The following is a 113,686-nucleotide window of genomic DNA, read 5'->3' on the forward strand; positions in this document are numbered from 1 at the left end:
ATCCTGGCGATCCGCGACTACGAGGCGGCCCCGTACCTGGTGCTGGCCACCAAGGCCGGCCTGGTGAAGAAGACACCGCTGAAGGACTACGACTCCCCGCGTTCGGGCGGCGTGATCGCGATCAACCTGCGCGAGCGGGAGAACGGGACCGACGACGAGCTGATCGGAGCCGAGCTCGTCTCGTCCGACGACGATCTGCTGCTGATCAGCAAGAAGGCGCAGTCGATCAGGTTCACCGCGACGGATGACACACTGCGTCCCATGGGCCGTGCGACCTCGGGCGTCAAGGGCATGAGTTTCCGCGAGGGGGACGAGCTGCTCTCGATGAATGTTGTTCGACCCGGTACGTTCGTGTTCACTGCCACAGACGGCGGGTACGCGAAGCGGACCGCTGTCGACGAGTACCGCGTCCAGGGGCGCGGCGGTCTCGGCATCAAGGCCGCCAAGATCGTCGAGGACCGTGGATCCCTCGTCGGCGCGCTGGTGGTCGAGGAGACCGACGAGATCCTCGCCATCACGTTGTCGGGCGGTGTGATTCGTACGCGAGTCAATGAGATCAGGGAGACGGGCCGTGACACCATGGGCGTCCAACTGATCAATCTGGGCAAGCGCGATGCCGTGGTCGGCATCGCCCGTAACGCCGAGGCGGGACGCGAGGCGGAGGAAGTCGACGGCGATGTGGCCGTGGACGAGTCCGACGAGGGGGCCACGGCCACCGGCACGGACGAGGGTGAGGCGCCCTCGTCCGAGTAGCACGAGGAGTGAATCACGTGAGCGGAGCCACGGGCGCCGGATCGGCCGGTACCAGTATGGGGACGGACGGCGGCGCCCGTGGCTCCGCCGCGCGGGCGAACGATCCGCACACGACCAATCTCAAGGCGATCAAGGCGCCCGCCAAGAACGCACCCGCGACCGGCACACAGGGATCCCAGGGGGGAACGGTGACCGACACCCGAGGCCCGCAGCAGGCCGCGCCGCACCAGGGCGCCGCCGCTCAGACGGCCTCACCGCTGCCGGGGGAACGGCAGTCGCAGCAGCAGGCGGGGCCGTACCACCCGCCGCAGGCCTACCAGGCGCAGGACGGCACGGCGGAAGGCCCCGACGGCGCGGTGCGGCGACCGCGCACGGGGGCGCGCACCACGCCGCGCGTGCGCAAGGCACGCCTGCGCGTGGCGAAGGCCGACCCGTGGTCGGTGATGAAGGTCAGCTTCCTGCTCTCCATCGCGCTCGGCATCTGCACGATCGTCGCGGCCGCCGTGCTGTGGATGGTCATGGACGCCATGGGCGTGTTCTCGACGGTCGGCGGCACGATCTCCGAGGCGACCGGCTCCAACGAGTCGAACGGCTTCGACCTCCAGTCGTTCCTGTCGCTGCCCAACGTCCTGATGTTCACGACGGTCATCGCGGTCATCGACGTCGTCCTGGCGACGGCTCTGGCGACGCTCGGCGCGTTCATCTACAACCTCTCCGCGGGCTTCGTGGGCGGTGTCGAGCTCACGCTGGCCGAGGACGAGTGAGAGGACGGGTGAGCGGCGCGGACCACGTGTCCGGCCTCCACCCGCGGTCTGACGGACAACCGATTTTGGGACTGCCCCGGTCGTGCGCTAATCTTCAGGAGTCAGCGCGCGGGACACACACCGCAGAGCGCGGCGGGGCTATAGCTCAGTTGGTTAGAGCGCATCCCTGATAAGGATGAGGCCACAGGTTCAAATCCTGTTAGCCCCACCAGCGAGAGGACCCCCAGCCGATATCGGCTGGGGGTCTTCGGCATCCAGGGCCGACATCAACGGCGGTCACGGAACCGACCCCAGTGCCCGAGCGTCGTGCCTGGTGCGCGTGGTTCGTGAGGGAGGACCGTGGAAGACGATCCGCCGTGGTGGGGGATCCTGGTGATCTCGGCCGGGGCGACAGTGGTCCTCGGGGCGATCCTCCTGTCCACGGTTGCCGCGGTGGCTCTTGGCGTGAGCTGGGTGCGAAGCAGACGCGGCCGCTGACCGTCCGCCGGAAGGACCAGCCGGTGAGTGGGGCCTCCGGGAGTCCGGCGAGCGTGCCGGACGCGGCGGACCGTGATCCGGCGGACGCCGGCGCGCGTGACGAGCCGGTCGAGGACGCGGGAGGAGCCCACCGGGTCGACCATGCCGCCGTGCCCGGAGGAAGGGGCCAGGTCACGGTCCGGCTCCTGCGACCAGCGCTCACCGGCGGCCTTCCGCTCCCGCTCCCGCGGTTCCCGACGCTCCTCGAGGACACGGGCGCAGGACCCCGGGAGCGGGAGCACAGCCTGTGAGGACCCCGTCTTGAGGCCTTGGGGACCGGGCCCATGCCCTTGACCCGCTGCACCTGACCGACCGGGGCGAAGCGGCCGGCCACGAGGTCGATGTCCTGCCGGCACAACGGGATCGGTCGGGCGCCCGGCCCGCGTGGGACTACCCCCAGTCGGTCGGCTGACACCAGCGGCTGACGCCAACGGGCGCGGACGGCGACGGCCGGCGCCGAAGGGCAACGGACGATCGGCCAAGGGCACCGGGCGGCTTGCCGGTGTTGCCGGCTCTCCGTGATCGACCCGCCGAGGATGAGGCCGCAGGTTCAAGTCCTGTCAGTCCCGTCGGCGAGAAGACCCCCGGTCGATCACGACCGGGGGTCTTCGACGTACGCGGGTGGCACCCGGCCACCGGCGGCGCCGCGGTCCAGGGGGACGTCGGCGCCTCCGCGCCCGTCGACCGGGGGGTGTCGCGGACGAAGAATGCGCGCGTGTTGTTGACGGCGGGGTCCAGCGGCCCCTCTCCCGCTCCCTTCCTCCTGGTCCGGGGTCTCCTGGCGCTCGTGGGCGGAGGAGCGCTGGCCACCAGGAGCGCGTCCGCCCGCCGCCGGGCCTTCGTGAGCGACGGACTCGCGCAACGGCCCGGGAGCCGGGCCGGAGCCCGCGTCGTGCCCGTGGTCTTCCTGCGCGTCGTCGGAGGAGTCCTCGCGCTGGGCGGCCCGGTCGCCCTCTGCGCGGCGATCGTCATGACCGCGCGGAGCTGATCGCGCCGCCCGCGACACCGGTGGAACGCGGACAGGAGAAAGGCCCGGCTGCTCTGTCCGAGCTGCCGGGCCTGCTGCGTGCCGTGTTGCCGTACGCAAGTTCGCCGGTACTTCTGGGAGCGGACAACGGCACTGGTGAGGGGCGGAGACCCCCGGGGTCAGCGTTGGAGCGGCGTGTCGTCGGGGAGGGGCTCCGCAGGGGGCGCCGTGGCCTCGGAGCAGTCCGCGGCGGCCGGGTCCGCGGTCGAGGGCGTGTCCGAGGCCGGGCGGTGCCGGCAGCTGGGAGACTTCCCGTGGGCCTCGGCGTGGATGCGCTGTTTCATCGTCGGGGGCAGGGCGGTGAGGAGGGACCAGAGGAGCGGCACCGGTTCCGACGCGGTCGCGTCCGGGAGGCTCTCGCTCTCGCTGTTGCGCGTCGGCTCGGTCTGCGGTACGGCCGCGGAAGCGGTCGTGGTGACGAGTCCGAGCGCCGTGCAGAGCGCGAGGAAGGCGGTGACGATGGCGGTCCACAGCTTCATGACCTTGTTCCGGGCCATGGTCCCTCACTTTCGGGTCGGGCGATTTGCGTACTTTCCTCATCATGTGTATGAGGGTCGCGAAGTGGTGGACCGACGCCCGCGGCGCGTGGATGTTCAGATGAACACCACTCGGATGGGCGCAAAGAGGTCGAAAAACAGAGGAGACGGGAGAGAAGCGGCGAAAGTGACCGTCCGTGAGAGGGTGGTCACCCTCCGGCCGGGCCGGTGAGGTCCGCTCCTACTGTGCTGCGCCGGAGGGCAGTTGACGGGCCGACGCAGGTCACCGATCGGTATCGACCGGTGTGTATAGTCGGGCGCCAGAGGTCCCCTACGTCAAGGAAAGACGAGGTCGCGCGGTGAAGAAGCTTCTCCTGGTCGCACTGGCCGCCATCGGCGGGCTCCTCGTGTACCGCCAGATCCAGGCGGATCGCGCCGAGCAGGATCTGTGGACGGAGGCGACTGACTCCGTGCCCACGGGTTCGTGAGTACCGACATCCCACGCTGAACAGACCCCGGCCGCCCACGCGGCCGGGGTCTTGTTCGGAGCGGACCTTTGTCGGAGGGCCTCGTCCGGATCCCGTCCGGAGGGCAGGATGGGCCGCGGTGCGACACGTCGGGGCGACGACGAGGGGTGGCGCGTGAGGGGACGGCGGGGTACGGCGCGGGGGCGCGCACGCGCCGGGCACGGCCGGACGACGGCCACCGGACGCCTGGTCGTGGTGACGCTCGCGTCCGTGGCGGTCATGGGACTGGGAGGGGGACCGCCGGGTCGGCAGGCCCTCGCCGCCGGGACCGCCGGCGGTGCGTACGCCTTCGCCGAGGGCGCACAGACGGTGGACGGGGCCGCGAGCACCGCGGACGCCGTACGGCTGGAGGCCGGCCGCACCTACCGGAGCACCCTGCCGGGGAACGGCAAGGTCCACTACCGCCTGGAACTCGACGCCACCTCGAACACCTACGTCTCCGCCACCGCCGTCCCCCCGGCCGGACGCACCGTCTCCGCCACCGACGGCGTCAAGGTGTCCGTCCAGGACGGCGACGGCCGCTCCTGCGATGCGGACACGACGAGCTTCGGCGCCGCCGGCAGCCCCCATCCGGTCGCCGCGTGGGCCGTGCGGGAGATCTCCCCGAGGAGGTCCCTCTGCAAGGAGGCCGGTACGTACTACGTGACCGTCGAACGCGTCGACCGGGGCGGCGGGGGCTCCTCCCCCGGTCCGTGGGAGCTGGAGCTCACCGCGGTGTCGGAGCCGGCCCTGGAGAGGACCGGTGCGACGAGTGCGCCGGAGGAGTGGGACTCCGCCCCGCCCCGGCCCGTCACGGGGACGCCCGAGCGGCGCGCGGGAGGCGCGGGGTTCGCCCGGGCCACTCCCGTGGGCGAAGGGGTCTGGAGGGACGACGTCCGCCCCGGGCAGACCCTCTTCTACAAGGTCCCGGTCGACTGGGGTCGGCAGCTCCACGTCACCGCCGAACTGGGCAGTTCGCGCACGGACGGCAGCGTTTACGTCCCCGCGGCCCTGGACCTCGACCTCTACAACCCCGCACGCGGCCACGTCGCGGACGTGGGCGTCGGCTACGACGGCGACCAGAAGTCGGAGGATCTCGCCCCCCTGCCGCCGGTCGCGTACGCCAATCGTCACGACGCCAGGGGGCAGATCGGGGCGATGCGGTTCGCCGGTTCGTACTACCTCGTCGCCCACCTCGCGGCGGAGGTGGCGGACCACTTCGGGGACGGGCCCGTTCCGCTGACGTTGCGGGTGGGGCTCAGCGGTGCGGCGCAGGACGGGCCCGGGTACGCGGGGGAGGCCGTGCCGCCGGACGTCTTCGCGGTCACGGAGGAGGACCGGGAGGCGGCGGCCGAGGGCGCGGCGGCGGGCGACGACACGGCGATGAGGGCGCTCGCCGTGGGGGGCATCGGCAGCGGGAGCGCGCTGCTGGTGGGACTCGGCGTGTGGACGCTGGCGGCCCGGCGGCGGGCCGTTCCCTAGGCGGCAGGAGCCGCTCAGAGCCGGGTGAGGGCCCAGAACCCCACCGCGTAGCAGGCCAGGGCCAGGAGCAGCAGCGGGACGGCCACCTTCGCCGGAGGGCCGGACCGACGGCCGGACCGGTGGTGGGGCCGCCGGTGGGACCGGTGGGCGGCTCCGTGCTGCGGCATCCCCCCGGACGCGGGCGGAACCTGCAGGCCTCGGGCGGTGTATTCAGCGGTAGAGGCGTCGGCGCGCCGGAGCGGAGCCGAGCCGGGGTACGCGGTCGGTCGCGGCAGGGGGGAGCGCAGCGGGTGAGTGGGATCGTGGGGGGAGACGTGGCCGGCGGCGTGGGCCGGCTGGTGCGGCGCGCCGTACCGAGGGGTGTGTCGGCCCTGTTCCTGCGACTGGGGGACATGCGCGGGGGTCGGCGGAGCGGACCCGGGGGAGGAGGTGGCCGTGGCCCGGGGCGGCGGCAGGGGGAAGCTGCCGGTGTCCGACATGCCGGGTGGCTGCGGAGGGAGGGGCGGTGCCGCCGGGACGCCGGACGGCGTCGCGGAGGAAGTGGAGGAAGTGGAGGCAGCGGAGGCAGCGGAGGCGGTGGAGGAGGCGGGCGGTGGAGTCGCGGCGGGGGTGCTCCGACGCGGATCGGCGGGCGCGGCGCCCTCCCCCGTGTCCCTGCCCGGGCCCCCGCCCCCGCTCGGGCCGGACGGTACCGGGCCGGCTCCGGATCCGGTTCCCGCCGTCGTGGCCGCACCGGCGGACACGGAGCCGGTCGGGTCACCGGGGGCGGCCGCCGCGTCGTCTCGGGGGCCGGCGCCGGAGGGGGAGTCGCCCTCCGCGGGCCCGGGCACCACGCCCGGGGCCCTCTTCAGCGGACCGTGTGCGGCGAACCCCGGGGGGAGCGGGCCGAGTTGGTCGAAGATCTCGATCAGCTCGTCGTCGGGACCGGGCTCCGGCAGGAGCTCCGCGGCCGCGGCGAGCGCCTTGCGCGCCCCCGTGGCCGTGCGGAACCGCGCCTGCGGGTCCGGTTGCAGCAGCGTGGCCACGACCTGCCACAGCGGCTCGGGGATCCCCCGGGGAGCGCCTGGTGTCCCGTGGTCGGCGAAGTACTGGATGAGCGCCTTGGCGTCCGGTTTGGCGCCCTCCAGCAGATACAGCGCGACCAGACCCACGGCGAACAGGTCGGCGGGGAAGTCCGGTTCGGAGCCCATCATCTGCTCCGGCGCCAGATAACCCGGCGTGCCCACCACCAGATTGGTCTCGGTCAGCCGTGGCTCGCCCAGCCGCATCGCGATGCCGAAGTCGGACAGCCGCAACCGCGGTCTGCCCGTGCCGGTGGCCTCCAGGAGCACATTGGCGGGCTTGATGTCGCGGTGCACGACGTCCTCCGCGTGCACCGCGGCGAGGCCGGACAGCAGTTGGTCGAGCAGGGTGCAGACGAAGGCCGGCGGCAGGGGGCCGTAGTCGCCGACCAGGTGGACCAGCGAACCGCCGGCGACCAGGTCCATGGTGAACAGGACCTTGTCGTCGTCGGCGGCCCAGCTGGTGGGAGCGAGCACATGGGGGTGGTCGATCCGCAGGGCCTGCTCACGCACGAAGCGGAGCAGGGAGTGGGCGTCGCTCTGCAACAGGACCTTGGCGGCCACGTAACGGCGGCGACGGTGGTCCCAGGCGCGCCAGACGGCACCGACGCCCCCACGTCCGATCGGGTCGACCAGTTCGTACCGGCCGGCGAAGACCTCACCCATGGCTGTGCGTCGCTCCTCCCCCTGCGGTGTCCCCCTTGCCCCGTGTCTCCCCTTCGACGAGCGATACGACTCCCCTGCCTCGCGCCTCCCCTGCCCCCGTGGTCTCCTCCGGCGGCCGAACCCCCTTCGGCCGCCGGGCGGAGGATCAGTTCTGGTGGGACTGGTAGTGCGCGACCGCGTCGGAGGTGCGGCCGGCGCCGTAGACCCGGAGGAACTCTGCCAGCTCGGGGTGGGTGTGGGCGAGGGTGTCGGCGGCCTCGATGATGTCGCCGGCGGCCGCCACCGAACGCAGCAGGGACTGGATCTCGCGGACCACCCGCTTGACCGTGGGAGCGCCTGAACTGCTCGTCGTCTGCGTGGTGTTGCTGAGCACCGAGCCCCCCTGAGACTTCTTGATCTCCTCCATGCGCTCGGTCGCCTCGGCCGCGCTGACGCTGCCGTCCGCGACCTGCCCCGCCAGGTCCTGCAGCAGCTGCACCCGCTGGACCACCGCGGGGTTTCCGATCTTCGCCCGCTGGCCGCTCATCAGCTGCGACAGCATCGGCGCGGACAGTCCCAGTACCCCCGCGAGACGAGCCTGGTTGAGGCCGAGGTCGTCTATGAGCCTACGGAAGAGCGCCCCCAGCGGCTCCCCGTACCAGTTCCGCTGCAGTTCCCGCGCTCTTGCGGTGGCTTCCTGCTGTGCGGCGTCCATTGCGTCTCCCCATCGCTTCCCCATGAACCGCGGTTCGCTGTAGCGAACCACGCCGAGCATCTTACGGAGAGTGGTCGGTCACGGGGACCCCCAATCTTTTTGCGGAATCCCGGGGGTGACCCGGTACTCTGGTCACCGGCACCCGCCGGGGCGAGTTCCTTCCTGGTGGACGCTTCCCTTCCGGGGCCTTAGCTCAGTTGGTAGAGCGCTGTCTTTGCATGGCAGATGTCAGGGGTTCGACTCCCCTAGGCTCCACCCTCGGCCCCCTCCCAGCTGCGGAAACGTGGCGGGAGGGGTCCTGTTTCACGTGAAACAGCGCGGTGGGGCAGGAGACGTCCAAGTCTCCTGCCCCACCGCGCTGTTGCTGTCGCCGTGCGTCAGGGCTGCTCGTCGCGCTTGGCGGCCTCCTCCTCGGCCTCCTTCGCCTCGACCTCGGGGGCGAGCGTGGACCCGGCGCTGCCGTCCACCGACGTCAGCGTGGCCGATTCCGAGACGTCCGTCGCGGCCGGCGGTTCCACCAGCCAGTCCGGGTTGGCCTGCTTGTCCCACCACTTCCAGGCGGCGAAGGCGCCCCCGGCGACGACGCCCAGGATCAGGACCGTCCTCGCGGTCCGACCGGCCTTCGCCCGCCGCTGCTGCTTGCGAACCAGCTTCTGGATCTGCTGGGCCGAGACCTGGCCGCGCAGTGCGGCCAGCGCGGCGGCACTGCGGGCCGCGGCCTCCTCCTTGGCGGGCCCGGCGGCGGCCATCGCCTGCTCGATCATCGGCCGGGAGTACTCCGCCGCCTGCCGAGCGGCCCTGCGGGTGCGGAGAGCGGCCTCGTGGGCGGCCTGGTCGACCTTCGGCGGCACATGGGTCCGGGCCTGTTCCAGATACGGCTGCACATGGGTGCCGTACTGGACGCGGGCATGCCCGGCGGCTTGCGTCACCTTGGGCGCGAGCCGTACGCGTGCCTCCTGTGCGTAGTGCGCGGCCCTGACCTTGGCCGAGTCGGCGTAGGGCGCCACCACTTCCGCGGCGTGCAGCACGCTCTCCTTCGCCGAACCGGTCGCGGCGCGCACGCTGTCGATGCGGGTCACGGGTTCCTCCTCCTCGGTGGCGTACGGTATTTCGACTTTCCACCCTTTTACGGATCATGCCTGCCGCGACGCCGCGGGGCATGCGCGGACGGGCATCCGGGTGCCGTTGAAGTTGATCAATGGTGAGATCGAGTGCAATAGCGGATGAATCAGGGACAACGGGAGCTTGCTGCCGACAATGCCACGGATCGCCGCCGTCTGCCCTCGCCACGGGACTACTCGGCCGGTTTTCCGCAAGCGGAACGGTCCGGTTGCCCCCGGTGAACGGGTGACGGGCGACTGCGCGTCCCGTCCGTGCGAGGATCAGGGAGTCACGGAAAGACAACGGAAGGCACATCGTGGCTGAGCAGCTCTACGCCACCCTGAAGACCAACCACGGCGACATCCAGGTCCGGCTTTTCCCGAACCAGGCGCCGATCACGGTCAAGAACTTCGTCGAGCTCGCCAAGGGCGAGCGGGAGTGGACCCACCCGGAGACCGGTGCGAAGTCCACGGACAAGCTCTACGACGGCACGGTCTTCCACCGGGTGATCAGCGGCTTCATGATCCAGGGCGGTGACCCGCTGGGCAACGGCACCGGCGGTCCCGGCTACCAGTTCGAGGACGAGTTCCACCCGGACCTGCGCTTCGACAAGCCCTACCTGCTGGCGATGGCCAACGCCGGCCCGGGCACCAACGGCTCGCAGTTCTTCATCACCGTCGCCCCGACGGCATGGCTGAACCGCAAGCACACCATCTTCGGCGAGATCACCGACGCGGCCAGCCAGAAGGTCGTCGACAGCATCGCCTCCACGCAGACCAACCCGCGCACCGACCGTCCGCTGAACGACGTCGTGATCGAGTCGGTCGAGATCCGCGAGGGCTGAGCTCCTCGTCCCGAGGGTGTGAATACCCGCAGAGGGAACCAATCGCCCCGCTCATCCGTAAGGATGGGCGGGGCGGGGCTTTTCCACACGACCTGGCGGAGTTTTCTCCACACGACCTAGGGGTGCCCATGGACGACCAGGCTGCCGGCAGTCCGCAGGACGCCCGGAGCGTCCCCGTCTGTTACCGACACCCGGACCGCGAGACCGGCATTCGCTGCACCCGCTGCGAGCGCCCGATCTGTCCCGAGTGCATGGTCAACGCCTCGGTCGGCTTCCAGTGTCCGGAGTGCGTGCGCAGCGGCTCGGGCACGGGACACGCTCCCACGGCCTCCCTGCCCCGCACGATCGCCGGCGGCACCGTCGCCGCCGATCCCCGGCTGATCACCAAGGTCCTGATCGGGGTCTGTCTCGCCGTCTTCCTGGCCCAGCTGTCGCTCGGCGACCGCTTCACCGACCGCTTCGACCTCATCGGCCGTGCGTACGTCTCCTTTCCCGGGCCGCTCGTGGGCGTCGCGGAGGGGGAGTGGTACCGGCTGCTGACAGCGATGTTCCTGCACGGCAGCTACATCCACATCATCTTCAACATGCTCAGCCTGTGGTGGATCGGCGGCCCCCTGGAAGAGGCACTCGGCCGGGCCCGGTACATCGCCCTCTACCTGGCTTCCGGGCTCGCGGGCAGCGCGTTCACGTACCTCGTCGCGGCTCCGAACCAGCCCTCGCTCGGTGCCTCCGGCGCCATCTTCGGCCTCTTCGGCGCGATGGCCGTCCTGATGCGCCGCCTCAACTACGACATGAGGCCGATCGTCGCCCTGCTGGTGATCAATCTGATCTTCACCTTCAGCCCGGGCTTCAACATCGCCTGGCAGGCACATGTGGGTGGGCTCGTCGCCGGTGTCGTGATCGGGTACGCCATGGTCCACGCCCCGCGTGAGCGGAGGACACTGATCCAGTACGGCACCTGTGCACTGATGCTGGCCGTGGTGATTCTGACGGTCCTGTTGAGAACCGCACAGCTCACCTGAGCGCTGGGGTTGTCCACAGTTTGTGGCGGATCTTGTGCACAGGGTGCGGAAGCAGCGGCACCCGTGGTCGTTGACCCCTATCGGTGCAGGTCAGATGGGTTACGAACAAACTTTCGGTTGCCGGTGGGCTTGTCACACCGGAGTCAACCTCTGATGAGTTATCCACAGATCGGGGTTCGATTTCCCCATGTGGAAAACCTTGTGGATAACCCGGTGGACAATCCTGCCCAGAGCTTGTGGACAAGCTCTGGGCAGAGTCGCGCTCACCGTGCGGCGTCCCCTACTTCCACTGCGTCGAGACGCCGAACCCGGCGGCGATGAAGCCGAAGCCCACCACGATGTTCCAGTTGCCCAGGGCGTCGATGGGCAGCGAGCCGTCGGTGACGTAGAAGACGACGATCCAGGCCAGCCCGATGAGGAACAGGGCCAGCATCACCGGCGCGACCCAGGCGCGGTTGGTCAGCTTGAGCGCGGTCGTCTGCTTCGCCGGCGGCGGCGTGTAGTCGGCCTTCTTGCGGATACGTGACTTCGGCACGAGGGTCTCTCCTGTCGATGCGCTGCGTGGCCGCGCAGGGAACTGGGTCGGGCTCGGAGCAGCGTACAAGGGGACTCCGATCGCTCCCCCGGGCGTCCGTTAGCGTAGTGCTTCCGCGGCGCCGAAGGAGATAAGGGTACGTTGAGCAATTCTGCCGACTTCCCCGGGACGGAATCCAGCCCTGCCCGCCGACGCCGCTTCCGGCCCGTGCGCGTCCTCACCGCGGGTGTCTTCGCCCTCGCGGGACTCATCTTCTTCACCAGTTTCGACACGGCCAGGGGCACCGACATCCGCACGGACGCCTCGCTGTTGAGGCTGTCCGACCTGATCCACGAGCGCAGCCGCGAGAACGGCAGGCTGGAGGAGTCCAACGGCGCGCTGCGCAGGGACGTGGAGGCCCTCGCCGAACGCGACGACGGCAGCACCGAGGCGGAGGACGACAGACTCGCCGACCTGGAGAAGCGCGCGGGCACGCAGAAGCTCAAGGGCGAGGCGGTCACGGTCACCCTGAACGACGCCCCGCCGGACGCCACCGCCAAGCTCCCCGGCTACCCCGAGCCGCAGCCCGACTACCTGGTCATCCACCAGCAGGACCTCCAGGCCGTGGTGAACGCGATGTGGCAGGGCGGCGCCGAGGGCATCAAGGTCATGGACCAGCGGCTGATCTCCACCAGCGCGGTCCGCTGCGTGGGCAACACCCTGATCCTCCAGGGGCGCGTCTACTCGCCGCCGTACAGGATCACGGCGGTCGGCGACCCGGAGAAGCTGAGGAAGGCGCTCGCGTCCTCCCCGGCGATCCAGAACTACATGGTCTACGTCAACGTCTACGGGCTCGGCTGGAAGGTCGAGGACGACGGCACGGTGACCCTGCCCGGCTACTCGGGCACCGTGGACCTGCACTACGCGAAGCCCGTGGAGTAGGAGCCTGTGGAGCAGGGACCTGTGGAGCAACGGCGCGGCCCCGGGGAGAACCGCGCCCGCGGGCATCGAGGCGATCGCCCCCGCGCCCCGTACTTCCGGGTGTGCACACCCGGGCCCGTCCGGCTTCCACAGCCTGTGGAGAGCGGGGAACCGGAGGCGTCGCGCCGCTAGTCTGGTGGGTACGGCGTGGGCTCGGTGCCGTGGTACGACGGAAGGGACGGCATGTACAGCTGGATCTGGCGGCATCTGCCGGGGAACGGATGGGTGAAGGCCCTCCTCTCACTCGTGCTGGTCATCGCCGTGGTCTACCTCCTCTTCCAGTACGTCTTCCCGTGGGCCGAGCCGCTGCTGCCCTTCAACGATGTGACGGTGGACAACCAGTGAGCGCGCGCATTCTCGTCGTCGACAACTACGACAGTTTCGTCTTCAACCTGGTCCAGTACCTGTACCAGCTGGGCGCCGAGTGCGAGGTCCTGCGCAACGACGAGGTGTCGACGGCGCACGCGCAGGACGGTTTCGACGGCGTGCTGCTGTCCCCGGGCCCCGGCACCCCCGAGGAGGCCGGTGTCTGCGTGGACATGGTGCGGCACTGCGCGTCGACCGGGGTGCCGGTCTTCGGGGTCTGCCTCGGCATGCAGTCGATGCAGGTGGCGTACGGCGGGGTGGTGGACCGCGCGCCCGAGCTGCTGCACGGCAAGACCTCGCCGGTCGAGCACGGTGGCAAGGGCGTCTTCGCGGGCCTGCCCTCCCCGTTCACGGCGACCCGCTACCACTCCCTGGCCGCCGAGCCTGCCACGGTCCCGGCGGAGTTGGAGGTCACCGCCCGAACGCCGGACGGCATCGTGATGGGGCTGAGGCACCGTGAACTCCCGGTCGAGGGCGTGCAGTTCCATCCCGAGTCGGTGCTGACCGAGCACGGGCACCGGATGCTGGCCAACTGGCTGGCGGAGTGCGGCGACGAGGGGGCGGTGGCGAGGTCGGCGGGGCTCGCCCCGGTGGTGGGCAGGGCCACGGCGTGACCGCGCTGCGCCCCGAGCGCGAGTCCGGCGCCGGGTACGGGGAGTCCTTCACGGACGACTCCGCGCACGGCGCCGGCGGCGGGCAGGGCACCTCGTACGGGCAGCAGCCGTACGGGGCACCCGGCGCGCTCGGGGACGGCTGGTACGACAACGCCCCGCAGGAGCCCTACCCCTACGGCGCCTACGACTCCCACGGCGGCGCCTACGACTCCCACGGCGGCGCCTCCGACAGCACCGCGTACCTGCCGCCCGTCGACGACGAGACGGTGGCGCTGCGGGTCCCCGGGCCCCCGGGGACGCCGGAGCGACCGGATCAGCCGGATCGCTCGGTCCGGGAGGGGTCCCCGGCGGCCCCGGGCGGCCGGGCGGCCCGCAGGAAGGCCGCCAAACGGCGTCAGGGGCGGCGTGGGGGCCCCCGCAAGGCCGCGGCGTCCACGGGAGCGGCACAGGGGCCGGGGAGGGCGTCAGGGGCGCCGCTGTCACGGGTGGAGGCGCGTCGGCGGGCCCGGGCGCGCAAGGCGAGCCCCGCGGTCGTCGCCAGCCGCGCGATCGGCGAGGTGTTCATCACCACCGGCGTGCTGATGCTGCTGTTCGTCACCTACCAGCTGTGGTGGACGAACGTGCGGGCGCAGGCGCAGGCCGGCAAGGAGGTCAGCGACCTCCAGGACGACTGGGCGAACGGCAAGCGCAATCCGGGGACGTTCGAGCCGGGGCAGGGCTTCGCGCTGCTGCACATCCCGAAGCTGGACGTGGTGGTGCCGATCGCCGAGGGCATCAGCAGCAAGAAGGTGCTCGACCGGGGCATGGTGGGCCACTACGCGGAGGGCGCGCTGAAGACGGCGATGCCGGACGCGAAGACCGGCAACTTCGGGCTCGCGGGCCACCGGAACACGCACGGCGAGCCGTTCCGGTACATCAACCGGCTGGAGCCGGGCGACCCGATCGTCGTGGAGACGCAGGACACGTACTTCGTCTACAAGATGGCGTCGATCCTGCCGGTGACCTCACCGAGCAACATCAGCGTCCTCGACCCGATCCCGAGGGGCTCGGGCTTCGAGGAACCCGGCCGCTACATCACGCTGACCACCTGCACGCCGGAGTTCACCAGCAAGTACCGCATGATCGTCTGGGGCAAGATGGACGAGGAACGGCCGCGCAGCAAGGGCAAGCCGGATGCGCTCGTCAGTTAAGGGCAGAGGGAACGTGGCAGCGACCACCGACGACACCGAACAGCACGACGACGGGCCCGCCGCACCGCCGCCCGCGGCACGCCGCCGCATGGGCCCGGTCGTGGCGGCGGTCAGCGTCTTCGGGGAACTCCTCATCACCGCGGGCCTGGTGCTGGGCCTGTTCGTCGTCTACTCGCTGTGGTGGACGAACGTCGTCGCCGACCGCGCGGCGGACCAGCAGGCGGACAAGGTCCGTGACTCCTGGGCCCAGGGGCCAGGGGGCGACGGCGACGGTCCCGTCTCCTTCGACAGCAAGGACGGCATCGGCTTCCTGCACGCACCCACGATGAGCGGTGACGAGATCCTCGTCGAGAAGGGCACCTCGATGAAGGTCCTCAACGACGGCGTCGCCGGCTACTACACCGACCCGGTCAAGGCGACCCTGCCGACCTCCGGCAAGAAGGGCAACTTCTCCCTCGCGGCGCACCGGGACGGCCACGGGGCCAAGTTCCACGGCATCCACAAGATCGAGAAGGGCGACCCGATCGTCTTCGAGACGAAGGACACGTGGTACGTCTACGAGGTCTACGGCATCCTTCCCGAGACCTCGAAGTACAACGTCCAGGTCCTGTCCCCGGTCCCGAAGGAGTCCGGGAAGGAGAAGGCCGGCCACTACATCACGCTGACGACCTGCACGCCGGTGTACACGAGCAAGTACCGGTACGTCGTCTGGGGCGAACTGGTCCGCACGGAGAAGGTGGACGACGACCGGACGCCCCCGGAGGAACTGCGCTGACGGAGACACCGCGCTGACGGGGATCCCGTCCCGGGCCCGGCGCGGCGTCTCCGGCCGCGCGTTCGGGACGGACCCGTGAGGAAGAGCCCCGGCCCCCCCTTCGGAGGGGGCCGGGGCTCTTTCCGTGCGGGGAGGGGCTACGGGTCAGTCGTCCTCGCGGCCGCCGGTGAGGCCGCCGAAGAGGCCGCCGCCGTTGTTGCCGTTGTTGCCGTTGTTGCCGCCCTGCTGGCCGGCGGCGAACAGGGTGACCTTGTCGCCCTTCTTCACCTCTTGCCCCTCGGGCGGGTTGCTCCCGAACACGATGGCGTTGTCGTCGCCCGCGCCCTGGACCCTCTCGAGCTGCAGGCCCGCCTGGGCGAGGACCTGCTTGGCCTGGCCGACCGTCATCTGGGTCACCTTGGGCATCGCGAACTTCTCGTTCACCGGCGCCTTGGCGACCTTGACGGTGACCGTGCTGCCGCGGTCGACGTCCGTGCCCGGGGCGAAGCTCTGCTCGAAGATCTTCCCCTCGGGCTGGGCCGTGGACTCCTCCTGCGTCTGGGCGCCGAGCACCAGGCCCTTCGACTCCAGCAGCGTCCTGGCCTCCTCGGGGGTGCTGCCCAGCAGGCTCGGGACGGTCACCTGGGCCGTCTCCCGGGCGACCGTGAGGGTGACGGTCGAGCCCTTCTGCTTCGAGGTGCCGCCCGCGGGGTCCTGGGAGAGCACCGTGTCCGGTGTCTGCGTGGACTCCTGGGCCTGCTTCTCGACCTCGAAGCCCTTCTCCTTCAGGGCCTCCTCCGCCTCGGCGAAGGTGAGCCCCTCGACGTCCGGGACCTCGACCTTCGGCGCCCCGGTCGACACCACCAGCTCGACGGTGGACTGCTTGTCGACCTTGGTGCCTTGCTCCGGGTTCTGGTCGCAGATCTTGCCCTTGGGCTGCTCCTCGCAGGGCTTTTCCTCGAAGGTGAGCTTCAGGTCGGCGTTGACGGCCTGCCTCTCGGCGTCCTCCCTCGTCTCGCCCACGAAGTTCGGGGTCGCGACGGTGTCGTTGCCCACGCCGCCGTTGCCGCTGAAGGCCCAGCGGCCGATCAGGATCGCGCCGATCAGGACCAGGACACCCGCCACGACCAGCAATATCGTCGAGGTGTTGTTCTTCCGTGGGGCCTGGCGGCGCCGGTCGGGGCGGTCGTCGTAGCCGTAGCCGCCGTCGTCCGGGTTCATGGGCGGCAGCATCGTCGTCGCGGCGGCGGCGCCGGGGCCGGCGTCCGAGCGCAGGGCCGTCGTCGGCTGGTCGTCGGGGTAACCGCCGTAGCCCGCCGCGACGCCCATCGCCGCGGTGGCCGCGACCGGCTGGCCGTCGAGGCAGGCCTCGATGTCGGCGCGCATCTCGTCGGCCGACTGGTAGCGGTAGTCGGGGTCCTTGACCAGCGCCTTCAGCACGATCGCGTCCATCTCGGGCGTGATCTCGGGGTCGAAGACGCTCGGCGCCTGCGGTTCCTCCCGCACGTGCTGGTAGGCGACCGCGACCGGGGAGTCGCCCACGAAGGGCGGGCGGACGGTCAGCAGCTCGTACAGCAGGCAGCCGGTGGAGTACAGGTCGGAGCGCGCGTCGACCTGCTCGCCCTTGGCCTGCTCCGGCGAGAGGTACTGCGCGGTGCCGATGACGGCGGCGGTCTGCGTCATCGTCATGCCGGAGTCGCCCATCGCACGGGCGATGCCGAAGTCCATCACCTTGACCTGGCCGTTGCGCGTCAGCATGACGTTGGCCGGCTTGATGTCGCGGTGGACGATGCCGTTGCGGTGGGCGTACTCCAGGCCCTGGAGGATGCCGATGGTCATCTCCATGGCCCGCTCCGGCAGCAGCTTGCGGCCGCTGTGCAGGAGCTCGCGGAGCGTGGAGCCGTCGACGTACTCCATGACGATGTACGGGATGGACACCCCGTCGATGTAGTCCTCGCCCGTGTCGTAGACCGCGACGATCGCGGGATGGTTGAGCGAGGCGGCCGACTGGGCCTCCCGGCGGAACCGGGCCTGGAAGGACGGGTCGCGTGCGAGGTCCGCGCGCAGCGTCTTCACCGCCACCTGGCGTCCGAGCCGGGTGTCATGCGCGTGGTAAACCTCCGCCATGCCACCACGGCCGAGCACCGGGCCCAGCTCGTACCGGCCGCCGAGGCGACGCGGCTCTTCCATAGCTACCTACCAGCCCTCTCCGTCGGTCCCGGGCGGCACACGCGTGCCGCCGGAGGCTGCCGTCCGGGCCTACCGTACCCGGCTCTTTTTGTGTGACCTGGCCAAGTGCGTCAGCCGATACAGGACCGGTACCGCAACGTGCACCGATGTGAAGCAGACGTGAGCAGGGTCACTGCTTGCTCTTGAGGACCGCCTCCATCACGCTCTTGGCGATCGGCGCGGCGAGGCCGCCACCGGAGATGTCGCCGCGCACGGCGTCCTCGTCCTCGATCACGACCGCGACGGCCACCGGCGAGCTGCCGTCGTCGCCCTTGGCGTAGGAGATGAACCAGGCGTAGGGGTTCTCCTTGTTGTCCACGCCGTGCTGGGCGGTACCGGTCTTGCCGCCCACGGTGACGCCGGGGATGCGGGCGTTGCCGCCGGTGCCCTCCTCGACGACCGTCTCCATCATCGACTGCAGGATCTGCGCGTTCTTCGCCGACATCGGCCTGCTCATCTCCTCCGGGTCCGTCTTCTCGATGGTGTCGAGGTTCGGGGCCTGGAGTTCGTCGACCATGTACGGCTTCATCAGCGTGCCGTTGTTGGCGATGGCGGCGGTGACCATGGCCATCTGCAGCGGGGTCGCGGCGGTGTTGAACTGGCCGATGGAGGACAGGGCGACCTCCGAGGGGGCCATGTCCTCGGAGAAGACCGAGGCGCTGGAGCGGACCGGGGTGAACTGCTCCTCGGTGAAGCCGAACTTCTTGGCCATCTCCAGCATCTTGTCGTTGCCGATCTCGGAACCGACCTTGCCGAAGACGGTGTTGCAGGACACGCGCAGCGCCTCGCGCAGGGTGGCGTCCTCGCAGGGCAGGTCACCGTCGTTCTTCAGCTCGGTCCTGGTGCCGGTCATGATCCACGGCAGCGGCGTGTCGGTCCTCTCGTCCGCCGAGGTGTACTTGCCGTACTCCAGCGCGGCCGCGGCGGTGACGACCTTGAAGGTGGACCCGGGCGGGTAGACCTCGCGCAGGGCCCGGTTGAGCATCGGGTCGTCGGGGTTGTTCTTCTTCTGGAGGTCCTTCCACGCCTTGGCGTCCGAGGCGTCGTCGCCGGCGATCGTGGACGGGTCGTAGGAGGGGAAGGAGGCCAGCGCGAGGATCTTGCCGGTGGACGGCTCGATGGCGACGACGGAGCCCTTGCCCCCCTGTGCCTTCAGGCCGTTGTACGCGGCCTTCTGCGCGGCGGCGTTGAGCGTGGTGACGACGTTGCCGCCCTCCTTCTTCTTGCCCGTGAGCATGTCGAGCGTGTTGCGGAAGAAGAGGCGGTCGTCGTTGCCGGTGAGGATGCCGTCCTCGATGGACTCCAGCTGGTTGGCGCCGAAGGCCTGCGAGACGAAGCCGGTGACCGGCGCCCACATGGCGCCGTTCTTGTAGGTGCGCTTGTACTTGAAGTCGCCCTCGGTGGTCGTGTGCCCGGTGATGGGCTCGCCGCCGACGATGATGTCGCCGCGCGGGGAGGCGTACCGCTCGATGGCGACGCGGCGGTTGTGCTCGTCGGTCCTCAGCTCGTCGGCCTGGACGTACTGCAGCCAGTTGTCCCGGATGAGCAGGGTGAGGACGAGCAGGCCACAGAAGATCGCGATCCGGCGCAGGGGCTTGTTCACGGGCGGACCACCTGGGTCATCTCGGCGTCGGGGTTGGCGGCGGGGGCGGGCGCCGGGCGTCGGGCGGTGTCACTGATCCTGATCAGGATGCCGATCAGCGCCCAGTTGGCGATGACGGAGGAACCTCCGTACGCCAGGAACGGCATCGTCATGCCGGTCAGCGGGATCAGGCCCATGACGCCGCCGGCGACGACGAAGACCTGGAGCGCGAAGGCGCCGGACAGGCCGATGGCGAGCAGCTTGCCGAACGGGTCGCGGGCGGCGAGGGCGGTGCGCACGCCGCGCTCCACGATCAGCGCGTACAGCAGGAGCAGCGCCATGACGCCGGCCAGGCCGAGCTCCTCGCCGAAGGTGGCGAGGATGAAGTCGGAGTTGGCGGCGAACCGGATGAGGTCGGAGTGGCCCTGGCCCCAGCCGGTGCCGAGGGTGCCGCCGGAGCCGAAGGCCCACAGGGCCTGCATGGCCTGCTCGGAGTGGCCGACGACGCCCTCGCGGGAGAGCGTGTACTCCCGCATCGGGTCGAGCCAGGCGTCGACGCGCTGCTGGATGTGCGGCTCGAAGGAGGCCACGCCGACGGCGCCGGCGGCGGACATCAGCAGACCGAAGACGATCCAGCTGGTCCGCTCGGTGGCGACGTACAGCATGATCACGAACATGCCGAAGAACAGCAGCGAGGTGCCGAGGTCGGTCTCGAAGACCAGGATGAGGATCGACATCGCCCAGACGGCGAGGATCGGGCCGAGGTCGCGGCCGCGCGGCAGGTACAGGCCCATGAAGCGGCGGCTGGCCAGCGCGAGCGCGTCGCGCTTCACCATCAGGTAGCCGGCGAAGAAGATCGCCAGGACGATCTTGGCGAACTCACCGGGCTGGATGGAGAAGGAACCGACCTGGATCCAGATCTTGGCGCCGTAGATGTTCCGGCCGAGGCCCGGCACCAGCGGGAGCAGCAGCAGGACCAGCGCGCCCAGCATGGAGATGTAGGTGTAGCGCTGCAGGACGCGGTGGTCCTTGAGGAAGAACAGCACGGCGACGAACAGGGCGATGCCCATCGCGGTGTACATGAGCTGCCGGGGCGCGGCCGTGCCCGCCTGCTTGATCGACTGCAGCAGCTCGGACTGGTCGAGCCGCCAGATGGCGACGAGCCCGAGCCCGTTGAGCAGGGTGGCCAGCGGCAGCAGCAGCGGGTCCGCGTACGGGGCGAACTTCCGTACGACGAGGTGGCCGACGCCCGCCAGCAGGCCGAGGCCCAGGCCGTAGCTCAGCAGCCCGGCGGGTACCTCGTCGTTGAGGGCGAGTCCCACGTTGGCGTAGGCGAAGACCGGGATGACGACGGCGAAGACCAGGAGCGCGAGCTCGGTGTTGCGGCGGCTGGGCGCGCCGATCGCGCCGATCGTGGACGTGTGGTGCGTCGACGGATTGGTTGTACTGCTCATCGTGTGACAGGGCCTCTCACGGCTTGCCTACTGCTGCTTACCGCACAGCGAGACGACCTTCTGCTCTTGTTCCGAGAGGCTGGGGCCGGGGTTGGAAGTGGGTGCGGTGGTGGACGGGGGCGTGGACTGCTGTGGAGCCTTCGTCGAGCCCGAGGGGTTCGGCGTCGGTGATGCCTTGGACGTGAAGGAGGCGGGAGTGGTTCCCGTGGTGCCCCCGGCCTCGCCCTCACCGGTCTTCGCGTTGTTCTCGCTCTCGGCGGCGCGCCGCTCCGCCTGCTTCCTGCACGCGGAGGCCTGGACGGACAGTTCCTCGATCTTCGCGCGGGCGCCCTCGAGGTCGCCCTCGGCGATGGTCGCCTCGACCAGCTTCCGCTGGTAGGGCGGCAGGTACTTGAGTTCGATCTCGGGGTGGTCCTTGACCACCTCCGACAACGAGACCCAGGCCAGGTCCTGGCTGATGCCCCGGTACAGCGCGACGTGCTCGTCGTTGGTGCCGACGTAGTACTGCGTCTGCGTCCAGCGCCAGCCGCCGTACAGGCCGCCGCCGAGGACGGCGAGGGCGAGCAGGCCGTAGACGGACCGCTTGAGCCACCTGCGGTCCTTGCGGGGCTTGACGAAGTCGTCGTCGCCGTAGTCGAAGCCGTCGGTGGGGATGAAGCCGGTGATGTCGCCGCTGCCGGGCGGCCCGAACTCGCCGCCGCCGCCCTCCGGGCGCCGGCGGCCGAGACCGGAGGCGCGGCCGGCCGGGGTCTGCATGATGCCGTTGTCGTTCGGCTGGTTCTGGTTCTCGGCGACGGCGCCCACCACGACCGGGGTGTCGGACAGCTGCCCGGCGAGGGTGTCCCCGGTGTCGAGGTCCAGGACGTCGGCGACGATCACGGTGATGTTGTCGGGGCCGCCGCCGCGCAGTGCCAGCTCGATCAGGTTCTGCACGGTCTCCTGGGGGCCCTGGTAGCTGGCCAGGGCCTCCTCCAGGGTCTGGTGGGAGACCACGCCGGACAGTCCGTCGGAGCAGATCAGGTACCGGTCGCCGGCCCGGACCTCGCGGATGGACAGGTCGGGCTCGACGTGGTCGCCGCTGCCGAGGGCCCGCATGAGCAGGGACCGCTGGGGGTGGGTGGTCGCCTCCTCCTCGGTGATCCGGCCCTCGTCGACCAGGCGCTGCACCCAGGTGTGGTCCTGGGTGATCTGGGTGAGGACGCCGTCGCGCAGGAGGTAGGCGCGGGAGTCGCCGACGTGCACCATGCCGAGGCGCTGACCGGTCCACAGCAGGGCGGTCAGGGTGGTGCCCATGCCCTCGAGCTGGGGGTCCTCCTCGACCATCATGCGCAGCTGGTCGTTGGCCCGCTGGACGGCGGTGCCGAGCGAGGTGAGCAGGTCGGAGCCGGGGACGTCGTCGTCGAGGGCGACGATGGTGGAGATCGCCTCGGAGGAGGCGACCTCTCCGGCGGCGGCGCCGCCCATGCCGTCGGCGATGGCGAGCAGGCGCGGCCCGGCGTAACCGGAGTCCTCGTTGCCCTCCCGGATCATCCCCTTGTGCGATCCGGCGGCGAAGCGCAGGGACAGACTCATGCGCACCTCGCCCGTCGGCTCCGGGTACAGCCGGTCGTGTCGAGCCACACTGCCCACCCTCCGGTCGGGAGCGCGCCGGGACCCTGGCGGGGGACCCCCACTGCGTGCTCGCTCCGCTCGCTCATTGTCGTACTACTTCCGCAGCTCGATGACGGTCTTGCCGATGCGGATCGGCGCACCCAGCGCGATCGGTGTGGGGGTCGTCAGCCGGGTCCGGTCCAGGTAGGTGCCGTTCGTGGAGCCCAGGTCCTCGACGATCCACTGGCCGTCGCGGTCCGGGTAGATCCTGGCATGGCGGCTGGAGGCGTAGTCGTCGTCCAGCACGATGGTGCTGTCGTGCGCCCGGCCCAGGGTGATGGTCTGGCCCTGGAGCGCGACGGTGGTGCCGGTGAGGGTTCCTTCGGTCACGACCAGCTTGGTGGGGGTGTTCCGGCCGCGGCGGCCGCCGGACTGCTGGCGCTGCGGCGGAGGCGCCTGCCGGGCGGCCTGCTGCGGCCGGCCGGCGTCCCGTCGTGATCCGCGCTGGGTGACGCGGGTCCCGAACAGGTCACTCCGGATGACCTGCACGGCCACGATCACGAACAGCCACAGAACGGCCAGGAACCCCAGCCGCATGACCGTGAGGGTCAGCTCTGACATTGCCCCCGCTTCACCCTTCGGCTTGCCTATAGATAACGGTGGTGCTGCCCACGACGATCCGCGAGCCGTCGCGGAGCGTAGCGCGGGTGGTGTGCTGCCCGTCCACCACGATGCCGTTGGTGGATCCGAGATCCTGGATCGTCGAGGGCGTTCCGGTCCGGATCTCGCAGTGCCGGCGGGAGACGCCGGGGTCGTCGATCCGCACGTCGGCGTCGGTGCTGCGGCCCAGCACCAGCGTGGCGCGGGAGATCTGGTGGCGGGTGCCGTTGATCTCGATCCAGTAGCGCGCGCGCCCGGTGGGGGCGGGCGCGGCGGGGGGCCGCTGGCCGCCCGCGGGCTGCGGGTAACCGTAACCGCCGCGGCCCCCGGGCGGCGGCGCGGACGGCATGGGCGGGGCGCCCGCGGGGGCGGCCGGCGGGTAGCCGTAGCCGCCGGCGCGGCCGGCCGGCGGGGCGCCGACGGGACCCGCGGGGCCGGGCGACTGGCTGCTGGAGGAGGCGAGCGTACGGCTGCGCACCCGGTACAGGCCGGTGTCGAGGTCCTCGGCCTTCTCCAGGTGGACCTTGATGGGACCCATGAAGGTGTAGCGCTGCTGCTTGGCGTAGTCGCGCACCATGCCGGCCAGCTCGTCGCCGAGCTGGCCGGAGTACGGGCTGAGCCGCTCGAAGTCCGGGGTGCTCAGCTCGACGATGAAGTCGTTGGGGACGACGGTGCGGTCGCGGTTCCAGATGGTGGCGTTGTTGTCGCACTCCCGCTGGAGCGCTCCCGCGATCTCCACGGGCTGCACCTCGGACTTGAACACCTTGGCGAAGGTGCCGTTGACCAGACCTTCGAGACGCTGCTCGAACTTCTTCAGGACTCCCATGGGGCACCTCCTCCGTCGCTGCCGTCCTGTGTACTGCCCCGTGCACCGTGTCGTGCACCGTTTACCTGGTACTGCTTACTGATCGTATCCACGCGCCGCCCGATCGGCTGGTTCCCCCTGTCCGCCCCGTCGACGGGTGTCGACGCCTGACGAGGTTCCCTCCGGGACTCCTCTTCGAACTCCTTCGGCCGTGCTGGTGCGCGTCGTTCTGCCATGGATCGTAGAGGGGGCCACAGACCAGTGTCCCGCACCCGGCTGTGGACTCCGTCCGGCTCCCGGGGAGACGAGGGCCACCGGTACGAGGTTGATACGAGATGAAGTTCCGGCCGGTACGCGAGCGGGGGCGGCACCCGCCCCCGGCCGGCCGGGACGAGGGCGGGCCGGGGGCGGGGCCGGCGGGCCCGGGGGCGCTGCTCAGGGCAGGTGGGGGCGGGGGCCGGGGAAAGGGATGTGAATCCACCCTGGCCGGCGTGCTAATGTTCTGGATGTCGGAAGGCGCCGGGCCCCAAGGGGGCGGGGCTCGAGGACACACCCAATGCGCGGGTGGCGGAATAGGCAGACGCGCTGGATTCAGGTTCCAGTGCCCGCAAGGGCGTGGGGGTTCAACTCCCCCCTCGCGCACACCGTCGGACGGGCGGCATCCATCGGATGCCGCCCGTTCCGCATGTCCGGGGCGGGAGTGACGGCCGTCGCTGTGAGGAACATCTCATGATCGTTTTTGCCGCCGGGGGCGGTGAGGACCGCCGAGGGCCGGTGAGGACCCTCGAGGATCGGCGAGGACCCTCGAGGATCGGCGAGGGGCGTCCGGGAGAGACCGTCACTCCCGTACGCCGGCCGACTCCACCGCGCGGCGCCGCAGGGCGAGAGCGGCGGGGACGACGGCGGACACCACGGCGAGCAGGGCGCAGGCGGCCGTGACGACGCCGAGCTCCGCCCAGGGCGGCGCGAGGACGGCCGGAGCCGACAGCAGATCCAGCGCGGCCCACATCCCGGCCAGGTTGAGCCCGGCGACCAGGAGGCCCAGCAGCCCGCCGACCGCGACCACCGTCAGGGCCTCGGCCCCGACCAGCCGCAGCACCTGTCCGCGGGTGGCCCCGGCCAGCCGCAGCACGGCCAGGTCGCGCACCCGGTCGGAGGTCGCCATGACCATCGTGTTCACCAGGGAGATCCCGGTGTACAGCAGGGCGATGCCGAGCACCAGCAGGAAGCCGAGCCGGGCCGTGCGGTCGGTCCCGGGCGAGGCGGCCGCGACCCACCGGTCCCGGGTGAGCACCTCCCCGCCGGCGGAACGCACCGCCTCGCGCAGCCCGGCGGCCACGGCACCGGCGTCGGCCCCGTCCGCGAGCGCGACGTCGACCCGGTCGACGGCCGCGCCGGGAGCGTTGGCCGGGGTGACGTAGACGCCGTTGTCACCGGTGCCGGTGGTCATGACCGCGGCGATCCGCAGCGTCTTCTCCGTGCCGTCGCCGAGCCACACACGCACCCGCTCCCCCACGGTGTGCCGCTCCCACTCCTCGTTGACGATGATCGAGCCGTCGTCGAGGTCGGCCACCCGGCCGGCGGCCAGCGGCAGGCGCGTGGTGGCCGCCAGCGCCCGGGGCCCGGCGGCACGGGCCTCGGACCTGACGAGGGCCACACCCTCCTCGAGGACATACACGGCGCTCGTCGCGGTCGCGGACACCTCGGCGCCGGGCACGGCGCGCAGCCCGTCGAGCGTCCGCGCGTCGAATCCCGTGCCGCCCGGGGCGGTGACGACGAAGGCGGCGGCGGTCCGCTCCCGCGTCTCGGCCGCCTTCGCCTCGTCCAGCGTCGCGGTGGCGCCCTGCAGGGAGCCCGTGAGGGCGACCGTGACCAGGACCGGGGCCGCGACCGAGGCGGTGCGGCGCACCCCCGCGGCGGCGTTCTCCCGGACCAGCATGCCGCCGGCGCCCGGCAGCCGGGCGGGCAGCCAGGCGAGCAGCCGGGTCAGCGGGCGCACCACGACCGGCGCGAGCAGCGCGACCGCGGTGATCAGCAGCATCGGCCGGCTCACGTACGTCTTGCGCTGCAGCAGGTCGCCCGGGTCACCGGCCAGCGCGGTGCCGAGGGTCACCACGGCGGTCAGCAGCAGGCCCGCGCCGAACAGCAGGCGGCCCCGGGGCATCGCCCCGGTGTCCGCCGACGCCTCGCGCAGCGCCTGGGCGGGCCCGGTCCGGCCCGCCCGCCAGGAGGCGGCCACCGCGCCGCACAGGGCGACGAGCAGGCCCGTCCAGAAGGCCGCGTGGTACGGCCAGGTGTGGTCGCCGACGGTGAACCAGGACGGTGCCAGGCCGCCGTCGACCACCCGCTCGACCAGTACCGGAGCGCCGTGGGCGCCGAGCACGCAGCCGGCGGCCGACGCGAGGACACCGACCAGCGCGGCCTCGGCGAACACCGTCCGGCGGATCTGGCCGGGCGTGGCGCCGGCGGTGCGCAGCAGGCCGAACTCGCGGCGCCGCTGGGCGACGGCGAAGGCGAAGGTGGAGGCCACCACGAACACCGACACGAAGGCGGTGACGCCGCCGGCCGTGCCGAACAGGGCGTTCATCGCGGTCAGCGCCTCGACGTCCCGGTCGGGGTCGGCTTCGGCGTACCGGCGCGCGCTCCCGGTCAGCACCTCGGCGCCGCTGCCGCGCACCGCGTCCCGTACGTCCGCCGGGTCGGCGTCGACCACCAGCTGGACGGAGACGGGGGACAGCCGGGCCGCCTGCGCGTCGGTGTAGAAGACGGCGTGCTCGAAACCGCGGTCGGCGACGGTGCCGACGACCCGCACGGTGCCGCGGTCGGTGCGCACGCTCCGGCCGGGCTCCGCCCAGTCGCCGGTGATCACGACCTCGCCGGCGGCGCGGGGGGCACGTCCCGCCTCGATCTCGTACGGGGCGAACGCGGCCGTGGACCAGGGGTGGCCCACCAGATCACCCGGCCCGCCCGCCGCCCGTACGGCGAAGGACCGGTCCGGCACGACGGCGCCGAGCCGCTCCAGCTCCGCGACGGTCGCGGCGGGCACGGCCCGCGGCCGGGCGAGCTTCTGCGTGCGGTCGCCGATCGGGGTCGGCACGCGCAGGGTGTCCTGCCCCTTGACCACGACCGGCGCGGCCGCGAACCGCTCCGGACGCCGCTCGGGCGCGTCCAGCGAGGAGGCGAGGACCAGGCCCATGACGGCGAGCAGCGCGACGCCCAGCGCCAGGGCGACGAAGCTGCCGGCGAAGGTGACCCGGCGGGTGCGCAGGGTGCGCAGGGCGACGCTCAGCACGGCGCGCCCTCCAGCCCGGTCATGCGGGCGGCGATGGCGTCGGCGCCCGCTCCGGCGAGTTCGCCGTCGATCCGGCCGTCGACGAGGAAGACCACCCGGTCCGCGAAGGAGGCGGCGACGGGGTCGTGCGTCACCATGACGACCGTCTGGCCCTCGCGGTCGACCATGCCGCGCAGCAGAGCCAGCACCTCGCGACCGGTCCGCGAGTCCAGGGCGCCGGTCGGCTCGTCGCCGAACAGCACCTCGGGGCGGGTGATCAGGGCGCGGGCCAGGGCCACGCGCTGCTGCTGGCCGCCGGACATCTCCGTCGGCCGGTGCCGGGCCCGCTCACCGAGACCGACCTGCCGGAGCACCTCGCGGACCCGGGCCCGGGGCACGCGCCGGCCGGCCAGGCGCAGCGGCAGCGCCACGTTCTGCTCGGCGGTCAGCGACGGCAGCAGGTTGAACGACTGGAAGACGAATCCGATCCGTTCGCGGCGCAGCAGGGTCAGCCCGGTCTCGTTCAGCCCGGTCAGTTCGGTGTCGCCCACGGTGACCGAGCCCGACGTGGGCCGGTCCAGGCCGGCGGCGCACTGCAGGAGGGTCGACTTGCCCGAGCCGGAGGGGCCCATGACGGCGGTGAAGGTGCCCCGGGGGAGGGAGAGGGTCACGTCGTCGAGCGCCGTCACCGCGCTGTCCCCCGATCCGTACCGGCGGCTCACGCGGCGCAGGGTGACCGCGTCGCGGTTCCTCCGGTCTGCCTGGTTCCCCTGGTCTCTCCGGTTCCTCCGGTCTCCCTCGTTCCTCTGGTCCCTCTCAGCCCTCGGGACTCTCTGACCCCTCTGGCTCCTCCGGCCCGTCTGGTCCATGTGTTCCCCCACTTCCCTGCCCATCTGCCCGTCCGTCCACTTCGGTCCGGCCGTTCCGGGCCGGTCGTGCGGCTCCACGAAACCGGTCGGGGGCCGGTCGGCGCAGTACGGCAGGGGCGAGACCTGGGGTAGGGCCAGGCATACCCCGGGTTCTCCCCCTGGGCCGATGGATCCGGGTGGCGCGGGCTCCTACGGTGATCCGCATGCAGCCGATGACCCGCCCCCGGCCCCGCAATCCCTGGCAGGCCATGGCCCGCCCCGGCTACCCGCTGTCGCCGTGGCCGTGGCGCTCGGCCGGGTACCTGCTCACCGGCGTGGTGAGCGGAGTCGTCGTCCTCGTGGGTCTCGTGGCCTCGGTGGCGGTCGGCGGTGTGCTCGCGCTCGCGCTGGTGGGACTGCCGCTGCTGTGCGCGACGGCCCTCGCGGGCGTCCCGGTGGCCCGGCTGGAGCGGCTCCGGCTGCGCCTGGTCGACCGGGACCCGGCGCCCGACCCGCACCGGCCGCCCGCCGCCCCCGGCCTGTGGGCGTGGCTGGTCACCCGGGTGCGGGAACGGGCCACCTGGCGGGAGCTCGGTCACGCCCTGCTGTGCGCGGTCCTGCTGTGGCCGGTCGACGCCCTCGCGCTCACGGTCGGCCTGCTCCTGCCGCTGGGCACGGTCGCCACCCCGCTGCTGATGGCCACGGCCGGGGACGGCCGGGAGGCCAAGGTGCTCAAGCTGTGGACGGTCACCACCTGGCCGACGGCGTTCGCGGCCGCCGTGCTGGGGCTGCTGCTGACGGCCCTCGGCGCCTACGTCCTGGGGGTGGCCGCCGGCGCACGCGCCGAGCTGACCCGGCTGCTGATCGCCCCGCGCGGCGGGGACCTGGACGCCAGGGTGGTCGAACTGACCCGTTCCCGCGTGCGGTTGGTCGACGCCTTCGAGGCGGAGCGGCGGCGCATCGAACGCGATCTGCACGACGGGGCCCAGCAGCGGCTGGTGGCGCTGACGATGACGCTGGGTCTGGCCCGCCTGGACGCGCCGCCCGGCCCGCTCGCCGATCAGCTCGCCAAGGCCCACGAGGAGGCGGGCAGGGCGCTGGAGGAGCTGCGCGAGCTCATCCACGGCATCCATCCCAAGGTCCTCGCCGACTACGGCCTGGAGGCCGCCGTCGCCGACGCCGCCGACCGCTCGGCCGTGCCCGTCGACGTGGAGCTGGAGCTGTCCGGCCGGCTGCCCCAGGCGGTGGAGGCCGCCGCGTACTTCGTGGTGTGCGAGGCGCTGGCGAACGTCGCCAAGCACAGCGGGGCCCGTCGGGCGCGGGTGAGCGGCGGGCACCGGGACGGCCGTCTGTTCCTGGAGGTGTCCGACGACGGCCGGGGCGGTGCACGGGTCGGGACCGGAGCCGGAGCCGGGGTCGGGTCCGGGGACGGAGCCGGGGTCGGGTCCGGGGACGGAGCCGGGGTCGGGTCCGGGGACGGAGCCGGGGTCGGGTCCGGGGACGGGACCACGGCCGGCAGCGGACTGGTGGGACTCGCGGACCGGGTGTCGGTGCTGGATGGCAGACTCTCCCTGTCCAGTCCGGTGGGCGGCCCGACCCTGTTGCGTGTGGAGATCCCTTGTGCGCCCTGCGAGTTGACCGACCGCTCCGCGTAGTGCTGGCGGAGGACGGCGTGCTGCTGCGGGAAGGGCTCATCGGCCTGCTCGACCGCTGCGGGCACGAGGTCGTCGCGGCCGTCGGCGACGCGGAGGCGCTGGTCGCCGCGGTCGAGGAGCACACCCCCGACATCGTCGTGACGGACGTCCGCATGCCGCCCGGCTTCCAGGACGAGGGGCTGCACGCGGCGGTGCGGCTGCGGGAGCGGCGGCCCACGCTCCCCGTGCTGGTGCTGAGCCAGTACGTGCAGCGGACGTACGCCTCCGAACTGCTGGACTCGGGTGACGGAACGGGCGTCGGCTACCTGCTGAAGGACCGCGTCGGCCAGGTCGAGGAGTTCGTCGAGGCGCTGTGCGAGGTCGCGGACGGCGGCACCGTCGTCGACCCGGAGGTGGTGCGGCAGCTGCTGCGCCGGCGCCGCGACCCGCTGGAACGGCTCACCCCGCGCGAGCGGGAGGTGCTGGCGCTGGTCGCGGAGGGGAAGTCGAACGGCGCGATCGCCCGGGAGCTCGTGGTGTCGGAGGCGGCCGTGGGCAAGCACATCGGCAGCATCCTCACCAAGCTGGACCTGCCCCCGGCGGACGAGACCCACCGCAGGGTCCTGGCGGTCCTGGCCTACCTGCGGGCGTGAGGGCGGGGGAGTCGTCCACAGGGACTGACGCGTTCCGGCCACCGGTTGTACGGTCGGCACGGTTGATGTCATGCCCTGCGCCGATGTCCGTGTCGGCGCCGGGCCCGAGGGACGTGTCGCGGGGCACGCGCGCAGGTGCGTGGGCGTGCGCACGGGGGAGGCGGTTGCTGTGACGGAGGGCGTTGCGGGGACGACGGCGCAGGCCGGACCGGGCGGGGCGGGGGAAGGGCGGCGGCTGCCGCGTGTGCCGGGCTTCGCCGAGTGGCCGGCCGCGGGCGCCCCGAAGGCGGAGGGCAAGGCCCTGCGCGACCGGATCCCGCGCAGCGCACACGCCCTCCTCGACCTGGACGCCTCCCGCCCCGACGCGGTCGGCGCCGTCGAGGAGTCCAGCCGCGGCCGGCTGCCCGAACTGACCCCGATCCGGGTGGGCAGGATGGCCGCGACACCGTTCGCCTTCCTGCGCGGATCGGCGGGCCTCATGGCGTACGACCTGGCCCGCACCCCCATGACGCGGATACGCGCCCAGATATGCGGTGACGCGCACGCGGCGAATTTCGGCCTGTACGGCGACGCGCGCGGCGGACTGGTCATCGACCTGAACGACTTCGACGAGACGGTGACGGGCCCCTGGGAGTGGGACCTGAAGCGGCTCACCGCCTCACTGGTGCTCGCGGGGCGGGAGGCCGGCGCGGACGAGGACACCTGCCGTGCGGCGGCCCACGACGCGGTGGGCGCCTACCGCCGCACGATGCGGCTGCTGTCCAGGCTGCCGGCACTGGACGCGTGGAACGCCATCGCGGACGAGGAACTGGTCTCCCACACCGACGCCCACGACCTGCTGGGCACGCTGGAGCGGGTCTCCGAGAAGGCCCGCGCGAACACCAGCGGCCGCTTCGCGGCCAAGTCGACCGAGGCGACGGCGGACGGCGGACGCCGCTTCGTCGACGCGCCGCCGGTGCTGCGCCGCGTCCCGGACGGCGAGGCCGCCGCGGTGGCCGTCTCCCTGGAGGAGTACCTCGGCACGCTCCCGGAGGACCGCCTCCCGCTGCTGGCCCGGCACGCGGTGCACGACGTGGCGTTCCGCGTCGTCGGCACGGGCAGCGTGGGCACCCGCTCGTACGTCGTGCTGCTCCTCGACCACCGGGGGGAGCCCCTGGTCCTGCAGGTGAAGGAGGCCCGCCCCTCGGCCCTGGTGCCGCATCTGCTGACGGCCGGCTTCGACGCCCCGGAGGCCGGCCACGAGGGCAGGCGGGTGGTGCTGGGCCAGAAGCGGATGCAGGTGGTGAGCGACAGCCTGCTGGGCTGGACGACGGTCGACGGCCGCCCCTTCCAGGTGCGCCAGTTCCGCAACCGCAAGGGCAGCGTCGACCCGGCCGCACTGGCCGCCGACCAGATCGACGACTACGCCCGCATGACCGGCGCCCTCCTGGCCCGCGCCCACTCCCACAGCGCGGACCCCCGGCTGATCGCCGGTTACTGCGGCAAGAACGACGAGCTGGACGAGGCCGTGGCGGCCTTCGCCGTCGCCTACGCCGACCGCACGGAGGCGGACCACGCGGACCTGCTGACGGCGGTGCGGTCGGGACGGATCGCGGCGGAGGCGGGGGCGTGAGGTGGAGGGGACCCGGAGACGGCCCGCGGGAGGGGGCCCGGACGGCCGTGGGGTCCGTGAGCCCGGGTGGTGGCCTACCCTGTCCGGGTGACGACCTCGGAAGGTGAGCAGGGTGGCGGCGGCGCCGGTGCGCGGACGCCGGACGGTGGTGGTGCCTCGCGGCCCGAGGAGCGGCTGGAGCAGGCCGTACGGACCGCCGAGCAGGCGCTGATCGAGTTCGAGATCGCCGTGGAGACCTTCCGCGTCGAGGTCGAGAACTTCTCCCGGCTGCACGAACAGAAGCTCGGCCCCATGTACGCCCGCCTCGAGGAACTGGACGCCCGGATCCTGGAGGCCAGGGCCGCCCGCACCGGCGACCCCGAGGACCTGCGCCGTGCCGACGAGGCGCGTGCCCGGCTGATGCCGATCCCCGGCGTCGAGGAGCTGCTGAACGGCTGGATGGACGGCGACGGCCTCTTCCCGGAGGCCACGGCCATGCTCACGGACCAGCCGGTCCGGCCCCCGCAGCGGGTACGGCCCAGCGAGGAGGCCCGCAGGCTCTACCGCGACCTCGCCCGCAAGGCCCACCCGGACCTGGCGCAGGAGGAGAAGGAGCGGCAGCGCCGCGAGGAGTTCATCACCCGCGTCAACGCCGCCTACGCCCGCGGGAACGAGGCCGAACTGCGCGAACTCGCCGAGGAGTGGGCCGTCGGCCCGCAGCTCGAGCGTGCCCCGAGCGCAGCCGAGGAGCTGTACGCCCGCCTCGAATGGCTGGCCCGGCGCAAGGAACTGCTCACGGTGGTCGCCAAGGAGCTGGAGGAGAGCGCCATCGGGGCGATGCTGCGCCTGGCCCAGGACGATCCCGACCGGCTGCTGGAGGAGATCGCCGAGCAGCTGCGGGCCCAGGTGGCCGAACGCGAGACGGAGCTGGCGGAGCTGCTGGCCTGAGCCCCGGACCCGTCCGGTCGGGTAGCGTCGGGGGCATGAGTTCTGGAGCTGGTGTGCCCACGGTCGCGGTCGCGGACCTCGAGGACGGCGACTTCCTGCTGGACGTCCGTGAGGACGACGAGTGGAAGGCCGGTCACGCCGAAGGGGCGCTGCACATCCCGATCAGCGAGTTCGTGGCCCGCTACGGCGAGCTGACCGAGGCCGCCCCGCAGGACGGCCGGGTGCATGTGATCTGCCGCTCCGGCGGGCGGTCGGCCCAGGTCACGATGTACCTGGTCCAGCAGGGCATCGACGCCGTGAACGTGGACGGCGGCATGCAGGTGTGGGAGGCCGCCGGCCGCCCCGTCGTGACCGACGACGGACAGCCCGGCCACGTGCTGTGACCCGCCGGCGGTCCCGGCGCGCCCGGGAGTCCGGGCGCGGCCCTCAGCGGTCGAAGTCCAGTTCCACTCTCTCCGTCACCGGATGGGACTGGCACGCCAGGACGTAACCCGCCTCGGTCTCCTCCGACTCCAGCGCGAAGTTGCGGTCCATCCGCACCTCGCCCGAGACGAGGAAGGCGCGGCAGGTCCCGCACACGCCGCCCTTGCAGGCGTAGGGCGCGTCGGGCCGGTTGCGCAGCACCGTCTCCAGCAGGGACTCGCCGGCCTGGACGGGCCAGGTGCCGCCGCGTCCGTCGAGCCGGGCGGTGACCGTGCTGTGGGCGGGGGTCGGCGCCGTCGCGGCCGGTGCCGTGCCGGCGTCCACGTGGAAGATCTCCTCGTGGATGCGGGAGCGTGCGACCTCCAGCCCGCGCAGGGCCCGCTCGGCCCCCTCGACCAGTCCGTACGGACCGCACAGGAACCAGCCGTCCACCTGCTCCACGGGCAGCAGCGCCGGCAGCAGCCCGGTGAGCCGCTCCCGGTCCAGCCGCCCGGACGGCAGGCCCGCCTGCTGTTCCTCCCGGGAGAGCACCGTCACCAGCTGGAACCGCTCGGGGTAGCGGTCCTTCAGGTCGGCGACCTCCTCCAGGAACATCGTCGAGGCGGACGTCCGGTCGCTGCGTATCAGGCAGAAGCGGGCGCGGGGCTCGCGCGCGAGGAGGGTCGAGACGATCGACAGCACCGGGGTGATGCCGCTGCCGCCGACGATCGCCGCGTACAGGCCGGGTGCGGGACGGAGCGTGAAGCGGCCGGCCGGGGTCATCACCTCCAGCTCGTCGTCGACGTCGATCTCCTTCAGCGCGTACGTCGAGAAGGCGCCGCCCTCGACGAACCGCACGCCGACCCGGAGTGTGCTCGGTCCCTCGCCGTCGGGCGCGGGGGAGCAGATGGAGTAGGTGCGCCGGATGTCCTGGCCGTCGACGGTGCGCCGCAGGGCCAGGTGCTGGCCGGGCGCGTACCGGTACTCCTCGCGGAGGTCCGGGGGGACGGCGAGGGTGAGGGCGACGGAGTCGTCGGTGAGCCGGTCGACCGCGGCCACCCGGAGCCGGTGGAAGCGTGCCATCACAACTCCTTGAAGTGGTCGAACGGTTCGCGGCAGGCCAGGCACCGGCGCAGGGCCTTGCACGCGGTGGAGGAGAAACGGCTGAGCAGTTCGGTCTCGGCGGACCCGCAGTGCGGGCAGCGCACGGGGTCGAGCTCCTCTTCCCCCGGGGTGCCGTGGGTACCGGGCGCGTGGGTGCGGGTCGGTCCGAGCTCCACCCGGACCGGTCCGGACGCCGACCGCACGCGCGGCGGGGCGATGCCGAACTCCCGGAGTTTGCGGCGCCCTTCGTCGGTGATGTCGTCGGTCGACCAGGCGGGCGCGAGCACCGTGCGGACGGTGACCTCGCGCACCCCGTGCTCGCGCAGCACCCGCTCTATGTCCAGGCTCATCGCCTCGACGGCGGGGCAGCCGGTGTACGTCGGGGTCAGCTCGACCTCGACGGAGTCCGCACCGCGTGCGTGCACCGCGCGCACGACGCCCAGTTCGCGCAGGGTCAGAACGGGAAGTTCCGGGTCGGGTACCGAACCGGCGAGCTCCAGGAGCTCCGCCTCCAGCGGGGTGGTGGTCACCATGTCGCCCCCGGGTGGCTGCGGTGCAGGTGCTGCATCTCGGCGAGCATGCGGCCGAAGGGCTCGGTGTGCAGGCCCTGGCGGCCCGCGCCGGCCGTCCACGCCCCTGTCCGCGGGCCCTCGGGCACCGTGAGCGTGGCGCGGCGCAGTACCTCTGTGATCCGCTCCAGCCAGGCCGTCTCCAGGCCGGTCCAGTCGGCGTCGAGGCCCTCGACCGGCTGGAACATCTCGCCGGTGTGGCGCCACAGCGCGTCCACGGCACGCTGCATCCGCGTGTGGCTCTCGTCGGTGCCGTCCCCGAGCCGCAGGGTCCACTGCTCGGCGTGGTCGCGGTGGTAGGCGACCTCCTTGACGGCCTTGGCGGCCAGTGGTGCGAACGGGCCGTCGCCCGCGGCCAGTTCGGTGTGCAGGAGGTGCTGGTAGGTGGAGAAGTACAGCTGGCGGGCGATGGTGTGGGCGAAGTCGCCGTTGGGCTGTTCCACCAACTGGAGGTTGCGGAAGGCGCGTTCCTCGCGCAGGTAGGCCAGCTCGTCCTCGTCGCCCACCATCGACAGCAGCACCCGGGCCTGGCCCAGCAGGTCCAGCGCGATGTTGGCGAGGGCGACCTCCTCCTCGAGCACGGGGGCGTGGCCGGCCCACTCGCCCAGGCGGTGGGAGAGCACCAGCGCGTCGTCGCCGAGGGCGAGCGCGGCGGTCGTGAGGGCGGTGTCCTTCGCGGGGGTCGTCGTCACAGGTGCTGCACCCCCTCGGGGATCTCGTAGAACGTCGGGTGCCGGTAGGGCTTGTCGGCGGCCGGTTCGAAGAACGGGTCCTTCTCGTCGGGCGAGGAGGCGGTGATCGCGGTCGACGGCACGACCCAGATGGAGACGCCCTCGCCGCGCCGGGTGTACAGGTCGCGGGCGTTGCGCAGGGCGAGCTCCGCGTCGGGCGCGTGCAGGCTGCCGGCGTGGGTGTGGGACAGTCCGCGGCGCGAGCGCACGAAGACCTCCCACAGGGGCCAGTCGGTGTGGGTCATGCTCGCGCCGCTCCTGTCTCGACCGTCTGGCCGTTCGTGTGCTTGGCCGCGTGGGCCGCTGCCGCCTCCCGGACCCAGGCGCCCTCCTCGTGGGCCCTCCTGCGCCGGGTCAGCCGCTGTTCGTTGCACGGGCCGTTGCCCTTGAGGACCTCCCAGAACTCCGTCCAGTCGATCGGGCCGAAGTCGTAGTGGCCGCGCTCCTCGTTCCACTTCAGGTCCGGGTCGGGGAGGGTGAGGCCGAGGGACTCGGCCTGGGGGACGCAGATGTCGACGAAGCGCTGGCGCAGTTCGTCGTTGGAGTGCCGCTTGATCTTCCAGGCCATCGACTGGGCGGAGTGCTGGGACTCGTCGTCGGGCGGGCCGAACATCATCAGCGACGGCCACCACCAGCGGTCCACCGCGTCCTGCGCCATCGCGTGCTGCTCGGGAGTGCCCTTGCTCAGGGCCAGCAGCAGCTCGTAGCCCTGGCGCTGGTGGAAGGACTCCTCCTTGCAGATGCGAACCATGGCGCGCGCGTACGGGCCGTAGGAGCAGCGGCACAGGGGCACCTGGTTGGTGATCGCGGCGCCGTCCACGAGCCAGCCGATCGCGCCGACGTCCGCCCAGGTCAGCGTGGGGTAGTTGAAGATCGAGGAGTACTTCTGGCGGCCGGAGTGCAGCTTGTCGAGCAGCTCGTCGCGGCTGGTGCCGAGGGTCTCGGCGGCGCTGTAGAGGTACAGGCCGTGCCCGGCCTCGTCCTGCACCTTGGCCATCAGGATCGCCTTGCGGCGCAGTGAGGGCGCGCGCGTGATCCAGTTGGCCTCCGGCTGCATGCCGATGATCTCGGAGTGGGCGTGCTGCGCGATCTGCCGGACCAGCGTCGCCCGGTAGGCGTCCGGCATCCAGTCGCGCGGCTCGATCCGCTCGTCGGCGGCGACGGCCGCGTCGAAGGCGCGCGCGTACTCGGCGGTGTCGGCGGCGCCGTCCGGTGCGTCGTACGCCTGGCTGCGGGTCGTATCGCGGGCGGCTGCTGTCGCCATGGGTCCCCCTCGACCTGGGCTCTTCTCGGAACACGCTCCCGACCGATCGTTCGGTTCGTGCGATTCCATGGTGAGACGGGCGCCGCGAGGTGTCAACCGCTGTGGATAACCTGCGGGGAACGCCTGTGGAGGACGGTGCGCGGCCGCGCGTGCGGCACGGCCGCGGAACGGGTGGCTCCCCGGGACTGTGCCCGGGCGGGCGGTCCTGAGTACCGTTCCGTGCGACATGCCGCGCCGCGGCGGCGCGATCGCGCCGCCGCGGCAGCGGGACGCCGCCCCCCCCGGCGGCCGGCCGAGGGCGGCGACGGACGGGCCGGGAGCGGCCCGGGAGCGAGGAACAGGGCGGACATGGACGCGTACGACGAGGGCTCGAGCGCCCGGCACGGGCCGAGCGGGCCGGACCCGCGCCGCGCCCTGCCCGGCCCCGCACCCGCGTCCGACGACCCGGCGGACGCGCCGGGCCGCCGGGCGGCCCCGCCCGTTCCCGGCGCTCCGGCGGGCCTCCCGCCCGCGCCGCGCGCCCCGGCCGACGGACCCGGACGCTCCCCGGCCGGTCCGCCCCCCGAGCCCCGTACCGGTGTGGCCGCCCTCTCCCTGCGCTACCAGATCGGCGCCGCGATGGCGCTCGCGGTGGTCGCGGTCGGGGTCTGTGTGCACCTCGGCATGACGTTCCTGCACGTGGCCCCCGCGAACACGGTCAGCAAGAAGCACAGCGGGACGATCGAGAACTGGATCTACCCGGAGTTCGAGCAGAACTGGAAGCTGTTCGCGCCGAACCCGCTGCAGCAGAACATCGCCGTCCAGGTGCGCGCCGAGATCCGGACGGCGGACGGGGGAGCGCGCACCACCGGCTGGTACGACCTGTCCGCGCAGGACGGCCGGGCCATCGACGGCAACCCGCTGCCCAGCCACACCCAGCAGAACGAGCTGCGGCGCGCCTGGGACTTCTTCGTCGCGACGCACGACGACGACAACCGCCCGGTGGGCCTGCGCGGGGCGCTGTCGGAGTCGTACCTGCGCCGGATCACGGTGCTGCGCCTCGACCGGGCGGACGCGGCCGGTCCGGGCGGTCTCGTCGAGCGGGTCCAGGTCCGCTCGCGCACCACCAACGTGCCGCCGCCGGAGTGGAGCGGGGAGAAGGTCTCCACCACGCCCGTGTACCGCACGCTGCCCTGGTGGCCGGTGCCGGAGGACGAGGCCCGGGGAGGCGTCGGGTGAACCGCTTCTCGCTGGCGGTCTCCCGCGCCATCGCCCGGGTCGCCGACTCCGCGCTCGGCCCCCACCAGACCGCCGTCATACGCATCGGCTTCAGCCTGACCTGGCTGCTGTTCCTGCTGCGCGAGTACCCTCACCGCCACGAGCTGTACGGACCCGACGGCCCCTGGAGCCGGGACCTCGCCGATCAGCTCGTCGGGACGAACGGCGCCTTCACCGCGCTGCTGTGGACGGACGGCCGGGGCTGGTTCGAGGCCGTCTACGCGCTCGCCGTGCTGTGGAGCTTCCTGCTGCTGCTGGGCTGGCGCACCCGCACCACGTCGGTGCTGTTCATGGTGGGGGTGCTGACGCTGCAGAACCGCAGCGTCTTCATGGGGGACGGCGGCGACAACGTCCTGCACCTGATGTCGATCTACCTGGTGTTCACGCGCTGCGGCCGGGTCTGGTCACTGGACGCGCGGCGCGCACGGCGCGAGGCCGCAGCACGCGCGCGGGGGGAGCGGCCGCGGGACCGGGTCGGTCCGGCGCTGTGGGGCGTGCTCGGTTTCCTGCTGCTCGTGGCGACCCTGGCGGGCCGGATGGACGGCGACCGGTTCGTACCGGTGCTGCTGTGGACCGTGTGGACGGCCCAGGCGCTGTGGTGGCTGGTCGGACGCCGCGCGGGGACCGGGCAGCCGCGGATCCTGCTGGACGTGGTCGCGAACATCGTGCACAACGGCGCCCTGCTGGTGATCATGGCCGAGGTGTGCCTGATCTACGCCACGGCCGGCTGGTACAAGGTGCAGGGCTCCCGCTGGCAGGACGGCACCGCGGTCCACTACCCGCTGCACCTGGAGTACTTCTCCCCCTGGCCGGGCCTCGCCGACCTGCTGTCGGCCAGCGGCACCCTGGTGATGGTGGTGACCTACGGGACGGTCGCCGTGCAGGTCGCCTTCCCCTTCACGCTGTTCAACCGGCGGGTCAAGAACGTCCTGCTGGCCCTCATGATGACCGAGCACGCGGTGATCGCCGTCGTCCTCGGGCTGCCCTTCTTCTCCCTGGCGATGCTCGCGGCCGACGCGGTGTTCCTGCCGACGTCCTTCCTGCGCCGCCTGGGCGCTCTGGCGGCACGTGCGCGTGACCGCCTGCGTCCGGGCGGCGGCGGCCCGTCCGTCCCCGGTCCGCGGCGCCCGGACTCCCGCACCGACGGCGCCGACGGCACCCGGGACGGCGGGGCGGAGGCGGTGGGGGCCGCGGAGGCGGAGTCGGCCCCCGCGCCCGGAGGGGCCCCGGCACCGCGCACGTAGGCTGCACGGCATGACCGATCCCGTCGATCCCGTCGCCCTCTGGCACCGGCAGAGCGACACCGCGGTGCTGCTCGACGGCTTCCACGCCCTCAAGCACGCCGTGCGCTTCCGGGCGGAGGTCCTGGTCGCGGTCACCGCCGACCGGGCCGCCGCGCTCGCCCTCGCCGACGAGCTGGCCCCGGACGTCCGGGACGTCCTGGCGGCGCTGCTGACCGAGGTGGAGCACGGGACGTACGCCTCGCTCGTCCCGCGCCCGCACCCCACCGCCGTGGCCGCCCTGGCCGTACGCCCCTCCCGTGCGGACAACCTCCAGAGGCTCGCCCGGGCCCCGCGCACCGCTCCCGTCGTGGTCCTGGACAATCCGCGCAACCTGGGCAACGCCGGGGCCGTGATCCGGCTGGCCGCCGGTTTCGGGGCGACCGGGGTCGTCACCACCGGCACGCTCGACCCCTGGCACCCCACCGTCGTGCGCGGCGGGGCCGGGCTGCACTTCGCCACCGCCGTGGAGCGGCTGACCGCGGGGGAGCTGCCGCCCGGCCCGGTCTTCGCGCTCGACCCGGAGGGCGAGGACATCCGCGGGACGGAACTGCCCGACGACGCGCTGCTCGCCTTCGGCTCCGAGCGCAGCGGGCTCTCGCCGGAACTGCGCGCGCGGGCCGACCACCTGATCGCGCTGCCGATGCGCCCCCAGGTCTCCAGCTACAACCTCGCCACCAGTGTGGCCATGACGCTGTACCACTGGAGCGCCACCGGGGGCGCACCCGCCTGAGCGCGCCCCCGCGGGCGGTCCTACGCCTCCCGGCGCACCTCGACCACCCGGAAGCGGTTGGCCACGAACGCGCCGTCGCACAGGGCCGCGTTGGCCGCAGGGTTGCCGCCGGAGCCGTGGAAGTCGGAGAAGGCGGCCGTCTGGTTGACGTACACCCCGCCGGTGAGGTTGAGGGAGAGCTGGGCCGCCTCCTCCAGGCAGACCTCCTGCACCGCCTCCTCGACCTCCGGGGAGGTCGTGTACGCGCCGACCGTCATCGCGCCCTTCTCGCGGACGGTGCGCCGCAGCAGCTCCACGGCGTCACCGGCCGAGTCGACCGCGACGGCGAAGGAGACCGGACCGAAGCACTCGCTCATGTAGGCGGCCTCGTCGTCCGGCTTGGCACCGTCCAGCTTCACGATCACCGGCGTGCGGACCACCGCGTCCGGGAACTCCGGGTTGGCGATCTCGCGGGAGGCGAGGGCGACCTCGCCGAGCCCGGCGGCGGCCTCCAGGCGGGCCCTGACCTCCGGGTTGACGATCGCGCCCAGCAGGCCGTTCGCGCGGGCGTCGTCGCCGAGCAGCCCGTCGACCGCCTTCGCCAGGTCGGCGGCGACCTCGTCGAAGGACTTCGGGCCCTGGTCGGTGGTGATGCCGTCCCGGGGGATCAGCAGGTTCTGCGGGGTGGTGCACATCTGGCCGCTGTACAGCGACAGGGAGAACGCCAGGTTGGCGAGCATCCCCCGGTAGTCGTCCGTCGACTCCACCAGCACCGTGTTGACGCCGGCCTTCTCCGTGTACACCTGGGCCTGGCGGGCGTTGGCCTCCAGCCAGTCGCCGAACTCCGTCGAGCCGGTGTAGTCGATGATCCGGATCTCCGGACGGGTCGCGAGCGTCTTGGCGATGCCCTCGCCGGGCCGCTCGGCGGCCAGCGCGACCAGGTTGGGGTCGAAGCCGGCCTCGGTGAGCACCTCGCGCGCGATCCGCACCGTGAGCGCGAGCGGCAGCACCGCGCGCGGGTGGGGCTTGACCAGGACCGCGTTGCCGGTGGCGAGGGAGGCGAACAGACCCGGGTAGCCGTTCCACGTCGGGAAGGTGTTGCAGCCGATGACCAGGCCGATGCCGCGCGGCACCGGGGTGAAGCTCTTGGTCAGCTCCAGCGGGTCGCGCTTGCCCTGCGGCTTGGTCCACCGGGCGGTGCCGGGCGTGCGGACCTGCTCCGCGTAGGCGTAGGCCACCGCCTCCAGGCCGCGGTCCTGCGCGTGGGGGCCGCCCGCCTGGAACGCCATCATGAACGCCTGGCCGGAGGTGTGCATGACCGCGTGGGCGAACTCGTGCGTCCGGTCGCTGATCCGCTTGAGGATCTCCAGGCAGACCACCGCGCGTGCCTCCGCGCCCGCGTCCCGCCAGGCCCGCATCCCGGCCCTCATGGCCGGCAGCAGCACGTCGAGGTCCGCGTGCGGGTAGCTCACGCCCAGCTCGACGCCGTACGGGGAGGTCTCGCCGTCGACCCAGCCGTCCGTGCCGGGCTGGTCGAGGTCGAGGCGGGTGCCGAGCAGGGCGTCGAAGGCGGCCTTGCCCGCCGCCATGTCCAGGCTGCCGTTCTCCCCGTAGGCCTTGGGGTGCTCGGGGTGCGGGGACCAGTACGCACGCGTGCGGATCGCTTCCAGGGCCTGGTCCAGGGTGGGACGGTGCCGGGCGATCAGCTGGTGCGCGGTGAGTTCGGCGGCCATGGTGGACCAACTCCTCGTCTCAGGAACTCTTCGTCGAGTTCATGGACCGGGCAGAAAGATGAGCGGGAAACGTGGGCGGGAAGGGGCGGTCAGAGTTAGGGTAACCGAACGATCGGTCGGGACAAGGGGGACCGCCGCATCTGTGGACAACGTCGTGCGGGAGGATCGCGCACATGACAGCACTCGACCTCAGCAGCCCCGTGGCCGTCGTCGGCACCGGCACCATGGGCCAGGGAATCGCCCAGGTCGCGCTGGTCGCGGGCCATCCCGTGCGGCTCCACGACGCCGTCCCCGGCCGGGCCCGGGAGGCGGCCGACGCGATCGGCGCCCGGCTGGACCGGCTGGTGGAGAAGGAGCGGCTCACCGCGGCCGACCGGGACGCCGCACGCGCCCGCCTGCTGCCCGTCGACGAACTCACCGGCCTCGCCGACTGCGCCCTGGTGGTCGAGGCGGTCCTGGAGCGGCTCGACGTCAAGCAGGAACTGCTGCGCGCACTGGAGGACGTCGTCTCCGACGACTGCCTGCTCGCCACCAACACCTCCTCCCTCTCCGTCACCGCGATCGGCGGCGCCCTGCGCGTCCCCGGCCGCTTCGTGGGCCTGCACTTCTTCAACCCCGCGCCGCTGCTGCCGCTGGTCGAGGTCGTCTCCGGGTTCGCCACCGACGCCGCCTGCGCCACGCGCGCGTACGAGACGGCCCGCGCCTGGGGCAAGACGCCGGTCGCCTGCGCCGACACCCCCGGCTTCATCGTCAACCGCGTCGCCCGGCCCTTCTACGCCGAGGCCCTCGCGGTGTACGAGTGCCAGGGCGCCGATCCGGCCACCATCGACGCGGTGCTGCGCGAGTCGGGCGGCTTCCGGATGGGCGCCTTCGAGCTGACCGACCTCATCGGGCAGGACGTCAACGAGTCCGTCACCCACTCGGTGTGGCGGTCCTTCTTCCAGGACGTGCGCTTCACCCCCTCCCTGGCCCAGCGCCGGCTGGTCGAGTCGGGCCGCCTCGGCCGCAAGACCGGCCGGGGCTGGTACGACTACCGTGACGGCGCCGAGCGCCCCGAGCCGCACACCGCGGAGCCGGCCGAGCCGCCCGCGTACGTGGTCGCCGAGGGGGACCTGGGGCCCGCCTCGGACCTGCTCGACCTGATCCGCGAGGCCGGGATCGAGGTGCGCGAGGAAGCCGGGGACAACGGCACCCGCCTGGTGCTGCCCGGCGGGGGCCTGCTGGTCCTCGCCGACGGCCGGACCTCCGTGAAGTACGGCGACGTCGTCTACTTCGACCTCGCCCTCGACTACCGCGCGGCCACGCGCATCGCCCTGTCCCACTCCCAGGACACCTACCCGCGGGCCGTCGCCGAGGCCACCGGCCTGTTCCAGGCGCTCGGCAAGAAGGTCAGCGTCATCGGGGACGTCCCCGGAATGATCGTCGCGCGGACGGTGGCGCGGATCATCGACCTCGCGGTCGACGCCGTCGCCAAGGGCGTCGCCACCGAGGAGGACGTCGACACCGCGATGCGGCTGGGTGTGAACTACCCCCTGGGGCCCTTCGAGTGGAGCCGCCGCCTCGGCCGCGGCTGGGCCGGCGCCCTGCTGGGCGAGATGCACGGGATCGACCCGTCCGGCCGCTACGCGCCGTCCCTCGCGCTCCACCAGTACGCGTGCGCCGTCCCCGAGAGGGAGGACACCCCGTGACCACCGCCAGGCGCGACACCTACACCCCGGAGACGCTGCTGTCCGTCGCCGTCCAGGTGTTCAACGAGCGCGGCTACGACGGCACCTCCATGGAGCACCTCTCCAGGGCCGCCGGCATCTCCAAGTCGTCGATCTACCACCACGTGGCCGGCAAGGAGGAACTGCTGCGCCGCGCGGTGAGCCGGGCCCTGGACGGGCTCTTCGCCATCCTCGACGAGGAGCACGCGCGCGTGGGGCGGGCCGCCGAGCGGCTGGAGTACGTCGTACGGCGCATGGTCGAGGTGCTGATCGCCGAGCTGCCGTACGTGACGCTGCTGCTGCGGGTGCGCGGCAACACGGACACCGAGCGGTGGGCGCTGGAGCGGCGGCGCGAGTTCGACCACCGGGTCGCGGCGCTGCTGAAGGCGGCGGCGGCCGACGGGGACGTGCGCGAGGACATAGAGGTGCGCCTGGTGACCCGGCTGGTCTTCGGCATGATCAACTCGATCGTGGAGTGGTACCGGCCGGACGGGCGCGGCATGAGCGAGCGCGAGGTGGCGGACGCGGTGGCGCAGCTGGCCTTCGGGGGGCTGCGCAAGGCGTCCTGAGGGACCTCACCCCTGTGGCTCCAGGTCCTCCTCCTCGAACACCAGCAGGGTGCGGGTGCTGAGCACCTCGGGGATCGCCTGGAGCCGGGTGAGCACCAGTTCGCGCAGCGCCCGGTTGTCGGGCGTGTGCACCAGCAGGAGGACGTCGAAGTCCCCGCCCACCAGGGCGATGTGGGAGGCGCCGGGGAGCTGTCTGAGCTGCTCGCGGACCGTGCGCCAGGAGTTCTGGACGATCTTCAGGGTGATGTAGGCGGACGTCCCGTGCCCGGCCCGCTCGTGGTCGACGCGGGCGCCGAAACCGCGGATGACGCCGTCCTCGACGAGCCGGTTGATGCGGGCGTAGGCGTTCGCGCGGGAGACGTGGACCCGTTCGGCGACCGAGCGTATGGAGGCGCGGCCGTCCGCCTGGAGCATGCGCAGGATGTCCTGGTCGATGGCGTCCAGCGGACGCGGGGGCGGGAGCCGTCCGCCCCCCTCCGGCCCCTCGGCCGCCGCCCTCGGGACCTGGGCCACTCCCTCCGGATCCTGCGCCGCTCCCTCCGGGCCCTCGGCCATTTGTTCAGACGTCACCCGCCCCCGCCTCTCCGCCATGGACGTACTGCACCCATCTCAGGCCGTGGAGAACCGTTTGTCCACAGCCTGGCGCCCCCCATAGCCAAAATGTGCCGGCGACCGAACAATCGGTTGGTGAGGCGCGTCACAGACGCCGCGCCTCCGTCAGCCGTCCCACGAGGAGGTGCCGTCATGACGGTCATGGAGCAGCGGGGGGCCTACCGGCCGACCCCGCCGCCCGCCTGGCAGCCCCGTACCGACCCCGCGCCGCTGCTGCCCGACGCGGAGCCGTACCGCGTGCTCGGCACCGAGGCGGCCGGCGAGGCCGACCCGGAGCTGCTGCGCCGGCTGTACGCGGAGCTGGTGAAGGGCCGCCGCTACAACGCGCAGGCCACCGCCCTCACCAAGCAGGGCCGTCTCGCGGTCTACCCCTCCAGCACCGGCCAGGAGGCCTGCGAGGTCGCCGCCGCGCTCGTCCTCCAGGAACAGGACTGGCTGTTCCCGAGCTACCGCGACACGCTCGCCGTCGTCGCGCGCGGTGTGGACCCCGTCGAGGCCCTCACCCTGCTGCGCGGCGACTGGCACACCGGCTACGACCCCCACGAGCACCGCGTGGCGCCGCTGAGCACCCCGCTCGCCACCCAGCTGCCGCACGCCGTCGGCCTCGCGCACGCCGCCCGCCTCAAGGGCGACGACGTGGTCGCGCTCGCCATGGTCGGCGACGGCGGCACCAGCGAGGGCGACTTCCACGAGGCGCTGAACTTCGCCGCCGTCTGGCAGGCCCCGGTGGTCTTCCTCGTCCAGAACAACGGCTTCGCGATCTCCGTGCCGCTCGCCAAGCAGACCGCGGCCCCGTCGCTGGCCCACAAGGCCGTCGGCTACGGCATGCCCGGCCGCCTGGTCGACGGCAACGACGCCGCCGCCGTGCACGAGGTCCTGGCCGACGCCGTACGGCACGCGCGCGCGGGCGGCGGGCCGACCCTGGTCGAGGCGATCACGTACCGCGTGGAGGCCCACACCAACGCCGACGACGCCACCCGCTACCGCGGCGACGCCGAGGTGGAGACCTGGCGGCAGCACGACCCGATCGCGCTGCTGGAGCGGGAGCTCACCGCGCGCGGCCTGCTCGACGAGGACGGCGTCGAGGCCGCCCGCCAGGACGCCGAGACCATGGCCGCCTCCCTGCGCGCCCACATGAACCAGGACCCGGCGCTCGACCCCATGGACCTCTTCGCCCACGTCTACGCCGAACCCACCCCCCAGCTGCTGGAGCAGCGGGCGCAGCTGCGGGCGGAGCTGGCGGCCGAGGCCGAGTCGGAAGGGGCGCAGCGATGACCACCGTCGCCGTCAAGCCGGCCACCATGGCGCAGGCCCTCACGCGCGCCCTGCGCGACGCCATGGCCGCCGACCCGTCCGTGCACGTCATGGGCGAGGACGTCGGCACCCTCGGCGGCGTCTTCCGCATCACCGACGGACTCGCGAAGGAGTTCGGCGAGGACCGCTGCACGGACACCCCGCTGGCCGAGGCGGGCATCCTCGGCACGGCCGTCGGCATGGCGATGTACGGGCTGCGCCCGGTCGTGGAGATGCAGTTCGACGCCTTCGCCTACCCGGCGTTCGAGCAGCTGGTCTCGCACGTCGCGAAGATGCGCAACCGCACGCGCGGGAGGATGCCCCTGCCGCTCACCGTCCGGATCCCCTACGGCGGCGGCATCGGCGGCGTCGAGCACCACAGCGACGCCTCCGAGGCGTACTACACGGCGACCCCCGGTCTCCACGTCGTCACGCCCGCGACCGTCGCGGACGCCTACGGGCTGCTGCGCGCCGCCATCGCCTCCGACGACCCGGTCGTCTTCCTCGAGCCCAAGCGCCTGTACTGGTCCAAGGACTCCTGGAACCCCGAGGAGCCCGCGCCCGTTGAACCGATAGGCCGTGCGGTGGTGCGGCGCTCGGGGCGGAGCGCCACGCTCATCACGTACGGGCCGTCCGTACCCGTCTGCATGGAGGCGGCCGAGGCGGCCCGGGCCGAGGGCTGGGACCTCGAAGTCGTCGATCTGCGCTCCCTGGTGCCGTTCGACGACGAGACGGTGTGCGCCTCGGTGCGGCGGACGGGACGCGCGGTCGTCGTCCACGAATCGGGTGGCTTCGGCGGTCCGGGCGGGGAGATCGCGGCCCGGGTCACGGAGCGCTGCTTCCACCACCTGGAGGCACCGGTGCTGCGCGTGGCCGGGTTCGACGTCCCGTATCCGCCGCCGATGCTGGAGCGCCACCACCTGCCCGGCGTGGACCGGATCCTGGACGCCGTGGGGCGCCTGCAGTGGGAGGCCGAGAGCTGATGGCACAGGTGCTGGAGTTCAAGCTCCCCGACCTCGGTGAGGGACTCACCGAGGCGGAGATCGTGCGCTGGCTGGTCGAGGTCGGCGACGTCGTCACCGTCGACCAGCCGGTCGTCGAGGTCGAGACGGCCAAGGCCATGGTGGAGGTGCCCTGCCCCTACGGCGGCGTGGTCACCGCCCGCTTCGGCGCGGAGGGCACGGAACTGCCCGTCGGCGCCCCGTTGCTGACGGTGGCGGTCGGCGAGCCGGCCGACGGCCGCCCGGCGGGGGAGACGAACGCCTCCGCCGCCCGCACCGAGGGCTCCCGGACGGAGGGCTCCCGCACCGAGGGTTCGGGCAACGTCCTGGTCGGCTACGGCACGTCGGAGGCACCGGCCCGGCGCCGCCGGGTGCGCCCGCAGCCGCCGGCGCCCGCCGCGCCCGCGGTGAGCGGACGGCACCGGACGGACCGGACGGACCGGACGGACCAAGGGCTGCCCGTTGCCGACGGGAAGCCCGTCACCGGGGCGGCGCAGGACGGCCCCGTCCCCGTCATCTCCCCCCTGGTGCGCAGGCTGGCCCGGCAGAACGGCCTGGACCTGCGGGAGCTGACGGGTTCCGGGCCCGACGGACTGATCCTGCGGGCGGACGTGGAGTACGCGCTGCGGGCCGCCGCCGCACAGGGCCGTACGGACCGGACGGCCGACGAGCCGCAGCGGCAGGCGGCGCGGACCCGGCCGGTCCCCGCGGCCGCGGGGACCGGCCGGACCACCCGCGTCCCCCTCAAGGGCATCCGCGGCGCCGTCGCCGACAAGCTCTCCCGCAGCCGCACCGAGATACCGGACGCGACCTGCTGGGTGGACGCCGACGCGACCGAACTGATGCGCGCGCGGGCCGCGATGAACGCGTCCGGCGGGCCGAAGATCTCCGTGCTCGCCCTGCTGGCCCGGATCTGCACGGCCGCGCTGGCCCGCTTCCCCGAGCTCAACTCCTCGGTGGACACGGAGGCCAGGGAGATCGTCCAGTACGCGGACGTGCACCTCGGGTTCGCCGCGCAGACCGACCGGGGGCTCGTCGTCCCCGTCGTCCGGGACGCGCACGCGCGGGACGCGGAGTCGCTGACCGCGGAGTTCGCCCGGCTGACCGAGGCGGCCCGGGCCGGGACGCTGACGCCCGCGGACCTCACGGGCGGCACCTTCACGCTGAACAACTACGGCGTCTTCGGCGTCGACGGCTCCACACCGATCGTCAACCACCCCGAGGCCGCCATGCTCGGTGTCGGCCGCATCGTCCCCAAGCCGTGGGTGCACGAGGGCGAGCTGGCCGTCCGGCAGGTCGTGCAGCTCTCGCTCACCTTCGACCACCGGGTCTGCGACGGCGGCACGGCAGGGGGCTTCCTGCGGTACGTGGCGGACTGCGTGGAACAACCGGCGGTGCTGCTGCGGACGCTGTGATCCCCGCAGTTCCGACCCTGCCCCCGTGTTCCTCGTGATCGCGGGGGCACGCATACTCGAGGGGTGACCGAGTTCGAGGACTCCGAGGACCCCGACGATCCCGGCGCCGGTGCCGATCCCGCACGGAGGCCGATGCCCGTCGCGGGCGGCGCCGCGTACGACGCCGTCGTGCTCGCCGGTGGCGCCGCCCGGCGGCTCGGGGGCGCGGACAAGCCCGGGGTGCGGGTGGGCGGACGGGCGCTGCTCGACCGGGTGCTCGCGGCCTGTGCCGACGCCCGGGCCACGGTGGTCGTCGCCGATCCCCGGCCCACCGCGCGGCCCGTCGTCTGGACCCGCGAGGAACCGCCGGGCGGCGGACCGCTCGCCGCGCTCGACGCCGGACTCCGGCGCACCACGGCGGACCACGTCGTCCTGCTCTCCGCCGACCTGCCGTTCCTCGGCCGGCACACCGTCGAAGGGCTGCGGGACGCCCTCCGCCGCTCCACGGCCGACGGCGTGGTGCTGACCGACGCCGACGGCCGGGACCAACCGCTCGTGGCGGTGTACCGGAGCCCGGCCCTGCGCCGTGGACTGACCGCGCTCATCGACCGGCACGGCGCCCTGACCGGGCTGCCCCTGCGCCGGCTGACCGCCTCGCTCGACCTCACCCGCATCACCGACCCGGTGGCGTCCTTCGACTGCGACACCTGGGACGACATCGCCACCGCCAGGGCACGTATCAGGGAGCATGGGCACGTGTTGGATGAATGGATCTCCGCAGTCAAGGACGAGCTGGGCATCGACCTGGACGTCGACACGGGCGTGCTGCTCGACCTCGCCCGCGACGCCGCCCACGGTGTGGCCAGGCCCGCCGCGCCGCTGACCACCTTCCTCGTCGGCTACGCGGCCGCGCGGGCGGACGGTGACCGGGAGGCCGTCGCCGAGGCCGCCCGCAAGGCCGCCGCCCTCGCGCTGCGCTGGGCGGACGAGGAGGCCGCCGGCACCACGTCCACCGGCACCGGGGCCCCCGACGCCGCGCCGGACACGACCCCCGACACCCGCCCGGACGCGGGATGACCGCGCATGCCACCCGGGCCGACGAGGACGCCGACGACCTCGACGTCGAGGAGGCGCTCGCTCTCGTGAAGGAAAACCCCGGACGCACACCCGGCGACCACGCGCCGAACGACCGGTCCCCCGGCGGCGAGCGCCCCGACGCCCCCCACCGCCACCGGGCCACCGACTGGACCGAGGCCCGCGCCGTCGCCGAGCGCGCCGCCCGCCACGGCCGCGGCGGCGGCCGCGCCGGATATCTGACCCCGGTGGCCGTGCCCCTGGCCTCGGCCCTCGGCCTCACCCTGGCCGCTCCCCTCATGGCCCTCACCGACCTGCCCTCCTTCGACACCTCGGCGATGGACGGATGGGCGGTCTCCGGACCGGGCCCCTGGGACGTACGGGACGAGGGCGTGCTCGCCGGGCACGCCGAGCACGCCCCGCTCACCGACGGCGAGGCCGTCCGCATCGCCACCGGCGCCCGTATCCCCCCCGACACCACCGCCGTGCTCCGCAGCGAGCACGGGCGCACCGACGCCACGGGCCGGCTGCACGTCACCGCGGACGCCGGTGCGCCGCACACGGTCACGCACGGCCAGGACATCCGCCCCCGCGGCCAGGAGTGCCGCAGCGGGGACCAACTGCTGCCCGTCGGCACCCTGGTGACCCCGGCCGTCCTGGGCATGGCCGCGGCCGCCGGGTACGACACGCTCAGCACCGTCCCCCGCCCCCGCGCCGACGTGTTCGTCCTCGGCGACGAACTGCTGAGCGAGGGCCTGCCGCACGACGGGCTGATCCGGGACGCACTCGGCCCGATGCTGCCGCCCTGGCTGCGCGCGCTCGGCGCCGAGGTCACCGCCGTCCGTCGGGTCGGTGACGACGAGGACGCGCTGTACGAGGCGCTCACGGCGTCCGACGCGGAGGTCGTCGTCACCACCGGCGGCACCGCCGCCGGCCCGGTCGACCACGTCCACCCCACGCTGCGCCGCATCGGTGCCGACCTCCTGGTGGACGGCGTCAAGGTGCGCCCCGGCCACCCCATGCTGCTGGCCCGCACCAAGGAGGACCAGCACCTCGTCGGTCTGCCCGGCAACCCCCTCGCCGCCGTCTCCGGCCTGCTCACGCTCGCCGAGCCCCTGCTGCGGACCCTCGGTGCCCGCCCCGCCCCGGAGCCGTACGCGCTCCCCCTGCGGGACGCGGTGCAGGGGCACCCGTACGACACCCGGCTCGTTCCCGTCTCCCTGCGCGGCGACCTGGCCCTGCCGCTGCTCTACAACGGCCCGGCCATGCTGCGCGGCATCGCGGCGGCCGACGCGCTCGCCGTCGTGCCTCCGGGCGGCACACGGCCCGGCCAGGAGGCGGAACTGCTCGACCTGCCCTGGGCGACCGGGGGAATCGGGGTGTGTTTCACGTGAAACTTCCGGGCCAGGACGCCATCGCTCGCCAGGCGGACGAACACCTGGTGACCCATCGGGTGAAACTCCCGAGGAAGATGGTGGAGCATCCGATCCGCCAGGTCACCAAACGTCTGTCGCTGGCTCTGGTGGTGCTCGTGGTGACGGCGTTCGTCGTGTACGTCGACCGCGAGGGGTACAACGACAACTCCGACACCTCCCTCGATCTCCTCGACTCCTTCTACTACGCGACCGTCACCCTCTCCACCACCGGCTACGGCGACATCACGCCGGTCAGTGACAGCGCCCGTCTCACCAACATCTTCGTCATCACGCCGCTGCGCGTGCTGTTCCTGATCATCCTGGTCGGCACCACCCTCGAGGCCCTCACCGAACGCACCCGGGAGGAGTGGCGACTGAACCGCTGGAGGTCCACGTTGCGCGATCACACCGTCGTCGTCGGGTTCGGCACCAAGGGCAGGTCCGCGATCAAGACCGTCTGCGCGACGGGGCTGAGGAAGGAAATGGTCGTGGTGGTCGATCCCAGCGCGAAGGCGATCGACGCGGCCGCGGCGGACGGCTACGCGGGCGTGATAGGGGACGCCACGCGCAGCGAGGTGCTGAAGCGGGCCGAGGTGCACAAGGCACGGCAGATCATCATCGCGACACAGCGCGACGACACGGCCGTCCTCGTGACGCTGACGGCGCGCCAGCTCAACCGGGGCGCGAAGATCGTGGCCGCGGTGCGCGAGGAGGAGAACGCCCCACTGCTGAAGCAGTCGGGTGCCGACGCGGTCATCACCAGCGCCAGCGCCGCCGGACGGCTGCTCGGCCTCTCGGTGCTCAGCCCCTCGGCCGGCATGGTGATGGAGGACCTCATCCAGCAGGGCAGCGGACTCGACATCGTCGAACGGCCGGTCATAAAGGCCGAGGTGGGCAGGACGCCCCGCGAGACGAACGACCTGGTGGTGAGCGTCGTCCGCGGGCACCGGGTGCTCGGTTACGACGATCCGGACGTCGGGAAGCTGGAACTGACGGACCGGTTGATCACGATCGTGCGGGCGACGCCGGGCACGCAGGTCGCGCCCGACATCCGCCCGCTCCCCCGCAGCCAGTGACCCCCGGGGCTACTTGCGGTTGTACAGCCGCATCGTGATCGGCCCGAAGACCAGCACGAACAGGCCGGCCCACCCCAGCGACCAGGCGATCTCGTCCGCCGGCCAGTCGCCCGCCATCAGTCCGCGCACCGCGGACGCGAGGTGGGTGACGGGGCTGTTGTTGACGAACGCCTGGAGCCAGCCCGGCATGGTCCTCGGGTCGACGAAGACGTTGGACAGGAAGGTGAGGGGGAAGATCACCATCATGCTGACGCCCATCACCGACTTCTCGGTGCGCAGCATGAGCCCGAACATCGTCCAGATCCACGAGAACGCGAACGAGAAGAGCACCAGCAGCGCGATGCCGGCGAGCACGCCGGCGACCCCGCCGTCGGGGCGGTAGCCGAGGATCAGGCCGACGGTCAGCATCACGACGGACGCGATGGTGTAGCGCAGGGCGTCGCCGAGCAGGTAGCCGACCATCGTCGACGGCCGCCAGATCGGCAGGCTGCGGAACCGGTCGAAGACGCCCTTCTCGATGTCCGTGTTGACCGAGACACCGGTGTACATCGTGATCATCACGACCGACATCACCAGGATGCCCGGCAGCAGGAACTGGATGTACTCCTTCGGCGACCCGGCCAGCGCCCCGCCGAACAGGTACGTGTACATCAGCACCATCATGATCGGGAACGCGGTGACGTCGAAGAGCTGCTCCGGTACGTGCTTGATCTTCAGGACCGCGCGCCAGCCGAAGGTCAGCGAGGCGGACCAGGCGCTGGGCCGGGGCGGGCGCTCCTTGGTGACCAGCAGCTCGGCGAGGGAGTCGGTACTGACCGGGGCGAGTTCGGTGCTCTCGGTGGTCGTCGCGGTGCTCATGCAGCCACCTCGTCCTTCGGGTCGTGGGAGTGGTCGGAGCCGGCACCGGGGCCGGAGCCGGACGTGCGGGTGTCGTGGCCGGTGAGGGCGAGGAAGACCTCGTCCAGACTGGGCTGGCCGAGGGAGAAGTTGTCGACGGTGATGCCGGCCCGGGCCAGTTCGCTCAGCGCGCGGGCGGCCTGCTCGGCGGCGGTGTCGTGGCTCGCGGCCGCACCGAGGCGGGCGGTCAGCGCCACCGGGTCGGGTTCGGCCTGCACCTGGGCGTCGAGGGCGCGGCGCAGCAGGTCCGCGGCGAGCGGCCGTTGCTCCGGATCCCGCAGCCTCAGGTGGACGGAGCCGGCGCCGACGGACGCCTTCAGCTCGCCCTTGGTGCCCTCGGCGATCACCCTGCCGTGGTCGATGACGGCGATCCGGGACGCCAGCTGGTCGGCCTCGTCCAGGTACTGCGTGGTCAGCAGCACGGTCGTGCCCTGTGCGACGACCGCGCGCACGATGTCCCACACCTGGTTGCGGCTGCGCGGATCCAGCCCGGTCGTCGGCTCGTCGAGGAACAGCAGGTCGGGGGTGTTGAGGATGGACGCGGCGATGTCGATCCGGCGCCGCATGCCGCCGGAGTAGTGCTTGACCTGCTTCCCGGCCGCGTCCGTGAGCCCGAAGGCCTCCAGGAGCTGGGCGGCACGGCTGCGGGCGGCGGGCTTGCGGTGCCCCAGCAGCCGGCCCAGCAGCACCAGGTTCTCGGTGCCGGTGAGGTCCTCGTCCACGGACGCGTACTGCCCGGTGAGGCTCACCCGGCCGCGCACCTCGTCGGCCTCGCGCACGATGTCGTGACCGAAGACATGGGCCTCGCCGCCGTCCGGCCGCAGGAGGGTGGCGAGCATCTTCACGGTGGTGGTCTTGCCGGCGCCGTTCGGTCCGAGGACCCCGTACACCGTGCCGGCCGGTACGGTGAGGTCCACTCCGTCGACGGCCCGTGTCTCACCGAAGGTCTTGACCAGGCCGGCGGTCTCGATCGCCAAGCCGGACGTCTGGGTGCTCATGCGTCGGGTCCTTCCGCGTGCGTGGGCTACGCAGGGGGAGACTCCCACCGTCCCGCGAACTCATCGCCCCCGCACACGGATTTCCCGCGAACCGGCCCGACGGCCGAGGGGACCCCGCTCCCCAGGAGTACCGTCCCCCTCATGCATGCGATCACGATTCCCGAACCCGGTGGACCCGAGGCGCTGGTGTGGGACGAGGTCCCCGATCCCGTGCCCGGTGAGGGCGAGGTCCTGGTCGAGGTGGTGGCCGGGGCCGTCAACCGGGCCGACATCCTCCAGCGACAGGGCTTCTACAACCCCCCGCCCGGCGCGTCCCCGTACCCCGGCCTGGAGTGCTCCGGGCGGATCACCGCGCTCGGCCCCGGTGTGGGCGGATGGGCCGTCGGCGACGAGGTCTGCGCGCTGCTGGCGGGCGGCGGCTACGCCGAGAAGGTCGCCGTCCCGGCCGGGCAACTGCTGCCCGTCCCCGCGGGGCTCGGCCTCAAGGAGGCGGCGGCGCTCCCGGAGGTCGTCTGCACGGTCTGGTCGAACGTCTTCATGGTCGCCCACCTCCGTCCCGGCGAGACCCTCCTCGTGCACGGCGGCTCCAGCGGCATCGGCACCATGGCGATCCAGCTCGCCAAGGCCGTGGGTGCCAGGGTCGCCGTCACCGCGGGCACGAAGGAGAAGCTGGAGCGGTGCGCCGAACTGGGCGCCGACATCCTGATCAACTACCGCGAGCAGGACTTCGTCGCCGAGCTGGAGCGGGCCACCGACGGCGCCGGCGCGGACGTCATCCTCGACAACATGGGGGCCAAGTACCTGGACCGCAACGTCCGGGCGCTCGCCGTCAACGGCCGGCTCGCGATCATCGGCATGCAGGGCGGTGTCAAGGGCGAGCTGAACATCGGCGCCCTCCTCCGCAAGCGCGCCGCCATCAGCGCGACCTCGCTGCGGGCCCGGCCGCTGGAGGAGAAGGCGGCGATCGTGGCGGCCGTACGGGAACACGTGTGGCCGCTCGTCGCCGACGGCCACGTCCGTCCGGTCGTCGACCACGAGGTGCCGATGCCGGACGCGGCCGCCGCCCACCGGGTCGTGGAGGACAGCGGCCACGTCGGGAAGGTGCTGCTGGTCACGCCGCGCTGAGCGGCGAGGGGCGGTGGGACGCCCCGTCGGGGGTCAGCCGTTCGGCTGCCACGGCGGGGTCTGCCCCCACGTCCAGCGCGGTACGTCGGCCGCGTCCACCGGGGGAGCGTCCTCGCCCGAGTACAGGACCGCCATGCGGGTGCCCCACTCGACGTAGGAGAGGAAGACGGCACGGAACTCGGGGTCGGTCGGGAGGCCGACCTCGTCCGCCGTGTCCTGGAGGAGGTCGACCCAGCGGCGGCGCTGCTCCTCGGTGATGCGGCGGCCCAGGTGCCGGGTGGCCATGTGCGGGTGGCCGCCGCGCTCGGCGGTGTAGGCCCGGGGACCGCCGAACACCTCGGCGAGCCACATCGCGACGTGCCGGGGGTGCTCGTCGTCCATGCCGGCGAAGACCGGTGCGAGGACCGGGTCCTTGCGGACGTGGCCGTAGAACACCTCGGTGAGGCGGTCGAGGGCGGCGTCGCCGCCCATCCACGCGTGGATCGTGGGCGTGCCGGGCGCGTCCGGGGCCCCGCCGGTGCCGACGACGTCGGTGGTGACGTAGTGCTGCATCTCCTCGATCGCGGTCACGTACGGCCGGATCGCGCTGAAGAACGCGGGGAAGTGCTCCCCCTTGCGGAAGCCCTGGAGGTGGTCCTCGACGGACGTCCAGCGGATCCGCAGGACGTACCGACCGGCCTCCTCCCGGCAGCGGGACAGTTCGTAGTCGATGCACTCCGGTGCCGCCGCCAGCGCCTCGGCGGCCTCGGCGTACGCCCTCTCGAAGGCCTCCTGGTCGTCCGGTGCGATCCGGTAACGGACGTACTCGACGGTCGCGGTCATGACGCGGTCCCCCCTGTCGTCAGGTCTACGGAAGCAACCCTGCCCCGGTCCGTCGCCGCCTGTCAGGGCATCGGTGCAGAAGGCCGACGCTCCGCCGTGGTCCCGGGGCGTCCGCTTCCGTGCCCGGGTCAGGACAGGCCGCCGCCCTGGCGCATGCGCAGCGCGACGAAGGCGAGGCCCAGGCCGAGGCCGATGAGCACCAGTCCGCTGCCGAGCGGCAGGATCCGCAGGACGGGCTCGACGGGGCGCTCGGCGTGTGCGGCGGCGTTCGGCGCGGGTGCCTGGGACGGTGCGGAGGGCACCGGAGCCGCTTCCTGCGACATCGGCGCCCGGGGCACGGCGGCGTCGCCCCTCTCACGCGGTGCGTCGGGCCGGCCGCCGACCTCCGCCGGGTCCGGCCGCTCGACCCCGGCGTCGGAGTCGGGCCTCGGTTTCCTCGCCACGGCGTCCGGGCCCCCGTCGTCCTCCCCCCTCGGACGGAGCCTTCCGCGCTCCCTCGTGTCGCGCTGGTCCTCCTCGGCCTTCTCCCGCCGTCCGGGCCGCTCCCGCCCTTCACCGGCCCGGCTCCCGGCCCGGGACGGCTCGCCCGAGGGAGAGGGGGAGGCAGGGGAAGAGGAAGAAGGAGAGGGAGAGGAAGAGGGAGAGGAAGGAGAGGCGGAGGGAGAGGGAGAACGGGACGCGAGGCTGGTGCTCCGTCCGGCGCCGGCGCCCGGCGCCTCCTCGGCCGCGTGCGCCACGGAGGTCCCGAAGGGCGCCGCGGCGGAGCCGTACGGCACCGCCACCGCCCCCGCCCCCAGGGCGGCCCCCGCCCCGAGGGCGACCCCCACCCGCAGGGCGACCCCCGCCCCCGCCGCCCCTCTTACGCGCAACCATGGAGTCACGGCCGTGACCTCCCGCGCCGGCCGGTGCTCGTGCACGGCGCCGGCTAGATGGGCCGGATGGACGCCAACAGCCTGGCATCCATGGATGAACCCGGCATTCCGGGTACGCCCGTCGGGGCGACCCCGCACGGCCGGGCGGCGCATCCGTCCGTTCCGGCACGGTGGATCAAGCCTCTTCGGGGGCACCACCCTGGGGAGATGGCGGCGTGCGAGAGAATGGCGGCATGGAGATGCCGAGGAACGAACGGTCGCCGGAGAACCCGCAGATCCTGGTTGTCGGCCAGGACGGCATGGCGCTCAGCGGCGGCACCGCAGACGAGGACTCCCGCGAGACCCCGGTGACGGAGCAGGTGGAGCAGCCCGCGAAGGTCATGCGGATCGGCAGCATGATCAAGCAGCTGCTGGAGGAGGTGCGCGCCGCTCCTCTGGACGAGGCCAGCCGGGCCCGGCTCAAGGAGATCCACGCCAGCTCGGTGAAGGAGCTGGAGGACGGTCTGGCCCCCGAGCTGGTCGAGGAACTGGAGCGCCTCTCCCTGCCCTTCACGGACGAGGCGACCCCGAGCGACGCCGAACTGCGGATCGCGCAGGCCCAGCTGGTGGGCTGGCTGGAGGGCCTGTTCCACGGCATCCAGACCACGCTCTTCGCCCAGCAGATGGCCGCCCGCGCCCAGCTGGAACAGATGCGCCGCGCCCTCCCGCCCGGCGTCGGCGACGGCCACGAGGACTCCCACCCGGGCGCCCGCTCGGGCGGCCCGTACCTGTGATCCGTTCCTGACAGCGGGAAGGGGCCCGGCATCGGATGCCGGGCCCCTTCGTCACGCCGCGTGCGGCCCGGGGTCAGGACGGGGGGTTCCCCGTCGAGACCTTGAGGGTGATCTCGGGCATGTTCTCGGGATCGACGTCGGTGCCCGCCGGCGGGAACTGCTCCCTGACGGAGCCCTCGCCGTAGGTGTTCTCGTCGACCTTGACGATCTTGAAGTCTCCCCAGCCGGCGGCCTGGAAGCACTCCTTCACCGACTGGATGTACTTGAACTTGAAGTCCGGGAGCTGGACCTTGTCGGGGTCGTTGGTCGACTCCAACGGCTCCTCGCACTTCTCCTTGTCGATCGTCTTCGACGTGTCCGGCCCGCGGTAGCCCGCCGCCTTGCTCGCCGACGCCGAGGCGCCGCCTCCGCCCTGGTTCTCCTCGCCACCGCCGCCGTTCAGCGTCAGCGCCGCGACCAGACCGCCGACGGCGACGAGGGAGACGACGACCGAGCCGATGATCACCGGCTTGTTGCTCCGGCGGCCGCCGGAGCCGCCCGAGACCGTGGTCCGGGGCGAGATGGTGTACGGCGGCGGGGTCGACGGACCCGGCTGCTGCGGGGCGTACGCCGACGGGCCGGGGGCCTGGTAGCCGCCCTGCTGCGGGTAGCCGTACGAGGGGGACGGCGTGGACGGCGCCGGGGTGCCGTACGGGTTCTGGTGCGGTGCCGGGGCCGGCTGGTACGGCGTCTGGACGTTGCCCGTGGGTGCCGGGGTCGCCTGGTCGACCGGCGGGAACACCGCGGAGCCGACGCCCGCGCCGCTCTGGGCCTGGGTGCCCGGGACGATGTTCGGCGGGGCCGCCCGGAAGGACTGCGCCACCCGCAGGCACTCGCCGCGCATGGCCTCCGCGCTGGGGAAACGCTCGTTCGGGTTCTTCTTCAGCGCACGGGCGATCAGCGCGTCCACGGCCGGCGGCAGCGAGCGGTTGATCGTGGACGCGGTCGGCGGCTCCTCCTGCACGTGCGCGTACGCGATGGCCAGCGGCGAGTCCGCGTCGAACGGCAGCCGCCCGGTGACCAGCTGGAACAGCATGATGCCGACCGAGTACAGGTCGGAGCGCGCGTCGACGCCCCGGCCGAGCGCCTGCTCCGGCGAGAGGTACTGCGGGGTGCCGACGACCATGCCGGTCTGTGTCATCGACGTCACACCGGACTGCATGGCGCGGGCGATGCCGAAGTCCATCACCTTGACCACGCCGCGCTTGGTCATCATCACGTTGCCCGGCTTGATGTCCCGGTGGACCAGCCCCATCTCGTGGCTGATCTCCAGCGCCGCCAGCACGTCCGCGGTGATCTTCAGCGCCTTGTCGGCGGGCATCGCGCCGTACTGCCGCACGTCCTCGTCGAGCACCGAGCCCAGCGGACGGCCCTCGACGTACTCCATGACGATGTACGGCGTCGTCATGCCGTCCACGTCGTCCTCGCCGGTGTCGAAGACCGACACGATGTTGGTGTGCGTGAGTTTCGCCACGGACTGGGCCTCGCGGCGGAAGCGCTCGCGGAAGGCCTGTTCCCGGCCGAGTTCCGTGTGCAACGTCTTGATGGCGACCTGGCGGTCGAGCACGCTGTCGTAGGCCAGGTGCACCGAGGCCATGCCGCCCTGGCCGAGCAGGTCCCGCAGTTGGTACCGTCCGCCGGCGAGTGCCCGCCCCGCGCCCCGGCCCTGTGCGCCGTCCTGGCTCATGTTCCGCGTCCCCCGTAGCCTTTCCGGCGCCGTCGTCGGTGACCGATCCGTCGTGGATCCCACGTGCTATTCCCGGCCAAGTCTGCCCCAGGCCACTGACACGTCAAGCTCGGTGCCCGTTCCGTGACCGTACGCGAAAGAAGCGTCGCGGAAGCGTTACAGGGGCCGTGCGACCGGCACGCAGGATTTGCACGACAGTACGGAGTGCGGGTTGGATGACCGGTCCGTCTCGTGCCGGTCCTGGCGACCCGTCCCGGACCGGAGGCTTGCGCGGAGGCTGTAGCGTGGCCGACGGAGACCGTAACAACACCGCGCGCACCGCGGGCAGAAACGACGGCGAGGACTGATGGCACAGCAGCAGCGCGCTCAGGGCCCGTCCGACCCCGAGGCGACTGGCGGCGGTATGTCGGACGCGCCGGACACCTGGGGCAACGGAGGGCTTGTCGGCGACGGCCGGTACCGGCTGACCCGCAGGCTCGGCCGGGGCGGCATGGCCGAGGTGTTCGCCGCCGAGGACGTGCGCCTCGGGCGCACCGTCGCCGTGAAGCTGCTGCGCGCCGACCTCGCCGAGGACCCGGTCTCCAAGGCGCGCTTCACGCGCGAGGCGCAGTCGGTGGCCGGTCTCAACCACCACGCCATCGTCGCCGTGTACGACTCCGGCGAGGACGTGGTCGGCGGTCAGTCGGTCCCGTACATCGTGATGGAGCTGGTCGAGGGCCGCACCATCCGCGACCTGCTGATGAACGCCGAGGCGCCGGGCCCCGAGCAGGCGCTGATCATCGTCTCGGGCGTCCTGGAGGCGCTGGCCTACTCGCACCAGCACGGCATCGTGCACCGCGACATCAAGCCGGCCAACGTCATCATCACCAACAACGGCGCCGTGAAGGTGATGGACTTCGGCATCGCCCGCGCGCTGCACGGCGCGTCCACGACGATGACGCAGACCGGCATGGTCATGGGCACCCCGCAGTACCTCTCGCCGGAGCAGGCGCTCGGCAAGGCCGTCGACCACCGGTCCGACCTGTACGCCACCGGCTGCCTGATGTACGAACTGCTGGCGCTGCGTCCCCCGTTCACCGGCGAGACGCCGCTGTCGGTGGTCTACCAGCACGTCCAGGACATCCCCACGCCCCCGTCGGAGGCCTCGGACGCCTGCCCGCCGGAGCTGGACGGGCTGGTCATGCGCTCCCTCGCCAAGGAGCCCGACGACCGCTTCCAGACGGCCGAGGAGATGCGCGGGCTGGTCCAGTACGCGCTGCAGATGCTCTACGAGCAGGGCGGCCACACCGGCACCTGGAACACCGGCCCGGTGGAGGTGCACGAGGGCCGGCACACCCCGGCGGCGGGCTTCGCGGGCACGACCGTGATGCCGCACCCGGACGTCTCCGGCACGACGGCGATCCCGCAGCCGATCCTGCCCACCGGGTACGGCGGCGGGGACGAGGGCGGCTTCGAGGGCCACGGCAACAGGGGCAGCGGGCGCGGCAAGCTGTGGATCCTCGCGGTGCTCGCGGTGATCGCCGTCACGGCGGGCGTCGCGCTGGCGCTGAACAACGGCGGCGGCGGCGGTGGCGGGGGCGGAGGCGACACCACCAAGTCGCCGACCACCTCGCAGACCACCGAGGACGAGACGCCCAGCGAGAGCCCGAGCGACGACGCGACCGAGGAGACGACCGACCCGAACACGGACCCGGGCACCGACCCGGGCACGGGCTCCGGCGGGACCTGGGACCAGACGTACACGCCGTCCCAGTCGCCGCCGCAGACGGTGACGGAGGAGCCGACGGGCGCCCCGACGGGCGACCCGACGGGTGAGCCGACCGACGACCAGACGGACCCGGGCACCGAGGAGCCGCCGGACTCGCCGCCGGTCACGCAGCCGACGGGCGGCACGGACGTGGGCGGAGCGGCCGGTGAGCCCGGGGTTTCCGAGGGGAACACGGGCTGACCCGTCCGTCACCGGACGGTCCCGTCACCCCGTGAACGCCCCGCACACCGCGTCGTACTCCCGGGTCCACCACACCGCCAGTGCCGCGGTGGCCGGGAACTGGGGGTCCGCGCGGGTGTCGCCGCGTTCGTAGTGCCAGCGGAGCATCCAGAAGTCGTTGAGGCGCTCCCACCACACCCGGTGCACCGCCGCCGCCAGCTGGGCGGGCGTCGCCCCCGAGGCGCGCCGGTACGCGCGCGCGTAGGACCGCACCCTCCGCAGGTCGAGCGTGCCGGCCGGCCGGACGAAGAAGATCGCCGCGGCGCGCACGGCCTCCTCCGCGCGGGGCCGCACGCCCAGCCGGTCCCAGTCGACGATCGCGACGGGCGCGTTCCCCCGGTAGAGGACGTTGAACGGGTGGAAGTCCCCGTGCACCCACCCCACCGCGCCCCCGCGCGGAGGACGCCGGCCGGCGTGCCGTTCCAGGAGGGTGCGGCGCTCGAGCAGGCGGTGCCGGGCGAGGGCGTCGAAGGAGTCGGCGGGCCGGTGCCGGCGCACGCGCGTGAGCAGGCCGTCGATGAGGGCGAAGGTGTCCGCCGGGTCGGCGCTCTCCGCGGGGGCCGGACCGACGCGCCCGTGCGGCGGCATCACGCGCTCCAGACCGGCGTGCACCGCCCCCAGCAGCGACCCCAGCCGCCCGCACTGGCCCGGCGTGAGCTGCCCGCCGTGCCGGTGCCGGCCGTCGATCCACGGGTGCAGGGCGTACGCGTGGCCGCCGACGACCGCGACGGTGCGCCCGTCCCGGCCGGGGAGCGGCGGGGCCACCGGAACCCCGAGGGCGGCCAGGCGCCGGGTGGCCCGGTGCTGGCGGACGATGGCGGCCGGGTCGGCGGTCTCGGGGTCGAAGTGGTGCTTGAGGAAGAACCGCCCGCGCGTGGTGCACAGCCGGTAGCCGCGGTTGAGCAGGCCCTCGTCGACCGGTTCGCAGGTGAGGGGCGAGCCGGCGGCGTACCGGCGCAGCAGGGCGCCCAGTGGGGGCGCGTTCGGTACGGGGAGTGGTACACGGAGGCGCGACACGCGGCAGATGCTAGGGCAACCCCGCGCGCCCCTGAGCTGCGTCTTGTCGCAGACGGTCACTTCCGGTCGCTTAGGGTGCTCGAATCGACGCCGGGCGTGGGACTCAGCCCTTCCCGTGTCCGGGGTGGCCGGGATAACGTGCCGTTGCTCCGGCCTCCTGCAAGGCTGTGACCAGCGCACCTTCCAGATCTTGCGGATTTACTTGGAAATCCAAGCAAAAACGCAGGTCAGATGGGGTTTCACAGATATGTGGAGCACTGGGTAACGTGCTTGTTGCAGGGCGCTCGCCGGGGCACCTGTCACGCCTGTTCCCGGCCGAGTGGCACCCACCCCGTGTCCGGTGGCCGAGAAAAGGTGAGCCGCACTGGCCTACCGGCAACCCCGGGGGTCGGACCGACGGAGGAGCACACGTGACCGTGGAGAGCACTGCCGCGCGCACACCGCGACGCAGCGCCGGAACCAAGGCCGGCACCACCGGCACCAAACGCACCACCAGCACCACCAAGAAGGCCACCGGCGCCCGGAAGACCACCGAGCCCGCCCTCGTCCAGCTGCTGACCCCCGAGGGCAAGCGCGTCAAGAACGCCGAGTTCGACCAGTACGTCGCCGGCATCACGGCCGAGGAGCTGCGCGGTCTGTACCGCGACATGGTGCTCACCCGCCGCTTCGACGCCGAGGCCACCTCCCTGCAGCGCCAGGGCGAGCTGGGCCTGTGGGCCTCGCTGCTCGGCCAGGAGGCGGCCCAGATCGGCTCCGGCCGGGCCCTGCGTGACGACGACTACGTCTTCCCCACCTACCGCGAGCACGGCGTCGCCTGGTGCCGCGGGGTGGACCCGACCAACCTGCTCGGCATGTTCCGCGGCGTCAACAACGGCGGCTGGGACCCGAACGGCAACAACTTCCACCTCTACACGATCGTCATCGGCTCCCAGACCCTGCACGCCACGGGGTACGCGATGGGCGTCGCCAAGGACGGCGCGGACAGCGCGGTGATCGCCTACTTCGGCGACGGCGCCTCCAGCCAGGGCGACGTGGCCGAGGCCTTCACCTTCTCCGCGGTCTACAACGCCCCCGTGGTGTTCTTCTGCCAGAACAACCAGTGGGCGATCTCCGAGCCCACCGAGAAGCAGTCCCGCGTGCCGCTGTACCAGCGCGCGCAGGGCTTCGGCTTCCCCGGCGTCCGGGTGGACGGCAACGACGTCCTGGCGAACCTGGCCGTCACCAAGTGGGCCCTGGAGCGGGCCCGCGCCGGTGAGGGCCCGACACTGGTCGAGGCGTTCACCTACCGCATGGGCGCCCACACCACCTCCGACGACCCGACCCGGTACCGGGGCGACGAGGAGCGGCTGGCCTGGGAGGCCAAGGACCCGATCCTGCGCCTTCGCCGCTACCTCGAGGCCGCGGACCACGCGGACGAGGGGTTCTTCGCGGAACTGGAGACCGAGTCCGAGGCGTTGGGCAGGCGAGTGCGCGAAGCGGTCCGTGCCATGCCGGACCCGGACCACTTCGCCATCTTCGAGAACGTGTACGCGGACGGACACGCGCTCGTGGACGAGGAGCGGACGCAGTTCGCCGCCTACCAGGCGTCGTTCGCGGACGCGGACGGGGGTAAGTGACATGGCGGAGAAGATGGCCCTGGCCAAGGCGATCAACGAGTCGCTGCGCCGTGCCCTGGACGCGGACCCCAAGGTCGTCGTCATGGGCGAGGACGTCGGCAAGCTCGGCGGCGTGTTCCGGGTGACGGACGGCCTGCAGAAGGACTTCGGCGAGAGCCGCGTCATCGACACCCCGCTCGCCGAGTCGGGCATCGTCGGCACGGCGATCGGCCTGGCCCTGCGCGGCTACCGCCCGGTGGTGGAGATCCAGTTCGACGGCTTCGTCTTCCCGGCGTACGACCAGATCGTCACGCAGCTCGCGAAGATGCACGCCCGCTCGCTGGGCAAGGTCAAGCTGCCGGTCGTCGTGCGCATCCCCTACGGCGGCGGCATCGGCGCGGTGGAGCACCACTCCGAGTCCCCCGAGGCGCTGTTCGCGCACGTGGCGGGCCTGAAGATCGTCTCCCCGTCGAACGCGTCGGACGCCTACTGGATGATGCAGCAGGCCATCCAGAGCGACGACCCGGTGATCTTCTTCGAGCCCAAGCGGCGCTACTGGGACAAGTCCGAGGTGAACACCGAGGCGATCCCCGGCCCGCTGCACGCCGCGCGCGTGGTGCGCGAGGGCACCGACCTGACCCTCGCGGCCTACGGCCCGATGGTGAAGCTCTGCCAGGAGGTCGCCGACGCGGCGGCCGAGGAGGGCCGCTCCCTGGAGGTCCTCGACCTGCGCTCGGTCTCCCCGATCGACTTCGACGCGATCCAGGCGTCGGTGGAGAGGACGCGCCGCCTGGTGGTCGTCCACGAGGCACCGGTGTTCTTCGGCTCCGGCGCGGAGATCGCCGCGCGGATCACGGAGCGCTGCTTCTACCACCTGGAGGCCCCGGTGCTGCGGGTGGGCGGCTACCACGCCCCGTACCCGCCGGCCCGCCTGGAGGAGTCCTACCTCCCGGACCTGGACCGGGTGCTGGACGCCGTCGACCGCTCGCTGGCGTACTGAGGGAGAGGGTCGTGACGACGATGACGAACGCGTCCGTACGCGAGTTCAAGATGCCGGACGTGGGCGAGGGCCTCACCGAGGCCGAGATCCTCAAGTGGTACGTCCAGCCCGGCGACACGGTCACCGACGGCCAGGTGGTGTGCGAGGTCGAGACGGCGAAGGCGGCCGTCGAACTGCCCATCCCCTACGACGGTGTGGTCCGCGAACTGCACTTCCCCGAGGGCACCACGGTGGACGTGGGCACGTCCATCATCGCGGTGGAGGTCGCGGGCGGCGCGGCACCGGCGGCCCAGGCGTCCGCGCCGGCCGCGCAGCCGGAGCCCGCACCGGCACCCGAGGAGCCGAAGGCCGAGGGCTCGGGCCGCCAGCCCGTGCTGGTCGGCTACGGCGTGGCGACGTCCTCCACGCGCCGCCGCCCGCGCAGGACCGCGCCGGACACCGCCGCCCAGCAGGCGGCGGCGGCCGTCCAGACGGAACTGAACGGCCGTACCCCGGCACCGGCCCCGTCGCCCGTCGCCGAGCCGGTCGTCGGCGGGCGGCGTCCGCTGGCCAAGCCGCCGGTGCGCAAGCTGGCGAAGGACCTCGGCGTCGACCTGGCCTCGGTCACCCCGACCGGCCCGGACGGCATCATCACCCGCGAGGACGTCCACGCGGCGGTGGCGCAGCCGGCGGCCCCGGCCGAGCCCGAGGTCCGGGCACCCGCCCCGGCCCCGGCAGCCGCGGCCCCGGCCGCCCCGGTGTCGTACGACACCGCCCGGGAGACCCGGATCCCGGTCAAGGGCGTCCGCAAGGCCACGGCGGCGGCGATGGTCGGTTCGGCGTTCACCGCGCCGCACGTCACGGAGTTCGTGACGGTGGACGTGACCCGCACGATGAAGCTGGTGGAGGAGCTGAAGCAGGACAAGGAGTTCGCGGGCCTGCGCGTGAACCCCCTCCTGCTGATCGCCAAGGCCCTGCTGGTCGCGATCAGGCGCAACCCCGACATCAACGCCTCCTGGGACGAGGCGGCCCAGGAGATCGTGGTCAAGCACTACGTCAACCTGGGCATCGCGGCGGCCACCCCGCGCGGCCTGATCGTCCCGAACATCAAGGACGCCCACGCCAAGACACTGCCCCAGCTCGCCGAGTCCCTCGGCGAACTGGTGTCCACGGCCCGGGAGGGCAAGACCTCCCCGACCGCGATGCAGGGCGGCACGGTGACCATCACCAACGTCGGCGTCTTCGGCGTCGACACGGGCACGCCGATCCTCAACCCCGGCGAGTCCGCGATCCTCGCGGTCGGCGCGATCAAGCTCCAGCCGTGGGTCCACAAGGGCAAGGTGAAGCCGCGTCAGGTGACCACCCTGGCGCTGAGCTTCGACCACCGCCTGGTGGACGGTGAGCTGGGCTCCAAGGTCCTGGCCGACGTGGCCGCGGTCCTGGAGCAGCCGAAGCGGCTGATCACCTGGGCGTAGTACACGAGCGACGGAGCCGCGCGTCCCGCCCGGGACGCGCGGCTCCGTCGTTCCCGCCGATGACGGATGTCACTGGCTGCGGTGATCACCACGGCGGAGAATCGTCCGAGGGGCCTCCCGGCCTCCCGTCCGCCCGCCTGCCAGGAGATGGGAGAAGACCGTGCCGATGGTGACGCCCAAACCGCCGATGAGCCACCGGGCACGCATCCTGTCCCGGTCCCTCTGCGCGGTGATCGCCCGTCGCACACCGCCCCGGAGCGAGCGGGGGCTGACGGCGATACGCCACTCCTCCGAACTGCGTTCCATGGTGATGGCCCTGACGCTCACGGAGATCCCGGTGGCCTTCCTCGTCTCCGGGATCGTTCCGCCACCGGCCAGGCCGTTCCACGCGCTGCTGGAACTCGCCCTCGTCCTCACCGGCTTCGGCGTCCTGGCCGCGCTCGTCCGGCACCCCCACACCGTCTCGTCGTCCCGGGTCGTCCTGCACACCGGGTTCATGGGCAGTCTCGAACTTTCGCGTCCGGCGGTGCGTTCGGCCTCCCGCAGCATGCGGACGATCCCCGGCCGGGGGCTGCGCCGGGTACCCGCCGAGCCGACCGCCGTCGCCTGTTCGGTCGGCGGCACGGTGAGCGTCCGGCTGCACCTGGACCCGCCGGTCCCCATGGACCTCGGTGAAGGCGAGAGCGCGGACGTCGACACCGTCTACGTCTCCGCCGACACGCCGGAGGCGTTCGTGCGGGCGCTCGAGGCCGGTGCGCGGTGACCCGGCCGGACTCGTCGACGGCATCCGCTGGGAGGCGCAGGACACCGTGTCCGAGTCCGGCTCCGGGGAGTCCGCCCGCAGCGGCAGCGGCGACGTTCCGGCCCGGGCCCTCCGCCCGGGCGGCGTTCCCCACGGGAGCGGTCAGGAAGTGAGCACCGAGGACTGGCTGGAGGACACCCGGGCCTCCTACGACACCGTCGCCGTCAGCTACGCGGACCAGGTGCGTCACCTCCTGGACGAGACGCCCGAGGAGCGCGCGGCCATGGCGCTGTTCGCCGACCTGGTGCGCACCGGCGGCGGAGGGCCGGTCGCGGACGTGGGGTGCGGGCCGGGGAGGATCACGGCCCACCTGCACGGCCCGGGCGTGGACGCGTTCGGGATCGACCTGTCGCCCGGGATGGTCGAGGTGGCCCGGCGCGACCACCCCGGCCTGCGGTTCGAGGTCGGTTCCATGACGGACCTCGACCTCGCCGACGGCTCGATGGCCGGCCTGGTCGCCTGGTACTCCCTCATCCACGTACCCGACGACGAGATCGGCCGGGTCCTCGCGCACTTCCGGCGGGTGCTGCGCGCCGGCGGCCCGCTGCTCCTCGGCTTCCACGTCGGCGACGGGTCGCGGCTGAAGACGCGGGGCTACGGCGGCCACCCGATGAAGGTCCACGTCCACCGCCGGCAGCCGGACCGGGTGACCGCCTGGCTCGACGACGCCGGCTTCAGCGTCGGGACGCACCGGACCCTCAGCTCGGCCGAGAGCACGCTCGGGGGGGTCCTCCTCGCCCGCCGTCGGCCCGACGGGGCATGACCCACGCCGACCACGAGCACAAGCTGTTGCTCCCGACCGCCCCGTGCGACGACCGGTGCTTCACGAAGTCCTCCGGCCGCCTCCCCGAACCGGGTAGGTCCACCACGGGGGGGACGCCGCAGCTTCGATCTGCGGCGTCCCTCCTGCCGTGCCCGCCCTCGGACCTGACGGAGCACGTACACCGGAGCCCCGTTCCCGGTCCCGCCCGGCGTGCGCGTGCGGGAGGAGCGCCCCTAGGAGAACAGTTCCAGCTCGATGTGCGGGGACAGCGCGCGGAGGAAGTCGGGTGCGTCGAAGAGCGCGCCGGCGGAGGCGACTCCGGTCGTCCTGGTCCGTCCCGTGAGGACGCGGTCGACCGCCTCCACCGCGAGCGGCGCGGTGACGGCGTAGATGTCCCGGCCCCGCGCCACGGCACGCCGTTCGACGGCGCCGGAGCGCACGACCGCGTCGACGAGGAAGGTCTGCCCGGAGCGCCCGTGCTCGTCGGTCGCGGCCGGCGCCGGGGTGTCCGGGGCCGCGATGTCCCGGGCCGCCTCGACCGCCATGTGGGTGCGCACGTCGGGGATGTCCAGGTGACTGGGCACGGTGACGACGTCGGCCATCGTGAACTCCCCGACGACGGCCCGGGGGCCCATCGGATCGGGGAAGGTCCACTCCAGGGTGGGCAGGTCGTCCCGGTGGTACTCCAGCCGCCCGTTCCGGTAGCGGACGCTCCGGCCGTCCCGCCGCTGCCGGGAGACCGCGCCCGCGGCGCGCGTCCCGGCGGTGGGGTGCCAGCCGCTCAGCCCGTAGGCGACGTGCGCCTCGTCGGCCGCCGTCCAGTCGCCCATCGCGGCGGTGACCAGCAGGTCGCCGAGGCCGCCGTAGAAGGCCATCGCGGGGACGACCACGGTTCCCGCGGCCCGGGCGCGGCCCGCGAAGTGCGCGAAGGTGTCGGCGTTGGCCTCGATCTCGGCCGCCACGTCCACGTACGGGATCCCGGCGCGCAGCGCCGCCTCGATCACGGGGGCGGCCGTGGCGGCGAACGGGCCGGCGCAGTTGATCACGGCCGCCGCACCGGCCAGCGTCCGGTCGAGCGCGGCCGGGTCGTCGACCGACGCCGGGCGGACGTCCAGGTCGGTGCCGTGCGCCAGTGCCTTCAGCCTGTCGGCGTCGCGCCCGGAGAGGACCGGGACGAACCCGCGCTCCCGCAGCTCCGCCACCACGAACCGCCCGGTGTGCCCGTACGCGCCGAACACCGCCACCCTGATACCCGACCCCATGGGTCCTCCCCGTACTCGAAACGATCCGTTGCGATCCGTCGTGAAGATCCTGCCGGGGAGGGTCGTCCCGCACGAGTGTCCGGAACGACACGCCCCGTACAATTCCGGACGTGACCACTGTCGCGCTGGCCGTCACCGACGGGATGCTGCACTTCGAACTCGCCCTGGCCCAGGAGGTCTTCGGCTCCGCCCCGGCCGGGGTGACGGGCCCCTGGTACGACCTCGTCGTCTGCGGGCCGGGCCCGGTGCGGGTCGGCCGGTTCGGGCTGGAGCCCGACCACGGTCTCGGCCGGCTCCTCCGAGCCGACACCGTGATCGTCCCGGGCTGGGCCGACGTCGACCAGGCCCCGCCCGCCGACCTGCTCGACGCCGTGCGCGCGGCCCACGAGGCGGGCGCACGCGTGGCCTCCCTGTGCACGGGCGCGTTCGTGCTGGCCGCCGCCGGTCTGCTCGACGGGCGGCGTGCGACCACGCACTGGGCGCACACCCGGGCCCTGGCCGAGCGCCACCCCCGGGTGGAGGTGGACCCGGACGTCCTCTACGTGGACGACGGCGGCGTCCTCACCTCCGCCGGCAAGGCCGCCGCCATGGACCTGTGCCTGCACCTCGTCCGCCTCGACCGCGGAGCGTCGGTCGCCAACGCGGTCGCCCGCCGCCTGGTCGTGCCGCCGCACCGGGACGGCGGCCAGGCCCAGTTCGTCACCACCCCGGTGCCCGCCCCGGGCCGCCACCCCCTCGCCGAACTGCTCCCCTGGGTGCTCGAACGGCTCGACCGGCCGCTGACCGTGGAGGACCTGGCCCGCCGGGCCCGGATGAGCTCGCGCCACCTGGGCCGCCACTTCAGGTCGGTGACCGGCACCACCCCGCTGCAGTGGCTGCTCACCCAACGCATCCGCCGTGCCCAGGAGTTGCTGGAGAACACCGACGACGGCATCGACGCCGTCGCGGCGGCCGTCGGCATGGGCACCGCCACGACGCTGCGCCGGCACTTCCACCGCACGGTCGGCGTGCCCCCGGACACCTACCGCCGCACCTTCCGCTCGAGGAACCGCTCCGGCCCCGAGGGCGGCGAAGGGCACCCCCACCCCTGAGCCGGCCCTCGTCGGCGGCCCCCTGCCCACCGCTTTCCCGACCGTCCTCCCGGCCCGTGCCCGGACCTCCCGCCCCGGCCGTGCGCCGCGCTGTCCGCCGTCGCCCGGCGCTGCGCGCCCCGGCCGCCGCCCTCCGGGCGCAGCGCACCGCCTCCCGCGGTCAGGGCCTCCCGTCCGGATCGGGCCGGACCCCGTCCCCCGGCCCGGGCCGGGCCGGGCGGAATGTGTCGCGCGTCACGTTCGGCTCGTGTCACGTTCGGGCCGCCCGCTCCCATCCGGTGGGTGTCAGCAGGCGAGCCGGAAGGGGCGGAACGATGAACGCACGGTGGGAGACCGGTACGGCGAACGCGCACCACGTGGTGGTCCTGGGGGCGGGATACGCCGGCATGGCCGCGGCCGTCCAGCTCGCGGCCCGGGTGAAGCGGCGCGGAGGGGTGCGGGTGACCGTGGTGAACGCGCAGGAGCGGTTCACCGAGCGCATGCGGCTGCACATGACGGCGACCGGGCAGCGGCTCGCCGGGCTGAGCGTCCCGGAGCTGCTGGAGGGCACGGGCGCGCGGTTCGTGCGCGGCTGGGTGACGGCGGTGGACGCGGACGCGAGGACCGTGCGGATCGACGACGACCGGGTGCTGCCCTACGACACGCTGGTGTACGGGCTGGGCGGTGCGGCCGACACCTCGGCGGTGCCGGGCGCCGAGGACCACGCGTACACCCTGGACGGCGCCCAGGACGCCGAGCTGCTGGCCGACCGGCTGGCGCGGCTCGGCGGCGGCACCGTGGTGGTCGCGGGCAGCGGGCTGACCGGTACCGAGTCGGCCGCGGAGATCGCCGAGCGGCACCCGGAGCTGGACGTCGTGCTGCTGGGCCGGACCGAGCCCGGTGCGGACATGAGCCCGAAGGCCAAGGCGTACCTGCACGCCGCGCTCGACCGGCTGGGCGTCCGGGTGCGCGCCGGCGTCGAGGTGGCGAAGGTGCTGCCCGGCGCGGTGGAACTGGCGGGCGGCGAGACGGTCGCCGCCGACGCGGTCCTGTGGACGAGCGGCACGCGGACCTCACCGCTGGCGGCCGCCGCGGGGCTGGCCGTCGACGAGCGCGGGCGCATCGTCACCGACGCCGCGCTGCGCTCGGTGTCCCACCCCGAGGTGTACGCGATCGGCGACGCGGCCGCGGTCCGGCAGGGGTACGGCGTGATGCACGGCACCTGCCAGGGCGGCATGCCGACCGGGGTGCACGCCGCGCTGTCGATCGACCGTGTGCTCAGGGGCAAGCAGCCCAAGCCGTTCCGCTTCGGCTACTACCACACGCCGGTGAGCCTGGGACGCGGTGACGCCGTGGTGCAGTTCACCCGGCCCGACGGCAGCCCGCGCCGGATCCGCCTGACGGGCCGCGCGGCCGTCCGGTACAAGGAGACGGTGACCGCCTCGCCCTGGCCGACCTACGGCCGCATGAAGAAGATGCCCGCCTCCGGTGCGTTCTGGCCCCGCGGGGGCCGCTTCACCCGTGTCCGGGAGGCCCGATGACCACCCCGTCCGGCCAGCAGGTCTTCCACGAGCACCGGCGGTTGTTGTTCTCCGTGGCCTACCGCCTCCTCGGCTCCGCGGCCGACGCCGAGGACGCGGTCCAGGACGCCTGGATCAAGTGGTCCGCCGCCGACCGTTCGCAGGTGGCCGACCCCAAGGCGTACCTGACGCGGATCGTGTCGAACCTGGCGCTGGAACGGCTGCGCTCCGCCCGGCACAAGCGGGAGACCTACGTGGGTCCGTGGCTGCCGGAGCCCATCCTCACCGGCGGGGACGCCGCCGAGGCAGCCGTGGACGCCGAGTCGGTGTCGTCGGCCATGCTGGTGGTGCTGGAGACGCTCAGTCCGCTGGAGCGCGCGGTGTTCGTGCTGAAGGAGGTCTTCGCCTTCAGCCATGTCGAGATCGCCGGGATGGTGGAGCGTTCCGAAGCCACCGTGCGGCAGGCCGCGCACCGGGCCCGCGCGCACGTGCGGGCCCGCCGTCCCCGCTTCACCGCCGACAGGTCGCGGCAGCGCGAGGTCACCGAGCGGTTCTTCGCCGCCGCGACCGGTGGCGACGTCAACGCCCTGATGGAACTGCTCTCCCCGGACGTCACCCTGTGGACCGACGGCGGCGGCAAGGTCCGCCAGGCCCTGCGCCCGGTGGTGGGCGCGGCCACGGTGGCCGCCTGGTTCGCGGCCATCGGCACCGTCGCCTACCAGGGCGTCGAGCCCGCCGACATGAAGGCCGAACTCCTCGAGGTCAACGGCGGGCCGGGCATCGTGTTCAGCGCGCCGGGACGCGTGATCGCCACCCTCACCTTCGACTTCGACGCCGACGGCCGCATCACCGCCCTCCACAACGTGGCCAATCCGGACAAGCTCCACGCCGTCGCCGGCGGCACCTCCTACGACATCGGGACGCGCTGAGCACCGGTCCCGGACGCGGACGGGGGCCCACCGGCACCGGTGGGCCCCCGTCCGCGTCCGTCGGTGCGGGTCAGACCTTGCCGAAGCCGTAGCCCAGGAGCTTCTTCGCGTCCTTCTCGCGCTGGGCGGCCGAGGACGAGGCGAGGACCGTGCCGATGACCGTCTTGCCGTTCCTCGTCGCGGCGAAGACCAGGCAGTACTTGGCCTGCGGGCCCGAGCCGGTCTTCACGCCGATCGCGCCGCTGTAGCTGCTGAGCAGGGTGTTCGTGTTGGTCCAGGGCGCCATCGTCCGCGTGCCGCCCTTCTTGGTGACCGTCTTCGCCGTGTACTTCTTGGTCTTGACGATCGTGCGGAACGTGGAGTTCTTCATCGCGCTGGAGGCGATCTTCGTCAGGTCGCGCGGCGTGGAGTAGTTCTGGCCGTTGCCGATGCCGTCGAACGAGTCGAAGTGGGTGTTCTTCAGCCCCAGCTTCTTCGCCTCCGCGTTCATCTTGCCGATGAACGACTTCACGCGGGCCGAACGCGTCTTGCCCGTGCCGAACTTGTCGGCGAGCGCGTACGCCGCGTCGCAGCCGGACGGCAGCATCAGCCCGTACAGCAGCTGGCGCACGGTGACCTTGTCGCCGACGATCAGGCGCGCGGAGGAGGCGTTGTTCTTCACGATGTAGTCGCTGTACGCCATCTGGATCGTGACCTTGGCGTCCAGGTTCAGGTTCTTCTGCGCGAGCACGACCTTCGCGGTCATGATCTTCGTCGTCGACCCGGTCGAACGACGCGTGTCCGCCGCCTTGGTGTACAGCGACTTGCCGTTCGCGTTGTTCATCACGTAGCCGCCCTTGGCGACGACGGACGGCGCGGCGGCGGCCTGTGCGGGCGCAGCGTAGAGGGCTCCGGAGGCGAGCACGGCGCCGGTGGTCACGGCGACGCCGACGGCTCTGCGGACCCGGATGCCCTGAATGCCGATCTTCAAGTCAATTACCCCGATTACCTTGAAGGGCCGTGCGGTGCGGCCCGGTTGAGGCGCGGCCACACGCAAGGGGCCGCACGAGTCTGACACCTGCGGGGCACGGATGGTTGTGCGGGCGACGGGGTGGTTTTCCCCGGGTTTTACCGTCCGCATCGTGGACGCATCCTTCCACGCGTACGCGTTGTATCTATCCTGTCGGCATGAGCAGCCTGGCCCCCGTGAAGCAGCCCCCCGCCGCCGACCGCGTCTACACCCACGTCAAGCAGGGCGTCCTGGACCGCCGTTACGAGGGCGGGACGCTGCTCACCGAGGGCGAGCTGGCCGAGGCCGTCGGGGTCTCGCGCACCCCCGTGCGCGAGGCGCTGCTGCGGCTGGAGGTCGAGGGGCTGATCAGGCTCTACCCGAAGAAGGGCGCCCTCGTCCTGCCGGTCTCCGCGCAGGAGATCGCCGACGTCGTGGAGACGCGGCTGCTCGTCGAGGAGCACGCCGCCAGAAAGGCGGTGCCCGCGCCGCCCGGTCTCATCGAGCGCCTGGAGGAGCTGCTCGCCCGGCAGAAGGAGCAGGCGGCCGCCGGGGACTTCGCCGCGGCCTCCGTCACCGACCGCTGCTTCCACGCCGAGATCGTCCGCAGCGGCGGCAACGAGATCCTCTCCCGCCTCTACGACCAGCTCCGGGACCGCCAGCTGCGCATGGGCGTCGCCGTGATGCACTCCCACCCCGACCGCATCGCCAAGACCCTCGCCGAGCACGAGGAGATCCTGCAGGCACTGCGCTCCGGGGACGCGGAGGCGGCCGTCGGGGTGGTCCACCGGCACGTCGGCTGGTTCTCCCACCTGGCCCGGGGCGAGGTGCGATGAGCAGCGCGAACGGCACCACGCTGCCCGGTGATCCCCCGGGCGGACGGCGCGCGCTGGCCGTGTGGGGCATCGGCGTCTCGGTCTACTTCGTCGCCGTCATCTTCCGTACGTCCCTGGGCGTCGCGGGCCTGGACGCCGCCGACCGCTTCGATGTCAACGCCTCCGCCCTGTCCACGTTCTCCATCCTCCAACTGCTGGTCTACGCGGGCATGCAGATACCCGTCGGGCTGCTGGTCGACCGGCTCGGCACCAAGAAGGTGCTGGGCATCGGCGTCGTGCTGTTCACGGCCGGGCAGCTCGGCTTCGCGTTCTCCCCGTCGTACGGCATGGCGCTCGCCTCGCGCGCGCTGCTCGGCTGCGGGGACGCGATGACGTTCATCAGCGTGCTGCGGCTGGGCACGCGGTGGTTCCCGGCCCGGCGCGGTCCGCTGGTCGCGCAGATGGCGGGGCTGGTCGGCATGGCGGGCAACCTCGTCTCCACGCTGGTCCTGGCCCGGCTGCTGCACGGCATCGGCTGGACGGCGGCGTTCGCGGGCAGTGCGCTCGCCGGGGTCGTGGTGTTCGTGCTGCTGATGCTGTTCCTCGAGGACCACCCCGAGGGCCACGAACCGGAACCCGTCCCGCACCAGGGTGCCGCCTACGTGCGGCGCCAGATCGCCGCCTCCTGGCGGGAGCCGGGGACGCGGCTCGGGCTGTGGGTGCACTTCACCACCCAGTTCCCGGCGATGGTGTTCCTGCTGCTGTGGGGGATGCCGTTCCTCGTCGAGGCCCAGGGGCTGTCCCGGGCCACGGCCGGCGAGCTGCTCACCCTGGTCGTGCTGTCCAACATGGTCGTCGGACTCGTCTACGGCCAGATCGTCGCCCGGCACCACGGGGCGCGGCTGCCGCTGGCGCTCGGGACGGTGGCGGCGACGGCGCTGCTGTGGGCCGCCACGCTGGCCTACCCGGCCGACACGGCGCCGATGTGGCTGCTGGTCGTGCTGTGCGCGGTGCTGGGGGCCTGCGGGCCGGCGTCGATGATCGGCTTCGACTTCGCCCGCCCGGCGAATCCGCCGGAGCGGCAGGGCACGGCGTCCGGGATCACGAACATGGGCGGCTTCGTCGCCTCCATGGTCACCCTGTTCGCGGTCGGCGTGCTGCTGGACGCCACCGGGGACGACTACGCCGTCGCCTTCTCGGCCGTGTTCGTGCTCCAGGCCCTGGGGGTCACGCAGATCCTGCGGTTGCGGGGGCGGGCGGCGCGCCGGGAGCGGGACCGGCTGGTCGCCAGCCGGGTCTCGTCCGTGCACGTGCCCGCGTAGGGGGCGGCGCCGGCGCGGGTGCACCGGGGGCGCCGCCCCCGCTTCGGCCGGAACAGCCTCGTCCGTGACCCTCCTGAGCCCTGCGCGCTCCCCCGTGCTCTGCGCGCTCCTGCCCCCTGCGAGCCGGGGGCGCCCCGGACGGGCCGATGCGCCCCCGGCGCTACTTCGTCACCGCGAAGTGCCGCAGGATCGCGGCCGTCAGGTCCGGGTCGCCCTCCGTCTTCACGCGGTCCGCGACCGCCTCCGGCGTCACCCGGCCGCAGGCCAGGCGGACGTAGGTCTCCCAGTCGAGGGTGAGAGCGGCGGCGGGGCCCAGCGCCGGGGCGGTCTCCAGGGTGCCGCGGCCCTGGATGTCGACGCGGACCGTGCGCAGGAACTCCACCGGCCCGTGGACGTCGATGACCACGGCCGAGCTGCGCGGCGCCTGCGCGTCCTCGGCGATCACCCGCGGCAGCTCGTCCAGCAGCACGTCACGGGTGACGTGCGCACCGGGGGAGTCGAGGTTGCCGGGGTGGCCGAGGGCCGCGCGCAGGTCCTGCTCGTGGGCCCACACCTCGAACGCGTGCCGGCGCATGGACTCCTCCAGCGTCAGCTCCGTGCCAAGCGGGCCGCGGACCTTGGCGCCCGGGTCGCGCGACTCGTTCCGCAGCTGGCGGTTGCGGCGGATGATCATGTACTCCAGCTCGGCGGTCATCTCCGGCGCCGTGTGGTGGCGGCGCACGTCGACCTGCATCTCCATGTAGCGCTGGTGGTCGGTGGTGACGTGGAACAGGTCGCGCGGCAGCGTGTGGATGGGGCGCGGGTCGCCGTACATCTCGGAGTCCAGGCCGATGACGTGCGAGACGACGTCGCGGACCGACCAGCCCGGGCACGGCGTCCGCCGGTTCCAGTCGGCCTCCGGGAGCGGCCGCACCAGCTCGGATATCGCTTCGATGGAGTGGGTCCAGGCGTCGGCGTAGGGCTGGAGGGTGGGATGCAGACTCACGGAACGGGACCCCTCGGCGGTCGGTACACGGGCAGGTTGTGGCGGCGGTGCCAGTGGGCGGTGGCTGCACTCGGCGGGCGTCTCGGAGGCCCCCGGGTCCTCGGCAGCGCTTCGAACCGGGGGCACCCCCAAGTTACGCTGCTGTGAGGCACCCCGGCAGTGCTTTCCTGTGACGATCGTAGGCCCGTGTGCACGGGTCGAATGCCAGGACGGTGGTATTGTGCGCGCTTCCCTGCTCCAAGTCGCCGTGAACGAGGACGAACCGGTCGAATCGCGTCGGCGCCGGGTCGCCGACATGGTGCGGGATCAGGCCGGAGCCGACCTCGTCGTGCTGCCGGAGCTGTGGACCACGGGCGCGTTCGCCTACGAGGAGTTCGGCAGCGAGGCGGAACCCCTCGACGGCCCGACCCGCGAGGCGATGGCCAAGGCCGCGAGCGACGCGGGCGTGTGGCTGCACGCCGGTTCCGTCCCCGAGCGCGGCCCGGACGGGACCCTCTACAACACCTCGCTGGTCCTCTCCCCCTCCGGCGACCTGGCCGCCGCCTACCGCAAGATCCACCGCTTCGGCTTCGACCAGGGCGAGGCCGTGCTGATGGGAGCGGGCGACCGACTGGTGACGGTACGCCTGCCGCACACCACCCTGGGCGTGGCCACCTGCTACGACCTCCGTTTCCCCGAGCTCTTCCGCGGTCTCGTCGACGCCGGCGCCGAGACCCTCGTCGTCCCGGCGGGCTGGCCGGAGCGCCGCCGGTCCCACTGGACGCTGCTGGCGCGGGCACGGGCGGTGGAGAACCAGGCGTTCGTCCTCGCCTGCGGAACGGCCGGGACGCACGCGGGAGTTCCGCAGGCGGGTCACTCGGTCGTGGTGGACCCCTGGGGCGAGGTCCTGGCGGAGGCGGGTCCCGGCGAGGAGGTCCTCACGGTCGACTTCGACCCGGCGACGGTGGCGGGCACCAGGGAGCGCTTCCCGGCCCTCAAGGACCGCGTCCTGGGCCTGGACCGCCCGCGCCGCTGACCCCCGCGGACCCCCTCACCCCTCCCGCTCCTTCTCCGCCAGGTGGATCACGCACACCGCCACCGCGATCAGCAGCGCCGGGTCCGCGTCCTCCCGTACGACGTCCACGGCGTAGGTGTCCCGCAGGGACAGCAGGCGGCGGGAGACCGCGGCGAGCAGTTCGCCGTCGTGCTCGACGGCGAACTCGCGGTCGAGGATCCGGCCGCTGACGTCCAGCTCGGTGCCGCCGTCCGCCAGGGACACCCGGTAGTGGTTGCGCAGCAGGGACAGCCGCTTGCGCCGGACGGTCGCCAGCGGCTCACCGCCCCGCTCGATCACCATCGCGTCCCGCAGGGAGAACATCTTCTGCCGGATGTCGACGAGGACCCGCCCCCGGGCGTCCTTCAGCTCGAAGGTGTCCCGCAGCCGCATGGCCTTGCCGTCGACGAGGAAGACCCTGTTGCCGCGGTCGTCCTCGATCCAGTAGTCGTCGCCGATCCCGAGGATCCGGTCGCGCACGAGGAATCTCATGGCACGAGGACTTCCCCGTGCCCGGTTCCGAAACGCCGCCGGTAGGCCGACGGGCTGAGCCCCGTCTCGCGCCGCAGCCGTGCCCGCAGGTTCGCCGCCGTTCCCAGGCCGCTGCGCGCCGCCACCACGTCCAGCCGCTCCTCCCCCCGCTCGATGAGCCGGCACGCCAGCGCCACCCGCTCCCCGGTCAGCCACGCGAGCGGCGTCGTACCGAGCTGCGCGCGGAAGCGCCGGTGCAGGGTCGCCGGGCTCACCGCCGCCCGGGCCGCGAGGTCCGCCACCGTCAGCGGCTCGTCCAGCCGCTCCTGGGCCCAGGCCAGCAGCGGGCCCAGCGACTCGGCCGGCACCGGCGGCACCGGCCGCTCCACGAACTGCCGCTGCCCGCCGTCCCGGTGCGCGGCGAACACCAGCCGCCGGGAGACCGCGTTGGCGACCTCGGCGCCGTGGTCCCGGCGCCACAGGTGCAGCCCCAGGTCCAGTGCGGCCGCACTGCCCGCCGCGGTGAGGACGTCCCCGTCGTCCACGAACAGCACGTCCGGCTCGAGCAGCACCTTCGGGTGCAGCTCCCGGAAGGCGTCCGCCCACATCCAGTGCGTCGTGGCCCGGCGCCCGTCGAGCAGGCCCGCCTCGGCGAGCGCGAAGGTGCCGGTGCAGAAGCTGACGACACGGGCGCCCCGGGCGTGCGTGCGCCGGATCGCGTCGAGGACGGCCTCCGCGCGCGGTACGACGTTGTCCGGCCGCCCGGGGACGACGAGGGTGTCCGCCCCGTCCACGGCGTCCAGCCCCGCCACCCCGGTCATCGTGAAGAACCCGTGGTTCATGGGCACCTCGGGCGTGGGCGTGCACAGCGTCACCCGGTACGGCGCGCACGGCTTCCCCAGTTCGGGCCGGGGCAGCCCGAACAGTTCGGTGGCCACGCCCACCTCGAACGGGTTGGTGCCCTCGTCGACGATCACGGCGACGCGGTGGGTGGCGGACGCGGGATGAGAGGATCCTTGCGGCATACGCGATTCCTAGCACTGGTCCGGTGCCCGCGCACCGCGGACGATGAGGGCATGACACAGGAACCCCAGGAACTCGGGAAAGCCCAGGAACCCGTCTCCCTCGACCGCGCGCTCGCCTCCTTCACGGAGCGGTGGAGCCCCCGCATCGTCACCGCCGTCAACGACTACGACGTGCGCATCGCCAAGGTGGAGGGCGAGCACGTCTGGCACGTGCACGACCACACGGACGAGTTCTTCCTCGTCCTCGACGGCGAACTGCACATCGCCCTGCGCGAGCCGTCCGGCGAGCGCACGGTCGTCCTCCCGAAGGGGTCCGTCTTCACGGTCCCCCGCGGCACCGAGCACAAGCCCTGCGCCCCCGTCCCCACGGCACTCCTGCTCTTCGAGCCGACCGGCACCCTCACCGTCGGGGACCGCCACGACGAGGTGCCGGACCACGTGGACGCGACGACCGGGCACGCGCTGCACTGAGCACCCGGCCCGGTGCCCGTCGGACCCCGTGCCCGTCGTGGGAGTGGTGCGGCCGACCGTGTCAACGATCATTTTCGGCCAGTGAACGATCGTTGAGAAACGGCCCGGGTGCGCATAGGTTGTGACGCGCACGGCACCGCAGCTTCAGTCCCACGTCACTGGGAGCGCACTGGTGGAAGCCCGTACCACGCTGACCGAGACCCTCCGGCGCCTCGACACCCTCATGGCCGAGCAGGGGAGGAAAGCCGAAGAGCTGCTCGACCCGCGGGAGTTGGCCGCGAGGACGGCGTTGCCCGAAAGCACCGTCCGCACGTTGCTGGCGGGCGGCGCCCCACCGGCCGACACGGTGAACGACCGGGTGCGTGCGCGCATCCGGGCACTGGCGCACACGCACATGTCCCGTTCCGGTGGGCGCATGGCGGATCTCGCCGCGGACATCCACGCGCGTCTGGGGGTCTCCGAGTACTGGGCCCGTCAGGTGTGCGACGGCAGGAAGGTGCCCAGTGTCGAACTGCTCCACGGCCTCGTGGAGTTCTTCGGGGTCGAGGGAGGGGAGGCGTTCTTCACCGCGTCCGCCCCCGACGCCCTCAACCGGGCCCTCCTGCCCCTCCTGGAGAGGCTGGACCCGCGGACCGATCCCCTGGACGCGCTGATGGTCCGTTACGGCGTGAAGGCGACGGACTTCCGCCGGCACGGCGCGATGACGCCGGCCCAGCTGGACCGGCTGCTCGAAGGAGTCATCAAGTCGGTCGTCCCCCGGGAAGGGGACGCCGGGCGATGACCACCAGGGCCATGAAGTCCCTGCTCGCCCGCCTGGCACGGGACGCGTCGAAGTCGATCCAGCGGCCGGCGGAGCCCAGGGCCGTGATGGAGGGGTTCTGCCGGGCGATGGAGGCCCGTGTCGGCCGGCCCCTCCAGCTGGTGTTCCGGCCCTTCCCGCCGGACATCCCGGTGTCGGGCATGCGGCTGGACTGCGGCGACCGCTCCATCATCGTCGTCGAGGAGAACACCGTGGCGGAGGCGCAGCTGGTCATCCTGGGACACGAGCTGTGGCACGAGGAGCAGGGGGCGTGCGGCCACCACGCCCCGGACGTGACCGCGGCCGCCCGGGCGCTCACCGGTGAACACAGCGCCGAGGCGCTCCGGCGGGCCGCGGAACAGGTCCTCGCCGCCGAGAAGGTCCCGCGGGACGTCTGCCACGCCGTGGCGGCCCGCGCCGACTCCGCCGACCGGCACGAGGTGGACGCGGAGACGTTCGGGCTGCTGTTCGGCCGCGAGGTCCGCACCTGGATGAAAGGGCGCTACGCGGAGGGCCCGGTCAGCCCGTCCACCGTGGAAGGCCGCATCAACCTGTCCTTAGGCAACCGTGGCGGGCGCCTCCTGTGACGATCCCCCACTTCCACATCCCCTACGCCGTCCCGACCGTCCTGCTGGCCACGGCGCTGGCCTTCAAGCTCCCGACGTTCCTGCGCGCCTGGCGCGATCCGGACGTGCGGGCGACCACCCTCCTGCTGACGTGGGCCACGGCCTGCCTGGTCGTCATCACCCCGGTGAACATCCAGCGGCTCAACGTGCTGACGGGCGTGCCGAACATCGCCGCGCCCTGGGCCTACTCGTTCCTCACCGCCTCCTGCGCCACCGGCCTGACCATGATCATGCGGTGGCGGGAGGAACCGTCGCACCGGCGCCGGCGGCGGATGCGCCGCGTCTACGCGATCTACGCGGGGGTCATCGCCGCCCTGTGGGGGACGTTCCTCCTGGCGGAGGTGCCGGTCGCGCGGATATACGACCTGGACACCTACTACGCCACCACACCGTGGATGCGTGAGCACATCCTGCTCTACCTGGTGGCGCACATGGTGTCGTCCCTCGTGGCCGCCTCCATGCTGTGGAAGTGGTTCCCGGAGGTCGGGAACCGCTGGCTCAGATCGGGGGTCGTCCTCCTCCAGCTCGGCTTCGCGTCGGGCCTGATCTACGACGCGGCCAAGATGGCGGCGATCGGGGCCCGCTGGGCGGGAGCCGACTGGGACTTCCTCAGCACGCGGGCGGCCCCGCCCTTCGCGCTGGCGCAGGCCGCCCTCGTGGCGATCGGGTTCCTCGTGCCCCAGGCGGGTCCCTTCCTGCGGGACTGGATCCGCGACCGGCGCGAGTACCGGCGGCTGCGGCCGCTGTGGCTGGCCGTCCGGGTCCTCGCGGCATCCGCGGCGGCGGCCCGCTTCGGCTTCTGGACACCGCTGGACCTCCGCCTGATGCAGCGCCGGCAGCGCATCTACGACGCCCTGCGCCTGCTCACCCCCTACTTCGACCACGACCTGTACCGGCGCGCGTACCAGGCTGCCCTGGACGCGCACGACGAGAGCACGGCACGGGGCATCGCCGGCGCCGTCGCGGTCCGCGCCGCGATCGACGCCCACCGTGGGGGAGCCCCGCGAGAAGGCGGTGACGCGGCCACCCGCGTCGGCACCCACGTGACCGCCCACATCGACGCCGTCTCCCGCGCGCTCGACCACCCGCACACCGTCGACGCCCTCCGCCGGCGGATGACGTCGACCGACACCCGGAGCACACATGCCTGACAGACTCGACACCCGCCGGCCCACGGCCCTCGTCATCGGCGGCAGCCTCGCCGGGCTGTTCGCGGCGGCCGCCCTCGCCGAGACCGCCGACGTCACCGTCGTCGAACGCGACCGCCTCCCCGAGGGACCGGAGCCGCGCCGCGGCGTTCCCCAGGCGCGCCACGCGCACCTGGTGTGGAGCGGCGGCGTCCGGGCCTTCGACGAGCTGCTTCCCGGTGTCGTCGAGGAGGTCGTCGCCCGTGGCGGCCGCCTCGTGCGGATCATGGGCGACATGGTCTCGCGCGCGCCCAACGAGATCTGGTTCCGGCGCTTCACGTCCACCCACCACCGCAACATCGTCTGCTCCCGCGACCTGCTGGAAGCCGTCATACGCGACCGCGTCCTCGCCGACGGCCGCGTCACGCTGCGCCAGGACACCGTCGCCGTGGCGCTGGAGGGCGGCGCCACCCGGGTCACCGGCGTGCGCGTGCGCACCGGCGACGAGGAACTCGTCCTGTCCGCCGACCTCGTCGTCGACGCCTCCGGACGCGGCTCCTCCGCCCCACGGTGGCTGAGGGAGCTGGGCCTGCCGAAGGTCGCCGAACGGGAGATCAACGCCGGGGTCGCCTACGCCACCCGCCTCTACCGGGCGCCGGGCAGCACCGCGGAGACCGGCTTCCCCCTCGTCAACGTCCAGGCCAATCCGGGCAGGGCCCCGGGCCGGGGCGGCATCATCCTGCCGGTCGAGGGGAACCGCTGGATCGTGACGCTGGCCGGCACCCGTGGCGGTGAGCCGAGCAGCGACCCGGACTCCTTCGTGGACTTCGCACTCGGTCTCGGCGATCCCGTCATAGGGGAACTGCTCAAGGAGGCCGAGCCCCTCGGGGACGTCGCCACCACGCGCAGCACCGCCAACCAGCGCCGCTACTACGAGAAGATGCGGCACTGGCCGGACGGCTTCCTCGTGCTCGGCGACGCCGTCGCCGGTTACAACCCGGTCTACGGCCACGGCATCACGGTCGCGGCGCAGGGCGCCCTCGCCGTCCGGGCCGTGTTGCGGGACACCCGCCTCACCGTCCCCGGCACCGCGCGCCGCCTCCAGCGCGTCGCGGCCCGGCCCGTCGCCGCCGCGTGGAACCTCGCGGTCGGGCAGGACGCCTTCTACCCGGGCGCCGCCGCGACGCCGCCCACGGCCGTGGAGCGGTTCCTCGCCCGGTACGTGGACCGGGCCGTCGCCACCGGAGCCCGCAATCCGCGTGCGCTCGGTGCGCTGCTGGACGTGATGAGCCTCGAGAAGCCCGCCGCCCGCCTGTTCTCGCCCGACATGCTCTTCCCCATGCTCTTCGGCCCGAGGAAGGCGTACCTGCCGGGTCCGCCCCTGACGGAGGCGGAGCGCAAGGCGGTCGTCCGCTGACGCCCCGCCCGCGCCGGGGGCCCGGTCAGACCCCGTACCCGTCGCTGTAGCCGTCCCGGTGGTGCGGCCGGGTGTCGTCGACGACCGGCGTGGCGGGCGGTACGACGACCCGCCTGCGCCGGGCGATGCTGCTGAAGGTCGCGACGCCGATCAGACCGACGATCATGAAGATGACGCCGACCAGGTCAAGGTTGACACCCTGCATGTCCCAGTCGGTCGCGAACGTGAGGATTGCTCCCACGGCGATGAGGATGATGCATCCGCCGAGGCCCATGAGTGTCGCCTCCCTGTCCGGTGTTTCCGGTCACCACCGGGTACCCGGACCGGCATCGGCCATGCCGCGAGGGAGAGTTGACTACCCCTCCAGGAACGCCGCCAACGCGTTCGCCAGCAGGAACGGGTCCTTCGCGCCGCACAGTTCGCGCGCGCTGTGCATCGACAGGATGGCCACGCCGATGTCGACGGTCCGGATGCCGTGCCGGGCCGCGGTGATCGGGCCGATGGTGGTGCCGCACGGCATGGAGTTGTTGGAGACGAAGGACTGGAAGGGGACATCCGCCTTCTCGCAGGCCGCCGCGAACACGGCCCGGCCCGAACCGTCCGTCGCGTAGCGGTTGTTGACGTTGACCTTGAGGAGGGGGCCGCCGTCGACGCGCGGGTGGTGCGTCGGGTCGTGCCGCTCCGCGTAGTTGGGGTGGACGGCGTGGCCGGTGTCGGAGGAGAGGCAGACGGTGCCGGCGAAGGCGCGCGCCCGGTCCTCGTACGACCCTCCGCGCGCGAACACCGAGCGCTCCAGCACGCTGCCGAGCAGCGGGCCGTCGGCGCCGGTGTCGGACTGGGAGCCGTTCTCCTCGTGGTCGAAGGCGGCGAGGACGGGGATGTGCGACAGGCCGGCCGGGTTCGCGGCGACCGCCGCCAGCGCGGCCGTCCCCGCGTGCACGGACAGCAGGTTGTCCATGCGCGGGCCGGCCACCAGTTCCTCGTCGCGGCCCAGGTACGCCGGCGGTTCCACGGAGTGGACCATCAGGTCCCAGCCGGCGACCTCGCCCGCCGGGATGCCCGCGGTCTCCTCCAGGAAGGCGATGAGGTCGCCGTCGCGGACGTCGTCGCCCAGGCCCCAGACGGGCTGCAGGTGCCGCTGCTTGTCGAGTTTGAGGCCCTCGGAGTTCACCGAGCGGTCCAGGTGGATGGCGAGCTGGGGGACGCGCAGCAGCGGCCGGTCGGCGTTCACCAGGCGGGTGGAGCCGTCGCGCAGGGTCAGCCGGCCGGCCAGGCCCAGGTCGCGGTCGAGCCAGGAGTTGAGCAGCGGACCGCCGTAGATCTCCACCGCCACCTGGCGCCAGCCGTGCGCCCCGCTGTCGGGCCGGGGCTTGACCCGCAGGTTGGGGGAGTCGGTGTGCGCGCCGACGATGCGGAAGGGGGTGTGCGGCTCCGCGCCCTCGGGGACGTACCAGGCCACGATCGCACCGCCGCGCAGCACGTACCTGCCGCCGTTCGTCCCGTCCCAGGCGTCCGTCTCGGCGACCTGCCGGAAGCCGGCCTTGTCCAGCCGCTCGGCGGCGTTCGCCACCGCGTGGTAGGGCGTGGGGCTCGCCGCCAGGAAGGACATCAGGTCGTCGGTGTGGCCGCGGTCGAAGCGGGAGGGTGCGCTCATGGGTTCACCTTAACGAGGACGAGGGCCCGCTTCCCTGTGCGGGAGCGGGCCCTCGGGCGGTCTCGTGCGATCCGGTGGGGGGAGTGCCTAGAAGGCCGCCTCGTCCAGCTCCATCAGGTCGAGCTCGACGCCCTCGGCGACCTTGCGGGCCAGGGTGACGCCGGGCAGGACGTTGGCCGCGAAGAACTTCGCCGCGGCGATCTTGCCGGTGTAGAAGGCCCGGTCCTTGCCGGAGGCCGTCTGGAGCTTCTCGGCGGCGACCGCGGCGCCGCGCAGGAGCAGGTAGCCGACGATCACGTCACCGGAGGCCATCAGCAGGCGGGTGGTGTTCAGGCCCACCTTGTAGATGTTCTTGACGTCCTGCTCGGTGGCCGCGAGGTCGGTGAGCATCAGGCCGACGATGGCCTCCAGCTCGACGGCCGCCTTGGCCAGGTGCTCGCGGGCGCCGGCCAGCTCCTCGCCGCCGGTGCCGAGGGCGAGGAACTTCTTGATGTCCTCGGCCAGCGAGTTCAGGGCGGCGCCCTGGTTGCGGACGATCTTCCGGAAGAAGAAGTCCTGGCCCTGGATGGCGGTGGTGCCCTCGTACAGGGTGTCGATCTTGGAGTCCCGGATGTACTGCTCGATCGGGTACTCCTGCAGGAAGCCGGAGCCGCCGAAGGTCTGCAGCGACTGGGCGAGCTGCTCGTAGCCCTTCTCGGAGCCGTAGCCCTTGACGATCGGCAGGAGCAGGTCGTTCAGCGCGTGCTCGGCGGAGGCGTCCTCGCCCGCGGCCTCCTTGACCGCGATCGCGTCCTGGACCGAGGCGGTGTGCAGGACGAGGGCGCGCATGCCCTCCGCGTACGCCTTCTGCGTCATCAGCGAGCGGCGCACGTCGGGGTGGTGGGTGATGGTGACCTTGGGCGCGGTCTTGTCCATGAAGTTGGCCAGATCCGGACCCTGGACGCGCTCCTTGGCGTACTCCAGCGCGTTGAGGTAGCCCGTGGACAGCGTGGAGATCGCCTTCGTGCCGACCATCATGCGGGCGAACTCGATGATGCGGAACATCTGGCGGATGCCGTCGTGCTTGTCGCCGATCAGCCAGCCCTTGGCGGGGTGCCGGTCGCCGAAGGTCATCTCGCAGGTGTTGGAGGCCTTCAGGCCCATCTTGTGCTCGACGTTGGTGGCGTAGACGCCGTTGCGCTCGCCCAGCTCGCCGGTCTCGAAGTCGAAGAGGTACTTCGGGACGAGGAAGAGGGACAGGCCCTTGGTGCCGGGGCCGGCGCCCTCGGGACGGGCGAGCACGTAGTGGAGGATGTTCTCCGACATGTCGTGCTCACCGGAGGTGATGAACCGCTTCACGCCCTCGATGTGCCAGGAGCCGTCCTCCTGCTGCACGGCCTTGGTGCGGCCGGCGCCCACGTCCGAGCCGGCGTCCGGCTCGGTGAGGACCATCGTCGAGCCCCACTGCTTCTCGACGGCGATCTGGGCGATCTTCTTCTGGACCTCGTTGCCCTCGTCGTACAGGATCCCGGCGAAGGCCGGACCGGAGGAGTACATCCACACGGCCGGGTTGGCGCCCAGGATCAGCTCGGCGTACGCCCAGATCAGCGACGGGGGAGCGGTGGTGCCGCCGATCGCCTCGGGCAGGCCGAGGCGCCAGTACTCGGAGTCCATGAAGGCCTGGTAGCTCTTCTTGAAGGACGCCGGGACCGGGGCGGTGTTGGTCTCCGGGTCGAAGACCGGCGGGTTGCGGTCGGCGTCGGCGAAGGACTCGGCCAGCTCGTTCTCCGAGAGGCGGGTCAGCTCCTCCAGGATGCTCTTCGCGGTGTCGACGTCCATCTCCCCGAACGGGCCCGTGCCGTACAGCTTGTCGCGCCCGAGTACTTCGAAGAGGTTGAACTCGATGTCGCGGAGATTCGACTTGTAGTGCCCCATGGCGACGGCTCCGTTAGAGAGGGATCGGCGAGGCACTGGCTCCTCGCACCTAGTTCACGTACCAACAAGTAGCTACGATGATGCTACCCGTCGGTAATAAGAAGCAACCCCGATCCGGACATCTGTGACCCAGCCCTCCCGCCGGGTCGTTAGTCTGTGCGGCATGTACGGCTACGACCAGAGCACGGGGGCACAGCAGGGTTACGTCCCGCCGCAGCAGCAGATGCCGGGCGGGTACGGGCAGCAGGCGCCGCTGTATCCCGAGCCGTCCCCGCCCTCGCTCGCGGACGCGGTGCGCGCGTTCACCACGGGTCAGATGGCCGCCGAGGACTTCCAGCAGGTCTTCGCCACGTCCAAGGTGTACTGCCCGCGCGGCGACAATCCCGGGTTCCTCGCCCTGCACAACACCCAGCAGCCGGTGATCCCGATGTTCACCTCGCTCAAGGAGCTGCGGCGGTACGCGGGAAAGGAGTCCAAGTACTTCGTGATCACCGGCGCCGAGGTGATCGACCTGCTGCCGACCGGCTACGGCTTCGTCCTCGACATGGAGGGCGAGCACCGCATGGTGTTCGACGCGAAGGCCGTCGAGCAGATGGTCGAGTTCGCGATGCGCCGGATGTACGGCTGACCCGTGCCGCTTCGGTGCGGAGCCCGGAGGGAATGCCCTCCGGGCTTTCTCTGTTGGGGGTGGCAAGAAGTTCAACGCTCAACTAAAGTGGGCGTACACGAGGAGGTACCGACATGCCCGCAGTGACCGTCGAGAACCCGTTGACGCTGCCCCGCGTGACCGCACCCGCCGACGCCGTGGCACGTCCCGTGCTCGCCGTCACGACCGCGCCGAGCGGTTTCGAGGGCGAGGGCTTCCCGGTGCGCCGGGCGTTCGCGGGGATCAACTACCGCCATCTCGACCCGTTCATCATGATGGACCAGATGGGTGAGGTGGACTACGCGCCCGGCGAGCCGAAGGGCACCCCCTGGCACCCGCACCGCGGCTTCGAGACCGTCACCTACATCATCGACGGGACCTTCGACCACCAGGACAGCCACGGGGGTGGCGGCACCATCACCAACGGCGACACCCAGTGGATGACCGCCGGAAGCGGCCTGCTGCACATCGAGGCGCCGCCGGAGCAGCTCGTCATGTCCGGGGGCCTCTTCCACGGCCTCCAGCTGTGGGTGAACCTCCCGGCCAAGGACAAGATGATGGCGCCGCGCTACCAGGACATCCGGGGCGGCAGCGTCCAGCTGCTCACCTCCCCCGACGGAGGCGCGCTGCTGCGGGTCATCGCCGGTGAGCTGGACGGCCACCAGGGTCCCGGCATCACGCACACGCCGATCACGATGATCCACGCGACGCTCGCACCGGGCGCCGAGATCACCCTCCCCTGGCGCGAGGACTTCAACGGCCTGGCCTACGTCCTGGCGGGCAGGGGCGCCGTGGGCACGGAGCGCCGTCCGGTCCACCTGGGGCAGACCGCGGTCTTCGGCGCCGGGTCCTCGCTGACCGTCCGCGCGGACGAGAAGCAGGACTCCCACACCCCGGACCTGGAGGTCGTCCTGCTCGGCGGGCAGCCGATCCGTGAGCCCATGGCCCACTACGGCCCGTTCGTCATGAACACCCGCGAGGAGCTCCAGCAGGCGTTCGAGGACTTCCAGAAGGGCCGGCTCGGAACGATCCCGGCGGTGCACGGGATGTCCGAGGGCGGACTGTAGGTCCCTCTCCCGAGCCCCGGAGAACGAGCCCCGTCCGGTCAGGGACGGGGCTCGTCCGCATGTGCGCGGCCGTGTCCGGCACCGTCGGGCCCGGCCCCGTCCGTCTCGTACAGCTCGAACCAGATGCTCTTGCCCTCGCCGCGCGGGGCCACCCCCCAGGCGTCCGCGAGCAGCTCGATCAGCATCAGGCCACGTCCGGAGGACGCCATCTCACCCGGCCGGCGCTTGTGCGGCAGGTCGTCGCCGGTGTCGGTGACCTCGACGCGGATCTGCCGCTCGCCCGGCTCCCCGGTGACGTCGGTGACCAGCAGGGCGTCCGTGTCGGTGTGGACCAGGACGTTCGTCAGCACCTCGGAGAGCAGCAGCACCGCGGAGTCCTTCTGGTCCTCGTCGGGCCAGTCGTGCAGCAGCTCGCGCAGTTGCTGCCGGGCGTCGGCGACGCGCTCCGGTTCGGCCTGTGCGACCGTCATCACCGCGCGACGCACCGGCGACCGGGCATCGACGTGGTCACCGCTCTCCCGGTGCAGCAGCAGGAGCGCCATGTCGTCCTCGCGGCGGTCGACGAGCGGTCCGGTCGTGTGGTGCGAGGACGGTCCGAGCACGGCCTGGATCAGTGCGTCGGCCAGCTCGTCCATGCTGTCCCAGCGGTCCTCCAGGACGCTGCGCAGCCGTCCCCAGCCGGTCCGCAGGTCGTGGCCGCCGGTCTCGACCAGGCCGTCCGTGCAGAGCATCAGGGTCTCGCCGGGTTCCAGGGCGTGCCGTGTCGTCGGGTAGTCGGAGTCCGGGTCGATGCCGAGCGGCAGTCCGCCCGCCGTGGCGCGGATCAGCGCCGTGCCGTCCGCCATGCGCACGACCGGGTCCAGGTGGCCGGCCCGGGCGCTCTCCACGGTGCCCGTCGCCGAGTCGACCTCGGCGTAGTAACAGGTCGCGAAACGCACATCGTCGGGGTCCTCGTCGTGGTTCCCCTGGGTGAGGCCGTGGAAGAAGTGGGAGGCCCGGGAGAGCACGGCGTCGGGGCGGTGGCCCTCGGCGGCGTACGCGCGCAGGGCGATGCGCAACTGCCCCATCAGCCCGGCCGCCCGTACGTCGTGCCCCTGGACGTCGCCGATGACCAGGGCGAAGCGGCCGCGGGGCAGCGGGATCACGTCGTACCAGTCGCCGCCGACCTGGAGCCCGCCACCGGTGGGGACGTAGCGGGCGGCGATGTCCATGCCCGGGATGTCGGGTCCCAGCGCGGGCAGCATGGAGCGCTGCAGTCCCTCGCTCAGCTCCCGCTGGGTCTCGGCCGCGCCCGCCCGGGACAGCGCCTGCGCCAGCATGCGCGCCACGGTGGTCAGCACGGAGCGCTCGTCGGGGGTGAACGCGACCGGGTAGGCGAAGCCCGCCATCCACGCGCCCATCGGACGCCCGGCCACGGTCAGCGGCAGGAACGCCCAGGACCGGCGGCCGAAGCGCTGGGCGAGCGGCCAGGCGAGCGGGTAACGCGCCTTGTACTGCTGCGGGGAGGAGAGGTAGACCGCGCGGCCCGTCCGCACCACCTCGGCGGCCGGGTAGTCCGTGTCCACCGCCATGGAGGTGAACGGGGCCTCCTCGCCGGGCTCCTGCCCGTGGTGGCCTATGACCGTGAGCCGGTCGCCCTCCACGCCGAAGACGGCCAGCCCGTCCGGGGAGAAGCCCGGCATCGACAGGTTGGCGGCGACCCGCAGCACCTCCTGCGTCGACCGCGCCTCGGCCAGCGCCCGGCCCGCGTCCAGCAGGAACGCCTCCCGTGACCGCCGCCAGTCGCCGGTGACCGCGCTGCGTCCGGCGGGCGTTCCCGGCGCGGGCTCGGTGACCTCCTGAAGGGTGCCGGTCAGGACGTAGGCCTTGCGGACGCGGTCGAAGGCGGGCTTGGAGCGGCTGCGCACCACCCGGACGACCCGCTGCTGGTCGTCCATGATCCGGATCCGTACCTCGGCGAGGGTCTCCTCGGCGACGGCGAGCCGGACGACCCCGGTGATCTCGTTCCAGTCGACGGGGTGCAGACGGGCCCGGACCTGGGCCTCCGTGAGGGTGGTCCGTTCGGCGGGCAGTCCGAGCAGCCGTGCCGCGACGGCGTCGACCGTGACCAGCCCGGCCGCGGTGTCCCAGTGCCACAGACCGGTGTCGAGGACGGCGAGGACGTCCCCCAGAGAGGACAAGGGCTCACCAGTGCGCATTGCCCCACTTTATGAAGATGGTGTCGAAAACTGCCACCGAGGCCGCACGCATGCTCGGGTGGTGATGACGGGGAAGCGATCGTGGGTCGGCCGGTAGGCTGGGGGGAGTTTCACGTGAAACGAAGACCCCGATCCGCGAAGACTGGATGAACGACGATGCATCGGTACAGGTCCCACACCTGCGGCGAGCTCCGCGCCTCTGACGTCGGCACCGACGTCCGGCTGAGTGGCTGGCTGCACAATCGGCGCGACCTGGGCGGCATCCTCTTCATCGATCTGCGCGACCACTACGGCATCACGCAGCTCGTGGCCCGTCCGGGCACGGAGGCGTACGAGGCGCTGGACAAGCTGTCCAAGGAGACGGTGGTCCGCGTCGACGGCAAGGTCGTCTCGCGCGGCGCGGAGAACGTCAACCCCGAGCTGCCGACCGGTGAGGTCGAGGTCGAGGTCGGCGCGGTGGAGGTGCTGGGCGCGGCGGCCCCGCTGCCCTTCACGATCAACACCGAGGACGGTGTCAACGAGGAGCGGCGCCTGGAGTACCGCTTCCTGGACCTGCGCCGCGAGCGCATGCACCGCAACATCATGCTGCGCACGCAGGTCATCTCGGCGATCCGCCGGAAGATGACGGCGCTGGGCTTCAACGAGATGACGACGCCGATCCTGTCCGCGACCTCCCCCGAGGGCGCCCGTGACTTCGTCGTCCCCTCCCGCCTGAACCCGGGCAAGTTCTACGCCCTCCCCCAGGCCCCGCAGCAGTTCAAGCAGCTGCTGATGATCTCCGGCTTCGACCGCTACTTCCAGATCGCGCCCTGCTTCCGTGACGAGGACGCCCGCGCGGACCGTTCGCCGGGCGAGTTCTACCAGCTCGACGTGGAGATGTCCTTCGTCGAGCAGGAGGACGTCTTCCAGCCGATCGAGAAGCTGATGACCGAGCTGTTCGAGGAGTTCGGCAACGGCCGGCACGTGACGTCGCCGTTCCCGCGGATCCCGTTCCGCGAGGCGATGCTGAAGTACGGCTCCGACAAGCCGGACCTGCGCGCCAAGCTGGAGCTCGTCGACATCACCGACGTCTTCGAGGGCTCGGAGTTCAAGGCGTTCGCCGGCAAGCACGTGCGCGCGCTGCCGGTGCCGGACGTCTCCGGCCAGCCCCGCAAGTTCTTCGACCAGCTCGGCGACTTCGCGGTCGCGCAGGGCGCGAAGGGCCTGGCGTGGGTGCGGGTCGGCGAGGACGGCTCGCTGACCGGCCCGATCGCGAAGTTCCTGACGGAGGAGAACGTCGCCGAGCTGACCAAGCGGCTCTCCCTGGCCCCCGGCCACGCGGTGTTCTTCGGTGCGGGCGAGTTCGACGAGGTCTCGAAGATCATGGGCGCGGTGCGCGTCGAGGCCGCCAAGCGGGCCGGCCACTTCGAGGAGGACGTCTTCCGCTTCTGCTGGATCGTCGACTTCCCGATGTACGAGAAGGACGAGGAGACCGGCGCGATCGACTTCTCGCACAACCCCTTCTCGATGCCGCAGGGCGGCCTGGAGGCCCTGCAGACCCAGGACCCGCTGTCCATCCTCGGCTGGCAGTACGACATCGTCTGCAACGGTGTCGAGCTGTCCTCCGGCGCCATCCGGAACCACGAGCCGGAGATCATGCTCAAGGCCTTCGAGATCGCGGGTTACGACCGCGAGACGGTCGAGGAGAAGTTCGCCGGCATGCTCCGCGCGTTCCGCTTCGGCGCCCCGCCGCACGGCGGCATCGCGCCCGGCGTCGACCGCATCGTCATGCTGCTCGCCGACGAGCCCAACATCCGCGAGACCATCGCCTTCCCGCTCAACGGCAACGCCCAGGACCTGATGATGGGCGCGCCGACGGAGCTGGAGGAGGCCCGCCTGAAGGAGCTCCACCTCTCGGTGCGCAAGCCGCAGCCGAAGTAACCGACCGGTACGACGGAGGGGCCCGGAGCCGCACGCGGCTCCGGGCCCCTCCGTCGTCCGTCGTCCGGGCCGGGAAGGGTCAGCGTGACCGGCCCAGCCGTCGCCGGACCCGCCGGACCCGGGGGTCGCCGACCACCGTGTCGAGGAGCCGGCGCCCGGGGCCGGCCACGTAGGCGGGGCCCTCCAGACGCAGCAGGGCGCCGTCGCTGACGACGGCGTACGCGACCGGTGCGTCCGCCTTCGGGAAGGTGACCGGATGGCGTCCGGCCGGAAGCGCGAGGCGGGCGGGCAGGCGCAGCCGCACCGCCGTCCCGTCGGTGGAGGGAACCAGCTCGGCGGTCACCGTCAGCGCGGACACCGCGGCCTTGACCCGCACCCGGCCACCGGACGCCGCCGTCACGTAGGGCAGCGGCAGCGACCGTCCGGCGCGCGCGTCGTTGGCGGCGGCGGCCCCGGCCGTGTCGGGGCCGAACCGGCGCAGCCGCTGGTCCAGGTCGAGGGCGAGCTGGCCGCCGGCCGTCCAGTACGGGAGCGCGAGCCGCCCACCGGTCAGCGCCGGGCCCGCGGCCGGGGTGCTCGGGGTGCCCTGACCGGTCACCCGGACCATCCGGTCGATGCCCAGCAGCTGGACGAACGCCCAGACGTCGTACACCCCGCGCCCCAGGGGCCCGCCGCCGGCCAGCCGCTCCGGGTCGATGCGCAGCCGCCCGGACGCGACCAGCCGCGACCTTCCGTCGCCGGCCGGCCGGAGCCGGACCTCCAGGTCACCCTCCGGGTACCACCAGTCCTCCCGGTCCCGGTCCTTGACCACGATCTCCGCGTACGCCAGCCGGAACGGATCGCGCACCTCGTACCCGTCGTCGGCGCCCGGCACGCCGTCCAGCAGCTCCGGGTCCAGCCACCACGTGCCGTTCCGCTCGACCAGGACCAACGGCTCGCCGTCCCCGCGCAGCAGGTCCAGCGTGATGTCGGCGGCCAGGCGGCCGTCCTCCCACCGCAGCGGGCCGATCTCGGTGCGCGCCTTCACCGCGCGGACGTGCTCGGCGAACGCCCGCGCCCCGTCGAAGTCACCGCTCTCCAGCAGTCCGGCGCGGACCCGCGACACCGCGGGCAGTCCCTCCCGCACGGCCGGCGGGAACTCCTCCAGCGCCAGCTCGCGGGCCGCCTCGAAGCGCGGCAGCTGCTCGGCCGGGTCCTCGCGCAGGATCTCGGGCTCCCGGGCCCTGGAGAGGACCTCCACGTGGTACAGGCGGTGCAGCAGCCGGTTCTGCAGCGCGTCGATGTCGTCGGAGGGGGTGGTGCCGTCCTTGATCCCGCGGACGACGGTGCGGCAGTTGGACCAGAACCCGTGCCGGGGGTTGAACCGGTGGCGGGTGTTGTTGCCGCCGTCGTCCCGCTTCATCCAGTAGTAGCAGGGGTAGTCGGCGAGGATCGATATGCGTTCCGCCTTCAGGTAGGCGGCGGTGACGAAGGCGAGGTCCTCCAGGATCCACGGCCCCTCCGGGAACCGCAGCCCGTGCTCCTCGACGAAGGCCCGCCGGAACATCTTGTGCGGCGACAGGCTCTGCATCAGCTCGTCGTTCTCGATGGTGCAGGCGTCGACCGTGTGCCGGAACAGCCGCCGGGGGCGCACCATCGTGCTGGACATCTTGCCGATCACCACGTCGGCGCCGTTGCGCTTCGCGTGCTCGTACAGCCGCTCCAGGGCCTCGGTCCCGAGCTTGTCGTCGTGGTCGACGAACTGCACGTACTCGCCCCTGGCGTGCTCCATGCCGAGGTTGCGCGGCGCGCCCGGCCAGCCCGAGTTGGGCCGGGTGTGCACCTGGACGTTCGGGTGTCCGGCCGCGAGCTTCTCCAGCCGGTCCAGCGTGTCGTCCGTCGACCCGTCGTCGACGTAGATCACCTCGTACTCGTCGGCCGGCAGGCTCTGCCCGAGCAGCGACGGCGCGCACTCGTCGACGTACTGGCCGGTGTTGTAGACGGGAACGATGACGCTGACCTTGAGTCTCGGCATTCTCCGGACCCTACCCGGCCCGTTCCGGGGCCCGGAAACGGTGGTTCCCGGGCCCGCCGGTCCGCGCCGTGCCGGCGGCTACCGCGCCACGAACTGGGTGAGGATCGCCTGGACCTCGTAGATGTCGACGCCCTTGGTGAAGGTCTTCTGGAGCGGGGTCGGGGAGCCGGAGATCCAGATCTTCAGTTCGGCGTCGAGGTCGAACGTGCCGGCGGTCTCCACCGCGAAGTGGGTGATGCTGCGGTACGGGACCGAGTGGTACTCCACCTTCTTGCCGGTGATGCCCTGCTTGTCGACCAGGATCAGACGGCGGTCGGTGAACAGTATGGTGTCGCGGATCAGCAGGAACGCGGCGTGCACCTGCTCGCCGTGGCCGAGCAGGCGGGCGTAGTCCTGCTGGGCCTGCGCCGGGTCGACGGTGTGCGCGTTGCCGAAGAGCGCCATGGATGAAACCCCCCACGTGAGCGGCGGCGGCCGGACCTCGGCCGCCTTCACGCGATCTTCGCAAAGGGAGGGGCCCGGGAGAAGGTTCCTCCTCCTCCCGGGCCCCTGCTGTTGCGAGCGCGTTACGCGGTCGGCTTCTCCTCGAGACGCGGGAACAGGACCGCGCCCTTGGTGACCGTCGAACCGGCGGGCAGCAGACCCCAGGTGCCGGCCTCCTGGACCCTCTGGTCCGCGAGGGCGCCGAGGGAGGCCTCGGCACCGAGGGAGTCCCAGAGCTTCCGGGAGGTGTCCGGCATGATCGGGTTGAGCAGCACGGCGACCGCGCGGAGCGACTCGGCGGCCGTGTACAGGATCGTCGCGAGCCGGGCCCTGCCCTCGTCGGACGCGTCCTTGGCGACCTTCCAGGGCTCCTGCTCGGTGATGTAGCCGTTGACCTGCTTGACGAAGTCGAAGACCGCCAGGATGCCGCCCTGGAAGTCCAGCTCGTCGCCGATCCTCCGGTCCGCCTCCGCGACCGCCTTCGCCAGGCCGTCGTGGATCGCCTTCTCCGCGTCGCCGGACGCCGTCGCCTCCGGCAGCTCGCCGCCGAAGTACTTGCCGACCATCGCCGCCACGCGGGAGGCGAGGTTGCCGTAGTCGTTGGCCAGCTCGCTGGTGTAGCGGGCGGAGAAGTCCTCCCAGGAGAAGGAGCCGTCCTGGCCGAAGGCGATGGCCCGCAGGAAGTACCAGCGGTACGCGTCCACGCCGAAGTGCGAGGTCAGGTCCTGCGGCTTGATGCCGGTCAGGTTGGACTTGCTCATCTTCTCGCCGCCGACCATCAGCCAGCCGTTGGCGGCGATCTTCCCCGGCAGCGGGAGGCCCTGCGCCATCAGCATGGCCGGCCAGATGATCGCGTGGAAGCGGAGGATGTCCTTGCCCACCAGGTGGACGTCGGCGGGGAAGGTCGAGTCGAACTTCTCCGGGTTCTCGTTGTAGCCGACCGCGGTGGCGTAGTTCAGCAGGGCGTCGACCCACACGTAGATGACGTGCTTGTCGTCCCAGGGGACCGGCACGCCCCAGTCGAACGTCGAGCGGGAGATGGACAGGTCCTGCAGGCCCTGGCGGACGAAGTTCACGACCTCGTTGCGCGCGGACTCGGGCTGGATGAAGCCGGGGTTCGCCTCGTAGTGGGCGAGCAGCTTGTCGCCGTACTCGCTCAGCTTGAAGAAGTAGTTCTCCTCCTTGAGGATCTCCACCGGCTTCTTGTGGATCGGGCACAGCTTCTGGCCCGCGTGCTCGCCCTCGCCGTCGAGCAGCTCGCCGGGGAGCTTGTACTCCTCGCAGCCCACGCAGTACGGGCCCTCGTAGCCGCCCTTGTAGATCTCTCCCTTGTCGTAGAGATCCTGGACGAACTCCTGGACGCGGTCGGTGTGCCGCTTCTGCGTGGTGCGGATGAAGTCGTCGTTCGCGATGTCGAGGTGCTCCCACAGGGGCTTCCAGGCCTCCGTGACGAGCTTGTCGGCCCAGGCCTGGGGGGTGACCCCGTTCGCCTCGGCCGTGCGCATGATCTTCTGACCGTGCTCGTCCGTGCCGGTGAGGTACCACACCTTCTCGCCGCGCTGACGGTGCCAGCGGGTGAGCACGTCGCCTGCGACGGTCGTGTAGGCGTGGCCCAGGTGAGGAGCGTCGTTGACGTAGTAGATGGGGGTCGAGACGTAGTACGCCTTCGCCCCCTGCTTCTCGGATCCAGTGGCCGCCATGGTCGAAATCCTACTGGTCGCGCGAAGATCGACTCACCTGCGTTCCGGGGGGCGGACGGGAGGGCTCCGGTGCCCTGCCGCGTCCGCCCCCGGGTGTCGCGCGTTCCTCCGCGGTGTTCCCCCGCGGCGTCCCTACGGCCGCCAGGACGCCAGTACGGCCTCGTAGAGCTCCTTGTCGGTGAGCTCCTTCGGGGTCTCGCCGGCGAGGAAGTGGGCCGTGTTGGGGGTCTTGAGCTTGCGGAGGTAGTCGAAGGCCTTGTTCTCCGGGTCACCGAAGGCGACGAAGGAGAAGAAGACCGCGGGGTGGGTCTCGGCGGCCCCGGTGAGGGCCTGGGTGGCCGGGGTCTTCGCGTCGGGGGCGCCGTCCGTCTGGAAGACCACCAGGGCGGGCGTGTCGGGGCCGGGGGCCGCCTTGTCGTGGAGGGCGAGGACCTCCGCCACGGCCGCGTGGTAGCTCGTACGGCCCATGCGGCCGAAGGAGGCGTGCAGGGTGTCGATCTTGTTCTCGTGGTCGGTGAGGGTGAGCTCGCCGGTGCCGTCGAGCTCGGTGGAGAAGAAGACGACCTTGACCGCGGCCTCGGGGTCGAGGTGGGCGGCGAGGGCGAGGGTCTGCTCGGCGAGGGCCTGCGCGGAGCCGTCCTTGTAGTACGGGCGCATGGAGGCGGAGCGGTCGAGGACGAGGTAGACCTTGGCGCGGGTGCCGGTGAGGCCGTTCTTCTCGAGGGCGGTGGCGGCGGCCTTGTAGGCGGTGGTGAGGGCGGGGGCGGCGGAGCGGATCCGCTTCGCGGGGGTGGCGGGTCCGGCGGCCTCGGCTTCGCCTTCGGCCGGGGTGGTGTTCCCACCCGCACCACCCGTGCGGCTTTCGTCGTCGGGTGCGGGTGGCCCCTGCGGGGCGTCCTCGCCGTCGGCGGCCGCGGGCTCGGGGCCGGCTTCGGCCGCAGGCTCCGGGGTGGGCTCGGCCTGCGGCTCCGCCCCGGCGGGTTGCTCCGCCTCCGGTGCCTCCGGCGACTCCAGCGCCACGGACACCTCGGGCTCGGGCGTTGCTTCGGCTTCGGGCTTCGCCTCGGCTTCGGGCTTCGCCTCGGGCCCGGGGGCGGGCTCGGCTTCTGCCTCGGCTTCCGGGGTGGGCTTCGGCTCGGAGGGGGCCTCCGTGGCCGCGGTCGGTGCTTCGGGTGCGGGGTCGACGGCGGCCTCGGGCTGTGCTTCGGGCTCCGGGGCCGCTTCGGCTTCCGGCTTGCTCTCGGGCTCGGGCTTCGCCTCGGCTTCGGGCTTCGCCTCGGGCTCGGCCTCGGTGGCCTCGGGCTCGGTCTCAACGCTCTTGGGCTCGGCGGGCTCGGGCTTCGCCTCGGGCTCGGCCTCGGTGGCCTCGGGCTCGGTCTCAACGCTCTTGGGCTCGGCGGGCTCGGGCTTCGCCTCGGCTTCCGGCTTGCTCTCGGGCTCCGCCCCGGGCTCGGGCGTTGCTTCGGCTTCCGGCTTGCTCTCGGGCTCGGTGGCCTCGGCCTTGGTCTCGGGCTCGGCGGGCTCGGGCTTCGCCTCGGCTTCGGGCTTCGCCTCGGCTTCGGGCTTCGCCTCGGCTTCGGGCTTCGCCTCGGCTTCGGGCTTCGCCTCGGCTTCGGGCTTCGCCTCGGGCTCGGCCTCGGTGGCCTCGGGCTCGGCGGGCTCGGGCTCGGCGGGCTCGGGCTTCGCGGCGGTGGCCGGGGGTGTCCGCGTCGCCGTCGGCGCCTCCGCGGTCGGCTCCTCGGGGGCCGTGGCGGCGGCCTCCGGTTCCGTCGGTTCCGGCGTCGTCGGGGCCGGGGAGTCGTCCGATCGGGTGGGGCGCGGTACCGACACGTTGTCGAAGGCCGCGGCGACGAGGTCGTGCTCCTCGCGGGGTTCCGGGACGGAGGCCGTGCGGGACGGCGGGGTGGGCTCGGGGGACGGGGACGGGAGGTTCGGGGCTGCGGGCGTGTCCGCGGCGGGCTCCGGGGCCGGCTCGGGCGACGTCGGGGCGGCCTGTGCGGCCGTGCCCTCCGTCTCGGCGGCCTGCGCCGCACCCTCCGCTTCGGCGGACCTCGCTTTGCGTGACCGTCCGAACGCGTTCCGCAGGAGAGTGAGAATGCCCATGTGCGCAACCCTTCGCGTGAGTTGATGCCCGTCAATCCCTGGCCAGGACGGACACGTAAGGTTAGCGGCCCTCGTGGGTGATCTTGGGCAGGGTCGGGGGTCCGCGGGCGCGCCTGTCAAGGGCGGCATCCGGCCTGCCGACGGCACGGGGCGACCGGCCCGCGCAACTCCCTTAACGACTCCACGGGTTCACCCACCGTTCACCCGGGCGCCCGGCTACCGCACATATGTGCCCCTACGGTCGCGCTGACACCACGGGCACCCAAGGAGAGAACACGTGCGCAAGCTGCTGCCGTTGATCGGAACGCCGTCCGGTTCGCACCCCGGCGGCCGGTCCGCCATGACCTGTCGTTTCCGGTGTGGTGACGCCTGCTTCCACGAGGTGCCCAACACCAGTTCCAACGAGTACGTCGGTGACGTCATCGCCGGCGCCCTCAGCCGGCGGTCCGTGATGCGGGCCGCCGCCGTCGTCACGGTCGCCGCGGCCGGCGCCGGGGCGGTCGGCGTCGCGGGCGCGCCCGAGGCGCAGGCGGCCCCCGCCGCCAAGGGCGGTCACGGCCACCGCGAACCCGAGGGAGCCCGCGGGCTGCGGTTCACGCCCGTCGCGCCCAACACCGCCGACGCCGTGACCGTGCCGGAGGGCTACCGGCAGGACGTGGTCATCCGCTGGGGCGAGCCCATCCTGCGCGGCGCGCCCGCCTTCGACCCGGAGAAGCAGACTGCGAAGGCGCAGGCCGGGCAGTTCGGGTACAACTGCGACTTCCTCGCGCTGCTCCCGCTGCGCGGCGAGCGCGGCCGGCAGCTGCTCGTCGCCAACCACGAGTACACCGACGAGATCCTCATGTTCCGGGACTACGACCCGGACAACCCCACCCGGGAGCAGGTGGAGATCGCCTGGGCCGCGCACGGCCTCGCGGTGGTCGCGGTGGAGGAGGAGCGCCGCGGCGGCGGGCTGAAGCCCGTCACCCGGCACCACCTCAACCGGCGGCTGACCGCCACCTCCGAGTTCCGGCTCACCGGGCCCGTCGCCGGGTCCGACCTGGTGAAGACCTCCGCCGACCCGAGCGGCACCAAGGTGCTCGGCACCCTCAACAACTGCTCCGGCGGCACCACCCCCTGGGGCACCACCCTGCACGGCGAGGAGAACTTCAACCAGTACTTCGCCAACGGCGGCAGCGCCACCGACAAGCGGTACGGGATCGGCACCGGCGCCACCGAGCGCAAGTGGGAGCGGTTCGACAAGCGGTTCGACCTCGCCCAGGAGCCGAACGAGGTGCACCGCTTCGGGTACGTCGTCGAGCTCGACCCGTACGACCCGGACTCCGTCCCGCGCAAGCACACCGCGCTCGGCCGGTTCAAGCACGAGGCCGCGACCGTGCGGCTGACGCGCGACGGTCGCCCGGTCGTGTACTCCGGTGACGACGAGCGGTTCGACTACTTCTACAAGTTCGTCAGCAGCAAGCGGATGCGGCACGGCAACAGCCGCTGGGCGCGCGAGCACAACCTGACGCTGCTCGACGAGGGCACGCTGTACGTCGCCAGGCTCACCGGCGACTCGCCCGCCCTCGAGATCGACGGCACCGGCAGGCTCCCGGAGGACGGGGAGTTCGACGGCAGCGGTGAGTGGATCCCGCTGGCCACCGCCACCGCCGACGGCGCCGTCTCGCACGTCGAGGGCATGACCGCCGAGGAGGTCTTCGTCTTCACGCGCCTCGCCGGCGACAAGGTGGGCGCCACGAAGATGGACCGGCCCGAGGACATCGAGCCCAACCCGGTCACCGGCAAGGTCTACGTCGCCCTCACCAACAACTCCAACCGCGGCAAGACCGGTCACGCCGCCGCCGACGAGGCCAACCCGCGCAACCTCAACAAGCACGGCCACGTCCTGGAGCTGACCGAGCGCTGGAACCGGCCGGAGAGCACGAAGTTCGCCTGGTCGCTGTTCCTGGTCGCGGGCGACCCGGAGGACCCGGCGACGTACTTCGCCGGATTCCCGAAGGACTCCGTCAGCCCGATCTCCTGCCCGGACAACGTGGCCTTCGACGACCACGGCAACCTGTGGATCTCCACCGACGGCAGCGCCCTCGGCTCCCACGACGGCCTGTTCGGCGTCGCCACGCGCGGCAGCCGGCGCGGTGAGCTGAAGCAGTTCCTGACGGTGCCGACCGGTGCGGAGACCTGCGGTCCGATCATCCAGGACCGGCGCGTGCTGGTCGCCGTGCAGCACCCGGGTGAGGTCGACGGTGCGTCGGTGGAGAAGCCGGCCAGCACCTGGCCCGACGGTCCCGGCAGCTACGTCCGGCCCGCCGTGGTCGCGGTGTGGCGCGCGGACGGGCGGGACATCGGCGTCTGACGCCACGCGCCACGGCGTTCCGGGGTCACGGCGTCCCGGCGTCGAGGTGTCACGGGAGGGCCGGCGCGGGTGACCCCGACCCGCCGCGTTCCAGCCACTCCCGGTACGCCGGCGCCTGGTGCGCCACCTCCCGGTACGCCTCGGCCAGGTCGGGGTAGACGCCCTCCAGCTCCGCGTCCGTCCGGGCCGCCAGCAGCAGCCGCACCCCGAGCGGGTCGCCGTGCAGCCGGCGGACCGCCGTCTCGGGGCGGGAGGGCGAGGTCGGCTGGCAGACGGTGACGACCTCGCCGGTGGCGACCAGGGACGCGGCGGTGTGGTAGTCGCCGTGCAGGACCGGGGGGTCGAGACCGGCGGCGCGCAGGACGCGGCGCACGGCGTCCCACTCGCCGTCGACCGTCGGGTCGATCATCCAGCGGTCCCGGGCCAGGTCGGACAGGTGGACGACCGGGTGCGCGGCGGCCGGATGGTCGGCCGGCAGGGAGACGAACTGCGGCTCGCGCTCGACGAGGACGCGCGTGCGGAGCGTCGGGGGGATGCGCAGGGGGCAGCCCTCCACCTCGTGCACGAAGGCCACGTCGAGCTGGCCGTCGGCCACCATGCGCAGCAGGGCGTTGGCGGAGACGTCCATGTGCAGGGTGGGCTCCCGGCAGTGCCGGCGCAGTCGGCGCAGCCAGCCCGCGAGCGCCCGGCTGGCGGTGGAGCCGATGCGCAGGTGCCGTCCGCCGACGGCGGCGGCGCGGGCCTCGGTGACCAGGGAGTTCAGTTCGGCCACGAGCGGGCGGGCGCGGCTGAGGACCAGCCGGCCCAGCGGGGTGGGGCGGCATCCGGTGTGCGCGCGGACGAACAGCGCACCGCCCAGCTCCTGTTCGATGCGCCGCAACTGGGTGCTCAACGAGGGCTGTGCCACGCCGAGTTGGCGTGCCGCTCGGTGCAGGCTGCCGGTGTCGGCGATGGCGCACAGCGCCCTGAGGTGCCTGACCTCAAGCTCCATGCCCTGGGAGGGTAAGGCGGAAGTTCAGGTTTCACCAGACGCACAAACCCCGGCCGATCCGGCGGAGTTGGGCAGACGGAGACGTATCCGGGGCGATAGTGCGGGCCTATCGCCGGTTGCCATCATCACAGTCGCCGTGCGGACGCGGACACTCACCGGTGACACGTGACTCACCCCCACCTCGAGGAGTCATCGATGCGCATGCGCATGCCCCTGTCCGTGCTCACCGCCGCCGGTCTGAGCCTCACGGCACTCGGCCTCGGCACGGCCCCCGCCTCGGCGGCGCCCGCCCCCTCCGACGCCGGCACGATCGCCGCGTACAACGGGTCCTCCGAGGAGGCCGCGGCCAACCGCGCCTTCTTCGAGGCCGTGCTGAGGTCGGCGGCCGAGAAGCGGGCCGCCGCCCCCGACAGCACGGCGGCCGTCACCGTCGTCTACAACGCCTCCCGGGCGCCCTCGTTCGCCACGCAGATAGCCCGCAGCACCCAGATATGGAACAGCTCGGTGTCGAACGTGAGACTCCAGGCCGGCACCTCGGGAGCCGACTTCTCGTACTACGAGGGCAACGACCCGCGCGGCTCGTACGCCTCCACCGACGGTCACGGCCGCGGCTACATCTTCCTCGACTACCGGCAGAACCAGACCTACAACTCCACGCGGGTGACCGCGCACGAGACCGGCCACGTGCTCGGCCTGCCGGACCACTACTCGGGGCCGTGCAGCGAGCTGATGTCCGGCGGCGGTCCCGGTCCGTCCTGCACCAACGCCTACCCCAACGCCGCGGAGCGGTCGCGGGTGAACCAGCTGTGGGCGAACGGCTTCGCCGCCGCGCTGGACAAGGCCGAGAAGGCGCTGCGGAAGTCCGGGCGCTAGGACCCGGCTCCGGGTTCCCGGCCCGGTCTCCGGGTTCCCGGTCCCCGGTCTGTGGTCTCAAGGTTCCGGTGAGCGTGCCCGCGGGCACGCTCACCGGGGGGCGTGCAGCGTGAGGTCGACGACCAGGGCGCGGTGGTCGGTGCCGGCGAGGTCGAGGAAGCGGGCCCGGCCCGCGGCGAACTCCTCGGACACCAGCACGTGGTCGATCTGGGTGCCGAACACCGGCATGGTCCGGGCCGGCCAGGTGGGCGTCCGGTCGGCGCCGTCCAGCCGGGCCGCGTCGTGCAGGCCGGTGTCCAGGATGCGCCGGAAGGCGGCGTGGTCCTGGGAGGCGTTGAAGTCCCCGGCGAGCACGGTCGGGGTGTCCCGGTCGGCGGCGGCCACGGCGCGCAGCCTGCCGAGTTCCCGCTGCCAGAGGTCCACCTGGCCGGGGAGCGGCGGCATGGGGTGGGCGAGCTGGAGCCGTACGGCGTGCCCGTCGACGTCGGCGACGGCGCCGGGCATGCCCATGGTGCCGGGGACGCCGTCGGCGTCCCGGAGCGGGAAGCGGCTGAGGATGACGGAGCCCTCGGAGCCCCCGCCCGCCACGGCCCGCCGGTGCGGGTAGGCGTCCGCCAGCTCCCGCTTCAGCGCGGCGTCGCAGGTGTACTCGCACTCCTGGACGAACACGAGGTCCGGCTCCTCGCGGCGCACGGCACCGATCAGGGAGCCGGTGCCCTGCCCGAACTCCACGTTCGAGGTCAGCACCCGCAGGGTGGCGACGGGCCGCCCCGCCGGCTCGCCCGTCTTCCCGTACGGCTCGATGAACCAGGCCAGCAGGCCGAGCAGGAGCACGCCCCACACGGCGCCGGCCCACCACCGGGCGAGCAGGGTGAACAGCAGTCCGGCGGCCGTGGGCACGAGCAGCCAGGGCAGGAAGGCGAGGAGCTGCGGCACGGGGGTGACGCCGTCGGTGTCGGCGATCCGGCAGCCGACGACCGCGCTCACCCCGGCGAACAGCAGCGCCGCGCACCAGGCGGCCGGCCGCCGCCCCCTCCTCCGCGGCCCGGCCCGGTCCTCGGCGGCCGTCGGTCCGGCAGTCGCAGTGTCCAAAGGTCCCGGCCTTCCGCTCGCGGATGGGGTGCCCGACTCCTCCCTCGAAGACGAGAGGAGGGTACGCGAGGTTGCCGGGCCGGGTCAGGCGCGGCTCCGGTACGGGGGCGGAACCGGGGTCAGGCGCGGCTCCGGTACGGGGGCGGAGCCGGGTTCCGGGCGGCCGGTGCGGAACGGCGGCCGGGGCGGAGGCGGCCGGGGCGGCCCGTCAGCCAGGAGAGGAGGGCCACCGTCAGGCCGAGCGCGAGCAGCAGCCAGGACACCGTGCGCAGGCCGGCCGTGAGGGCGTCGTAGACCGCGCCCGCCGCCGGGCGGTGGACGCGGTCGGGCAGGTCGGCCAGGGTGAGGCGGCGGCCGAGGACGACCGCGAGGGCGAGCAGGGCGCCGCCCAGGGCCGTGCCGACTCCGGTCGCGGTGAGCGCGCGGCGGCGGCGGGCGGCGACGGCGATCCCGGCGACGGCGAGGACGACGGTCGCGAGCGGCAGCCAGAAGGCGGCGGCGTCCAGGACGTGGTACCCCTTCCGGAGCCCGGCCACCTCACCGGCCGGCACCACGGCGATCTCGGTGTGCTCGACCGGGATGCGCCGGGCCAGCGGCACGTGGTCGGCGGCGAGCTGCCGTTTCACCTGCGCGGCGACGGGGGCGAGGTCGACGGTGACCGGTCCCCGGACGGCCCCGTCGTCGCGCACGGCGTGCAGCACCGCGTCGTGGACGGCCAGGTTCCCCGCCTCCCACGCCGTGCGGAAGGCCTCGGTGCGGGTGAACGAGCGCACCGCGTCCCGCACGAACGGCCCGATCGCGTGGTGCGCCGGTCCCGCGTCCAGCTTCCGCGCGACTCCGTCCCCGACGGCGTCGGCGACCGCGTCGCGCACGTCGGGATCGGCGGCCAGCGGTGCCATCGCGCTGACGTACCGCCCGGTGTCGGCCAGTCCGAACGCCGCCCAGGCAGCGAGCGCGCCGCAGGGGGCGAGCAGGCAGGCCAGGGCGACCAGCGTCGCCGACAGGGCGTCGCGCAGCCGGGCGCGCGGCCGCGCCCGGCCAGGGCGTCCGCCGTCGAAGGGGCCGTCACTGAGGGGTTCGTCGCGGAGGAGCACCCCTCCAGGCAAGGCGTCGGGGGCCGGGCGCGCGAGTGCTGGGGGCGCGTACGGGTGCACCGGGCGGGCCGAACGGGCCGAACGGGCGCTTCACGCCCGGCCCGGCCCGCGCCGGGGCCTCACCCGAACGGGCCCGCCCGTCCCATGGACGTGTCGTCCCGGGGCTCGGTGGCCTCCCGCGTCCTCGCGGCGTCCTTGCGCGCGTAGTAGCGGTAGAACAGGAGCACGAAGACGCCCGCGGCGACCACCAGTCCCAGCCACGCGGACCGCAGCAGGGTCTCGTTGGCCTGTCTGACCAGGAAGCCGACCGCGCTGCCGGAGAAGGCGGCCCAGAGCGCCGCGTGCGCGACGGGCCCCCGCTTCGGGGCGACGGACTGGAGGGCCAGGCAGAGGACGAAGAACACGAGCGCGGAGAGGAAACCGAACAGGAGGTTCCAGCCGGTGATGGGCCCGCCGTACCGCCGGTTGGCCGCCGCCCAGAAGCCGAAGACCAGGGCCAGGAGGAGGGGGACCACCACCCGTGCGGCCCTGTGGGTCCGCTCGTCGAAGACGTCGGGTGCGCGGGGCCGCCCGCCCGCGGACTTCGTGAGCTGGGGCCTGGGTGCCGCGTGAGCCATGAGCGCACTCCTCTCTCCTCGCCCCCGCCTACCAGGGCACACCTGCCGGGTTCCGTCGGCAAGTCGGGACCGGATGCGCGCCGTGCGGCCGCGTGTTTCGCTGGGTCGGTGAGCCACGGCGACGGGGGACACGGTCCGCGCGACCGGCTCCCCGGGGCCGGCCGCGGCGACGTCGTGCACCGGCACGAGCTGCTGCAGGTGCGGGGACGCAGTGTCGCCTGGCTGCCGCCGTTCCTGCTGCTGTTCGCCATCGCCCTGATCGACCTCACGACCGGCGGCGACTTCCGGACCGTCTCCTGGATCGTGCTGGTGCCCGGTATCGCCGCCGCGATCTGCGGGGTGTGGGGCACGGCCGTGTTCGCGGTGCTCGCCGTCGTCGTCTACGTGGCCCTGGACAGCGCCTGGCAGCACCAGTACCAGTCGGGGCTGCCCGACTTCATCCTCGTCGCCGTCGGCAGCCTCCTCGCCGTGCTGGCCTGCGCGGTGCGGGTGCGCGTGGAGCGCCGCGCGCTGCACATGCGGGACGTCACCGACACCGTCCGCCGCACCGTGCTGCGCCCCCTGCCGCCGGACTGGGGCGGCCTGGAGCACGCCGGGGTCTACCTCACCGCGGACGTCCAGGGCCGCGTCGGCGGCGACTTCTACGACATCCAGCCGGGTCCGCACGGCACCCGGGTCCTCGTCGGCGACGTCCAGGGCAAGGGGCTGGGCGCGGTGGAGACGGCGTCGGTGCTGCTCGGCGCCTTCCGCGAGGCCGGCTTCCACGAGCGGGAGCTGACGGCCGTCGCGGACCGCCTGGAGACCCGGATGCTGCGGCACCGCGAGTACACCACGGCCCTCGGCCGGCGCGAGGGCGACCGGTTCGCCACCGCCGTGCTGCTCGGCTTCCCGGCGGACCGGACCGACGTGGTGGACGTCGTCGTCCTCGGCCACGAACCCCCGCTGGCGGTCGGCCCCGACGGCGTACGGTCCCTGCCCGCCGACGGAGGGCTCCCGCTCGGCTGCGGCGACCTCGTGCCGGACCCGCCGGACGTGCGCCGGGTGCCGGTCGCCGTCGACGAGACGCTGCTGCTGGTGACCGACGGGGTGACCGAGGCCCGGGACGCCGACGGCGCGTTCTACGGCCTCGCCGCCGACGTGGCACGGGCGGTGGCGGAGGACCCGCGCGTCACCCGGCCGGACCGGTTGGCCGCCTTCGTGCGGGACGCGACGCTGCGGCACTGCCGCGGTCACCTGGCCGACGACACCACGGTCCTCGCGGTGCGGCGCAGGCGCACGACGGGGCCCGAAGGCCCCGAAGGGGGACGTTCCCCGTCCTGAGGCCCTCCCGCGCGGCCGCAGCGGTTACCGTGCTGCCGTAGGTGATCGACAGGGGGAGGGACCATGCCCGGAACCGTGCTGCTGCTGGCGGCCTCGCCACTGGGCCGCGGACGGCTGGTGGACGCGGCGTCCGTGCTCCCGGTCCTCGCGGCGGTGTCCCCCGCCGTGCTCGCCGGCACCGACACCGCGAACGTCGTCGAACTCGCCGACCCGCTCCAGCCGCAGGCCGTGCTGACCCGGCTGCGCGCGGCGGCCGCCGCCCCCGGACCGCTGACCGTGTACGTCACCGGCCAGCTCCAGCTCGACCGCCGCCAGCGGCTGCCGCACCTGGCGCTGGCCCGGACGACCGCGTCCACCGTGCGGTACACGGCGTTCCCCTGGCACTGGTTCCGGGAGGAGCTGCGGCTGCGGCCGACGGGCGCGACGACGCTGTTCCTCGACCTGCACGCCGACCCGGAGACCTGGCAGGCACTGCGCGCGCCCCGGCCGCCGGGCCCGGGACCGGTGTCGCTCGACTGCGGCCGCGACAACGCCGTCTACGGCCGTGTCGCACCGCCGCCGTCCCGCCGCGGTGTCGCGGAACCGGCGTACATGAAGGCGGTCGCGACGATCCTGCGCAGCGGGCGGCGCCCGCCGGACGAGGAACTGCACCAGCAGGCGCTGGCCCGGACCGTACCGGAGAGCACGGGCGCCGACCTGGTGCTGGCCCAGCGCGGTCCCGTACCGGGCGACCCGCACGCCGCCCTCACCGCCGCCGTGCGCTCCGGCCGCCACGCGGACGCCGACGCGCTCGCCGCGCGCCTCGAGCAGGCCGCCGGCCTGGCGCACGGGCCCGCCTCCGAGGAGGCGCTGCACTGGGCCGAGGTCAGGGCGGACCTGGCGATGCTGGCCGGTGACGCGGTGCGCAGCTGCCGCGCCTGGCTGACGGTGGCCACCACGCGGCTGGCCGCCGGACAGGCTGCGGACGCGCCCGCCGTCGAGGCGGCCGTGGACCGGGCGCACCACCAGTGGGGCCGGATCGGCGATCCGGCGCGGGCCCGTGAACTGGGCCCGGCACTGGCGGAGCTGCGGAGCCGGGTGCCCGGGCGGCGCGAGGGCGCCCTGGACCACGTGCAACGGCAGCTGCGGCAGTTGCAGACGCAGAACTGAGGGCCCGGCGCGTCCTTCCCGCCGGGTGACGGCGGTGCCGTGACGGCCGGTTGCCGCCGACCGGGGCCCTAGCGGACCGCCGCTTCCACCGGGACCGCGGTCCGCGGGCCGGGCTCGGGGTGGGCGGCCTTGGCCGGGCCCGCGTTGGCCGCCAGGACCAGTGCGGCGACCGCGGCGACGGCAGCGGCGAAGCCTCTGGCGTAACGCTCGGTGGTGCGTGTGCGTTCCAGCACGGCGACCTCGCAACAGCGGTGGGTTAAGCATGCTTAATTCGCGGTTTAACCTAGGGGCTGTCGGTCGCGAACGGCAAGGGGGGTCGGGGCAGTTGAGCGTGCCGGAGCGGGACGATCCGGGGACCATCGGACGCCGGGTGCAGAGGCTGCGCACGGAGCGCGGGCTGACCCAGAAACAGCTGGCCGAGCCGGTGTACACGCCCGCCTACGTCTCCACCCTGGAGTCCGGGCGGGTACGCCCCTCCGACGACGCCCTGCGCCATCTCGCGGACCGGCTCGGAGTCGGGTTCGACGAACTGGCGACCGGGCGCTCGGCCCGGCTCGTCACCGAGCTGCGGCTGCGGCTGACCGGGGCGCAGCGCACGCTCGCCGTCGGGGAGGCCGAGGCCGCGGTGCAGGAGTACGCCGGGCTGCTGGCCGAGGCGGAGGCGCACGGCCTGGTCGAGGAGCAGGCCGCCGCGCTCCTCGGGCTCGGGGAGTGCGCGCTGGAGACGGGCGAACTGGTCACCGGACGCGAGTACTTCGAGCGGGCGGAGGAGCGCCTCGCCGACGCGCCGCTGCCCGCCCGGGTGCCGGCACTGCGCGGACGGGCCGTCGCGCACTACCTCGCGGGGGAACTGCGGTACGCGGTCTACCTGCTGGAGTCCACGATCGACGAGCTGAACCGGAGCGGCCTGCACGACCCGGACGCGCTGCTGCTGCTGTACGCCGGGGTGATCGGCCCCTACATGGACATGGGCGCGCACGCGCGGGCCGCCCAGGCGGCGGAGTTCGCGCTGGCGCTCGCGCCGCAGTCCGGGGACCCCGCGCTGGTGGCGCGCATGCACCGGTCGGTGGCCCGCACCCTGCTCGCCGAGGGCCGCGTCGCCGAGGCCGACGCCTCGCTGGCGAAGGCGGCGGAGCTGTACCGGGGACTGCAGTTGCGCACCGAGCTGGCCAACTGCCACTGGATGCGCGGGTACGTGCACGCGCAGAACGGCGAACTGGAGCGCGCGGAGAAGGAGATGCGCGAGGCGCTGGAGATGCTGTCGGCCAAGCGCGCGTCCCTGTACAGCAGCCAGGTCACCGTCGAACTGGCCGACGTGCTGCACCGGCGCGGCAGCTCGCAGGAGGCGGCGGCCCTGCTGCGGGACGTGCTCGGCGGCCTCTCCCCGGAGCGGGGCGCGGTGCACGCGGCGGCGGCGCACCGGCTGCTCGGCATCATCGCCGAGGACGCCCGCGAGACCGAGCGGGCCGAGGAGCACTACGTCCGCGCGATGAGCCTGCTGGAACGGGCCGGCGCCGCCGGCGACCTGGCCGACCTGTGCCGCCTCCTCGGCGACCTCCTGCGCCGCACGGGCCGCGTCGAGGCGGCCCTGGACGCCTACCGCACCGGTCTCGGTCACCGTACGGCCCCGGGCACGACGACCCTGGGACCGGCTCCGGCGCAGCCGCCGGTGTGAAGGTGGGGGTGTGCCGGACGGGTGGTCCCGGCCGCGGGCCCGGACCGTCCGCCCGGCCTGCCCGGACCGTCGGCCCGGTCGTCCGCCGCACCGTGTCGGTCGTGCCGGGGCGGCTCCGGTGCGCCTGTCGCGGGGGCCCGGCCACGGAGGTCCCGGGGCCGGGCTCCGGCGCGGCCGCCGGCGGGGCCGGCCCGGGCCGGTCACCTGCCCGGAGCGGCGCGGGTGGCGGGCTCGTCCGAGCGCCCGTCGCGCGGGCCGTGCGCGGGCCGGGAGCGCGAAGCTCCCGCCGCACCCGCCGGGCCGGTGCGATCGGCCCCGGACTCCCCGGACCGAGGTCCTCGGGTGCTCCTCGCGCGGTCTCCGTGTCCCCGGCGCGTGCGGGCCGCGGGGCGGGGGCGGGTGGAGGCCGGGGGTGCGTTTCGGCGTGGGCGGGAAGGGTAGTCGGGGCTCCTGCCGGCCGGTGACGTACGAGGGAGGCGGTAGCCGTGCGTCCCAGGGACGACCCTGGCGGCGACCCGGGTCCGGGCCGCTCCCGGGGGCCCGGCGACCGTGGCCACGAGCGGGCGGTCGACGCGATCGCCGCCCGGGTGCGCGGTGCCGAGCCCGGCGAGGTGCCGGGCCGGCTGTGCGCGGTGGCCGTCGAGCTGCTGCCGGTGGACGGCGCGAGCGTGTCGCTGCGCAGCGACGGCATGCCCGTGCAGCTCGGCGCGAGCAGCACGCACGCCGCGTACCTCGCCCAGCTCCAGGCCACCCTGGGGGACGGTCCCTGCCGGCGGGCCCTCCAGACGCGCGCGCCCGTACTGGTCCGGGACCTCGCGGCCGGGCCCTGCGCCCACCGCTGGCCCGTCTTCGCGCAGCAGGCCCTCGACGCCGGCGTGCGGGCCGTGTACGCGCTTCCCCTGGGCAGTGACTCCGTGTGCGTCGGCACGCTCGACCTCTACCGCGGAACCCCCGGTGGACTCACCGACGACCAGCTGCGCGTGGCGCGGCTGGTGGCCGGTGTGATGACGGTGGCGCTGATGGCGCTGCCGCACGGCGAGGAGCACGAGCTCCAGGACGGCGAGCCCTGGCTGAGCGGACTGGCCGCCGACCAGGACAAGGTCTACCAGGCCGTCGGCATGATCATGGCCCAGCTGGGCGTCGGCACCGACGAGGCCCTGGCCCGCCTGCGCGGTGACGCCTTCGCCCACGGCCGCACCGCCCTCGACGTGGCCCGGGACGTGGTGGCGCACCGCAGGCGCTTCGACGTTCCCTGAGCACGCCGGGCGCGCCGTCAGACCCGCACCCGCGCCTGCCGTCCGATCTCCGACAGCCGGTCCGCCCCCAGCCCGGCCACCGCCCGCGTGACCTCGTACAGCACCGCGCCGAACCCCCCGTTGGTGAGGGTGATGGTGTTCTCGCCGACCCGGACCGCCGCGACGTCCACGGTGAGGTTCGTCGGCTCGCCGTCGGCCGTCTCGCCGGCCATCGTGACCCGCAGGGCCAGCCGCGCGTCCCCGGCCTCCGGCAGCGGGAGCTCCTCCACCTCGACGTCCTGCACGCCGGCCCGCGCGCTCGTCGCCGTGAACCGCTCGCACTTCTCCGGCAGCGTGCCGAGCCAGGCCAGGACGCGGTCCACGTCGGCGGGCCGGTGCGCGGAGACCTGGTAGCGCAGCTGGGAGTCGTTGTAGGAGTCGTCCAGCGCCACCACGGCGTGCGGTCCGGTCGGCGCGCCGAACAACTCCTCCGTGTAGAGGGCGTCGAGCAGCCGCCGGCAGTCGGCGTTCCGGGTGGTCGCCTTGAGCACGCCGTCCCGCCAGGTCGCCGCGCCCCGGGTCGGCACCCACGGCTCCCCCAGGTCCGCCTCCGTGATCAGCGCCGCCCGGACCTGCTCCTCGCTCAGCACGGGCGGCACCGGCGCGGGCGTGGGCTGCTCGACGGCCGGGGCGGCGGAGGAGGACGGTGCCTCGGAGGAGGTGTACGGCGCGGGGAGCGGCAGGGCCGTCTCCCGCCCGCCGGCGGAACAGGCCGCCGTGGTCAGCAGGGCGGTCACCGACAGCGCGGAGGCGAGGAGGGCACGGGCGGTGGCCGGGGCATGGGTCATCGGGGTGCCTCCTGGGGAAGCCGGACCGGGCGGGGCGGGACGGGACGCGTGCTCCTACGGCACCACCGGGCCGACCGCCCCACCAGCGCGGCGGGCCGTCCGGGTGAGGCGGGCGCCGGCGGCGGCCCCGCGGCAAGGAAATCGCTCGCCCGTCCACCCGCCCCCTTGCTACCGTCCGGAGCATGAAGCGCGCCGATCCGTCGCTCACGACGACGCCGGAGGACGTCCCGGCGCGCTGACAGCTGACCACTGAGAAGCCCCGGGGCGAGTGCCCCGGGGCTTCGTCGCGCGTGGTGCTCGCCTCACGACCGGAGGAGACCGCCGTGCACGACCACCGACGCCTCGGCCGCGAACTCGGCCTGTTCGACACCGACCCGCTGATGGGCGCGGGACTGCCGTACTGGCTCCCCGACGGCGCCCTCGTGCGGCACGCCCTGGAGGAGTACGTCCGCGGGGCGGAGCGCGCGGCCGGGTACCGGCACGTGTACTCGCCCGTGCTCGGCAAGCGCGAGCTGTACGAGATCTCCGGGCACTGGGACCACTACCGCGACGACATGTTCCCGCCCATGGAACTCGGCGCCGAACAGGTCCTGCTGCGCCCCAGCCTCTGTCCCCACCACGCCCTCGTCTACCGTTCCCGCTCCCGCAGTTACCGGGAACTTCCCCTGCGCATCGCGGAGTTGGGCGGCATGTACCGCTCCGAGCCGTCCGGCGTGCTGGGCGGACTGACCCGCGTACGGGCCATCCAGCTCAACGACGCGCACGTCTTCTGCACCCCGGACCAGGCCGTGGAGGAGGCCCGCGCCGCCCTCGGACTCATCTCCCGCGCCTACGCCGACCTCGGCATCCGGGCCGCCCGCCACCGCCTCTCCCTGCCGGGCGCGGGCGGCAAGTACGTCGCCGACCCGGCGCTGTGGGACCGGGCCACCGCCCTCCTGCGCGAGGCGCTGGACTCGTCCGGCCTGGAGTACGAGGCCGTCGAGGGGGAGGCCGCCTTCTACGGTCCCAAGATCGACGTGCAGGTCGCGGACCCGGCGGGCCGGGAGTCCACCCTGTCCACCGTGCAGGTCGACTTCCACCAGCCCGCGCGCTTCGGCCTGCGCTACACCGGCCCCGACGGCGCCCGGCACCGCCCGGTCATGGTGCACCGCAGCGTCATCGGCAGCGTGGAACGGGTGGTGGCGCACCTGCTGGAGGCGCACGGCGGCGCCTTCCCGGTGTGGCTGGCGCCGGTGCAGCTGGTGGTGCTGCCGGTGGGCGC

102 protein-coding genes and 3 tRNA genes (2 of these 105 cut by a window edge) are annotated in these 113,686 nt (G+C 72.9%); 60 read left to right on the plus strand and 45 right to left on the minus strand.

Annotated features, from left to right (window positions below):
- From gyrA to FHS37_RS09890, 4 genes are all read left to right on the plus strand, one after another.
- Positions 1-753, plus strand: partial view of a DNA gyrase subunit A gene (gene gyrA, locus FHS37_RS09875; RefSeq protein WP_184819191.1) — the 3' portion only. It extends 1,845 nt beyond the left edge of the window; only the last 753 of its 2,598 coding nucleotides appear in the window; its start codon lies off the left edge, out of view; the stop codon is at positions 751-753.
- 17 nt (positions 754-770) lie between these two features.
- Positions 771-1,517, plus strand: a complete 747-nt coding sequence (locus FHS37_RS09880) for a DUF3566 domain-containing protein (protein WP_184819193.1) — start codon at positions 771-773, stop codon at positions 1,515-1,517.
- A gap of 134 nt (positions 1,518-1,651) precedes the next feature.
- A tRNA-Ile gene (locus FHS37_RS09885) sits at positions 1,652-1,728 on the plus strand.
- Between the two features lie 1,020 nt (positions 1,729-2,748).
- Positions 2,749-3,021 carry a hypothetical protein gene (locus FHS37_RS09890; protein ID WP_184819195.1) on the plus strand — a complete coding sequence of 91 codons (273 nt, stop codon included), beginning with the start codon at positions 2,749-2,751 and terminating at the stop codon, positions 3,019-3,021.
- Positions 3,022-3,179: 158 nt separating this feature from the next.
- Here FHS37_RS09890 and FHS37_RS09895 read toward each other — a convergent pair whose 3' ends face one another.
- Positions 3,180-3,557 (minus strand): DUF6344 domain-containing protein, encoded by a 378-nt coding sequence (locus FHS37_RS09895; RefSeq protein WP_184819197.1) that lies wholly within the window; start codon positions 3,555-3,557, stop codon positions 3,180-3,182.
- A 338-nt stretch (positions 3,558-3,895) separates the two neighbouring features.
- Here FHS37_RS09895 and FHS37_RS38800 point away from each other — a divergent pair, with 338 nt between their 5' ends.
- Both FHS37_RS38800 and FHS37_RS09905 read left to right on the plus strand, forming a co-directional pair.
- Positions 3,896-4,024, plus strand: coding sequence for a DLW-39 family protein (locus FHS37_RS38800; protein WP_003999697.1), 129 nt, complete (start codon positions 3,896-3,898; stop codon positions 4,022-4,024).
- A 153-nt stretch (positions 4,025-4,177) separates the two neighbouring features.
- Entirely contained in the window at positions 4,178-5,524 is a 1,347-nt protein-coding gene (locus FHS37_RS09905) for a hypothetical protein (RefSeq protein ID WP_229889983.1), read from the plus strand.
- Positions 5,525-5,538: 14 nt separating this feature from the next.
- On the opposite strand, the gene FHS37_RS09910 is transcribed toward FHS37_RS09905, so the two are convergent.
- Both FHS37_RS09910 and FHS37_RS09915 read right to left on the minus strand, forming a co-directional pair.
- Positions 5,539-7,251 carry a protein kinase domain-containing protein gene (locus FHS37_RS09910; protein ID WP_184819200.1) on the minus strand — a complete coding sequence of 571 codons (1,713 nt, stop codon included), beginning with the start codon at positions 7,249-7,251 and terminating at the stop codon, positions 5,539-5,541.
- 145 nt (positions 7,252-7,396) lie between these two features.
- Positions 7,397-7,945, minus strand: coding sequence for a helix-turn-helix domain-containing protein (locus tag FHS37_RS09915; protein WP_184819202.1), 549 nt, complete (start codon positions 7,943-7,945; stop codon positions 7,397-7,399).
- A gap of 182 nt (positions 7,946-8,127) precedes the next feature.
- On the opposite strand from FHS37_RS09915, the gene FHS37_RS09920 reads away from it, so the two are divergent.
- Positions 8,128-8,200, plus strand: a tRNA-Ala gene (locus tag FHS37_RS09920).
- 122 nt (positions 8,201-8,322) lie between these two features.
- On the opposite strand, the gene FHS37_RS09925 is transcribed toward FHS37_RS09920, so the two are convergent.
- On the minus strand, positions 8,323-9,024 hold the full coding sequence (locus FHS37_RS09925) for a DUF5324 family protein (RefSeq protein WP_184819204.1): 702 nt from the start codon (positions 9,022-9,024) through the stop codon (positions 8,323-8,325).
- Between the two features lie 338 nt (positions 9,025-9,362).
- Between FHS37_RS09925 and FHS37_RS09930 the strand changes: the two genes are divergently transcribed.
- Positions 9,363-9,890: a peptidylprolyl isomerase gene (locus FHS37_RS09930; RefSeq protein WP_184819206.1), complete on the plus strand. Its 528-nt coding sequence runs from the start codon at positions 9,363-9,365 to the stop codon at positions 9,888-9,890.
- Between the two features lie 128 nt (positions 9,891-10,018).
- Positions 10,019-10,912 carry a rhomboid family intramembrane serine protease gene (locus FHS37_RS09935; RefSeq protein WP_184819207.1) on the plus strand — a complete coding sequence of 298 codons (894 nt, stop codon included), beginning with the start codon at positions 10,019-10,021 and terminating at the stop codon, positions 10,910-10,912.
- Between the two features lie 280 nt (positions 10,913-11,192).
- On the opposite strand, the gene crgA is transcribed toward FHS37_RS09935, so the two are convergent.
- Positions 11,193-11,447, minus strand: a complete 255-nt coding sequence (gene crgA, locus FHS37_RS09940; protein WP_030215376.1) for a cell division protein CrgA — start codon at positions 11,445-11,447, stop codon at positions 11,193-11,195.
- A gap of 141 nt (positions 11,448-11,588) precedes the next feature.
- Here crgA and FHS37_RS09945 point away from each other — a divergent pair, with 141 nt between their 5' ends.
- The 5 genes from FHS37_RS09945 (at position 11,589) to FHS37_RS09965 (ending at position 15,352) form a co-directional block, all read left to right on the plus strand.
- Entirely contained in the window at positions 11,589-12,368 is a 780-nt protein-coding gene (locus FHS37_RS09945) for a DUF881 domain-containing protein (RefSeq protein WP_184819209.1), read from the plus strand.
- Positions 12,369-12,590: 222 nt separating this feature from the next.
- Positions 12,591-12,752: a hypothetical protein gene (locus tag FHS37_RS09950; RefSeq protein WP_184819211.1), complete on the plus strand. Its 162-nt coding sequence runs from the start codon at positions 12,591-12,593 to the stop codon at positions 12,750-12,752.
- Entirely contained in the window at positions 12,749-13,387 is a 639-nt protein-coding gene (locus FHS37_RS09955; RefSeq protein WP_184819213.1) for an aminodeoxychorismate/anthranilate synthase component II, read from the plus strand. Before FHS37_RS09950 ends, FHS37_RS09955 begins: the two co-directional genes overlap by 4 nt.
- Positions 13,384-14,577 carry a class E sortase gene (locus tag FHS37_RS09960; RefSeq protein WP_184819214.1) on the plus strand — a complete coding sequence of 398 codons (1,194 nt, stop codon included), beginning with the start codon at positions 13,384-13,386 and terminating at the stop codon, positions 14,575-14,577. Before FHS37_RS09955 ends, FHS37_RS09960 begins: the two co-directional genes overlap by 4 nt.
- A gap of 13 nt (positions 14,578-14,590) precedes the next feature.
- Positions 14,591-15,352 carry a class E sortase gene (locus FHS37_RS09965; protein ID WP_229889982.1) on the plus strand — a complete coding sequence of 254 codons (762 nt, stop codon included), beginning with the start codon at positions 14,591-14,593 and terminating at the stop codon, positions 15,350-15,352.
- Positions 15,353-15,496: 144 nt separating this feature from the next.
- On the opposite strand, the gene pknB is transcribed toward FHS37_RS09965, so the two are convergent.
- From pknB to FHS37_RS09995, 6 genes are all read right to left on the minus strand, one after another.
- Positions 15,497-17,521, minus strand: a complete 2,025-nt coding sequence (gene pknB / locus FHS37_RS09970) for a Stk1 family PASTA domain-containing Ser/Thr kinase (protein WP_184819218.1) — start codon at positions 17,519-17,521, stop codon at positions 15,497-15,499.
- A 169-nt stretch (positions 17,522-17,690) separates the two neighbouring features.
- Positions 17,691-19,163 carry a peptidoglycan D,D-transpeptidase FtsI family protein gene (locus FHS37_RS09975; protein WP_184819220.1) on the minus strand — a complete coding sequence of 491 codons (1,473 nt, stop codon included), beginning with the start codon at positions 19,161-19,163 and terminating at the stop codon, positions 17,691-17,693.
- Positions 19,160-20,596, minus strand: coding sequence for an FtsW/RodA/SpoVE family cell cycle protein (locus FHS37_RS09980; RefSeq protein WP_184819222.1), 1,437 nt, complete (start codon positions 20,594-20,596; stop codon positions 19,160-19,162). Before FHS37_RS09980 ends, FHS37_RS09975 begins: the two co-directional genes overlap by 4 nt.
- 27 nt (positions 20,597-20,623) lie before the next feature.
- On the minus strand, positions 20,624-22,168 hold the full coding sequence (locus tag FHS37_RS09985; protein WP_184819978.1) for a Stp1/IreP family PP2C-type Ser/Thr phosphatase: 1,545 nt from the start codon (positions 22,166-22,168) through the stop codon (positions 20,624-20,626).
- A gap of 132 nt (positions 22,169-22,300) precedes the next feature.
- On the minus strand, positions 22,301-22,807 hold the full coding sequence (locus FHS37_RS09990; RefSeq protein ID WP_184819224.1) for an FHA domain-containing protein FhaB/FipA: 507 nt from the start codon (positions 22,805-22,807) through the stop codon (positions 22,301-22,303).
- 10 nt (positions 22,808-22,817) lie between these two features.
- The gene (locus FHS37_RS09995) at positions 22,818-23,672 is read right to left on the minus strand and encodes an FHA domain-containing protein (RefSeq protein ID WP_184819226.1); all 855 of its coding nucleotides are present in this window, start codon (positions 23,670-23,672) and stop codon (positions 22,818-22,820) included.
- A gap of 537 nt (positions 23,673-24,209) precedes the next feature.
- On the opposite strand from FHS37_RS09995, the gene FHS37_RS10000 reads away from it, so the two are divergent.
- Positions 24,210-24,293: transfer RNA gene (locus tag FHS37_RS10000), tRNA-Leu, on the plus strand.
- A 196-nt stretch (positions 24,294-24,489) separates the two neighbouring features.
- Here FHS37_RS10000 and FHS37_RS10005 read toward each other — a convergent pair.
- Positions 24,490-26,943, minus strand: a complete 2,454-nt coding sequence (locus FHS37_RS10005; protein WP_184819228.1) for an FtsX-like permease family protein — start codon at positions 26,941-26,943, stop codon at positions 24,490-24,492.
- Positions 26,937-27,791, minus strand: coding sequence for an ABC transporter ATP-binding protein (locus FHS37_RS10010; RefSeq protein ID WP_184819230.1), 855 nt, complete (start codon positions 27,789-27,791; stop codon positions 26,937-26,939). The genes FHS37_RS10005 and FHS37_RS10010 overlap by 7 nt, the downstream gene beginning before the upstream one ends.
- 248 nt (positions 27,792-28,039) lie before the next feature.
- Between FHS37_RS10010 and FHS37_RS10015 the strand changes: the two genes are divergently transcribed.
- The 5 genes from FHS37_RS10015 to FHS37_RS10035 all read left to right on the plus strand — a co-directional run bounded on the left by FHS37_RS10015 (position 28,040) and on the right by FHS37_RS10035 (position 32,979).
- Complete coding sequence (locus FHS37_RS10015) at positions 28,040-29,425, plus strand: sensor histidine kinase (protein WP_245005465.1); 1,386 nt, start codon at positions 28,040-28,042, stop codon at positions 29,423-29,425.
- A complete protein-coding gene (locus tag FHS37_RS10020; RefSeq protein WP_184819232.1) occupies positions 29,425-30,057 on the plus strand; it encodes a response regulator transcription factor in 633 nt (210 codons plus the stop codon). The genes FHS37_RS10015 and FHS37_RS10020 overlap by 1 nt, the downstream gene beginning before the upstream one ends.
- Positions 30,058-30,127: 70 nt before the next feature.
- Entirely contained in the window at positions 30,128-31,669 is a 1,542-nt protein-coding gene (locus tag FHS37_RS10025; RefSeq protein ID WP_373304258.1) for a DUF2252 domain-containing protein, read from the plus strand.
- Positions 31,670-31,756: 87 nt separating this feature from the next.
- Positions 31,757-32,596, plus strand: coding sequence for a hypothetical protein (locus FHS37_RS10030; RefSeq protein WP_184819237.1), 840 nt, complete (start codon positions 31,757-31,759; stop codon positions 32,594-32,596).
- Positions 32,597-32,649: 53 nt separating this feature from the next.
- A complete protein-coding gene (locus FHS37_RS10035; protein ID WP_184819982.1) occupies positions 32,650-32,979 on the plus strand; it encodes a rhodanese-like domain-containing protein in 330 nt (109 codons plus the stop codon).
- A gap of 43 nt (positions 32,980-33,022) precedes the next feature.
- On the opposite strand, the gene FHS37_RS10040 is transcribed toward FHS37_RS10035, so the two are convergent.
- Genes FHS37_RS10040 through paaA form a run of 5 tightly spaced genes read right to left on the minus strand, consistent with a single transcriptional unit; the run spans position 33,023 to position 36,666 of the window.
- On the minus strand, positions 33,023-34,081 hold the full coding sequence (locus tag FHS37_RS10040) for a 2Fe-2S iron-sulfur cluster-binding protein (protein WP_184819239.1): 1,059 nt from the start codon (positions 34,079-34,081) through the stop codon (positions 33,023-33,025).
- Positions 34,081-34,635: a 1,2-phenylacetyl-CoA epoxidase subunit PaaD gene (gene paaD, locus FHS37_RS10045; RefSeq protein WP_184819241.1), complete on the minus strand. Its 555-nt coding sequence runs from the start codon at positions 34,633-34,635 to the stop codon at positions 34,081-34,083. The genes FHS37_RS10040 and paaD overlap by 1 nt, the downstream gene beginning before the upstream one ends.
- Positions 34,629-35,363 carry a 1,2-phenylacetyl-CoA epoxidase subunit PaaC gene (gene paaC / locus FHS37_RS10050; RefSeq protein ID WP_184819243.1) on the minus strand — a complete coding sequence of 245 codons (735 nt, stop codon included), beginning with the start codon at positions 35,361-35,363 and terminating at the stop codon, positions 34,629-34,631. The genes paaD and paaC overlap by 7 nt, the downstream gene beginning before the upstream one ends.
- Positions 35,360-35,647, minus strand: a complete 288-nt coding sequence (paaB, locus tag FHS37_RS10055; protein WP_184819245.1) for a 1,2-phenylacetyl-CoA epoxidase subunit PaaB — start codon at positions 35,645-35,647, stop codon at positions 35,360-35,362. The genes paaC and paaB overlap by 4 nt, the downstream gene beginning before the upstream one ends.
- The gene (gene paaA / locus FHS37_RS10060) at positions 35,644-36,666 is read right to left on the minus strand and encodes a 1,2-phenylacetyl-CoA epoxidase subunit PaaA (protein ID WP_184819247.1); all 1,023 of its coding nucleotides are present in this window, start codon (positions 36,664-36,666) and stop codon (positions 35,644-35,646) included. Before paaA ends, paaB begins: the two co-directional genes overlap by 4 nt.
- A gap of 348 nt (positions 36,667-37,014) precedes the next feature.
- Here paaA and FHS37_RS10065 point away from each other — a divergent pair, with 348 nt between their 5' ends.
- Genes FHS37_RS10065 through FHS37_RS10075 form a run of 3 tightly spaced genes read left to right on the plus strand, consistent with a single transcriptional unit; the run spans position 37,015 to position 39,936 of the window.
- Positions 37,015-37,884, plus strand: coding sequence for a DUF5819 family protein (locus FHS37_RS10065; protein ID WP_184819249.1), 870 nt, complete (start codon positions 37,015-37,017; stop codon positions 37,882-37,884).
- Entirely contained in the window at positions 37,881-39,167 is a 1,287-nt protein-coding gene (locus FHS37_RS10070) for an HTTM domain-containing protein (RefSeq protein ID WP_184819251.1), read from the plus strand. The genes FHS37_RS10065 and FHS37_RS10070 overlap by 4 nt, the downstream gene beginning before the upstream one ends.
- Before the next feature lie 10 nt (positions 39,168-39,177).
- Positions 39,178-39,936, plus strand: coding sequence for a TrmH family RNA methyltransferase (locus tag FHS37_RS10075; protein ID WP_184819253.1), 759 nt, complete (start codon positions 39,178-39,180; stop codon positions 39,934-39,936).
- A 20-nt stretch (positions 39,937-39,956) separates the two neighbouring features.
- On the opposite strand, the gene paaN is transcribed toward FHS37_RS10075, so the two are convergent.
- Positions 39,957-41,648, minus strand: coding sequence for a phenylacetic acid degradation protein PaaN (gene paaN / locus FHS37_RS10080; RefSeq protein ID WP_184819255.1), 1,692 nt, complete (start codon positions 41,646-41,648; stop codon positions 39,957-39,959).
- 173 nt (positions 41,649-41,821) lie between these two features.
- Between paaN and FHS37_RS10085 the strand changes: the two genes are divergently transcribed.
- Complete coding sequence (locus FHS37_RS10085; protein WP_184819257.1) at positions 41,822-43,336, plus strand: 3-hydroxyacyl-CoA dehydrogenase; 1,515 nt, start codon at positions 41,822-41,824, stop codon at positions 43,334-43,336.
- Positions 43,333-43,923 (plus strand): TetR/AcrR family transcriptional regulator, encoded by a 591-nt coding sequence (locus tag FHS37_RS10090; RefSeq protein ID WP_030819994.1) that lies wholly within the window; start codon positions 43,333-43,335, stop codon positions 43,921-43,923. The genes FHS37_RS10085 and FHS37_RS10090 overlap by 4 nt, the downstream gene beginning before the upstream one ends.
- Positions 43,924-43,929: 6 nt before the next feature.
- Here FHS37_RS10090 and FHS37_RS10095 read toward each other — a convergent pair whose 3' ends face one another.
- On the minus strand, positions 43,930-44,514 hold the full coding sequence (locus FHS37_RS10095) for an Lrp/AsnC family transcriptional regulator (protein WP_229889981.1): 585 nt from the start codon (positions 44,512-44,514) through the stop codon (positions 43,930-43,932).
- A 153-nt stretch (positions 44,515-44,667) separates the two neighbouring features.
- Here FHS37_RS10095 and pdhA (FHS37_RS10100) point away from each other — a divergent pair, with 153 nt between their 5' ends.
- The 6 genes from pdhA (FHS37_RS10100) (at position 44,668) to FHS37_RS10125 (ending at position 51,788) form a co-directional block, all read left to right on the plus strand.
- The gene (gene pdhA, locus FHS37_RS10100; protein ID WP_184819259.1) at positions 44,668-45,810 is read left to right on the plus strand and encodes a pyruvate dehydrogenase (acetyl-transferring) E1 component subunit alpha; all 1,143 of its coding nucleotides are present in this window, start codon (positions 44,668-44,670) and stop codon (positions 45,808-45,810) included.
- Entirely contained in the window at positions 45,807-46,811 is a 1,005-nt protein-coding gene (locus tag FHS37_RS10105) for an alpha-ketoacid dehydrogenase subunit beta (RefSeq protein ID WP_184819261.1), read from the plus strand. The genes pdhA (FHS37_RS10100) and FHS37_RS10105 overlap by 4 nt, the downstream gene beginning before the upstream one ends.
- Complete coding sequence (locus tag FHS37_RS10110) at positions 46,811-48,244, plus strand: dihydrolipoamide acetyltransferase family protein (protein ID WP_184819263.1); 1,434 nt, start codon at positions 46,811-46,813, stop codon at positions 48,242-48,244. Before FHS37_RS10105 ends, FHS37_RS10110 begins: the two co-directional genes overlap by 1 nt.
- Before the next feature lie 63 nt (positions 48,245-48,307).
- The gene (locus FHS37_RS10115; RefSeq protein ID WP_375372296.1) at positions 48,308-49,300 is read left to right on the plus strand and encodes an NTP transferase domain-containing protein; all 993 of its coding nucleotides are present in this window, start codon (positions 48,308-48,310) and stop codon (positions 49,298-49,300) included.
- Positions 49,297-50,691, plus strand: coding sequence for a molybdopterin molybdotransferase MoeA (locus FHS37_RS10120; protein WP_184819265.1), 1,395 nt, complete (start codon positions 49,297-49,299; stop codon positions 50,689-50,691). Before FHS37_RS10115 ends, FHS37_RS10120 begins: the two co-directional genes overlap by 4 nt.
- The gene (locus FHS37_RS10125; protein ID WP_184819267.1) at positions 50,688-51,788 is read left to right on the plus strand and encodes a potassium channel family protein; all 1,101 of its coding nucleotides are present in this window, start codon (positions 50,688-50,690) and stop codon (positions 51,786-51,788) included. Before FHS37_RS10120 ends, FHS37_RS10125 begins: the two co-directional genes overlap by 4 nt.
- Positions 51,789-51,797: 9 nt before the next feature.
- On the opposite strand, the gene FHS37_RS10130 is transcribed toward FHS37_RS10125, so the two are convergent.
- Both FHS37_RS10130 and FHS37_RS10135 read right to left on the minus strand, forming a co-directional pair.
- A complete protein-coding gene (locus tag FHS37_RS10130; protein ID WP_184819269.1) occupies positions 51,798-52,646 on the minus strand; it encodes an ABC transporter permease in 849 nt (282 codons plus the stop codon).
- On the minus strand, positions 52,643-53,683 hold the full coding sequence (locus FHS37_RS10135; protein ID WP_184819271.1) for an ATP-binding cassette domain-containing protein: 1,041 nt from the start codon (positions 53,681-53,683) through the stop codon (positions 52,643-52,645). The genes FHS37_RS10130 and FHS37_RS10135 overlap by 4 nt, the downstream gene beginning before the upstream one ends.
- Positions 53,684-53,824: 141 nt before the next feature.
- Between FHS37_RS10135 and FHS37_RS10140 the strand changes: the two genes are divergently transcribed.
- A complete protein-coding gene (locus tag FHS37_RS10140) occupies positions 53,825-54,808 on the plus strand; it encodes an NAD(P)H-quinone oxidoreductase (RefSeq protein WP_184819273.1) in 984 nt (327 codons plus the stop codon).
- A gap of 33 nt (positions 54,809-54,841) precedes the next feature.
- On the opposite strand, the gene FHS37_RS10145 is transcribed toward FHS37_RS10140, so the two are convergent.
- The gene (locus FHS37_RS10145; protein WP_184819275.1) at positions 54,842-55,630 is read right to left on the minus strand and encodes a group II truncated hemoglobin; all 789 of its coding nucleotides are present in this window, start codon (positions 55,628-55,630) and stop codon (positions 54,842-54,844) included.
- A gap of 128 nt (positions 55,631-55,758) precedes the next feature.
- The gene (locus FHS37_RS10150; protein ID WP_184819277.1) at positions 55,759-55,932 is read right to left on the minus strand and encodes a hypothetical protein; all 174 of its coding nucleotides are present in this window, start codon (positions 55,930-55,932) and stop codon (positions 55,759-55,761) included.
- An 803-nt stretch (positions 55,933-56,735) separates the two neighbouring features.
- Here FHS37_RS10150 and FHS37_RS10155 point away from each other — a divergent pair.
- Complete coding sequence (locus FHS37_RS10155) at positions 56,736-57,275, plus strand: bacterial proteasome activator family protein (protein ID WP_184819279.1); 540 nt, start codon at positions 56,736-56,738, stop codon at positions 57,273-57,275.
- Between the two features lie 73 nt (positions 57,276-57,348).
- Here the strand turns inward: FHS37_RS10155 and FHS37_RS10160 are convergent, their stop codons facing one another.
- On the minus strand, positions 57,349-59,001 hold the full coding sequence (locus FHS37_RS10160; protein WP_184819282.1) for a protein kinase domain-containing protein: 1,653 nt from the start codon (positions 58,999-59,001) through the stop codon (positions 57,349-57,351).
- Between the two features lie 346 nt (positions 59,002-59,347).
- Here FHS37_RS10160 and FHS37_RS10165 point away from each other — a divergent pair, with 346 nt between their 5' ends.
- Positions 59,348-60,949, plus strand: coding sequence for a protein kinase domain-containing protein (locus tag FHS37_RS10165; protein ID WP_184819284.1), 1,602 nt, complete (start codon positions 59,348-59,350; stop codon positions 60,947-60,949).
- A gap of 24 nt (positions 60,950-60,973) precedes the next feature.
- On the opposite strand, the gene FHS37_RS10170 is transcribed toward FHS37_RS10165, so the two are convergent.
- Positions 60,974-62,005, minus strand: coding sequence for a phosphotransferase (locus FHS37_RS10170; protein ID WP_184819286.1), 1,032 nt, complete (start codon positions 62,003-62,005; stop codon positions 60,974-60,976).
- Between the two features lie 410 nt (positions 62,006-62,415).
- Between FHS37_RS10170 and pdhA (FHS37_RS10175) the strand changes: the two genes are divergently transcribed.
- From pdhA (FHS37_RS10175) to FHS37_RS10195, 5 genes are all read left to right on the plus strand, one after another.
- The gene (pdhA, locus tag FHS37_RS10175) at positions 62,416-63,621 is read left to right on the plus strand and encodes a pyruvate dehydrogenase (acetyl-transferring) E1 component subunit alpha (RefSeq protein WP_184819288.1); all 1,206 of its coding nucleotides are present in this window, start codon (positions 62,416-62,418) and stop codon (positions 63,619-63,621) included.
- A 1-nt stretch (position 63,622) separates the two neighbouring features.
- Positions 63,623-64,600 carry an alpha-ketoacid dehydrogenase subunit beta gene (locus tag FHS37_RS10180; protein WP_184819290.1) on the plus strand — a complete coding sequence of 326 codons (978 nt, stop codon included), beginning with the start codon at positions 63,623-63,625 and terminating at the stop codon, positions 64,598-64,600.
- A gap of 11 nt (positions 64,601-64,611) precedes the next feature.
- Complete coding sequence (locus FHS37_RS10185; protein ID WP_184819293.1) at positions 64,612-66,054, plus strand: dihydrolipoamide acetyltransferase family protein; 1,443 nt, start codon at positions 64,612-64,614, stop codon at positions 66,052-66,054.
- A gap of 166 nt (positions 66,055-66,220) precedes the next feature.
- The gene (locus tag FHS37_RS10190) at positions 66,221-66,817 is read left to right on the plus strand and encodes a hypothetical protein (RefSeq protein WP_184819295.1); all 597 of its coding nucleotides are present in this window, start codon (positions 66,221-66,223) and stop codon (positions 66,815-66,817) included.
- Positions 66,818-66,965: 148 nt separating this feature from the next.
- The gene (locus FHS37_RS10195) at positions 66,966-67,619 is read left to right on the plus strand and encodes a class I SAM-dependent DNA methyltransferase (RefSeq protein WP_184819989.1); all 654 of its coding nucleotides are present in this window, start codon (positions 66,966-66,968) and stop codon (positions 67,617-67,619) included.
- Between the two features lie 233 nt (positions 67,620-67,852).
- Here the strand turns inward: FHS37_RS10195 and FHS37_RS10200 are convergent, their stop codons facing one another.
- On the minus strand, positions 67,853-68,881 hold the full coding sequence (locus FHS37_RS10200) for a saccharopine dehydrogenase family protein (protein WP_184819297.1): 1,029 nt from the start codon (positions 68,879-68,881) through the stop codon (positions 67,853-67,855).
- A 110-nt stretch (positions 68,882-68,991) separates the two neighbouring features.
- Here FHS37_RS10200 and FHS37_RS10205 point away from each other — a divergent pair, with 110 nt between their 5' ends.
- The 3 genes from FHS37_RS10205 to FHS37_RS10215 all read left to right on the plus strand — a co-directional run bounded on the left by FHS37_RS10205 (position 68,992) and on the right by FHS37_RS10215 (position 72,400).
- Entirely contained in the window at positions 68,992-69,972 is a 981-nt protein-coding gene (locus tag FHS37_RS10205; RefSeq protein WP_184819299.1) for a GlxA family transcriptional regulator, read from the plus strand.
- A gap of 314 nt (positions 69,973-70,286) precedes the next feature.
- Complete coding sequence (locus FHS37_RS10210; RefSeq protein ID WP_184819301.1) at positions 70,287-71,492, plus strand: NAD(P)/FAD-dependent oxidoreductase; 1,206 nt, start codon at positions 70,287-70,289, stop codon at positions 71,490-71,492.
- Positions 71,489-72,400, plus strand: coding sequence for an RNA polymerase sigma-70 factor (locus tag FHS37_RS10215; RefSeq protein ID WP_184819303.1), 912 nt, complete (start codon positions 71,489-71,491; stop codon positions 72,398-72,400). The genes FHS37_RS10210 and FHS37_RS10215 overlap by 4 nt, the downstream gene beginning before the upstream one ends.
- 70 nt (positions 72,401-72,470) lie before the next feature.
- On the opposite strand, the gene FHS37_RS10220 is transcribed toward FHS37_RS10215, so the two are convergent.
- Positions 72,471-73,370, minus strand: a complete 900-nt coding sequence (locus FHS37_RS10220; RefSeq protein ID WP_184819304.1) for a D-alanyl-D-alanine carboxypeptidase family protein — start codon at positions 73,368-73,370, stop codon at positions 72,471-72,473.
- 197 nt (positions 73,371-73,567) lie between these two features.
- On the opposite strand from FHS37_RS10220, the gene FHS37_RS10225 reads away from it, so the two are divergent.
- Together FHS37_RS10225 and FHS37_RS10230 are read left to right on the plus strand one after the other, a co-directional pair.
- A complete protein-coding gene (locus tag FHS37_RS10225; protein WP_184819306.1) occupies positions 73,568-74,224 on the plus strand; it encodes a GntR family transcriptional regulator in 657 nt (218 codons plus the stop codon).
- Positions 74,221-75,525 carry an MFS transporter gene (locus FHS37_RS10230; RefSeq protein ID WP_184819308.1) on the plus strand — a complete coding sequence of 435 codons (1,305 nt, stop codon included), beginning with the start codon at positions 74,221-74,223 and terminating at the stop codon, positions 75,523-75,525. Before FHS37_RS10225 ends, FHS37_RS10230 begins: the two co-directional genes overlap by 4 nt.
- A gap of 160 nt (positions 75,526-75,685) precedes the next feature.
- On the opposite strand, the gene FHS37_RS10235 is transcribed toward FHS37_RS10230, so the two are convergent.
- On the minus strand, positions 75,686-76,510 hold the full coding sequence (locus FHS37_RS10235; RefSeq protein WP_184819310.1) for a maleylpyruvate isomerase family mycothiol-dependent enzyme: 825 nt from the start codon (positions 76,508-76,510) through the stop codon (positions 75,686-75,688).
- 220 nt (positions 76,511-76,730) lie between these two features.
- Here FHS37_RS10235 and FHS37_RS10240 point away from each other — a divergent pair, with 220 nt between their 5' ends.
- Positions 76,731-77,525 carry a carbon-nitrogen family hydrolase gene (locus FHS37_RS10240; protein WP_184819313.1) on the plus strand — a complete coding sequence of 265 codons (795 nt, stop codon included), beginning with the start codon at positions 76,731-76,733 and terminating at the stop codon, positions 77,523-77,525.
- Positions 77,526-77,540: 15 nt separating this feature from the next.
- Here the strand turns inward: FHS37_RS10240 and FHS37_RS10245 are convergent, their stop codons facing one another.
- Both FHS37_RS10245 and FHS37_RS10250 read right to left on the minus strand, forming a co-directional pair.
- The gene (locus FHS37_RS10245) at positions 77,541-78,035 is read right to left on the minus strand and encodes an LURP-one-related/scramblase family protein (RefSeq protein ID WP_184819315.1); all 495 of its coding nucleotides are present in this window, start codon (positions 78,033-78,035) and stop codon (positions 77,541-77,543) included.
- Positions 78,032-79,039: a GlxA family transcriptional regulator gene (locus FHS37_RS10250; protein WP_184819317.1), complete on the minus strand. Its 1,008-nt coding sequence runs from the start codon at positions 79,037-79,039 to the stop codon at positions 78,032-78,034. The genes FHS37_RS10245 and FHS37_RS10250 overlap by 4 nt, the downstream gene beginning before the upstream one ends.
- Before the next feature lie 51 nt (positions 79,040-79,090).
- Here FHS37_RS10250 and FHS37_RS10255 point away from each other — a divergent pair, with 51 nt between their 5' ends.
- The 5 genes from FHS37_RS10255 (at position 79,091) to FHS37_RS10275 (ending at position 83,479) form a co-directional block, all read left to right on the plus strand.
- Positions 79,091-79,510 (plus strand): cupin domain-containing protein, encoded by a 420-nt coding sequence (locus tag FHS37_RS10255; protein WP_184819319.1) that lies wholly within the window; start codon positions 79,091-79,093, stop codon positions 79,508-79,510.
- A gap of 172 nt (positions 79,511-79,682) precedes the next feature.
- A complete protein-coding gene (locus tag FHS37_RS10260; RefSeq protein WP_229889980.1) occupies positions 79,683-80,291 on the plus strand; it encodes a hypothetical protein in 609 nt (202 codons plus the stop codon).
- A complete protein-coding gene (locus FHS37_RS10265) occupies positions 80,288-80,896 on the plus strand; it encodes a toxin (RefSeq protein ID WP_184819321.1) in 609 nt (202 codons plus the stop codon). Before FHS37_RS10260 ends, FHS37_RS10265 begins: the two co-directional genes overlap by 4 nt.
- The gene (locus FHS37_RS10270) at positions 80,893-82,086 is read left to right on the plus strand and encodes an MAB_1171c family putative transporter (protein ID WP_229889979.1); all 1,194 of its coding nucleotides are present in this window, start codon (positions 80,893-80,895) and stop codon (positions 82,084-82,086) included. The genes FHS37_RS10265 and FHS37_RS10270 overlap by 4 nt, the downstream gene beginning before the upstream one ends.
- Positions 82,079-83,479, plus strand: coding sequence for an NAD(P)/FAD-dependent oxidoreductase (locus FHS37_RS10275; RefSeq protein WP_184819323.1), 1,401 nt, complete (start codon positions 82,079-82,081; stop codon positions 83,477-83,479). Before FHS37_RS10270 ends, FHS37_RS10275 begins: the two co-directional genes overlap by 8 nt.
- 25 nt (positions 83,480-83,504) lie before the next feature.
- Here the strand turns inward: FHS37_RS10275 and FHS37_RS10280 are convergent, their stop codons facing one another.
- The 3 genes from FHS37_RS10280 to FHS37_RS10290 form a co-directional block, all read right to left on the minus strand.
- Positions 83,505-83,753, minus strand: a complete 249-nt coding sequence (locus FHS37_RS10280) for a DUF6458 family protein (protein ID WP_184819325.1) — start codon at positions 83,751-83,753, stop codon at positions 83,505-83,507.
- 81 nt (positions 83,754-83,834) lie between these two features.
- Positions 83,835-85,133, minus strand: a complete 1,299-nt coding sequence (locus tag FHS37_RS10285) for a M18 family aminopeptidase (protein ID WP_184819327.1) — start codon at positions 85,131-85,133, stop codon at positions 83,835-83,837.
- A gap of 87 nt (positions 85,134-85,220) precedes the next feature.
- Positions 85,221-87,047 (minus strand): acyl-CoA dehydrogenase, encoded by a 1,827-nt coding sequence (locus FHS37_RS10290; protein ID WP_184819329.1) that lies wholly within the window; start codon positions 87,045-87,047, stop codon positions 85,221-85,223.
- Positions 87,048-87,210: 163 nt separating this feature from the next.
- On the opposite strand from FHS37_RS10290, the gene FHS37_RS10295 reads away from it, so the two are divergent.
- Both FHS37_RS10295 and FHS37_RS10300 read left to right on the plus strand, forming a co-directional pair.
- Positions 87,211-87,675 (plus strand): SseB family protein, encoded by a 465-nt coding sequence (locus FHS37_RS10295; protein ID WP_184819331.1) that lies wholly within the window; start codon positions 87,211-87,213, stop codon positions 87,673-87,675.
- Positions 87,676-87,788: 113 nt separating this feature from the next.
- Entirely contained in the window at positions 87,789-88,760 is a 972-nt protein-coding gene (locus tag FHS37_RS10300) for a pirin family protein (protein WP_184819333.1), read from the plus strand.
- 38 nt (positions 88,761-88,798) lie between these two features.
- Here the strand turns inward: FHS37_RS10300 and FHS37_RS10305 are convergent, their stop codons facing one another.
- The gene (locus FHS37_RS10305) at positions 88,799-90,958 is read right to left on the minus strand and encodes an ATP-binding SpoIIE family protein phosphatase (protein WP_184819335.1); all 2,160 of its coding nucleotides are present in this window, start codon (positions 90,956-90,958) and stop codon (positions 88,799-88,801) included.
- A 156-nt stretch (positions 90,959-91,114) separates the two neighbouring features.
- On the opposite strand from FHS37_RS10305, the gene aspS reads away from it, so the two are divergent.
- Positions 91,115-92,878, plus strand: a complete 1,764-nt coding sequence (aspS, locus tag FHS37_RS10310; protein ID WP_184819337.1) for an aspartate--tRNA ligase — start codon at positions 91,115-91,117, stop codon at positions 92,876-92,878.
- Positions 92,879-92,957: 79 nt separating this feature from the next.
- On the opposite strand, the gene FHS37_RS10315 is transcribed toward aspS, so the two are convergent.
- The 4 genes from FHS37_RS10315 to FHS37_RS10330 all read right to left on the minus strand — a co-directional run bounded on the left by FHS37_RS10315 (position 92,958) and on the right by FHS37_RS10330 (position 99,178).
- Positions 92,958-94,892, minus strand: a complete 1,935-nt coding sequence (locus FHS37_RS10315; protein ID WP_184819339.1) for a glycosyltransferase family A protein — start codon at positions 94,890-94,892, stop codon at positions 92,958-92,960.
- 78 nt (positions 94,893-94,970) lie between these two features.
- Positions 94,971-95,336: a PH domain-containing protein gene (locus tag FHS37_RS10320; protein WP_159534795.1), complete on the minus strand. Its 366-nt coding sequence runs from the start codon at positions 95,334-95,336 to the stop codon at positions 94,971-94,973.
- 122 nt (positions 95,337-95,458) lie between these two features.
- Positions 95,459-97,075, minus strand: a complete 1,617-nt coding sequence (metG, locus tag FHS37_RS10325; RefSeq protein ID WP_184819341.1) for a methionine--tRNA ligase — start codon at positions 97,073-97,075, stop codon at positions 95,459-95,461.
- Positions 97,076-97,207: 132 nt separating this feature from the next.
- Complete coding sequence (locus tag FHS37_RS10330; RefSeq protein WP_184819343.1) at positions 97,208-99,178, minus strand: VWA domain-containing protein; 1,971 nt, start codon at positions 99,176-99,178, stop codon at positions 97,208-97,210.
- 277 nt (positions 99,179-99,455) lie between these two features.
- Here FHS37_RS10330 and FHS37_RS10335 point away from each other — a divergent pair, with 277 nt between their 5' ends.
- Positions 99,456-101,531 (plus strand): PhoX family protein, encoded by a 2,076-nt coding sequence (locus FHS37_RS10335; RefSeq protein ID WP_184819345.1) that lies wholly within the window; start codon positions 99,456-99,458, stop codon positions 101,529-101,531.
- A gap of 49 nt (positions 101,532-101,580) precedes the next feature.
- Here the strand turns inward: FHS37_RS10335 and FHS37_RS10340 are convergent, their stop codons facing one another.
- Complete coding sequence (locus FHS37_RS10340) at positions 101,581-102,522, minus strand: LysR family transcriptional regulator (protein WP_184819347.1); 942 nt, start codon at positions 102,520-102,522, stop codon at positions 101,581-101,583.
- Positions 102,523-102,717: 195 nt separating this feature from the next.
- Between FHS37_RS10340 and snpA the strand changes: the two genes are divergently transcribed.
- On the plus strand, positions 102,718-103,395 hold the full coding sequence (gene snpA, locus FHS37_RS10345) for a snapalysin (protein ID WP_184819349.1): 678 nt from the start codon (positions 102,718-102,720) through the stop codon (positions 103,393-103,395).
- A gap of 90 nt (positions 103,396-103,485) precedes the next feature.
- Here snpA and FHS37_RS10350 read toward each other — a convergent pair whose 3' ends face one another.
- The 3 genes from FHS37_RS10350 to FHS37_RS10360 form a co-directional block, all read right to left on the minus strand.
- Positions 103,486-104,487, minus strand: coding sequence for an endonuclease/exonuclease/phosphatase family protein (locus FHS37_RS10350; protein ID WP_184819352.1), 1,002 nt, complete (start codon positions 104,485-104,487; stop codon positions 103,486-103,488).
- A gap of 119 nt (positions 104,488-104,606) precedes the next feature.
- The gene (locus FHS37_RS10355; RefSeq protein WP_184819994.1) at positions 104,607-105,503 is read right to left on the minus strand and encodes a hypothetical protein; all 897 of its coding nucleotides are present in this window, start codon (positions 105,501-105,503) and stop codon (positions 104,607-104,609) included.
- 197 nt (positions 105,504-105,700) lie between these two features.
- Positions 105,701-106,198: a hypothetical protein gene (locus tag FHS37_RS10360; protein ID WP_184819353.1), complete on the minus strand. Its 498-nt coding sequence runs from the start codon at positions 106,196-106,198 to the stop codon at positions 105,701-105,703.
- 108 nt (positions 106,199-106,306) lie between these two features.
- Here FHS37_RS10360 and FHS37_RS10365 point away from each other — a divergent pair, with 108 nt between their 5' ends.
- Positions 106,307-107,518, plus strand: coding sequence for a PP2C family protein-serine/threonine phosphatase (locus tag FHS37_RS10365; protein WP_184819355.1), 1,212 nt, complete (start codon positions 106,307-106,309; stop codon positions 107,516-107,518).
- Positions 107,519-107,581: 63 nt separating this feature from the next.
- Entirely contained in the window at positions 107,582-108,667 is a 1,086-nt protein-coding gene (locus tag FHS37_RS10370; RefSeq protein WP_184819357.1) for a hypothetical protein, read from the plus strand.
- Positions 108,668-108,735: 68 nt separating this feature from the next.
- Here FHS37_RS10370 and FHS37_RS10375 read toward each other — a convergent pair whose 3' ends face one another.
- Complete coding sequence (locus FHS37_RS10375; RefSeq protein ID WP_184819359.1) at positions 108,736-108,900, minus strand: hypothetical protein; 165 nt, start codon at positions 108,898-108,900, stop codon at positions 108,736-108,738.
- 98 nt (positions 108,901-108,998) lie between these two features.
- Between FHS37_RS10375 and FHS37_RS10380 the strand changes: the two genes are divergently transcribed.
- On the plus strand, positions 108,999-110,342 hold the full coding sequence (locus FHS37_RS10380) for a helix-turn-helix domain-containing protein (protein ID WP_184819996.1): 1,344 nt from the start codon (positions 108,999-109,001) through the stop codon (positions 110,340-110,342).
- Positions 110,343-110,827: 485 nt separating this feature from the next.
- On the plus strand, positions 110,828-111,598 hold the full coding sequence (locus tag FHS37_RS10385; RefSeq protein ID WP_184819361.1) for a GAF and ANTAR domain-containing protein: 771 nt from the start codon (positions 110,828-110,830) through the stop codon (positions 111,596-111,598).
- A 17-nt stretch (positions 111,599-111,615) separates the two neighbouring features.
- Here FHS37_RS10385 and FHS37_RS10390 read toward each other — a convergent pair whose 3' ends face one another.
- On the minus strand, positions 111,616-112,425 hold the full coding sequence (locus tag FHS37_RS10390) for a hypothetical protein (RefSeq protein ID WP_184819363.1): 810 nt from the start codon (positions 112,423-112,425) through the stop codon (positions 111,616-111,618).
- A 293-nt stretch (positions 112,426-112,718) separates the two neighbouring features.
- On the opposite strand from FHS37_RS10390, the gene thrS reads away from it, so the two are divergent.
- Positions 112,719-113,686, plus strand: partial view of a threonine--tRNA ligase gene (thrS, locus tag FHS37_RS10395; RefSeq protein WP_184819365.1) — the 5' portion only. 283 nt of this gene lie beyond the right edge of the window; the window shows 968 of its 1,251 coding nt (coding positions 1-968); the start codon lies at positions 112,719-112,721; its stop codon lies beyond the right edge, outside the window.

Origin of the sequence: Streptomyces griseomycini, from assembly GCF_014203535.1 — a bacterium.
GTDB lineage: Bacteria > Actinomycetota > Actinomycetes > Streptomycetales > Streptomycetaceae > Streptomyces > Streptomyces griseomycini.

Bases quoted from the DNA above. Each gene is read 5' to 3' on its own strand.
- FHS37_RS09895 (WP_184819197.1), bottom strand. From the start codon at position 3,557: ATGGCCCGGAACAAGGTCATGAAGCTGTGGACCGCCATCGTCACCGCC.
- FHS37_RS09910 (WP_184819200.1), bottom strand. From the start codon at position 7,251: ATGGGTGAGGTCTTCGCCGGCCGGTACGAACTGGTCGACCCGATCGGA.
- FHS37_RS09915 (WP_184819202.1), bottom strand. From the start codon at position 7,945: ATGGACGCCGCACAGCAGGAAGCCACCGCAAGAGCGCGGGAACTGCAG.
- FHS37_RS09935 (WP_184819207.1), top strand. From the start codon at position 10,019: ATGGACGACCAGGCTGCCGGCAGTCCGCAGGACGCCCGGAGCGTCCCC.
- FHS37_RS09950 (WP_184819211.1), top strand. From the start codon at position 12,591: ATGTACAGCTGGATCTGGCGGCATCTGCCGGGGAACGGATGGGTGAAG.
- pknB (WP_184819218.1), bottom strand. From the start codon at position 17,521: ATGGAAGAGCCGCGTCGCCTCGGCGGCCGGTACGAGCTGGGCCCGGTG.
- FHS37_RS09980 (WP_184819222.1), bottom strand. From the start codon at position 20,596: ATGAGCAGTACAACCAATCCGTCGACGCACCACACGTCCACGATCGGC.
- FHS37_RS09985 (WP_184819978.1), bottom strand. From the start codon at position 22,168: ATGAGTCTGTCCCTGCGCTTCGCCGCCGGATCGCACAAGGGGATGATC.
- FHS37_RS09990 (WP_184819224.1), bottom strand. From the start codon at position 22,807: ATGTCAGAGCTGACCCTCACGGTCATGCGGCTGGGGTTCCTGGCCGTT.
- FHS37_RS09995 (WP_184819226.1), bottom strand. From the start codon at position 23,672: ATGGGAGTCCTGAAGAAGTTCGAGCAGCGTCTCGAAGGTCTGGTCAAC.
- FHS37_RS10010 (WP_184819230.1), bottom strand. From the start codon at position 27,791: ATGGACCAGACGGGCCGGAGGAGCCAGAGGGGTCAGAGAGTCCCGAGG.
- FHS37_RS10015 (WP_245005465.1), top strand. From the start codon at position 28,040: ATGGCCCGCCCCGGCTACCCGCTGTCGCCGTGGCCGTGGCGCTCGGCC.
- FHS37_RS10025 (WP_373304258.1), top strand. From the start codon at position 30,128: ATGCCCTGCGCCGATGTCCGTGTCGGCGCCGGGCCCGAGGGACGTGTC.
- FHS37_RS10040 (WP_184819239.1), bottom strand. From the start codon at position 34,081: ATGGCACGCTTCCACCGGCTCCGGGTGGCCGCGGTCGACCGGCTCACC.
- paaD (WP_184819241.1), bottom strand. From the start codon at position 34,635: ATGGTGACCACCACCCCGCTGGAGGCGGAGCTCCTGGAGCTCGCCGGT.
- paaB (WP_184819245.1), bottom strand. From the start codon at position 35,647: ATGACCCACACCGACTGGCCCCTGTGGGAGGTCTTCGTGCGCTCGCGC.
- paaA (WP_184819247.1), bottom strand. From the start codon at position 36,666: ATGGCGACAGCAGCCGCCCGCGATACGACCCGCAGCCAGGCGTACGAC.
- FHS37_RS10065 (WP_184819249.1), top strand. From the start codon at position 37,015: ATGGACGCGTACGACGAGGGCTCGAGCGCCCGGCACGGGCCGAGCGGG.
- FHS37_RS10075 (WP_184819253.1), top strand. From the start codon at position 39,178: ATGACCGATCCCGTCGATCCCGTCGCCCTCTGGCACCGGCAGAGCGAC.
- paaN (WP_184819255.1), bottom strand. From the start codon at position 41,648: ATGGCCGCCGAACTCACCGCGCACCAGCTGATCGCCCGGCACCGTCCC.
- FHS37_RS10085 (WP_184819257.1), top strand. From the start codon at position 41,822: ATGACAGCACTCGACCTCAGCAGCCCCGTGGCCGTCGTCGGCACCGGC.
- FHS37_RS10095 (WP_229889981.1), bottom strand. From the start codon at position 44,514: ATGGCGGAGAGGCGGGGGCGGGTGACGTCTGAACAAATGGCCGAGGGC.
- pdhA (WP_184819259.1), top strand. From the start codon at position 44,668: ATGACGGTCATGGAGCAGCGGGGGGCCTACCGGCCGACCCCGCCGCCC.
- FHS37_RS10105 (WP_184819261.1), top strand. From the start codon at position 45,807: ATGACCACCGTCGCCGTCAAGCCGGCCACCATGGCGCAGGCCCTCACG.
- FHS37_RS10110 (WP_184819263.1), top strand. From the start codon at position 46,811: ATGGCACAGGTGCTGGAGTTCAAGCTCCCCGACCTCGGTGAGGGACTC.
- FHS37_RS10120 (WP_184819265.1), top strand. From the start codon at position 49,297: ATGACCGCGCATGCCACCCGGGCCGACGAGGACGCCGACGACCTCGAC.
- FHS37_RS10130 (WP_184819269.1), bottom strand. From the start codon at position 52,646: ATGAGCACCGCGACGACCACCGAGAGCACCGAACTCGCCCCGGTCAGT.
- FHS37_RS10135 (WP_184819271.1), bottom strand. From the start codon at position 53,683: ATGAGCACCCAGACGTCCGGCTTGGCGATCGAGACCGCCGGCCTGGTC.
- FHS37_RS10140 (WP_184819273.1), top strand. From the start codon at position 53,825: ATGCATGCGATCACGATTCCCGAACCCGGTGGACCCGAGGCGCTGGTG.
- FHS37_RS10145 (WP_184819275.1), bottom strand. From the start codon at position 55,630: ATGACCGCGACCGTCGAGTACGTCCGTTACCGGATCGCACCGGACGAC.
- FHS37_RS10155 (WP_184819279.1), top strand. From the start codon at position 56,736: ATGGAGATGCCGAGGAACGAACGGTCGCCGGAGAACCCGCAGATCCTG.
- FHS37_RS10160 (WP_184819282.1), bottom strand. From the start codon at position 59,001: ATGAGCCAGGACGGCGCACAGGGCCGGGGCGCGGGGCGGGCACTCGCC.
- FHS37_RS10165 (WP_184819284.1), top strand. From the start codon at position 59,348: ATGGCACAGCAGCAGCGCGCTCAGGGCCCGTCCGACCCCGAGGCGACT.
- FHS37_RS10180 (WP_184819290.1), top strand. From the start codon at position 63,623: ATGGCGGAGAAGATGGCCCTGGCCAAGGCGATCAACGAGTCGCTGCGC.
- FHS37_RS10190 (WP_184819295.1), top strand. From the start codon at position 66,221: ATGGTGACGCCCAAACCGCCGATGAGCCACCGGGCACGCATCCTGTCC.
- FHS37_RS10200 (WP_184819297.1), bottom strand. From the start codon at position 68,881: ATGGGGTCGGGTATCAGGGTGGCGGTGTTCGGCGCGTACGGGCACACC.
- FHS37_RS10210 (WP_184819301.1), top strand. From the start codon at position 70,287: ATGAACGCACGGTGGGAGACCGGTACGGCGAACGCGCACCACGTGGTG.
- FHS37_RS10215 (WP_184819303.1), top strand. From the start codon at position 71,489: ATGACCACCCCGTCCGGCCAGCAGGTCTTCCACGAGCACCGGCGGTTG.
- FHS37_RS10225 (WP_184819306.1), top strand. From the start codon at position 73,568: ATGAGCAGCCTGGCCCCCGTGAAGCAGCCCCCCGCCGCCGACCGCGTC.
- FHS37_RS10230 (WP_184819308.1), top strand. From the start codon at position 74,221: ATGAGCAGCGCGAACGGCACCACGCTGCCCGGTGATCCCCCGGGCGGA.
- FHS37_RS10245 (WP_184819315.1), bottom strand. From the start codon at position 78,035: ATGAGATTCCTCGTGCGCGACCGGATCCTCGGGATCGGCGACGACTAC.
- FHS37_RS10250 (WP_184819317.1), bottom strand. From the start codon at position 79,039: ATGCCGCAAGGATCCTCTCATCCCGCGTCCGCCACCCACCGCGTCGCC.
- FHS37_RS10255 (WP_184819319.1), top strand. From the start codon at position 79,091: ATGACACAGGAACCCCAGGAACTCGGGAAAGCCCAGGAACCCGTCTCC.
- FHS37_RS10265 (WP_184819321.1), top strand. From the start codon at position 80,288: ATGACCACCAGGGCCATGAAGTCCCTGCTCGCCCGCCTGGCACGGGAC.
- FHS37_RS10275 (WP_184819323.1), top strand. From the start codon at position 82,079: ATGCCTGACAGACTCGACACCCGCCGGCCCACGGCCCTCGTCATCGGC.
- FHS37_RS10280 (WP_184819325.1), bottom strand. From the start codon at position 83,753: ATGGGCCTCGGCGGATGCATCATCCTCATCGCCGTGGGAGCAATCCTC.
- FHS37_RS10285 (WP_184819327.1), bottom strand. From the start codon at position 85,133: ATGAGCGCACCCTCCCGCTTCGACCGCGGCCACACCGACGACCTGATG.
- FHS37_RS10290 (WP_184819329.1), bottom strand. From the start codon at position 87,047: ATGGGGCACTACAAGTCGAATCTCCGCGACATCGAGTTCAACCTCTTC.
- FHS37_RS10295 (WP_184819331.1), top strand. From the start codon at position 87,211: ATGTACGGCTACGACCAGAGCACGGGGGCACAGCAGGGTTACGTCCCG.
- FHS37_RS10300 (WP_184819333.1), top strand. From the start codon at position 87,789: ATGCCCGCAGTGACCGTCGAGAACCCGTTGACGCTGCCCCGCGTGACC.
- FHS37_RS10305 (WP_184819335.1), bottom strand. From the start codon at position 90,958: ATGCGCACTGGTGAGCCCTTGTCCTCTCTGGGGGACGTCCTCGCCGTC.
- aspS (WP_184819337.1), top strand. From the start codon at position 91,115: ATGCATCGGTACAGGTCCCACACCTGCGGCGAGCTCCGCGCCTCTGAC.
- FHS37_RS10315 (WP_184819339.1), bottom strand. From the start codon at position 94,892: ATGCCGAGACTCAAGGTCAGCGTCATCGTTCCCGTCTACAACACCGGC.
- FHS37_RS10320 (WP_159534795.1), bottom strand. From the start codon at position 95,336: ATGGCGCTCTTCGGCAACGCGCACACCGTCGACCCGGCGCAGGCCCAG.
- metG (WP_184819341.1), bottom strand. From the start codon at position 97,075: ATGGCGGCCACTGGATCCGAGAAGCAGGGGGCGAAGGCGTACTACGTC.
- FHS37_RS10330 (WP_184819343.1), bottom strand. From the start codon at position 99,178: ATGGGCATTCTCACTCTCCTGCGGAACGCGTTCGGACGGTCACGCAAA.
- FHS37_RS10340 (WP_184819347.1), bottom strand. From the start codon at position 102,522: ATGGAGCTTGAGGTCAGGCACCTCAGGGCGCTGTGCGCCATCGCCGAC.
- snpA (WP_184819349.1), top strand. From the start codon at position 102,718: ATGCGCATGCGCATGCCCCTGTCCGTGCTCACCGCCGCCGGTCTGAGC.
- FHS37_RS10360 (WP_184819353.1), bottom strand. From the start codon at position 106,198: ATGGCTCACGCGGCACCCAGGCCCCAGCTCACGAAGTCCGCGGGCGGG.
- FHS37_RS10370 (WP_184819357.1), top strand. From the start codon at position 107,582: ATGCCCGGAACCGTGCTGCTGCTGGCGGCCTCGCCACTGGGCCGCGGA.
- FHS37_RS10390 (WP_184819363.1), bottom strand. From the start codon at position 112,425: ATGACCCATGCCCCGGCCACCGCCCGTGCCCTCCTCGCCTCCGCGCTG.